This window comes from Jeotgalibacillus terrae (genome assembly GCF_016908195.1).
In the GTDB taxonomy this organism is placed as follows: Bacteria; Bacillota; Bacilli; order Bacillales; family Jeotgalibacillaceae; genus Jeotgalibacillus; species Jeotgalibacillus terrae.
In genome coordinates, this window is record NZ_JAFBDK010000014.1 from 1 (window position 1) to 92,264 (window position 92,264).

The window sequence follows — 92,264 nt, forward strand, 5'->3', positions numbered from 1 at the left end:
CTCAAGAGAATAACGTTTATAAGACATAGAAAAGCTCCCCCCTAGGCAAACAGATTTTTGTTTTTAATCTGTCTACTTAGAGGGGAGCATATCAATGCGCACCCGGCTTCTTTTTAATTCGCGTTAGATACTTCAGGGTTTTCTTTACCTGAAGAAAATCTCAGCTTCAGTCCCACTGCTAAAATCGCAAGGGATAACAGCAGACTGATTCCGCCTACACCCCAGTGGAAAATGAGCAGCACCCACTTAAAGAATCCCATGATATCGGCATTCATCGTTACAAAAGCCAGCACAACAAAAAGAACACCAGTTCCAAGAAAAGCTGCACCAACCGTACTGAATCCAAACCACATGATCCGGTTAATAAACGTCTCCATCATCCTCACCCGCCTTATGTATTTATTGTATTATACCTTGAAATGTGGGGAGGGAAACATATTAGTTAGTTGTGTGTATTTTTGGGGACGGAGGTTAAGTTGTATGAAACGTACACGACAGGGACAGAGATGAATCCACGCGGTTAATACATTAACCTCTGTCCCTTCATTGCACATAATATGACACTTTAACCTCCGTCCCTGCTGTGTAAATAACAAAACAGCCTGACGCGCATGTCTGGGGGGACGCGCATCAGGCTGCTTTTTTATTTGTGTGAATCCTGGTCACCTTTATAGACGAATGAGTTACGCGTTTGTTTCACGATTTTTTGAATAAGATTTGACAGTTACTGCTCCGGTTTTTGCATCTGCTGTGATATAGAGCTTTGATGCGCCTTCACGGTCTTTTCTGAAATTCAGTCTGCGCTGCATCATTTCCTCGCGCTCTTCAACATGGTCCATCTGGTCAAAATCGACTCTCAGCTTACCAAAGTTGGTTCTGAGTGTTCCATCAAGAGATACTGTCTCCGGCACGTTGATTTCAATCGGGCCGGCAAGAGATTTCGCTTCGATTCTTCTGGCAGATGAGCTTGATGTACTGCAGACAATCTTTCCATTGACAGATTGCGCGTCAATTTCATCAAGGGCACCTTCAACATTGACCTTACCGTTGACTGATTCTGCTTCAATCAGATCAGCACGTGTATTTTCAACGTTGATTCCGCCGTTTGCTGTTTCAAGTTCTGCTTTTTCAATCAGCATATTTGAAAGTTCGATCTTTCCGTTCGCTGTACGGACTTTGACTTTATTGACGTTTCCGCCTTCAGCCTGGAACTTCCCGTTAAACAGGCGGATATCCCATCTCTCAAAATTCGCTTTTGGTACATAAAGGACTGTATCCAGGCTCATCATTTTAAGATCAGACACAAATCTAAGCTTTTTAAAGTTAGTGTTAAAGATAACCGAATCCTTCAACTGCTGCTTCGCTTTAAATTCATCATCACTGCGGAATACTTTCACATTACATTCTGCACGGACGAAATCTTCATCCCACGGACGAATGGTAAGCTTCCCGTTTGAAATACTTGCTTCAAGATCGATCAGTTCAGCTTTTTCAGATTCAAAAACATGTTTGAACTCAAGGGATGGTCCCATATTGAATTCAAGGTCAAGCCCTTTTACTTTTTCAAATGCTGTCTGAACGAAATCTGTGAGTTTATCCTTCTGCTGCTGACGGGTATTTTTTTTATTCTGTTCAGTTTTGAATTCCTTTGATTTCTTCTCAATCGTCCCAAACAGATCATTGATCATTTCATCAAGATTGAATGGAAATTCTTTTTTCTGTGAACTGCCTGAATCAGTATATTCACGTGACTGGTCAGATGAACGGCTTTGCTGCTCATACGTTTTTTCCTGGTGTGTTGAAGTGGAGCTTGAAGTCGTACTTTCTGATGAAGTTCTGCTATCTGCCGACGCTTTAGCTGAACCATCTTTTTCAAGCGCTTCTAAAAGTGTTAGAGCTTCTGAAGCTGTGATTGTTCCTTTTTCCACCATACTTAAAATTCTTTGACGTTCGTTTTCCATGTATTTGACACTCTCCTCTGATTTTGAAATTGTCTCTACAATCCTGAACTACCTTTTATACGAATGACAGAAATAAAAGTTTCATTTGATTATAAGCATGACAGAAAAACAGGAACTCACCACCCGTCTCAGGGCTGAGATTGTTCTAAAGCCCCGGGACGATTTTTACGCATTCACTTTCTCACCGGTACGCGCAGCCATCTTCTCTTCCATTCGGCTGCGGTCACGTTCAAGAACCGGTTTCAGGTAGCTTCCAGTATAGGATTCTTTGACCTCAGCAATATCCTCAGGTGAACCGCAGGCAAGAATGGTACCGCCTCTGTCTCCGCCTTCAGGTCCGAGATCAATAATATAATCTGATGCTTTAATGATATCCAGATTGTGTTCAATGATGAGCACTGTATCTCCGTTATCAACGAGACGTTGAAGTACATTAAGCAGTCTTGAGATATCATCAACATGCAGTCCGGTTGTCGGCTCATCAAGAATATACATTGATTTACCTGTTGAACGTCTATGCAGTTCTGAAGCCAGCTTCACACGCTGCGCTTCACCACCTGAAAGAGTTGTAGCAGGCTGACCAAGCGTGATATAGCCGAGTCCAACATCTACAATTGTTTGCAGCTTACGGCTGATCTTTGGAATGTTTTCGAAAAATGACAGACCGTCTTCTACAGTCATTGCCAGTACATCTGCAATGTTTTTACCTTTGTATTTCACTTCAAGCGTTTCGCGGTTATAACGTTTGCCGTGACACACTTCACACGGAACATATACATCCGGCAGGAAGTGCATTTCAATCTTAATAATCCCGTCGCCGCGGCAGGCTTCACAGCGTCCGCCTTTTACATTAAAGCTGAATCGTCCCTTTTTATACCCGCGGACTTTTGCTTCATTCGTTGTAGCGAAAACGTCTCGGATATCATCAAATACGCCTGTATACGTCGCCGGGTTTGAACGTGGTGTTCTTCCGATTGGTGATTGATCAATATCAATCACTTTTTCAAGCTGATCGATCCCTTTGATTTCCTTGTGTTCACCAGGTTTTACTTTAGAACGGTGAAGTTTCTGGGCAAGTGATTTATGCAGGATGCTGTTGATCAGCGTACTTTTACCTGAACCGGATACACCTGTAACAGAGGTTAGGACGCCAAGTGGAATATTCACATCCACTTCTTTCAGGTTGTTTTCCTTTGCCCCTTTAATCTGCAGCTGACGTTTTTTATCAGGCTTTCTGCGCTCAGCAGGCAGAGGAATAAACTTTTTACCTGACAGATACTGACCTGTCAGTGACTTCCCGTTTTTCATCACCTGTTTCGGTGTGCCGGCAGCGACGATTTCACCGCCGTGGACACCTGCACCAGGGCCAACGTCGATCAGGTAGTCAGCTGCGAGCATTGTATCTTCATCGTGCTCTACAACAATCAGTGTATTACCGATATCCCGCATATTTTTTAAGGTTTCAATCAGGCGGTCGTTATCGCGCTGATGCAGTCCGATTGAAGGCTCATCTAGGATATAAAGTACACCTGACAGCTGAGACCCGATTTGTGTGGCCAGTCTGATCCGCTGCGCTTCACCACCGGATAGCGTACCGGCTGCGCGGCTGAGCGTCAGGTAATCAAGTCCGACATTTACAAGGAAGCTGAGACGTTCATTAATTTCACGCAGAATGAGACGTGCGATCTGCATTTCTTTTTCAGTCAGCTCCACTTCATTAAAGAATTGTTTTGCTTCTTCAATTGAATATGAAGTAATGTGTCCAATATGCAGATCCTGTACTTTTACCGCAAGACTTTCACGCTTCAGACGGTGTCCCTCACAAGTCGGGCAGTGATGTTGCGCCATATATTTCTGCATCTGCTCACGGATATAATCTGAGCTTGTTTCACGGTAGCGGCGCTCAACATTTTTGAGAACACCTTCAAAATTGATGTTATTTTCGCGAACCTGACCAAAGTCATTTTCATAACGGAAATAAATTTTTTCACGGCCTGATCCCTTCAGAATTTTGTCCATCTTTTTCTTCGGAATCTCTTTCACCGGAATATCCATATCAATATCATAGTGCTCGCACACTGCTTTTAGCATGGATGGATAGTATTGTGAGCTTGTCGGTTCCCACGGGGCAATCGCATGGTCATTAAGTGAACGGGTCCAGTCAGGAATGACAAGATCCATATCCACTTCAAGCTTTGTTCCGAGACCATCACAGTCAGGACATGCGCCAAACGGTGAGTTAAATGAAAACATTCTCGGCTCAAGCTCTTCAATTGAGAATCCGCAGATCGGGCAGGCATGATGCTCATTGAATTTGATTTCTTCTTCACCGATCACGTCAACAATGACGTTGCCATCTCCGAGTTGAAGAGCTGCTTCAAGAGAGTCTGCCAGTCTTGCCTCTGCACCTTCTTTTACAACAATACGGTCAATAATGACTTCAATTGAATGCTTCTTATTTTTATCAAGGTCGATTTCATCACCGATATCCATCATTTCACCATTTACACGAACCCGAACGTAACCCTGCTTTTTCACATCTTCAAGGATTTTGGCATGGGTGCCTTTACGTCCTGATACAAGCGGAGCAAGAACCTGAAGCTTCGTCCGCTCAGGGTATTCATAGATGCGGTCTACCATCTGTTCAACAGTCTGTGATGTAATCTCAATACCGTGGTCCGGACAGACCGGTCTTCCGATTCGTGCAAAGAGCAGGCGTAAATAATCATAGATCTCTGTTACTGTTCCAACAGTAGAACGCGGATTGCGGCTTGTTGTCTTCTGGTCAATTGAGATTGCAGGTGACAGTCCTTCAATTGCATCAACATCCGGCTTATCCATTTGTCCGAGGAATTGTCTTGCATAAGCAGACAGTGATTCAACGTATCGCCTCTGTCCTTCTGCATAGATCGTGTCAAATGCGAGTGATGATTTTCCGGAGCCCGAAAGCCCCGTCATCACTACGAGTTTGTCACGCGGAATTTTAATATCTACATTTTTTAAGTTATGCGCACGGGCGCCCTGTATAATAATCTGATCTTTACCCATTGTCAGGTCATCCTTCCGCTTTCAATTCTAAAACAAGGTCACGCAGCTCAGCCGCTTTTTCAAAATCAAGCGCACGTGCTGCTTCCTTCATTTCAATTTCCATCGACTCAATCACTTTCGCACGTTCCTGCTTAGACAGTTTCTTCATTTGTTCAGCAGGTGATACGTATTCTTCCGCTTCTTCAACAGCATGAGTCGCTCTGATGACATCACGGATTTCTTTATTAATTGTGATCGGCGTAATGCCGTGTTTTTCATTGTGTGCAATCTGCTTTTCACGGCGTCTTGCTGTTTCATCCATTGCGCGCTGCATGGAGTCAGTGACTTTATCAGCATATAAAATAACGTGACCGTTTGAATTACGGGCTGCACGTCCGATGGTCTGAATCAGTGCACGGTCAGAACGCAGGAACCCTTCTTTATCTGCATCAAGAATCGTAATAAGTGATACTTCCGGAATATCGAGTCCTTCTCTGAGCAGGTTGATTCCGATTAACACATCATATTTACCGACTCTGAGGTCCCTGATAATCTCTATTCGCTCAAGTGTTTTTACTTCTGAGTGAAGGTACTGAACTTTAATGCCTATCTCCTTCAGATAATCTGTCAGATCTTCAGACATTTTTTTCGTGAGTGTTGTAATCAGTGTCCGTTCATTCTTCGCAATCCGGTCCTGAATCTCACCAAGCAGGTCATCAATCTGTCCTTCACTCGGTCTGATCTCAACTGTCGGGTCAAGAAGACCGGTCGGACGGATAATCTGTTCGACCATTTCATCTGTATGTTCGATTTCATATGGACCCGGTGTTGCGGATACATAGATCGCATTATGCACATGCGTTTCGAATTCTTCAAACTTCAATGGGCGGTTATCCATCGCTGAAGGCAGACGGAACCCGTGATCCACGAGCACTTTTTTACGCGCCTGGTCACCGTTATACATACCGCGGATCTGCGGCAGCGTCACGTGTGACTCATCAATGACCAGCAGGAAGTCATCAGGGAAATAGTCAATCAGCGTATATGGTGTGGCACCTGCTTCCCTAAGTGTTAAGTGTCTGGAATAGTTCTCAATGCCTGAACAGAATCCCATCTCTCTCATCATCTCAAGGTCATAGCGCGTGCGCTGTTCGAGGCGCTGTGCTTCAAGCAGTTTATCTTCTTCTTTTAAAATTTTCAGCTGCTCTTCAAGTTCAATCTCTATATTTTCAATGGCTTTGCGCATTTTCTCATCGCGTGTAACGAAGTGTGATGCCGGGAATACAGCTACGTGGTCACGATCACCAAGAATCTCCCCAGTCAGTGCATCAACCATTCTGATCCGGTCAATTTCATCACCAAAAAACTCAACGCGAATGCAGTGCTCATCATTTTTAGCTGGAAATATCTCAACAACATCACCACGCACGCGGAACGTACCACGTGTGAAGGCAATGTCATTGCGCTCATACTGAATATCAACCAGCCTTCTTAGCAGCTGATTACGTTCAATTTCCATGCCGACTCTGAGTGAGACCACAAGCTCTTTATATTCTTCCGGGGAACCTAATCCATAGATGCAGGAAACGGATGAAATAATAATGACGTCATCCCGCTCAAACAGTGAAGAAGTAGCAGAGTGACGTAATTTATCGATTTCATCGTTGATGCTTGCATCTTTTTCAATAAATGTATCAGTCTGAGGGACGTACGCTTCCGGCTGATAGTAATCATAATAACTGACGAAGTATTCAACTGCGTTATTCGGGAAGAACTCCTTGAATTCACTATACAGCTGTCCAGCAAGCGTCTTGTTATGGGCAATAACCAGCGTTGGTTTTTTTACCTCCTGTACAACATTTGAAACCGTAAAGGTCTTCCCTGTACCCGTTGCACCCAGTAATGTCTGATGCTGCTTTTTCTGCTCAACACCCTCTACCAGTTTCTTAATTGCAGCAGGCTGATCCCCCGCCGGCTGATATTTTGACTGCAAATCAAATTCCTGCACCATGTATCAAACGCCTCCTAAAAATCATTCCGTGAAAAACCTTCTTCTATATTCATACCCTTTATGATGAAATGAAACAGGGTTTTAGGCAAATTAATTGTCTCAATAAGTTTACCACCTTGAGATAAAAAAGGACAGCAAAAAGCGAACATACATTCTAATTAGTTATTTAGGGCAGATGAACAGGTCATCAGAATGTTGAAAATGCTACTTCCTCAGCCGTCCCATCTCCAACATCAAAAAACAGCCCGGAACCTAAGCGATTCCGCGCTGTTTATCTGTATATTTTTTCATATATCTGTTGGCATACCAGAGACCGAGTGTCAGTGACGCAGCGTCTACGATGATGACGTACCAGCTGCCTGTATATCCTTTGTAAGAAGACCCTGCAATCAGCGCAATTGTCAGCAGCATCGCGATCGTGCGGCTGTAGGTGATGCGGGTGAAAAGGACGACTAACAGTGCCGGCAGAAACATGGCCATCAGAATTTTTGTGCCCATATGATCACCTCACGTTTTCATCATACTGGACTCACTTTGATGCTGCAATAAGATTTTCCGTAATTTTACTCAGCTCTGAGTGTGGAATGAACTTTTCAGCAAGCATATCCGGCAACACATTTTCAAGAAAGAACGCAACGCTCGTCATTTCACGGAACCTTAAGATCGTAGACAATGCTTCCTGATAGATCTCAAGAAAAATTGGTTCCGGATTGCCTTTTTGAATTTCGCCAAAAGATTCATACAGCAAATCAATTTTATCTGCAACGGATAAAATATTCCCTTCTAGTGTACGGTCTTTTCCTTCTTTAAAGCGCGACAGATAGATGGACTGATATTCATCCGGAAATTCAGCCAGTACAAATTTGTGCGCCATTTCCTCTTCCACTTCACTGAAGAGGCGGTTCAATTCTGAGGATGCGTATTTCACGGGTGTTTTAATATCACCTGTGAAGATTTCAGGGTAATCATGGTTTAATGCTTTTTCGTAAAGGTTTTTCCAGTTGACTGTTTTACCGTGATGTTCTTCGACTGTTCCGAGGAACTGGGCGATTTTTGTGACTTTAAAAGAATGGGCTGCTACTGTATGTTCGTTGTATTTGAACTTACCCGGACAGCGGTACAGCTTTTCCATGTCTGACAGACTTTTAAAGTAATGATGGATCCCCATAAGCTCACCCCATTATATAATTTAGCTAATAGTAGCATTGACAGGTGAGGTTGCACAATACAGAGTTTGTAAAATAATTTGTTAAAAGACATTGAGGAACTGGGAGTGGGGTTTTTCTATCACCTTTTAGGATGATTCAATCAGCTTATTCATTTATTTCAGCCTGATGCGCCTGACATCATGATAATTGTTACACCGCTTACCATTTATCCTACACCTTCCTCATTTATACTATCACCTGTGCTGATTATTCATCTCCCTCACATCCCCGGCCCCACAAACAAAAAACAGCCTGATCGCTCAGGCTGTTTCACGTTTGCGGTCTTCTATTAAGATTAATCCGAGCTGATGGTGCTGGCCTTCGTACAGGGCAGCCTGGGTGTAGCGGACTTCACCTGCATGGTTCAGGACTTCGAGCTTGCAGTGTGCACGGCTTTTTTGCACAGCCTGGTAGAATTCGCGTTCGTTGCTGACGATCTGACCGTTTACTTTATGAATCATTTCACCGCGCAGCAGACCCATTTTAGCAGCGGGCGTGCCAGGCAGTACATCGATGATCATGACGCTTTTATCTCCATTAATAAAATGGTAGCCGGACCTTCTGCAGACTTTACGCGTTTTCAGCATAATGAAAACTTTACCTGCAAATGCGATGGCGAACGAAGCAATAATCAGATACGGTGCCCAGATTGATCCTGCTGCAAGAACTGAAGTCAGAGCACCGAGCCAGATGACCTGTGCTGCATTTACTTTCAGAATGCTCTGCGGCAGATCGTGAACGACAGTCAGCTGATAACCGAGCACTGCCGGAAGAATCATCAGTGAATATGAATCACCGACACTAAGCAGCGGCCACCAGCCTGCCCCGCTGATCAGTCCTTCAGGAATCGGAACCAGTAATGGAACAAGCCAGATTCTTTTCGTAAAAAATGCACCGGCTTTCATCCCGCGCGGCGTTTTCACTAAGCGTGGTGATGTCTGTTTGACTGCGTTAATCTGAATCAGCAGCCCTTCAGCAATCAGCAGCAGACCCATCAGCACACCCGCTGCAACAAAGGTTTGCGGCAGCGATGGCGCCCATTCAGGCAGGGTGACATTAAAATAACTCATTGTATTCATACTGATAAAAGCGATTGGAAATATAAAACCTGCAGATAGCAGCCTGAACTGGCCTGTCACTGTGAATAGAATCATAAGCAAACTGACTCCATAAATCCACGTTGCTTCAAGCACAAGCCCCCCACCGCTGATCACTCCTGAGAGCACAACGCCAATGATCAGTGAAATGCCTATTAAGCTGAGACTTTCTATGTACCATGGCTTTACTGCTGTTCTTAAGTCACGCCGTTCTCTTTTGACTCTGACTACACCTGCAATGACAGCTGCAAGTAAAGCGATGATGAAAACCGGATTGAGTACGCCTGACAAGAGTGCGCCAGGCAATTCATTCAGCCAGTTACTTAACATACGATCCCCCCGGTTGAAAACAAATTCTTCTATTTATTGTATCAGACCGGGAGCAATCGCTGTATAGGAATTTCGCCGCTTAATGACGCGCGATAAATTCAATGGCTGACTGAAGCTGATGATCGTGGTTCGGATTTTTCTTATAATCTTCAAGCGTTGCAGAGAGTTTTTTCAGTGTAGATGTATTGACTTCACCGGTTTCTTTTAGATTTGATTTCTTTTGAAAAGCAAGGATCGCTTTTTCCGTACTGTTACTATAATATCCATCAGTGCGGTCAACTTCATAACCAAGTCCAATGAGCAGCTTTTGAAGGGCTGATACCCGCTCATCGTTCATTCCTCTTTTCAGAATGATTGAGGACTGCACCGGTGAAAGTTCGAATAGATCAGGCTGTACAACTTCAAGTGTCGGCTGGATACCTTTTTTATGAATCCAGCGTTTATCAGGTGTCAGCCATTTTGATACTGTCAGCTTCATCTGGCTGCCATCCCCAAGTTCAAGTGACTGCTGGACTGTTCCTTTGCCAAATGTTGTTGTGCCGATCAGCGTATAACCTTCCACTTCATACATCGCTGCAGCCAAAATTTCCGATGCTGACGCGCTGCCTTCATCAATCAGTACGGTGACCGGATACTCCTTTTTGCTTTTTGTCGCTGAAGTCAGTGCCTCCCGTTTGCCTGAGCGCTGCTCCACATACATAAATGGTTTTTTATCTGTAATGAAATGAGAGAGCACTTCCTCCACACTTGAAAGCAGGCCTCCCGGATTTCCGCGGACATCAACGATCAGCCCGGCGAGCTCTGATTTCTCAAGGTCTTCCAAAGCCGCTTTCACGTCCTTACCGGTTCCTTCACCAAACGTTTTAATTTCTATGTAACCGGTTTTATTTCCGTCCCGCTCATACATTTTATGCGTAACGGTTTCTACAGGAATATCGTCTCTGACAACATTGATTGTCAGTGATTTTTCCGACTCACCCCGCTCAATGCCAAGCTGTACGCGGCTGCCCTTAGGCCCTCTGATTTTAGCTGTCAGTTCATAGATCGTCAGCCCGATGATTTCTTCGTTATCGACATGAGTAATTACGTCATTCGGCTTCAGCCCTGCTTCTTCTGCCGGAGAATCTTTCAGTGGCGCGACAATTAAAAACTTTCCTTCTTCCTGCGTAATCTCTGCACCGATTCCACTGAATGTGGAATCCAGAGACTGGTGAAACTGCTTTGACGCCTGTTCATCCATATAGACTGAATAAGGGTCACCCAGTGCTGCCACCATGCCTTTTAGCGCACCGTCAAGCAACACCTGCTCATCCACCTTTTCAACATAACTGTCCTGAATTATTTGCTGTGCTTTTTCAATTTTTGATTTCTCAACTGATACTTCTTCCGGAACGCGCTTAATCAAAAAACGGTCAGCACTGTAATAGACGCCAGCCCCAAGGACCATACATAAAATAATCATCAGTACTCTTTTCACCAGCTTCCCCCTCCCTTTTATACGCTATGAGGCATTATTTTCACTTAGAAGTTGATTCATGGCTCCCTCAAGTTTAGTGGCTGTCACCGGTCCGAAAAACGTCTCGCCCACATAACCGTCAGGCGCAATGATCACCGTAACCGGTATCGTAAAAATCCGGAATGCTTCCTGCATGGCGCCTTCTTCGTCAAAAGCAACCGGAAAGTTAAAGTCATGATCTTCTATAAACTGCTCAGCAGACTCTTTCTTAAATTCTTCCTTTGTCAGATTGACGCCGATTAATGTGATATCCGGATGTGCTTTTACAAACGACTTCAGCTCCGGAATTTCTTCAATACAAGGCGGGCACCAGCTTGTCCAGAAATTAAGGATCAGCGGTTCACCTGACAAATCCTCTTTTGACAGTGTGCTGCCATCCTGCATCTGAAGTGTGAAATCCGGCGCCAGAATTCGCTGTTCTTTCATCACCGGTTCACTGGTCTCAGGGTCTATACTGATTAATAAAAACAGTCCGGCACAACACATGACAGCAAATGTCCACCCTGCAGCCTTCAATCGTTGAACAGACATATACAGTCCCTCCTCGCTGGGAGTATATGCTAAAGGGAAAACAGGTATGAATTGATAAGAATCATTCACGAGGAGAATGGTAGAAATCCTTTATCTAAATATATGTAAAGAATCCATTGTTGTCTTAATCCATCTGGTGATTGAAGCGTAAGGGGGGAGACTCCAGAGCGAGAAGCCGGACAGGTGAGACCTCGGCGTTGAGGAGGCTCACCACCGGCCGCGCTTCCCCCTCGGAAATCACCAGCCAGTTTTAACAGGCTGACATCAAAAAAGCTCCCAAACCGAAGTTTGAGAGCTTACCAGATTAGAATGAGATATATTTACGAGGGTTTACAGCGTTTGATTTAGATCCGTTCCATCCACCTTCGTGAACTTCGAAGTGAAGATGCGAGCCGAATGAGTAACCTGTGTTACCCATACCGCCGATATACTGACCTTTTTCAACGTAGCTTCCCTGAGAAACACCAATGCTGCTTAAGTGAGCATATAGCGTTGTAATCGTTTGACCATTGATATTATGTGTAATTAATACCATATTGCCATAACCACCGTCATTAAATCCGGCTTCTACTACATAGCCTGAAGCTGCTGCAGAAACGGCCGTTCCAGGTGAATTCGCAATATCAATACCATAATGATATCTCGTTTTTCCATTTAAAATGTCATAACCAAATTCAGTTGTCATTCTTCCGTAAGAAGGACTTGTCCAGTCTCCCGCTGAAACCGGTGCTGATACTGCCGGAGCAGATGGTGCAGGAGCAGGCGCTGATGATGAAGATCCGCTAGTCTGTGATGCAGATGCTGCTGCAGCTGCAGCGGCTTCAGCAGCATCGGCTTCGGCTGCCTTACGTTCTTCTTCTGCCTGACGCTGGCGCTCAAGTTCTTTCTGACGCTCAATTTCACGCTGTCTTGCAAGTTCTGCAAGGCGTTCCTGCTCAGCCATAATTTTGTTTTCAACATCCGCTGCCATTTCGTGCAGATGCTCATCCTGGGCTTCAAGTTCTGCTTTTTCATCTTCAAGCTCTGCCTGTTTAGCTTCAAGTTCATCCATTAACGTACCCTTGTCAGCTTTCTGGCCATCAAGCTCTGCTTTTAATCCGTCAAGCTCAGCTTTCTGAGCTTCAAGTTCAGCAAGCTGCTGCTGTACTTCTTCTTCTTTCTGTTCTAAAGATTCTTTATCCTGACGCTGTTCTTCCATAATTTTCCGGTCAGCGGATACAAGTGTATTCACTGCTGAGAAACGGTCGATAAAATCACCGAAGTTTTCAGCGCCAAGCAGTACATCAACATAGCTGACTGAACCGCCTGTCAACTGGATCGCGCGTGCACGTTCTTCAAGAAGTGCTGTACGCTCTTCAATCTTTTTCTTCAGCTCTTCGATTTCTCCACGGAGCTTTTCAATCTGAGCGTTTGTATCATCAATTTCACCTGAAACTGAATTGATCTTACCTTCTGTATCTTCAATCTTGCTATCAAGTTTTTTGATTTGAGCAGTTACTTTCTCCTGCTCTTTTATAATCTCTTCAATGCGGTTGTTTGTTGTGCTGATTTCACCGCTGATTTCTTCACGCTGGTTCTCAATTGATGAACGTTCTTCTTTTAAGTTATTTAAAGTTTCAGCAGAAGCTGTATTGATTGCCGGAATGCTTCCTGCAACGAGTGCTGCTGCCAATGACAGGCTGACGAATGACTTTTTCACTAAACTGTTCTCCCTTCGAATCTAGCATTACTGTTTTCTATTTGTCTTTGTTAAAGTTGGCTGTTGATTTCCGCTCCAGGGGAACGCTTTCCGCAGGGCCGGCGGTGAGCCTCCTCAGCGCGGGGCGCTTGCGGGGTCTCACCTGTCCGACTTCTCCTGCTGGAGTCGTCCCCTTCCGCTTCAATCAACAGCTGTGCAAAAACGACATGTAACTTTTACATAGCTTTATAATTTATACACGCAGGAATTTTCTGACGGACATAAAGCTTCCCCATACGCCGATTACGACGCCCATCAGAAGAATTAATGCGTTAATCTGGTATATAAACGGTGAGAATTCAAGGATCTGTATAAATGAATTTTCTAACCGTGGCTGCATATATTCATAAACGTTGTAATAGATCATGGATACGGCTGCAATCGGCAGAATAGAGCCAATAATACCGAGCCAGATTCCTTCAAGTATGAATGGAATTCTGACAAACCAGTTAGAGGCACCAACCAGCTTCATAATCTCAATTTCTGTTCTTCTTGCAACAATTGTGATCTTAATTGTGTTTGAAATCAGGAACATTGCGGTAAACAGTAAACCAAAGATTAAAACTGCACCGACATTTCTGCTGACTTCAAGAATGCTGAACAGCTTGTCGATTTTACCTTCACCATATTCGACGGAATGTGTATTTTCAAATGTGCCGATTTGGGAAGCAAGACGTTCAGTCTGTCTTGGATCAACCGCCTTAACGACAAATTTATCACGGAGCGGGTTGTTCTGTTCAAACAGCGCCATCTCCTCACCAAAGCTGTCAATTAAACCGGATAGTTCTTCTTCTTTTGTGGAGTATTCAATTGATTCCACTCCGGAGAGCTGTTCAATCTCCTGTTCAAGTGTTGTTACTGCCTGCTGATCTGCTTCAAGCTCAACGTAGACATTCATCTCAACATCGTTTTCGATATCGTCTGCGGCTTTATTCATATTCAGCATTAGCGCTGTGAACACACCGACAAGAAGTAAAGTAACAGTAACTGCACTGACGGATGCAAATGTCATCCATCCATTTCTCGCCAGACTCTTAAAACTTTCCCTGAAGTGTCTGAGCATTGTTCTAGCTTTCATAGCCGTAATCCCCCCGTTGTTCGTCACGGACAATGACACCATTTTCAATGGCAATGACACGGTGGCGGATCGTGTTCACTATTTCACGGTTATGCGTAGCCATAATAATTGTTGTGCCGCGTGAGTTTATTTCTTCAAACAAGTTCATAATTTCCCATGAAGTCTCCGGATCAAGGTTTCCTGTCGGCTCATCTGCAATCACTACTTTAGGTGAATTCACAATTGAGCGTGCGATAGAAACTCGCTGTTGTTCCCCTCCGGAAAGCTCATCGGGCATCATGCGGGCTTTGTGTTTCAATCCTACAAGATCCAACACTTCCATAACTTTCTGTTTGATCACCTTTGGCTCTTCCTCTATTACCTCTAAAGCAAATGCAACATTTTCAAAAACGGTCAGCTTGTTCAGGAGTTTAAAATCCTGGAAAACAACGCCGATATTTCTGCGGAGATAAGGCACACGATTCGCCTTGAGCTTCGCAATGTCAATTCCGTTTACATTAATTGTCCCTTTTGTCGGTTTTTCTTCACGGTACATCATTTTGATAAATGTAGATTTACCAGCGCCACTCGGTCCGACTACATAGACGAACTCTCCTGCCTGGATCTTCACATCAAAACCGTTTGCAGCCATGATACCGTTCGGGTACTTTTTGTATACTTCTTTCATCTGTATCATATAAAAAATACTCACCTTATCTGTAAATTTCACGATGACTGGTTCTGGCTGTCTTCGGCCTCGAAATCGCCAATATAATAGGAATAAATAGCTAATTATATCGGTTTATCGATTTTTGGCACAAGAACATTATATCATTCTAGCGAATTTTGTTAACGACAATTATATTACAGTTTCATTTCGACAGTGAAATATAAAAAAAGCACCTTTTCCCATTTTGGAAAAAGATGCTTTTAAATGAATGTTTATTCCATTCCTGAAAGCCATTCAGCTACAACTTCAGCTTCTTCACCTTCAATTAAATTTCCAGGCATTCTTCCTTTACCCTCTTGGATCACTTGAAGAATCTCATCCTGACTCAGCCTTGACCCTACTTCTTCAAGGTTTGGACCACTGGCACCTTCAAGATTATCACCGTGACATCCTGAACAATTCCCGATAAAAATTGTTTCCGGGTCCATTTCACCAGCTGAAGAACCCGTGTCTGATGCCTCTTCGTCACCACCACCACAGGCTGCAAGCATCATTGAAGATACAAGTGCTGCACCTAACCACCATTTTTTCATCAAAATCCACCTCATCTTCAACATTTTGTTAATAATTTTCTTAAAATAACATTTACTCCCGCTTAAAACCTTCTCCTAACACTTCTGATGCATCATTTACAATGACAAAAGCTTTTGGATCGATCTTTTTTACTACATTTTTCAGTTTTGTGAATTCAGTCTGATCAATCACACACATTAAAATCGGTCGCTCATGATCTGTGTAACCACCATATGCTGACAGCTTTGTCACACCTCTGTCCACTTCATCAAATATTGCACGGCTGATCTCTTCCTGGCGATTCGTAATGATATGCACCATTTTCGAACGCTGCCACCCGACCTGTACAAGATCGATTGTTTTACTAGTCACATACAGTGCGATCAGTGCATATAACCCTTGCTCAATACTGAATACAATGGCTGAGCTGAGAACGATGAGTCCGTCAATAATCGCAATACTTGTCCCAAGACCCAGACCGCTGTATTTATGTATAATCTGCGCAGCCAGATCCGTACCACCTGTAGATGCTTTACCTCTAAATACAATTCCTAAACCAATCCCGACGCCAATTCCGCCGAACAACGCGCCAAGTAAAGGGTCCTCTGTCCATGGTGCCCAGTTCTCCGTTAAAAAAACCCATCCCGGAAGTGCAAGCGTTCCTACAAATGATTTCAGGCCGAAATTTTTACCAAGTAAAATAACTCCCGCTATAAACAGCGGAATGTTAAAAGCATACTGAACGATAGCCGGCCGCCATTCAAACAGCCCATTTAAAATCGTACTGATCCCGCTTGTGCCACCTGAAGCAACAGCATTCGGAAGTAAAAACACATTAAAAGAAATCGCGACAAATAATGCCCCGATAATCACATACACATAGTCAATCGCACCATGCCAGGCTTTCGGCTCACTTTGCCCCCGGCGATTACGCTTACCCATTGACGTTCATCCTTTCTCTATTCAAGTTTACACCGCTAGAGAGTATAGCATGTAGAGACATTTCTGTGAATATTGTCATGCTAGAGCGTTAGTGCGGTGAAGTGCGGGTGGTCGGCGTAGTGGTTTTTGAGGCGGTAACACTAGTGAGACACGATTTTGCTACAACGAAATATCCTCTTCATGCACTTAAGAAACTAAAGGCTTGTTTCCTAAGTGCAAAAAGGGCGGCTTCGCTGCGTTGGGGCGGGCTGCGAGGTCGTATTCTTGCCGGCGGTGGTCGTATTGCGCTGCACGAAGGTCGGATACACCCGGATTGGAGGCTGTATCATCGTCCGCGAAGGTCGTATCAGCCGAATCGAAGGTCTTGATGCCACTTGCCAAGTGCCTCGCCGGCCAACAATAAAAAACCCGCCACCCTCATCAGGCAGCGGATCAGCATTAATTTTCAATTCTTGATCGCAGATAAGCATTAATGAATGGATCGATATCTCCGTCCATTACGCCCTGCACGTTTCCTGATTCTGTACTTGTACGATGGTCTTTCACCATTGAGTACGGGTGGAACACGTAAGAGCGGATCTGGCTTCCCCAGCCGATTTCTTTTTGCTCCCCGCGGATATCAGCGAGTTTTTGTTCCTGCTCTTCAATTTTTAATTGATAGAGCTTTGACTTCAGCATTTTCATCGCTGACTCACGGTTTTTGATCTGTGAGCGTTCAGACTGACACGATACAACTGAGTTCGTTGGAAGGTGGGTAATCCGCACGGCAGAGTCAGTTGTATTGATGTGCTGACCGCCGGCGCCGCTTGCACGGTACGTATCCACTTTCAGGTCTTCAGTACGGATCTCAATTTCAATTTCATCATTGAATTCAGGCATAATATCACAAGACACGAATGACGTGTGACGGCGGCCGGATGAATCAAATGGTGAAATCCGGACAAGACGGTGTACGCCTTTTTCTGCCTTCAGATAACCGTAAGCATTGTGTCCTTTGAATAAAAGGGTAACTGACTTGATCCCCGCTTCATCACCCGGAAGATAATCGAGCGTTTCGACTTTGAATCCGCGCTTTTCACCCCATCGCTGATACATACGGAGAAGCATTGAACCCCAGTCCTGCGACTCGGTTCCGCCAGCACCCGGATGCAATTCAAGAATTGCATTGTTTTTATCATAAGGCTCGCTTAGTAACATCTGAAGCTCGAATTCATCCAGTGTTTTACGGAATGTTTCAAGTTCAGTGACCATTTCAGCGTGCATTTCTTCATCAGGCTCTTCTTTTAAAAGTTCAAGCGTGACTTCCAGGTTTTCCTGGGTGTCGACCAGGTTCTGATAGCCGTTCACGACGTCTTTCAGTGCGTTTTGGTCGTTGATGATGCTTTGTGCTTTTTGCTGATCGTCCCAGAAAGTTGGTTCGACCATGATTTCATCGATTTCAGCGAGTTTTGCCTCTTTGTTTTCTAAGTCAAAGAGACCCCCTGAAGTCCGCCAAGACTCTGGCTGTTTTTTCGAGCTCGTTTCTTACGTCTGATAATTCCATTTGAGTTCCACCTTAATGTAAAGTTGATTTTCGTTATAAAAACCGCTTGTGATTTCCGTGGAAGACTGCGTTTTCCTGCCCCCGGGCGGTGAGCCTCCTCATGCTTCGCATTGCGGGGTCTCACCTGTCCCTTCCTGGGGCGGGAGTCTCCGTCCTCCACTCCAATCACAAGCTGAGATTACTTAATACTGAAGGTTTTAAAAATAAATGATCTGTTAATTACAAGGTTTATACCTCCACAGCTGATGATTGGAGCTCCAATCATCAGCCAGCTAAACAGAGACCTATTTAATTAAACCCCGTGACAGTTCTTATATTTCTTCCCGCTGCCGCATGGGCATGGGTCGTTGCGGCCGACTGTGTTTTCGCGGCGGACCGGCTGTGGCTTTTTCTTTGTTTCGCCTTCTTCTTTCGGATTGACGGCCTGTCCCTGGGCAACTTCCTGGCGCTCGATGTTGCTGCGGATTTCAGCTTTCATCACGTATTTTGTGACTTCTTCATTGACAGAATGCTGCATTGTTTCGAACATCGCGAATCCTTCGTTCTGATATTCACGCAGCGGGTCGATCTGACCGTATGCACGCAGGTGAATACCCTGACGGAGCTGGTCCATCGCATCGATATGGTCGATCCATTTTGTATCAAGTGAACGGAGAAGGACAACTTTTTCGAATTCACGCATTCTCTCGCCAAGTTCTTGTTCACGCTCATCGTAACGCTTATTCACTTCATCCATAATGAGTGATTTCATTTCCTCATTAGACTTACCTTCAAGCGTTTCAGCTGTGATCACATTTTCAGGCAGCAGGTTGGCAAAGATGAAGTGCTCAAGACCTTTCAGATCCCACTTGGCTCTCTCTTCAGTCATTGGTGCATAGGCTTCGACTGCGTTGTGGACAGTTGTTTCAACCATTCTGTCAACGATATGGCGAAGGCTATCTGATTCAAGAATTTCATCTCTGTCTGTGTAAATGACTTCACGCTGCTGACGAAGCACATCGTCATATTGCAGAAGCTGTTTACGCGCATCAAAGTTGTTACCCTCAACGCGTTTTTGTGCTGATTCAACTGCACGTGTCACCATTTTACTCTGAATTGGCTGGGAATCATCCATGCCAAGACGTGACATCATTGACTTCATATTGTCAGAACCGAAGCGGCGCATAAGATCATCTTCCATTGAAAGATAGAACTGCGTTACACCAGGGTCTCCCTGACGGCCGGCACGACCACGCAGCTGGTTATCAATACGGCGTGATTCGTGACGCTCAGTACCGATTACTGCTAATCCGCCAAGCTCTTTTACACCGTCGCCAAGCTTAATGTCTGTACCACGCCCGGCCATGTTGGTTGCGATTGTTACGGCCCCACGTTTACCGGCGTCCGTAATAATCTGAGCTTCACTGCCATGGTTTTTCGCATTCAGCACGTTATGCGGAATGCCTTTTTTCTTTAATTCACTCGCAATCAGTTCAGACGTTTCGATTGCAACTGTACCGACAAGTACCGGTTGGCCTTTTGTATGACGCTCTGCGATATCTTCAATTGCTGCCATATGCTTTCCTTTGACAGATGCATAAATCAGGTCAGCTTTATCATCACGTACGATTTCACGATTCGTCGGGATCACAACAACTCTCATATTGTAAATGTTGCGGAATTCCTCTTCCTCCGTTTTTGCTGTACCCGTCATACCGGACAGCTTCTCGTAGCGGCGGAAGTAGTTCTGGAAGGTAATTGAAGCCATTGTCATAGACTCATTCTGGATCTCGAGCCCTTCTTTTGCTTCAATCGCCTGGTGCAGTCCGTCGCTGTAACGGCGGCCTTTCATCAGACGTCCTGTAAATTGGTCAACAATGACAACTTTGCCTTCTTCGACAACATAATCAAAGTCACGCTTCATTGAAGCATGAGCTTTTAACGACTGTGTAATGTGGTGATTCAGCGTCACATGCGCATAATCATACAGGTTATCAATACGGAATGCTCTCTCTGCTTTAGTGATTCCGTCTTCAGTCAGTTGCACGCCTTTTGTTTTTTCATCATACGTGTAGTCCTCATCGATTCTGAGGTTGCGGACAAATGCATTTGTCTGAATATAAAGCTGCGTATTTTTCTGAGCCTGACCCGAGATAATCAGCGGTGTTCTCGCTTCATCAATTAAAATCGAGTCAACTTCATCAATTACAGCAAAGTGCAGCGGACGCTGAACTTTTTGCTCTTTGTAAAGGACCATGTTATCACGCAGATAATCAAATCCAAGCTCATTATTCGTGCTGTATGTGATATCAGCCAGATACGCTTCACGCTTCTGGTCTTTATCCATGCTGTTCAGATTTAATCCGACTGTGAGCCCAAGGAAATTATAAAGCTGACCCATTTCCTCAGCATCACGGCTGGCAAGGTATTCGTTGACTGTCACAACGTGTACGCCTTTTCCAGTCAGTGCGTTCAGATACACCGGCATCGTAGACGTCAGCGTTTTACCTTCACCGGTTTTCATCTCGGCAATATTACCTTCATGAAGTGCTGCAGCACCCATCATCTGTACGCGGTACGGGTCGAGTCCAAGCACGCGCTTTGCGCCTTCTTTAACAACTGCAAAAGCTTCCGGCATCAGATCTTCAAGTGATTCACCCTGCTCGTAACGGGCTTTTAACTCATCTGTTTTCGCACGCAGCTGCTCATCTGAAAGCTGCTCAATGTCACCTGTTTTCGCAATTACCTGATCTGCCACTTTATCAAAACGTTTCACATCTCGCTTGTTTCCATCGAAAATTTTATTCAAAATTCCAGCCATGTTAACGCTCCTTTATATAACGGGCGGTAAAACCGTCCTAGCTATTCATATCAAAACAAGGTTTATACCCCTGTTACGTTTCCATTAAACCTACGTATACACCTAATTATCTTATCACTTACAGATGGGAGATACAAGAATTGGAGGGGAAGGCGGCTGAGGGTAACTGCAGCCAAATCCGCTGATACGACCATTGATCGCGCTGATGTGACCTTCACGGAGACGGACGCGGCCTTCGCCGGGCCAGATACGACCACCAACCCGGGTGTATCCGGTCATCGCGCGGCGCCATGCAACCATCACCAACGAATAGTCAACAATTGCTCCACGCTCAGACAAACAGCCCCTGCATGCACTTGGGTAACAAGCCTTTAGTTTCCCAAATTCATTACGAGGGCAGGTCGCTGCAACGAGTGCACCGCTCACTACAGCTGCGGGCCGTCTCACTACACCTGTGCGCCGTTTAACCGCAGTAAACCCGGGTGTATCCAACAGCTGCAGAGCGAAACACGACAGCCACCAGCCAAAACACTGCAACACTTGCCTGCGCGCAGCTCCCCAAAACCCCAAAACAAAAACCGGGCATCAGCCCGGTTTCATCATGTCCGCTCCATATACTCCACAACTTCCATATCCACATACCCTTCTGCCTGCTCACGCATTTCGAAGTTTTCTGTATGCAGATAGTTTCTGAGTGCCTTTTCGATTGAGATCCCGTCTTTCAGATAGCCGTGACGCACAAGCTGGAGCTCAAGCTTTTTCTCGACTTCTCCTTCGATTGGCATAAGAAATTCTTTTTTAGATGGCGCGAAGTAGAGCTGGTGAAGTCGGTAGATTCTCACCAGTTCATCGACTGGCGTTGTGTGATCGTCTACTCTCAGATCTATGAAGCGGTCATTGTATCCGCCATAACCACCCTGATCCTTCACGACTAACAGTGCAGCGGATTGCTGGCCGCGTGAGTCGCCGCCTGCAGCCTGGCCGGCAGATAGAGCTGCGAGCAGTCTGTCTGCAAGCGGCTGCCCTTCTGCATTTTCAAAAGCGCGGGCCATTGACTCCACCGTGCCTTCAACCAGAATGTTTCCCTGCACTGCAAAGTTTTTACCAGTCATGCCACCTGCCCAGTCATAGCACTGTTCACCTGTATATGTAGCCGCGTTGCCCTGATTATCAACGATACCAACCTGTCTGTAGTCGCGGTCCTCATCTTCTTTAATCAGCAGTTCGATCGTTTCCTCAGCCGTTTTACCGGACATAATGTAGGTCATTGCCTCAGGTCCATACGCAGTATTTGCATACGACTGTGTCGCCACTGCCCCGACACCTGCCACTGCATGCGGAACGACTGCGCCGACTGCCAGAAATTTTGACTGCGTCGCAACGCCCCACTCTTTTTCTACCGGATCGTAACCCACGATTGAATACGTCATATTCAGCACTCCTCTAAATCAAGATGCTTTTATTTACCCTAAAAAAACCGCTCCGTAAACCAGCGCGCCTGCAATCACAAATGCAGGATGCACCTTAAACCGCTCCAGTAAAACAAAGCTGATGGCTGCGAGAACAACTGTCTGCACAGTACCTGTCGCCTCAATTGCATCCGCGAAAAAGCCCCATGTCATCACGCCTAAAAGAACAGCAATCGTCGGGCGCACGAGTGTGGACATTTTTTTCACACGCGGTGAATCCTTATATTTCATAATCAGCCCAAGAAGGACAATCATCAAAATAAGTGAAGGTGCGATCGTTGCAAAAAGTGCAACACCTGCACCTAAAATCCCGCCTTCAGCATAACCGATATAACCGGCCATTTTTGTCGCAATCGGGCCCGGCAGTGAATTACCGAGTGCGAGCACTTCTGAAAATTCCTGCGTCGTCATCCAGCCGTAACGGTCAACCACTTCATTTTCAACGAGTGGGATTGAAGCAGGTCCGCCACCGTAGCCGAGAATACCGGGTATGAAAAACGCTAAAAAGATTTCCCAGTAAATCATTTCTTCGCACCCCGCTTCCCGCCAAAGATCAGCGCATACAGCAGAATGCCTAAGATGAGAATCGCCGGGTGCAGGCCTGCTATTTCAAGCAGCACAAAGCTTCCGATAATCAAAGCAATAGCAACGCCCCAGCCAAATGCAGTTTTAGACTTCTTCACAAAATCCCATGTTAAAACTGCAAGCAGTACGCCGACAACCGGTACCACCGCCTGCGACATCCCGTTTACCCAGGCAACGTCGCGATACGCATTCAGCGCCATCAGCATGACAATCATCGCAATAACTGATGGAAACGTCGTGGCAAATACAGCATTGATCATGCCTAATACCCCGCCGACGCGGTAGCCGATATAGCCTGCCATCTTTGTTGCGATCGGTCCCGGCATGGCATTACCGAGCGCCAGTACATCTGAAAATTCTTCGTCACTCATCCATTTATAATGTTCCACTACTTCCTTATGAACAAGTGGAATCGATGACGGTCCGCCCCCAAAGCCGAAAATGCCGACTCTGAAAAATCCCATGAACAGACCGCCCTGTTTATTGTTAGCCAATCCTCATCACCACGCTGCAATTTGTCCGTCTGTACGGGATTCTGTCCCGCCTTTTAACACGCCGGTCTCAGGATCACGCCAGATAATCTGTCCACGTCCGAAAGATCCGCCGTCTGTTGTTACCTGAATCGTATGCCCTTTTCTTACAAGCGCCTGCGCTAAATGGTTCGGGAAGTGCGGCTCCACGTAAACCGTTTTCCCATGCATCCACTGCCACCTCGGCGCATCAAGCGCTGCCTGCGGATTCAGATGGAAATCAATTGTATTCACCGTCACCTGGAAATGCCCCTGCGGCTGCATATAACCACCCATCACGCCAAACGGTCCGACTGCCTCACCGTCTTTTGTAAGGAACCCGGGAATAATCGTGTGATACGTACGTTTGCCAGGCTTCAGTGCATTCGGGTGCTCAGCATCAAGACTGAAGTCATGCCCTCTGTTCTGCAGTGAAATCCCCGTTTCAGGCACCACTACACCTGAACCGAATCCCATATAATTACTCTGGATATACGAGATCATATTGCCTTCATCGTCTGCTGCTGCGAGATATACCGTGCCGCCCTTTGGAAGCTCCATCGGCTCAGGGTTCATGGCCTTTTCACCGATTACTTCACGGCGTTCATCCGCATACCCTTTTGATAAAAGCTCTTCCGTTGAAATCGGCATATCCTCAGGCTCAGTAATAAACGCTTTTCCATCTGTAAATGCAAGCTTCATTGCTTCAATCTGCTTGTGATATGTATCTGCACTCTGGAATTCGTCAAACTCAAACCCCTGCGCAATATTCAGTGCCATCAGTGCAATCATCCCCTGCCCGTTCGGCGGGATTTCCCACACATCATAACCGCGATAATTGACTGATATGGGATCCACCCACTCAGGTTTGAACGTAGCCAGGTCTTCTTTAGATAAATAGCCGCCGTGCTCTTTCATATAAGCATCAATTTTATCAGCTAGCTCACCTTTATAAAAGCTCTCAGCCTTCGATTCTGCAATGCTTTTTAACGTTTCGGCATGCCCTTTTGACGACCACATTTCACCGATCTCAGGTGCGCGCCCTTCAGGTGTGAACGTGTCAAACCATGATTGATAGACATCGTCCTTAAAAATCTCCTTGAATTTCTCAGCAGCACCCTTCCAGTACTTTCCGAGAATCGGTGAGACTGGATACCCTTCTTCCGCTAAACGGATCGCCGGTGCCATCAGCTTTTCAAACGGAAGCTTCCCATGCTGTTCAGACAGCTCAGCCCACGCAGCCGGTACGCCCGGTACAGTAATCGGCTCCACTCCAAACACAGGCATCTTCTCATAACCGCGCTTTGTCATTTCTTCTATTGAAATAGACTGCGGTGCCGGACCACTTGCATTCAGTCCGTGCAGTTTATTTTTCGTCCACACAAGCGCAAACGCATCGCCGCCAATCCCATTAGAAGTCGGCTCCACAACAGTCAGTGCTGCAGCTGTCGCAATCGCAGCATCAATCGCGTTGCCTCCCTGCTGCAAAATTTCAAGCCCTGCCTGTGCAGCAAGCGGCTGACTCGTCGCCACCATCCCCCGCTTCGCAAATACAGTATTTCGATGAGATGAAAATGGATGATATAAGTAATCAGTCGTCATATATGTACGCTCCCTTTATTTCGGATTTCGAATCAATAGCTTTCATTATAGTCTAAATAGAGGGAAAATTCTAGTTTTGGTTTTAGAAAAAGGGGGCAGAGGCGGTGCAGCGGGGTGGCGGCTCACGACAGCTGGGGGCTGGTTCACAACACTAACAGCGCGGCTCACTACCACCAACCCGGGTGTATCCTACAGCTGAGCAGCATAATACTGCAACTAAGCATGCCACATAGCGAAGCCGCCCTGCATGCACTTGGGAAACAATCATTAAATTTCTCAACTGCATCACGAGGACGGATCACTGCGCTGAAATGTGCGGATACGACCTTCGCTTGTGCATACGCGACCTTCACCAGTGTATATACGACCGTCAGCCCGGGTGTATCCGACCATTACAAGCGGGCATACAACCTTCACCGCCCAAAACGTGACCAACCCCTCTGCAGAAAGCGCAAAAAAACCGCCAGATCTCATATCTGACGGCTCTTTCTATTTTGTTGAATAGTATCCACCTTAACTAAGAATATCAATAGAGTTGCTTTAAAGATTTGTTGATTTTCACATAGACTTCCTTTGCTCCCTCGATTGTGAGATGTGTGCCGCTGCTATCAATTAATCTCGAGTCAACAAGTTTTGTATCAAGATCCTCTTTTTCTCCAGCAATAGTAATAAAATGCTGCCATATATCTATTAATTGAACTCGCTCTGAAACTGCGATCTCTCTCACAATGTCATTGTATTGATTCACCCACTCACGCGGAGAGATTTTTTTGAAAAATGATGAATGATGTCTCGAAAGGTAATAGCCATCCTCTCCACTTCCCTCTATTAAAGGTATGACTGTCATTAAGACAGGTTTTAAGTTAATTTCATGTAGTTTTTTAACAAAGAAAATGATATTTTCTCTGAATCTTGTCAAACTGACTTTTGGTTCTTCCAGTTCTGTTATAACAGAATCATTTGTTCCAAACATGAATAGTACAATATCTCCATTCAAATAAATATCTTTACTCTCTAACCTGAGTTTTGCGTCTTCAGTCGTGTGACCATTTACTCCTTCGTTGACAACCTCTGTACCTGTTATCTCTGCTAAAAGTGTGGTCCAGTTTTGATCTCCTAACATCTCACCTTTTGTATTACTATCTCCTAATGCAATGATTCTCATCAGGATGCACCTCTTTTCTTAATAGCGAAAGAGAGCTCTGATAAAAGAACTCTCTTAAGCACTACCGTCTGTTAATTTCCTCTGCCTGGATGGATTTTTCCGTTCTTATGTGTCACATACACTTCAATTTCACTCGTGTATCCTCCGGAATTTTTTATTCCTTCCGGCAATTGCAGCTCTCCAGAAATGGTGTATGTGCCTTTTCTCTTGTCGTTATAATCAGATTGATTCTTATTCCAAATAACCGGCACTTCAAGTGTATAGTCATGATCATTAAGTGTTATGCTAACGACCGACGGCAACTCCACCTCATCAAGGGGAGTTTTATGCTTAACGTAAACTGCTTCAGGCTTTTCAACCGACTTCACTTCTGTTTCTTCCATTGAATACACGTAAACATCGTCGTAGTAAACATTGGAGACATAAGCTTCATTACTGGCAAGATGAATCACCATGTATGCCGCACCTTCAGGAGGTGTTACGGTAAATTCATCGTTTCTCCACTCACCAAGTTTGCCATCAAAGATGATGCCAAGACCGCGTGTCAGATTAATAAACTCTTTATTTTCATCATAGTAGCGAACCTGGAACAGTGATCGACTGGAAGAAAAAGCTGTACCTGTTTCAGGATTTATAAGAGGCTGATCCAGATAAAAGCTTGCGCCTGCAGTATATTCTTTCCCAGGTACAACAGGAATCATTGATGACTCAAGTGCAGCAAAGCCGACTGTTGTGGCATCCTTTAAGTTTAAGCTGTACTCACCTGATCTTGAAATTGAATCTGTTAGCTCAAGGGATGTATCATCTTTCCCGGCAAATACTCTCCAGCCAGGGATTTCACCATTCACGTATCCTTTTTCAAAACCTGCATTTTCAATCAAATAATATTTTTTGAATAGCCCGAACTGCTTTTCAAGTACAGTGATTTCTACTGAAGCCTTTAGCGCTTCCTGGTTCATAACGCCATCCGGCAATACCAGTTCACCGTAGATGACATATTTACCTGGCGTGGTTCCATCGTATTCTGAATTGCTCGTTTTCCATTCAATATTCACATCTATTTCATTCCCGTTACTTAAAACTCCCCTTACGGATGATGGGAGTTCAAGCTGCTCTGCCGTTGTGCCATATGCTACTGTAAGCGGATCAATATCTCCAATACTAACAACGTCCGGGGATGCTTCAGTTGATACATAAACGTCATCATAATAGACATTTGATACCCAGTTTGTACTTCCTCCAAGATGAACAGTCATATATGCTGCTTCTTCAATCGGAGTTACACTGAATTCTTTGACCTGCCACTGATGCAAAGGACCAAGAAGTTCTGTACCCAGACCACTCGTATACTGAATAAGCTCTTTGTTTTCATCGTAATACCTCACCTGTAAAAGGCTGCGGTTTGATGAAAAGTTTCCTCCAGCAGGATTTTCAGGAGGGTCAGATAAATAGTAGCTGACACCAATTGTGTATTTTTGACCCGGAGTCACTGAAAACAGTTCGGATTCGAGTGTCGCAATCTTAGATGTGGACTGATCAAGCATTCTTAAACTCTTGCTGCCTGACAATGCGTAATCTTCTGAAATTTCGAGCGACGTATTTTCCTGCTGTATAAAGGTTTTCCAGCCAGGAATTACACCATTTGTAACTCCCATTTCAAAATCAGCATTTTTGATATCAATTTCAGTCCGGACGGGTGCATTAATATCATCTACTACCCGAATCCGCTTGAGCATTGAGGCTTCGCTGTAATAGATGTGTCCATCATCTCCAATTACCATCAGGTTTGTACGGGTACCTGGAAATGATTGATGTTCCATTGTCTCTGTATCAATTACAACAATTTGACTGCCAAGGGTCGTATAAAGAATAGATCCTTCCCAGCGCAGCTTTACAGGACTCCACAAATGAGAAAAGTTCCAGTTAGTTGAGATAATTTCTTTTTGTTTTACGACTTCATAAGTATCAGGATCTAATGCGAATATTGTTCCATAGGCAGCACCCCATATATTCCCATCAGGACCTGTTGACAGACTTCCAATCGCTTTTGGCTTTTGACCATCAGCCAATTGAATATCCGGGACAAATTCTGTAATTTTTTCACCTTTTTCAACATCCCAGACAAACATTTTTGCTTCTGATGCTTTTGGTTCTATTCCAAGCCCGTTCCATATCGTGGTTGAACCAAATAACTTACCATCCTGATACGCCAGACCCATTACACTTTGATCCTCTACAACATTTCTATGAGTTTCCCAATTCACTCCATCGAAAATCGAGATAGCTCCACCATAAGTACCGCCTTTTGAAATTGTACCTGCAAATAAATATTCATCACCTGTAGTCATCGCAAAAGGTCTGTCCTGATCATCTTCAATGTCATGGATTTTATAAGGGTTATTTTCACTGATTGGCAATGCCGGATCCAGTTCATAGATTTGAGCACCTGCATACACGCCAAACATCATTTTGTTATCATACGGGGTCATACCCTCAGTCTGGCCCATGCTGAACCTTTCAATCTCACCAGTCTCAATGTTATACCTTGTACCCGATGAGCCATGATAACCTCCCATATACAGAAGACCGTCCGGACCAAACTCCATTGCCTGAACGGAGATTGGTGTTCCACTCACGACTGGCGCACGATCTTTTATCACGCCAGTTTCAAAGTTGATGAGCTTTACACTTCCGCTTGCAATTGTGGCAAGTGTCTTTCCCGGAAGCTCCGGATCTCCCTCAACTTCAATCCATGTACCATGCCTGAAATAAAGCCCATATGCAATATCAGTTGGTGTAGAAACTTTTGTGGACAGATCAAATTCTACAAATCTGTTTTCTGCAATATAATAGGTTTTACCATCAATCTCAGGTGTAACATACATACTGCGATAATTTTCAATCACTTCAACCCATTCATCATTTTTCATATCATAAATCAGCCCGAGATTTGGCGTAGATGACATATGAATAAAGAGAAATTCGTTTACAGCCTGCATCCTGAAAAGTCCCGGGGCATCATTTTCTGTATATCCCGTTTCTTCCGGAAAAGGAATGTATGATCTTTCACCGCTTTCAGGATCCATCTTATATAGACCCCCTACTGTAGCAGTGCCAGCAAACAGACTGCCATCATAGTAAGCTACATCCTGTACGTACTGTCGGTTTGTTCCGAAAGCTTCATAAAGTTCAATTTCACCTTCTGCCGGGTCATATTTAAATACCTGACCAGTCGGGTATGTCCCGCCATATACGACATTATTTTCATCTACTGCAAGCCCGTAGATTGTGGACGAACCAGGAGGGTTCCCTAAGTTCTCTACCTGTTTGGCAGCGGGATCATAGACAAAAAGGTTTCTGCCGCTTGTAATATAAACGAGTCCATTTCCATCAACGACATGCCCCCAGGTCTGTCCGCCTCCTGTTAAAGGTATTTCTCTTATTAACTCGTTAGTCTGGAGGTCAATCACACTGAATAATGCAGGATCCCCCGTTACAGTCGTATATAAAACCTCTCTTCCATCTTCAATTCCGTATGCGCTATCCAGCGTACCAGCATTAGTTACAAATTCACCAAGGTCTTCAGGTTCTGAGAAATATCCGGGAATACTCTCTGCATTTGCTGTAATGATTCCAAAGGACAATGTGAGCAGAAAAGCCAATAGAATAGCAGTGATCTGTTTACTGGAAACCTGTAAAGATATATTCACTATTGTTTTCTCTCCTTTTATGGTGCTAGATTCATAAGCTGGGACACTTGACATCACAGTTGTGATTACTTTCTAACTGTTTCGTTCTTTTTTGCAGACTCATATGCCATGAGGGCGGCTTCTACCGCACGCATACCGTCTTCCCCGGTAATAGATGGGCTGCGAAGATTTTGAACAGACTCAATAAAGTCTGAGATCAGCCCGTAATCCATATCCTGTCCCACAAAGTCATAAGTGAGATTTTGTGATTTATTTTTATGAAATATTGATAAATGCTCACCAAACGCATCTGCACGGATCGTTTTTTTCGTCCCAATTACTTCAATCATTACGTCTCCCCATGTCGGATAATCCGGGTAACGAGACCAGCTGGCATCGTGTGAAGCAATGACCCCATTTTCAAATTCAATCATCAGCAGGCCGGTATCATCAATTTCACCTTCATGATATATCGTATCAACAAAAGCCTGAACTTCTTTCACCTCACTGCCGGTAAACCATCGCATGATGTCTACCATATGTACGGTGTGATCCAGAACAGCTCCGCCGCCCGCTTTACTTGCATCAATAAACCATCCACCCGGGTTCTGACCGCGATTAGTCGTTCGAAATGCAATGATATCTCCTACATCTCCATGATCAATCTGCTCTTTCAAATTACATATCACTGAATTGAAGCGAACCGGAAAAGCAGTTTGTAACAGAACATGATGTTCTTTGCAGACATTGATCATTGTTCTGCAGTCATCTAGTGACAGGGCGAGCGGCTTCTCGCACAAAATGTGTTTTTTATTCCTGGCAGCATACTGAACCATTTCAAGGTGCCGGCTATTTTCAGAACATACAATCACAGCATCTATTTCATTGGAAAAAAATGTTTCATACGTCCTGTCTACCTGTATGCCAAAATCTTTTTCCAGTTGCGCAGCACGGCTACTGTCATCGTCAAAAATTGCACTGATTTCAATGCCCTGCTTTTTCAACGCATCTGCATAACTATATGCATGCATATGTGCAAAACTCATCATTCCGATCTTCATGACATCAACTCCACCATCTGATTTACTTCATGAACAGTAAAACCCGAATGTTGATCAGATTTTACAGATTTACACGCTTCAAAAAGTATATTTTCATTGCTAAAAGCACGGTTTACATCACTATTAAATGTAATGATTCTCTCCTGACCACTCCATTCCAATTCAAAATGAAACGGACGGCCAAAAGTATAGTCAGCTTGCATGATCGTACCTTCTTCAAATAACACAGAAATAATCAGATGTTCGTCATGTCTTTTCATAAAGCATTTTTTTACTTCCCCAAATAATTTTTTAATTACCAGCAGATCAACTGCGGCTACTGTTATCGGATCTTTCGCTTCAGACAGAACATGTCTGATCCTGAATACGCCTTTTTTGCTTTTTTCCTCTGCAATCGCTGACTTTGCCTTAATAAAGACTGGATAAGTTGATAGTGGACTTATGAGCTTTTTGGATTCATGAACCTCAGACCACTTTGCCTGCTCAGAGGAAATCACGCCTGTCATCACAATCACACCCTTCCAATTAACTCACGCAGACGGTTGACTGCTTCTTTATTTGCTTCTTTTGCATCGTCAAATCCTTCATACTCGATCGATAGAAATTCTTTATATCCAGTATCTTTGAGCCGCTGTACAATCTTTTGGAGATTGACCTGGCCGTCTCCGGGTACTACGCCAATCAGCTCTACTCCTTTTACTGATTTAAAACCATTCATCTGTTCTCCCTCTTCTTTTTCACGGAAATCTTTAAAATGCACATGGCTGATTGAAGACTTTAACCGTTCAAACGCCGCCTCCGGTTCCTCATGGACAAGAAGAAAATTACCAGTATCAAAAGTCGAAGTGACATAGGGGCTGTTTACTTCTTTAATCATTTTTTCAACCTGTTCACTTTTACCGGCAAGCAACCCATGATTCTCAACAGCAAGATAAACTTTTTCCTTTTCAGCTACTTTGGCAGCTTCTCTTAGACCTTCAATAATCCACTGTTCACCGTCTTTGAATGTTTCACCTTGCTTTACATCGCCACAGAATGTACGGACAATATTCGTTCCGAGTTCTTTTGCTGTATAAATGGCGTCTATGACCTTTTGGATTTCAGCTTTGCGTTCTTCAGCGTTAGCCTTCACAAAATCATTTGATACATCATAGGCTGAGACAGTAAGACCATGCTGTTCAAGGTACTGATTTACTTCAGGAATCTCTCTCTTTTTATCAGTCCAATAAAAATCGAGCAGTTCAACGCCATCAAGTCCAATTTCTCTTGCATAGTCAAGAAAATCTATTATTCCCCATTGTTCTTTCTGAATCGTACTTGCCAGGCTGTACATACTTACACTGACTTTCATACTTCCTGCCTCCGTTTCTCATAAAAGCTTTCAGGCCATTCCAATTGCACACCGGAACTCTTCAGCGTCTGTTGAAAAGATCCCAGAAGTGCTTTATCATTCCTTACCTCTTTTGGTGTATGACCTCTGCTAATACAAAAAGCAGCCAGTTCCCCGGCAGATTCGCCTATATTCCACTCAACCGGATGCAATCTGTAACATCCATTTGTAATATGAGTCGTCCCAATGTTTTTACTGCCGGCAATCACGTTGTCCATATCTGCCGGAATCAGCGCGCCAAGGGGAATATGAAATGGAAGAGCGGGAATATCTAGGTAATTCCTGCCTCCAATACTCGGATGAAGATCAATGCTATATGAACCAACACCTACTGAATCTTCATACTGTTTCCCACATTGGTTTGTCTGAATCCTGGGAGAAACATCGTCTTCAGTAACTGTGTATTCTGCTTTTATTCTTCTTGATTCTCTGATATAAGGTGCTTTAGCAAGTCCGTCCCTTGTCTCAAAAATATCCTTTCTGAGCATTAGACCTGGATAACCCTTCTTTCCGCCAGCTCTTTCAAGTTCCGTTTGCATCCAGTAAAGTAGAGACAGGCTAAGTTGCTTGGCCTGATAATCATGCTTCTTCCGCTCTTCTTCTGTAACTTCATACACATTTCCAAGAAAGTAATCATTCATAGGCCAGTTCATTAAAGTGACTTCACCTGCATGCCCCATTTGCGCAAATGAGCCGGTATGCAGAATCCTTCTGTAATCCCATAACGGAAATCCGTTTTCTTCTTTAAAGAGCGTATAAGTCCGTTTTTCTTTTGTTTGTGGATGAGGAGCGTAAAAACTTAAATACTGATCAGGCCAGAAATCGGGTTTGAAAGACTTCCAGAAATCATACATTTCCGGTTTTTCAATTGTGTGATCTTCACCGTCACGATACTCGATTCCCAGTACATATGTAAAAGCCTGAATATCTTTCGGACCTGCCACATCTCCTGCATGTTCTTCCCCTGTATCCGACTTTGCTTCAGCGCCTGTTACATAATTCATACCTGCAAGTGGCAGAAGGTCTCCCTCCTCACTAGCATCAATCACATATTTGCCCGATACCTTCGTATACTTGTCTGTATCGCCATGAAGAAACACGACTGAATGCAACATCCTGCCCGTACGTTCTGTCTCAGCCGGTGCTGTCCGGTAGTCCACGGTCAGAAGACCTGTAAGCTGATAAGGTAATATCATTTCATTCAGTACCTGAAGTGACACTCTCGGGTCGTGACAAATATTGCTTACAAGTCCATTGCCAGGATTTAAGTACTCTTCTTCAGCCGTTACCTGCATGATTTTTTTATAAATGGAACGAACTGATTCTCTGTATTCACGATAGCGGAGGGTGCTCCCAAACTCTTCAATCCACTGATGTTCATCTGGTGGTACTCCCTGAGAAGTCACCTGTCCGCCAATCCAGTCAGTCGGTTCTGACATATAGACGCGCAGACCTTTTGAACATGCAGCAATTGCAGCTGCAGTCCCTCCAAAACCGCCTCCAATAATGATTAAATCCACTGTTAGTTGATTCATATTAAAGCAGGACCTCTCTTCCTTCTTTCGCAGACTGATAAATCGCATTCAACATTTTCATCACTTCCACACCATCTTCAACCGGGGCGATTTGCTCTGCACCATTTTCAATCACATCTACAAAATGCGAAATCTCACTTTGAAACGCTTCAAACATATCAAGACCAGGATGATCTATTTGCGGATCCATATTAAAAATCATATCGTTCACTTCTGTCATTACTTTCAATGCCGGTTCGAGCTCTGCCCCGCCTTTATCACCATAAAGCTGGCAGCTTAATTCATCTTTTTTGGCGTGTAATGTAAAGCTGACATCAACCAGCAGACTTGCACCATTTTCAAAGCGGATCATGGCATTAGTCAGGTCTTCAACTGAGTTAACAGAGGGATCATAGTCAGCTGCTTTATAAAAATCCAGATGCTTAATGTTGCTGCGGTTACCAAGCTTGTCATAAGCATTTCCTGATACAGAGACCGGCTTTGGTCTGCCCATGAGATACCAGCAAATATCGATCATATGTACACCGAGATCAATCAGAGGGCCACCGCCGGAACGTGTTTTATCACTGAACCAGCCTCCCGGATTTCCAAGGCGGCGCAAACAACTCGCTTTTGCATAATAGATCTCTCCAAGTCCATCAGATTCAATAAAGTCTTTTAGCCATTTCGCGTTATTCGCGTGCCTGCGGACAAAACCCACTTGAACAATCTTATCCGTTTGTTTCTGGGCTTCCTGAACAGCCAGCGCTTCCTCTGTTGTAATGGACAGCGGCTTTTCAACCAGTACATGCTTTCCTGCATGAAGCGCCTTAACTGCCAGGTCTGCATGGGTATTATTCCATGTACAAATGCTGACAGCTTCAACATTCGTATCTGCAAGAAGCTCATCAATATCCGTATACAGTGCTGATACATGATACTGTGATCCTTTTTCTTTGAGCCGCTGCTCATTCATATCAGCAAGAGCAACAATCTCTGCACGTCCGTCATCATGATAAGATTTAAGATGAAAATCTGAAATCGATCCAAGTCCGATTACGCCTACTTTTACCATTAGAATCGCCTTCCTCTCTCTTTTAGGCTCTATAATCAATAATATAGGTGAGTGCACCTTCCGGATTAAAGATGTCCTCAAATGTTTCTGATGCATCCGCCAGCTTTCGTTTATTCTGATGAAATGCAGTCACATCAATCTTTCCAACAGATATTAGCCGCAAAAATTCCCTTATATTACGTCCTTCAGTCCACCGTACATATCCATATGGGTAGTCAACTGCATCTTTTTCATAAACCGGATCATATCTCCCCGGTCCGCCTGCACGGGAAATCAGAATTTGGGCTTCTTTTTGGAACATTACTGAACGGGGGAAATCAGGCTCAACGTCCCCTACGATGACCACTTTCCCCTTATCTCTGACCCACTGTATACTTTCACCAGTCAGGGGTGTTTTTTTCCCTCCGGTACATAGCAGCACTGCATCAGCACCATTACCGCCAGTTTCAGACAGAATGCTAGATTCAACTTCTTCCAATCGGGTCTCAGCTATAATCCCAAGCTCTCTGATAGATTCTGCGCGTTTTCTGCTCAAATCGCAGCCTATAACATGATATGAAGCGGCATCAGCTATTTGAGCAATTAATCTTCCTAATGGACCAAGCCCGACAACTGCAACAGTTTCGCCAAATTGCAATGATGCCGTTCTTAATGCATGAATGGCAATTGCCCCTATTCCACACAGTGACGCTGCTTCAGAAGAGACATTATCAGGCACTTTTGCACAAAGTGTAGCTGGTACGCTGAGCCACTCTCTATGTCCGACATAAGGAGCACCGTAACAGGCCACTCGGTCTCCAGGTTCAAGCCCCGGAGCCTTAGATTCTGTTACAATCCCCATCGCACTATAGCCCAGATCAATCGGATTCTCCTTACTGATCTGAATAATTGTTTTCTCAGTGCCGGCAGATATAGCGGAAAATTGTGTTTTGATCAGAACATATCCTTCTTTTAATAAAGGCATTTCAGCTGTCACCAGCTCAGCCCGGCCATTTCTTGCAGTCACTTTCTTCATCGTAAATTTCACTCCTGCCGCCACCTGTTTACATTCGCTCTGACAAACTCATTGTCACTCAAATGAGGATATTGTGAAAAGATCCGGTCAATTTCTTCTGACTGTCCCGGACTGAGTGTCTCATGATCCATCAGGCACCAGTTTCCTTTGAGAAGCCCCTGTCTCCTCAGCACTTCATTGATCCCTGCAATACTGCCTTTGAATTGATTTGCAGAATCAAAGAAGGCTGCATTTGCATCTGTTACCTCCTGACCTGCAATAAGCAATTCAGATGAGATATGTCCTTGTTCTCTATCCTGTTGTACCTGTTCAAATAAATCGACTGCTTTTTTGGTCCACACAGACCAGTGACCAAGTAACCCGCCAACGATCTGCTTTTCAACTACACCCTGATCAGTTTGTACTTTATAATTTGTTAATAAATCAGCTACGATATTATCGTCATTGCCTGTGTAGAGTGCAATCTGATCATTCCGCGTCGAAGCTGCAACAGCCCGGACCACATCAAGCGTACAGTATCGGTCAAATGGTGCGATTTTAATTGCATGAACATTTGGAATTTCAGCAAATGCTTTCCAAAAGTCATAGCTGAGTCTTCTGCCACCAACAGCTGGCTGCAGGTAAAAGCCGAATAATGGAATGATATCCGCTACTTTTCTTGCGCGATCGAGCAATTCCTCTTCACTCCAGTCGTTCAGCCCCCCCATACTTAATAGCCCGAGATCATACCCTTTACCAGCTGCAAACTCCGCCTCTTTTACAGCCTGCTCTGTTCTTCCTGCAAGACCGGCAACTTTGATAAAATCATGCTTAACATCCGCTGTTTCGATCTCTTCCATCGCAAGCCCCAGCACTCTTTCATACAGGTTAATTTCGGGATCCCTGATTTCAAACTGCGTTGTATGAACACCTACTGCAACACCGCCGGCTCCTGCTTCAATATAATAGCGGGTGAGTGCGCGCTGACCGTTTTCATCCAGTGTTTTGTCTTCATTTAATGCAAGCGGATGGGCGGGAATCACTGTCCCATCCATTAGCTTTTGTTTGATTTTTTGGGGGATCATTTAAAACGCTCCTTCTCTTTCCTGAAAGTGTGTCGGCTTATTTAATGTATAGCCTCCATCACTAACCCAGTCAGCGATTAAATCAATCATTTCTTTTACAGAGACACGCGGATATCCAAAAAGCTTGTGTGATTCAGAAGCATTGTTCAAAAGTGCTCTGTTTGACTCCTCTGAAATAAAGCTCACTGTTTTTCCGAACCTTGCAGCAAACTGTTCTGCAATCCATCTGGTTGATAATGTTTCAGGCCCTGTGACATTCAGGATTTTTGCAGGACTTTCAGTATGAAGCAGAGACCTGAGGGCATATTCATTAGCATCTCCCTGCCAGATGACATTGACGTTCCCCATTGTCAGATCAACAGGCTGATCATGGAAAACCTGATTAGCAATTTCGAGCAGGACACCGTAACGAAGGTCAATTGCATAATTAAGTCTGAATATCAGCATCTCTGTATTGTTCTTATGAGAAAAATGAGTCAGAACACGCTCTCTTCCCAGACATGATTGAGCATACTCACCAACAGGGTTTACCGGATGCAATTCATCACAGCCATTTTTAGAGACATCTGTTAGTGGGTATACATTCCCTGTTGAAAAAGCAACAATTCTTGAATTTTTATATTTCTCTGCGACCCTTCCCGGAATATAAGCATTCATTGCCCATGTGAAATGCTCATTTCCAGTAGTCCCAAATTTGTTACCGGCCATGTACATGACATTTTTGACATCAGGAAGGTTTTGAAGGGCTTCATCATCTAATAAATCACAGGAAATGGTTTCAATTCCATACTGTTCAAGCTCCTCTTTCAGTACATGATTAGAAAACCTTGATACTCCGATCACCCGCTGGCTGCTGCCAATTTCATCAAACGCTCTTTTTGCCATTTTTGAGAGTGTGGGTCCCATTTTTCCTCCTGCCCCTATAACAAGCAAATCACCATCGAGCTTCTTGAAATCCTCGATCAGTGCGTATGAGGGTTCTGTCATAAACATTTCCAGCTGTTCAATTGATTTCATTTCTTATTCCTCCTTTAAGGAAATATGTAAATTGACACAAATTATTTGAAGATTTAATCTATTAAAGACATGTCTTTTAATAAAGTCTAAAAAGGTGGGTAAATGATGACTGTTTATCAAGCTCCTGGTGAGTCCCGGATCCCAATTGGTATCATCGGTCCTCAACATCATTTTCAAGAATTAAAACCTGTGCTTAAAACTTTTCCAAGCTTTATACCTGAGTTTAAAGAAGCAAATCATTTTGATGAAATTCTAAAATATACAGAAGAACTGTTGAATAGCTCAGACGTTATATTATTTTTAGAGTGGCAGCATTACCTTGAAGCAAAACAGCATTTGAAATTTAATATTCCTGTTCATGTTGTTTCACCTTCCGGCACTGGATTATACCGGGCTATACTGCTTGCATCTCACATATTTTCACCACACGCATTGACGATTGATACAGTTGAAAAAGAATATGTTGAGCAAGTGCTTGAAGATCTTAGCCTCTCAGTTGATACCCAAAGATATATTTCTTCTGATCATTTACAGCAGACCGATGAAGTAATCAATAAACATCAATTGTTTATTGATAAAAATGGCGGCGTTGTTATTACCGGCATCACTGAAGTTGCATCTACTATGCAGCGTGGAGGATATAACGTTCAATTGATCAGACCAACCAGACAGGATTTCATTGTCTCTTTAGAACGCGCACTACTTTCCACTGATACTAGAAAGAACAAAGAGACACAAATAGTTTTTATGCTGATTAACATTGATTCCTTTAGACAGGTGATTAACTCTTACCGATCTGAACATGACATACAGCTTTTAAAACTTAAAACCCAGGAATTACTTTTAGACTACGCTAAGCAGCTGGATAGTCACTTTTTAACGGTTGGAGACGAATATTTGTTTATTACTACACGCGGGATATTTGAAAGTGAGACGCGTGGTTACAAATATATCCCACTGCTTCATTCTATTAAAAAGCAGACTGGATTCAGTGCAAGTATCGGCATCGGTTTTGGGCAGTCAGCAGCAGACGCTGGAAATCATGCCCGACTTGCATTAAAACAGTCTAAGGACGTTGGTGGAAACGCCTGTTACATTGTCCGTGAAAACCGAAGCGTTGTTGGACCGGTAGAAGTTTCACACTTAAATGATTACGAGCAGTATGAACTTTCTATTACAGATCATGACTTTCTAGAACGCGCAGAACAGGCAGGTATGTCAGCTGCTTATATGAAAAAACTGATGGCACGTGTTACCAGACATAAAAAAACTGATTATACAGCACAGGAACTCGCTCAAACGCTTAATATCACTGTCAGAAGCGCACATCGTATCCTGCTGAAATGGATGGATGCCGATCTTGTAAGGATTATCGGTGAAGAAAAGCTCACTTATAAAGGAAGACCCAGAAGAATTTACAGTCTAACCTTTACCGAAGATAGCTGAGCGTGATTTAATGCTTCTGTGATTCGGATGGTATCAAGCATCTGATCATGAGATAAAGGCGCCTTTCCTGATCTGGTGAACTCAGTAAGCATTTTTATTAAGCCATCAAACAGATTACTGCCAATTTCCTTATGATCCTTTTCATCAGGATATGAAATAGTTGCTTCATATTTATAACTTCCATTCTGATGAAAGGTCATAAAATGATTTCTACCTTCTGTATCCTTTAAATGAAACTCATTTTTTTTATTAGAGTTTTTAATAGAAACTTCTTTTACTTTTGCACCTGTCATACCATGCAGCATGTCGACTAAATGAATGCCATACCAGAAATACCCGTTTTGTGTTTTCTGCCACTCAATCGGTCCAAAGCATGCTGCAGAGACCAAATTATTTTGATCAACCTTTATTTCTTTCGCAAATCTTAATGCTGAACTACTCATAACTGGAACACCCTTTTGTTCAGCTAGTTCAAGTAGCTGATCTGCCTCTTTTAGTGACAGGGCTAAAGGTTTGTTAATATAAACCGGTTTTCCTGCATCTGCTATTTTCTTGAACTGACTGAAACGATTCCTTGCATCTGCTGTTTCCATCCAAATTACATCACTATGAATCATCAACTGATCTAATGAATGAGCCTGCTCAGCGCCATAGTCATTCTTAAGATGCGATAGATTGATACTAACTTTGTCTGCGGCAAACCTAAAATCTTCTGATGTGCATGGAAATACGGACGATATTATGATGTCACGTTCATTACTTATTGCTTTTGCAAAAGGTGTAACATGTGAAGTGTCAAGACCAATAATGCCAACTTTTAACATATTTACTTTAACCCCGATAACTGGATGCCCTCTGTGAAATAACGTTGGAAGAACAGGAAAATCAAAAACGTCGGAATAAAGGAAATCGCAGATCCTGCCATTTCAATTCCAAAATGACCTTCTTTGCCTAAAAGAGAAGCAAGACCAACAGTTACCGGAAACATATTTTCCTGAGTCATATAAATCAGCGGTTGAAACAAATCATTCCAGTTTGCAATAAATGAAAATGTCCCAACTGTTGCCACCACCGGAATAGACAGCGGGAAAATGATTTTCATAAAAATCTTAAAATCACCAGCACCATCAATTTTAGCTGCTTCTTCGAAATCATTCGGTATATTCTGGAGATATTGACGGATTAAAAATACGCCCATAATTCCCCAAATCTCAGGTACTATTAATGCTTCATAGCTATTAATCCAGCCGAAGTTTGAAAACATAATGTATTTTGGAATAATCAGAAGCTGTTGTGGTATCATAACTACGGCCATAAACACCCAGAATATAATCTCACGTCCTGGAAAAACTTTTTTTGCGAAGATATATCCTAAAACTGTGCAGAAAAACATTTGACTAAATACTGGGATGACTGTAATTACAACTGAGTTGAAAATCCATCTAAGGAAAATCCCGTCACTTAATACATAACGGTAATTTTCAAGCGTAAGCTGATCTGAAAACCAATACGACGGACTTAACAACGCGTACTGCATGTCTCTTAAAGATCCGAAAATCATAATGATAAATGGTAAGAGAAAGCATGCTGCAAAAAACGTGACACTTGCATAAGCAATGATTCTTTTCATGGTAACCGCTCATCTCCTTTCCTCAATGATCAATAAATTGAGCTGTCTTTTCCGATATATTTACGCTGAATGAGCGAAATGATCAAAATAATGAAAAACAAAATATATGATAATACAGCCGCATAACTAAGATTTAATGAAGCAAAACCTTGTTGATACAAGTAATAAACGATTGTGGTTGTTGAATAATTCGGTCCCCCTCCTGTGAGCAGGAAAGTGGAATCAAAGATCTGAAACGATCCGATCGTGGTGATAATTGCTACGTAAAAATGAATCGGTTTCAGCAGTGGAAAAGTGATGCTCCAAAATATACGTACGGGACCTGCCCCATCAATTTTAGCCGCTTCATAAAGCTGTGATGGAATAGATTGGAGACCTGCAAAATAATAAATCATTGTACTGCCACTAACCTTCAAGATACTTAAGCCTGCGAGTACCATTAATGCCTGACCTGAACTGGACAGGAATAACTGCGAGTCAATACCAAATACACCTAAAATCGAGTTAACAAGTCCTGTTTCAGTTCCCTGAAAAATCCATCCCCATATCCCTGCGATGATAACAAATGAGGTAACAACTGGCAGAAAGAAAATTCCTTTAAAAATCCCTGCAAATCTAATACCTGAATTGATCGTCAGAGCTAAGATGAGTCCTAATGCCATCGTGGGGATAATATAGTACAGCGAAAATAAAACCGTATTCCAAATCGCTTTATGAGCAAGTGTGTCACTAAAAAAGTTAATCCAGTGTTTTAAACCGACAAACTCAGATTCCCCGATAAATCGCCAGTCCATAAAAGTCAGTACAAGACTGAAGGCAAAAGGAAAGACCTGAAAAATCAGAAAATGTATAAGAATCGGCACTAAGAATATGTAGACCATCCCATACTTTCCCCAATGTTTTTTCAATCTTAATCCGATTGGCTGTGCATCTGACTTTCCTGAAACTGTAGCTCTTGCTGTCTCTTCCATGAATTTCACCCCTCAAATCTGTTGAAGGAAAGAACATAGGGCGTCATGAACTATATACGCCCCAGGCTCTTTTCTCATTATTTAACTCTTACTGAGCCAGTACATTTTCGATTGCTGCGGCTGCTGCATCAGCTGCTTCCTGAGGTGACTTTTCACCTGCCATCATTGACTGAAGCTCTGCCTGGATAGAAGGCATAATATCTCTGCCTTTCGGATGGATCACACCAGGTAACGCATATTGGGTATAAGATGCAATTTGTTCAAGGTGTGGCTGTCCATCAAAGATGTCTTTAGCTGCTTCACGTGTTGGAATATACTTTGTAACAGAATTAAATCTCCGCTGATTTTCTTCATTTGTCACGTGTTTTATAAATTCAGCTGCTGCTTCCGGATTATCAGTATTACTTGGTGCCACAAACATTCCAGTCGTACCGTAAGTAACCTGCTCCTGATTTGTTAGTGGTGCTGCCATGGCAAAATTTTCATAGCCTTCACTTTCAAACAGGCTTAGTGTATTACCCGATCCGGTAATGGCCATAATTTCTCCATTAAACCACTGCTCATTATGCGCCATCGCTGTGATTGAATCTTCCGGAATCCACCCATCCTGATACATTGTATTAATCAATTCAAAAGCCTCTACTGCTTCAGGTTCATTAATTTTCACTTCGTCATCCGATGTTAATACTTCCCCGCCAGCCTGCCACAAGAAAGGATAAAGCGTTCCATTCATCGAGCCTCCACCCTGGAAACTGTGCGCATAATAACCTGCCTCAACAGCTTTTTCAGACCAGGCTGTGAATTCCTCCCATGTTTCAGGAAGGTTTTCAGGATCCTCACCAATTTCTTCTACAATATCCGTGTTGTAAAATAATGTATACGCCTCCTGAAGGATAGGAAGCCCGTAAGTTTTGTCCTGCCACTGTACTGAAACAAGAGAACTTTCTACGAAGTTTTCAAGATCGTAATCTCCAAGATAAGAATCAAGTTCGAGCAGCATACCCACATCTGCATATTGTGGCATCTGATCAGGGATCGCGTAGAATACATCAGGTCCATTATTGGCTGCCAGTGCAGTAAGAACTTTCTGATCTCTATTTGCCCAAGGGATTGTTTCAAGGTTCACAGTCACACCATGTTCTGACTCGTAATCTGATACAATTTCATCCCACATAGCATCTTCTTTTTCCGAATCCCCTGTGTATGGATGAACCCATACTGTAATTTCACCCGACATCTCACCATCGCTGTTTGAACTTGCATTATCTGATCCATCTTCCTGACTGCAAGCTGCTAAAGCCAAACTTATTACAGGCAGCCAAACCCACGTCTTTTTCATTCTTTTAACCCCTCACTTTTCATCTGATTTTTGGAAGGAATCATTATGCCGTTTTTTATAATGTAAGCGTTAACAAAACTTTTAACATGTCTAAATTTTCTGATAAGCACAAAAGATATCCTCCAATTAATCATTACATTACGGTTTTTTTCTCCAAAAGACAAGTCTTTAATTGGTCTTTAAATACCATACCTGTTATTTTCTTATTGGCAATGGCATTTAAGTCTTTTATAGTAAAGACTAGAAGGAGGCGGAGAAATGAGTGGGTGGGGGACTTTTAATAAAGCTTCTTACTGGATGATCAGAGCAGCATATCTGAATATCCTCTGGATACTCTTCACAGTGATTGGTCTTGGTATTTTCGGCTTGTTTCCGGCGACAGTGGCCATGTTTACGATCGCGAAGCAGTGGATGATTGAAAAAGACCTTTCTTTAAAAATATTTAAACAGTTCACACATGTTTACTTTCAACAATTTGTAAAAGCAAATCTATATGGAGTCATTTTTGGTGTCATTGCATATATTATTTATATTGATTTTATGTTCATCTATTCTAATGAACAGCTGGGGATTTACCTTCTCCCTGTCATCGGACTGATGGCTGTTATCTTCACTGCTATGCTTGCTTTTTTCTTTCCTGTATATGTTCATTTCGAGCTTTCATTTTGGAAGTACTTAAAGCAGACATTCCTAATCACGATCGCCTCTCCTTTTCAGTACGTGATTATTTTATTAAGCGCAATTGCACTCGGTTTTTTAATTACGCTATTACCGGGGATAATTCCTCTTTTCACTGGCAGTGTCATGGCATTGATTATTACCTATCTGACCGGTCAATCATTACATCAAATACAAAACAAACGAAAAAAGCAGCTATCCGCTTAAAAATGGATAACTGCTTTTTTATTATGACTGTTTATCTGACACAGCACGTGCTGTCCGTTCCCTTACTTCCAGTGCTGTATCTTTTGTTTGTTCAAGGACCCCATTATATAGCACATCAATAACTGAGAGCTGTGACATAATTGAAGTGATTGAGCTTCCATGCAACGGATTTTCTTTACCTGCCACCAGAAGCGTAATATCCGCTATTTTTGTAATTGCAGATCTCGCACTGCTTGTCATGGCTACAATCCGTGCACCCCGTGTTTTAGCGATTTTCAGATGATCGATCGTATCTTTCGTTTCTCCTGACACTGATATCCCGAAAGCAGTATCTTTTTCCGAGAGCATACTGGCAGCCATCGCCTGAAAATGACAGTCCTGGACCGCTTCAGAAGGTTTTCCAATTCGTAAAAAAGTGTGTGCAGCCTGTGCTGATACAAGACCTGATGTCCCAACTCCAAAAAAGCTGATTTTATCAGATTCCACAATATATTGGACTACCTTCTCAATTGACTCAGCATCTGCATATTGACTAGTGTCTTTTATTACTTCAATGTGCGTATTAATGACATGACTAACCCTTTTTTCTTTATCACCGGAAAATTCCTGACCATCTTCACCCGATTGATCTGATCCGGCGCTTGATGTTCTTGCAAGTGAGATTTTAAAGTCCTGAAAGCCTCTAAAATTTAATTTGCGGCAGAAACGCAGCACAGTGGTTTCACCAACATCGGCTTTTTCAGCCATGTCAGTGACTGAAAGGTAAACCGCTTCCTGAATATTATTCATAATATAATCTGCGATCTTCTTTTCAGTTTTAGTAAATGAATTTGCATAACTTCGAATTAATAATTTTATATCCGGCTTATCCGCCATCTATTTCACCTCATTTGTGAGAGATCAGCAGGTTCAGTTAAATAAGCCGCTCCGATCACTCCTATATTTTCTCCATCTGCAGCGATTGACCAGTTCACTTCCTGCTGGTGACCTAAAGAAAGCAGAATTCGTTTAAGGTCGGCTTTCATCAGATAAAATGCTGATGATAACCCCCCTCCAATTATTATCTCTTCAGGATCAAAATATGCCTGAATATTGACCATGACTGTCCCAAGATCTCTTAAAAACTGTCTGATGAGCCGCACTGCTTTGGCGTCCCCACTTTGATAAAGCTCTAGCAGTTCATAGGAATGACAGTCTGAACTGATTTCTTTTGCGAGCTGGTTCAAGGCAGTTCCTGAAACATATTTTTCAGCACAGCCCATTTTACCACAGCCACAGGCTAGCCCATCCGGATACAGTATGGAATGGCCAATTTCCCCGGCACCCCCGTTATTCCCTGAAACAATACGACCGTTATGAATGATAGCACCTCCCAGGCCTGTCCCGATTGATAAATATACGAACTGATGAACCGGGTGTCCATTCAATTTTCTATTAATAAATTCACCTAATCCCGCAACATTTACATCATTATCAATTGTTACAGGGATCGGAAGTTTTTCTTTTAAATATTTTCCGACCTCTGTCCCAAGCCACCCTGGCATTGTATCACCAGCCCCGGTAATAACACCGGTAATAGGATCGATGACGCCAGAGAGTCCGATACCTGCTGCTGAGATTTCGTACTTTTCATGTTTTAGATAATGATCAATTAAATTTACCAGCACGGGCAAAACATCCGGTGCAAAGGCCGGAGTTGGTTCTTTAATTAAATCCAGCACCTGACCGTTCTCATCAACGACTGCTGCCCTGACATTCGTTCCTCCTACATCAACTCCAACTGCATGCATGGCGATCCCTCATCTTATAAAATTTTTGCCTGACGTTCCTGAATTTTCTCAGTAAACTTTTTTGTAATTTGTTGCGGACGTGTAATGGCTCCGCCTACAACGACAAAATATGCACCCGCATTCAAAGCAGATACTGCTTCGTCAGGTGTGCTAATTCTTCCTTCTGCTACAAGCGGTACGTCAAGCACGTTTGCAAGCTTTGTGACGAGATCCAGATCCGGACCGTCCAGGGCTTTACTATATGGTGTGTATCCTGATAATGTGGTGGAAACAAAATCCACACCAAAAGAAGCAGCCTTTATTCCTTCTTCAAAAGTCGAAATATCAGCCATTACTAGAATTCCTTTAGATTTTAATATGCCAATTGTTTCTGAAAGTGACCTGCCATCCGGTCTCACCCTGTCGGTAGCGTCCAATGCAACGATATCAGCACCTGCCTGACTGACCAGAAGTGCATCTTCAAGTGTCGGGGTAATATAAATGTCATTCCCGGGATAATCTTTTTTCAACAACCCGATTACAGGAAGGTCAACGGCTTTTGAAATTGCCTTAATATCCTCAATACCGTTCGCCCTGATCCCTGCAGCACCGCCCTGCATTGCTGCAAACGCCATTTTAACCATTGTGTCTGATCCGTGAAGCGGTTCATCCTCAAGTGCCTGACATGAGACTACCAGGCTTCTATCAGGAATAATACATGTCATGTTCAGTCCTCTTTTCCGGAAGCCTTCTGAAGATCCGCCTCCCTGATTTCTTCATGCACATCATCAAACAAACTCATATTCATTTGACCTAAAAGCAGACCGGTTCCGATTACCCCATTTGTCCAACCGCTTTCCATACAATATGGCCCCCAGCCTGTATCACCGTTATTTCCAAAATACTCTTCATAATTGAGGTCATATGCCCTCATCCACCCGCCATGATACAAACAGGAATCACTTTCAATCTGTACATTGACCAAAAAGTCACGAAGTTTCCTGTAACACTCAAAGTAATACTCGTTTCCGGTTTGTTTCCATGCTTCCCAGACATTCATCAGCATAAAATTATTTGTATACAGCAGATCTGCTATTCCTTCCCCGTTATAAATATACACGCCAGTATCTTCATAACCATAGCGTTCAGGATCGGGGTTATCAGCTTCTTCCACACCTCCGGAAGAATGTTGATGACTGATCAGGTAATCCATCACACGGGACAGACCATCCCTCAATTTTTCATCATCTTGAAATTTTAATAATCCACTTATTGCGAGAGAAAATCTGGCATAGGCTGACGTTTTACTATACATCCACTTTATTTCATTCAGATGATTCAATAAATATACAGTTCCCATATAAGCCGTTTTCAAAAACTTCTCATCACCTGAAACCTGATAAGCGAGTATAAAAGCAGTATGAGCAATACTTTCAAAATGAGGATTCATTGAAACTGCAAGAGAATTAATATACCGGTCACCCTGAGATCTAAGAAGCGACCCTTTATAGTTTTCGGGGCGCAGACCATTTGCGTGTTGTGTTCTGAATAAAGCTTCCGCTGTTAACATTCCTCTTTCCCTGAATATATCAATGCCGGTTTCTTTATATAAAAACAAAAGTGCAATTGTAACCCAGGAATTATCATCAGTGAACATATCTTCAGGTAATGTCCCAGGATACTGAAACCATTTCCAGAACCCATAGCTTGCTGAAGAGGGATCGTTGTCCTGATAACCTTCACGGATTAAATAATTTATCAGTTGAAATGCTCTTTCTTTCGAAGCATCATCATTTTTATACTTGCCATACAAATAAAACATAATGGCTGACTGGGCATGACAGTCCGGTCTTTTATCCATTGACACCTGTTGATAAAATGAGTGAATATTTTCATACACACCTTCTGTTCCATCAATTTTCGGCATAATACCTGACTTTAAAAACCAGTCATGTACCCTTTCAATGGACTCAGCAGGTTTCAAATCACTTCTTTTTATAGGGTTACGAATTGAAGGAAATTCAATTCCCGCCTTTTCACTAACTTTTTTAAGTAAGCGGTTCCACAAATAATTCGGACGATACGCCATAAATGAAGTTTGACCGAAAAGAGGAAACGCTGCATATACAACTCTCCCTTTACCCAAAGAGTGATAAGTCAGCGCCGGTAGTTTTTCGCCCCCGGATAGATTTCTGTGAGTGTCCTTAAAAACTCCCACTGATAGCAAAGGAACACCTGTTGTACAATAACCTTTCTGATATGTCCCCTTCCATTCGAGGAGATAGCCATTTAACTCATTACATAGTTCTGGTTCAACGATCAGCTTTTCATTTGTTCTGGCAAGCTGGGAAAAGTCCTGCTTGAAACCTAAAAGCCTTGAAGTAGGAAAGTCAAAAACAGCAAGGTTTTCTGCATATAAGATCCCGCCGCCTTCAGTAAATTCCCACAGCGAAGAAATAACTTCATTCTCAATTTTTTCTTCACCAAGGCCAATAATGGCTACAGCGTCCACATCTTTGAATTTAAAACCTTTCAACTTGCTTAATGGCCATGACCCGTCGTGATCAGGAAAACTTTTAACGTTCTTATGATCTGAAAAAATATGTAATGACAATTTTGCACCTCTTTCTAAAATAGTTTTGACAGAAAATATCCTTTTTAAAATTATATATTGGAGAATATATTTAGTCAATGAATTAAAATTAGTTTTTTTCTCCTACACAGATTTATTTCATCTGACAAAAATAATATCTTTCAATACAACTTCCAGAATAAAAGTAAGACCAATCAACAGAGCAATATCTACTCGTATGATTGGTCTTTTTTATATCTAGCTGATGTAATAAGTAATTTACAGGGCTTATTCAGCCTGTATTCAATGACTGAATGTCACTATTTTAGTGCATTATTTTAATAATGAACTTTGTCTTTGATTACTTGATTCGAATAAAGCATCCTGATCCACAATTACTGTTACATCGCGATGTAGACGTAGTATAGAAGCAGGAAACTCTTCGCTAATATGAGAAGACATTAGCTTTTGAAAAGCTTCCTTTTTTCTATTACCGGATATTAGCAGGACAATTTTTTGGCTCCTCATAATAGTGTCAATCCCCATCGTAATTGCAATTCGAGGCACTTCTTCAATAGATGAAAAATATTTCGCATTGGCCCTTCTAGTGCTCTCTGCCAATTTTACAGTGTGAACTGATTGATTAAATGGTGTAAATGGTTCGTTAAATCCAATATGACCATTTTCCCCTATTCCAAGAATTTGAAGATCAATTCCACCATTCTTTAAAATCTTTTCCTCATAATCATTCACTTCTGACTCTATTAAATCCATATCTCCTAAGGGAATAAAACGCTGATTTTCCGGTAGGTTTACATGTTTAAATAAATGCTGGTACATATATTGATGATAACTTTGGGGATGATAACGATCGAGTCCTACGTATTCATCAAGATTAAATGTTCTAACTTTCTCAAAATTAACCTGATTCGAACGATAAAGTTTTATTAATTCTTTGTACATACCTACGGGTGTTCCACCTGTGGAAAGTCCAAGCACACTGTCCGGTTTTTCTGCAATCTGTTGTACAATCATCATTGCAGCATTTTTACTAAGACTCTCATAAGTATCACATTCAATAACCTTTAGTTTGTATTTAATCCCGTTCATACTCACACACTCCCCGGCAAAAAGTCATTACAATCTCTTTATTTTCATCTAAAATGATTAAATCAGCATCCTTGCCTGTTTTAATAGAACCTTTTCGAGATTCCAGCCCGAGCCGAACTGCAGGATTAAAAGAACAAAAAGAAATGGCTTCTTCAAAAGAACATCCTGTAAATTCTATGATATTTTTAAACGCCTCACTCATCGTTAAAGTACTTCCTGCAAGTGTTCCACTTTCAAGAGTTGCCTGCCCATTTTTCACAATTATCTTTTGACCGCCTAATTCACTATCACCATCACATAATCCTTTAGCTCTCATTGAATCTGTTACCAACACAATTTTATCGCGCGGTTTCAGAGCATAAATAAATTGCACAGCTTCTTTTGATATATGTATTCCATCAGCAATGACCTCAGTATAACAACGCCTGTCTAACAGAAGAGCCCCAGCTAATCCGACGTCTCTGTGATGTATTGGACTCATTTGATTAAACAAATGCGTGCCCTGAGAACCTCCTTCATCTATCATTTCACTTGCAATACTGTATGACGCATTACTGTGACCAAAGGAAGAAATAATCCCCTGTGATACAAGATGTCTGGTAAAGGCTGAGGCACCTGGTAATTCCGGCGCAAAAGTTACGATTCGGATATTGTTTCCTGAATGATGGTTCCAGTAATCAAAAAGGTCAGCATCAATCGGACTTATATGTTCAACAGGTTGAGCTCCCGCTTTATCTTTTGAAATAAAAGGCCCTTCAAGGTGTATACCCAGTATTTCTGCTCCAGTTCTATCTTCTGACATCACCTTTTTGACAGCTTTCATTGCCTGGGTAATACATTCCTTATGCTGAGTCATTGTAGTAGCTAAAAAACTTGTAGTACCTTCTTTTGGTAGATGTTTCTGCATTTTGCTAATCGACTTAATGTTTCCATCCATTACATCCACATTTTCTAAACCGTGAATATGCAGATCAATAAAACCGGGAATGATTGTCCACTCTTTTTTCAAGTTAATTATTTCTGTATCATCAGTTAAGTCTTTAGAGTGATCTGTCACACTTTCTGACATGCCCACGATTTTACTCCCCTCCAGAAATAGACTCCCGTGGCGTATATTCGACCCTTCTGCATATATGCTGGCTCCTCGCAAAATCTTCTTGGTCATACCAAGACCTTCTTTCTTAAATCTCATACTCTAATCAATAGAGTTTGCCAGAGGCATTTTCTGAGATTTTCATTTTTACTATTTTGGACTGTTCCATATTCTTCATCGCTAATCCGGTACAAATGAGGTCTATTGTGTATAACTGAGAGATTTTAGCAATAAGAGATCCACTATCAAGCGGATGTTCCTTATACGCTGACAAAAGAACATAATCTGCATATTTTGTTAAGGGTGACTTTTCATGATTAGTCAACGTTATAACCGTTGCACCATTTTCAGATGCAATTTTGACTGAATCTACTATATCCCTGGTACTCCCAGTCAAGCTAATCGCTACCACAACGGTTTCACTCGACGATGTAGTAGCTCTCATAATTTGAAAATGAGAATCCGTTACTACCTGAACTTGTTTTCCAACTCTCATTAATCTGTTTTGCATATCCATAGCTGCGATGCCTGATGCGCCAATGCCAAAAATCACAATATCATGAGCTTCATCCAATCTATCAACAATATTTTCTAAGACAGCCTCATCCGCTACCTGTGCAGAATCTTCTATTGCCTGTATCATATGGTGTTTTATTCTTTCAATCGAATTTTGTTCTCCTTCTATTTCTGTACTATTGGAAATTTCCTGTGCAAGCATGAATTTAAAATCCTGAAATCCTTTATACTCCAATTTTTTAAAGAAACGCAGGATTGTAGCTTCAGCCACATCACATGCATCCGACATTTCAGTTAATGAATAGTATATAATTGACTCTTTATGGTTAATGATGTAATTGTAAATCTTTAGATCTGATTTGGTGAATTCAGATCTTTTTTGCATCATCACTAAAGTCGGTTTTAAGATTTTTTTTCCAACTTTATTCATTTTTTCACCGCTTTCAATTAATCATTCTATATCTAATAATTTTCACTCCTGAAATTATTCATAGTATATGAAAATGAAAGTTTATTGTCAATATAAAAATAAAAATGATCAATTGTAATCATTTTTATTATCGAAATATTTAGATAGCTTTTTGAATCCTCATTTTTACCAGGACGGTCTACATTTTCACACAAAAAAACGGCACATCGTACATATATGTGCCGTTTTTAAACATTATAAAATAACTTAAAGAAATTATCTCGACTGCTTCTTCAATTCCTCAAGCTCTCCAACAAACCACTCTTCCACCTTGCGTGCAGTTGAAGACACGCTTGAAGCTGTTACATCGAATGCTTCACCAGCTTCTTTCTGCGTCATCGGCTGCTCAGTTGCGTGCTGCGCCATCAGGTATGAAAACGTTGCAAGGTAAGTTGACGGCTTTCTCACTTTTGCACCATGCTCAGCAAAGTACGCTGATGCAATGTGGCATGCGAAGAGAGACAGATCTTCATCGCGCTGATCCCAGAATGATTTCAGCTCATGAAGTGACTCTTTCTGCAAATCAGATTGAAGCGGTTCAGTCATCTGATCAATCCAGCTGTCACTTTCAGCTTCACTGCGGGCGATGATCGCTGTAATAACCTCAACAACACCTTCTGTTGTGATCCATTCATTACGGTCATGAGCCAGTTTTTCAACGCGTGACTTTAGTGCGATCGCCTCTTTTTTCGTGTACACGGACGGGAACATAAAGCCAAACGGCACCCACTTATCTTCAAATGGAAGCAGCAGTGTGAAAAGATAATCAATCGGCGCCCACGAATGGAATTCAGGGATCGTCACACGGTACGATTCACCGCTGATCAGGTCCTTCATCTCCACTTCACGCGTCAACTCTTCCATCTCCGTTACTTCTGCAATCACCGGCTTCGGGTGCTGCCAGCTTTCAAGCAGCTCTTTCAGGCGTGGGCGTTCCACTGAAGGCGTACGCTCATCCAGGAACTGCTCCCAGCTTGAAGGGTTGCCGTGAAGGCCAAAAATATATGTTAGAAATACAGTCAGAAACTGCGGCTCATTGAAGACGTCCTGCACTTCCTGAAGCACATGTTCATAATCTTTTTTAAATGATGATTGCTTTGGCGCCATCGCTTCATTTAAAAAGCCAAGCTGAAGGTCCATCTGTTCCTTCACTAAAATCGTCTCGATATTCACAACTTTATTTGCACAGCATTTCTTATATTTCTTACCGCTGCCGCATGGGCACGGCTCATTACGTCCAATTTCCTGCATCTCGGGCACTTCCTTTATAAAATAATCACCCACTATTGTAACACGGTGGCGCGAGAACGCAAAAGAAGTGGCAGTGCAGCCCCGATTCTAAGCACCAGCACTTTTAAACACCAAATGTTTTACCACCATTTACGTTAATATTTTGTCCTGTCACAAAATCACCTTCATCACTCGCTAAAAAACGGACCATACCAGCGATATCCTCAGGTTTCCCAAGACGCTGTAAAGGTACTCCTGCCACATAATCAGATGCACTTTCCTCTGTCACCTCACCGTGGCGCTCAACCGGAATAAAGCCCGGGTGCACTGCGTTTACAGTGATATTGTGCTTGCCAAGCTCATTCGCCCACGAGCGGGTCATGCCAATTACCGCAGACTTCGCAGTAACATAATTTGAAAACTCCGGATTTCCTAACTCCACAACTTCACTGCCAATATTAATAATCCGTCCCCACTGATTTTCTTTCATTGCCGTCATTACAGCTTTTGTGAGCAATAATGGGGCTTTCACGGTAAAATGCAGCTGATCCAGATAATCTTCCCACGTTACATCTTCAAGGGACAGCTCAGGCTGTGGACCAGTTGCGTTATTTACGAGAATCTCAATCGGCTGCTGAAAAGTCTGATTTGAAATTGTCACCAGCTTATCGACACCTTCATGACTGGTCACATCTGCCTGAATCGCAACCGCTTCCCCGCCAAAAGCATGGATCTCGCGGACAATCTCTTCTGCTTTATCCTGATTGTTATAATAATTCACGATCACTTTTGCTCCGGCTTCAGCCAGTTTGACCGCTATGCTTTTTCCAAGACCTCTTGAAGCACCTGTAACAAGAGCTACTTTATTTTTCATGTGAATCCTCCTTTTAAATTGGTGAGTGTAGGAACGAGTCTGATCCACTTCCACGTTCAGCCTGTTGCAGTATTTCTGCTCGCAGCTGCAGTGTTTCACACCTCAGCTGTCGGATACACCCGGATTTGTTGCAGTGAGACAGCCTCCAGATGTAGTGACCGCACACAACAGCTGCAGCACCTCTTCCTCTTCATGCTCTTATGAAACCAAAGGCTTGTTACCTAAGTGCATGCAAGGCGGCTTCGCTGTGCGCGGGCGTTCAATTGTTGCATATTCGCTGATAGTGGTCACATCACACTCTGTTATGGTCGGATACACCCGAATTTATGGTCGTATCCCGGGCTGCAGTGGTCGTATGAGCCGTCTTAATGGTCGCGACTGCAGATTCGGCTGCATCACCCCAGCCATCGCAGAGCACCAAAAACCCAAAAAAGAACGCCCCCTAAAGGACGTCCTCTCTCAATCAAGCTTCAGTTTCAATCAGGCCGTACTTTCCGTCTTTACGCTTGTACACGATATTTGTACCGTTTGAATCAGCGTCAGTGAAGACGTAGAAGTTGTGGCCAAGCATATTCATTTGCAGAACAGCTTCTTCGCTGTCCATTGGCTTCAGGTTGAATGTCTTTGTGCGGACAATGTCGAACTCGCTTTCGTCTCCATCGTCAGCGCCGACAGTAACCGGCTCAAGTTCTTCGATGCCATTTTCCGCGTCAACCGTTGTTGCGAAAAATTCAGGCTCATTTGTTTTTTCACGGAATTTACGATTTACTTTAGTTTTGTGCTTACGAATCTGACGCTCAAGCTTGTCGAGGATTAAGTCAACCGCTGCGTACAGATCTTCATGACGCTCTTCTGCGCGAAGAGTCAGTCTCGGCATAGGGATTGTAACCTCTGCCTTTGTCTGCTTATCGTTATACACCTTCAGGTTAACGTGAACGTTTGCATCAGGTGTATCGTTGAAATAGCGCTCTAGCTTATCGATTTTTTTCTCCACGTATTCGCGGATCGCTGGAGTTACCTCAATATTCTCGCCTCTGATATTATAATTCAACATGTGAACTCCTCCTTTGAATCTTAAAAGCTATACTACCTATTTCTCCTCTACCCTTGCTTTATCCTTCTTAACCGTAAAAGTTTTTTTAATTTTTTGTCGAAATGGTTGCGGTAAAAACTGGATTGTGTCACAATCAGACGTTTTCGTCAGTATGCACCGCGGATATGAGGGTGCACCTCTTTTACATAGAAATCATGCAGCCGGTTCAGTTCACTTTTAGAAAAAGAAGGTGTATTCAATGCCTGAAGATTCTCCTGGATCTGAGACTGATTTTTAAAACCTGGAATCGCACATGTCACTTCATCCTGATCAAGAATATAACGCAGTGCAGCACGCGCCATATTCACTCTTCCCTCAGCAATCCACTCAAGCTCTTTGGTCAGCTCCACACCCTTTTTAAAACCAAGTCCTGCAAATGTTTCACCCACATTGAACTGCTCACCATTTTCATTAAAGCGGCGGTGGTCATCCTCTTCAAACTCATGATCGAGTGAGAATTTGTTTGTCAGCAGACCGCTCGCAAGCGGCAGACGCGTAATAATGCCAACGCCCTTTTTCTTCGCCTCAACAAACAGCTCTTCTAGCGGCTTCTGACGGAAAATATTAAAGATGACCTGAAGACTTTTTACATTTGGGTTCTGCAGACAGATCAGTCCTTCTTCAACGGTCTCCACACTGACACCGTAATGACGGATTTTCCCCTTTTGCTGCAGCTCATCAAGCACGCCAAACACGCTGCCATCCTCTAAAATCTTTTGTGGCGGACAGTGAATCTGATACAGATCCATCCGCTCCCGCTCAAGACGCTTCAGACTCGCATCCAGATAAGCTTCCACCTGAGACATCTCATATGTTTTCGGATCATGAATGTCACCTGCACGGCAAAATTTCGACGCAACATGAATACTTGACTCCTGCCCCTTCGTCGCTTTTGCGAGCAGCTCCTCACTGTGGCCGTCACCATAGACATCCGCTGTATCAAAGAAATTCACCCCGCGGTCAATCGCATAATGCAGCGACTTGAGTGCCTCCTGATCATCAGACTGACCCCAGGCGCCTCCGATTGCCCATGTTCCAAAGCTGAGTTCACTTAAACTGAGTTCTGTATTACCTAACTGACGATATTTCATTTCACAACACGCTCCTTACTGTCATTCAGCATTCGACTTAATTCTTTAGTTTGATTGTACACCTGTTGATAGATGTAAAACAAATTTTTATAAGATTCTTTATTTTCCATATTCGGCACATATACCTTTTCTTCATTTAAAAAGCGTTTCGCACATTCATTTAAATGAGTGAACCAGCCGGACCCAACCGCTGCAATCATCGCAGCGCCCATTCCGGGTCCCTGTTCGGAATTCAATTTAACGATTTCCGCATTAAAAATATCAGCCTGCAGCTGCAGCCAGAAATCACTTTTCGCACCGCCTCCAATCGATACAATGCGGTCAATCTTCTTGCCGCCTTCTCTGAAAATGTGAATGGATTCATAAAGCGAAAACGTAATTCCTTCAAGTACAGCTCTCGTAAAATGGCCCCTTGAATGTCGCTGGTCCATTCCGATAAAGCTGCCGCGGATCACAGCATCAGAATGCGGCGTGCGCTCACCTGAAATATAAGGCGTAAACAGCAGCCCTTCAGCACCAGCCGGCGTCTTGGCAGCTTCTTCAATGAGCGTCTCAAACGATAATTCCGGGGCGAAATTTCGTTTATACCACGAGAGGCTGTCTCCTGCCGCAAGCGTCACGCCCATTGTATAGTAAGCGCCCGGTACGCCATGGTTAAAGTAATGGACTTTACCGTTGAAATCCAGATCGCCTCTGTCCTCATACGACAGCACAACGCCTGAAGTCCCAATGCTGCACATACTCATGCCTTCATTCAGCACACTTGATCCAATCGCACCGCACGCATTATCTGCCCCTCCGGCATACACTTTTGTATCAGCCTGCAACCCGGTTAAAGCCACAACTTCAGGAAGCAGCAAACCTGCTTCATCAGTGGAAAAAAGCAGCGGCGGACAATGTGTTTCTTCTATTTGAAAGGTACGCAACACTTCTTTACTCCATTTACCTTTTTCCACATTTAATAAAAGCGTCCCTGCAGCATCCGACAGATCCATCGCAACTTCACCTGTCATGCGGTAACGCACATAATCCTTCGGCAGCATAAACTGACTCAGCCTTCCCCAATTCTCAGGCTCATGCTTTTTCACCCACAGCATTTTCGGGAGTGTGAAGCCTTCAAGTGCAGGGTTTTTGGTCAGCGCGAGCAGCTGATCCTGTCCAAGCACCTCAACGATCTCCCGGCACTCAAGCGTCGTTCTTGTATCATTCCATAAAATAGCCGGACGGATCACTGCGCCGTCATGGTCAATCATGACAAGCCCGTGCATCTGTCCGGAAAAACTGATGCCATCGATTTTTTCATCCCCAGTCAATGAAGATGTCAGTTCCTGCAGCGCCTCATAAGTGCCCGTTACCCAGTCTTCAGGATTTTGCTCACTGTAACCTGTTTTCTCGTGCATAACAGGATATGGTCTTGACGCTTCTTTTACTACCTGACCATTACGGTTCACTAACAGCGCTTTGACTGCGCTTGTACCAAGGTCGATTCCGATAACGTAGTTCATGTTCATTCCTCCATATGTAAATCCCCCGGGACACGGGTGCTCCGGGGGACATAAATTTTAAACTCTCACCTGCGACAATGTCTCCAGCAAATACTGATTCAGAATCCCTTTCAGGCGTTCCTGTCTGCCCGACTCGTTACGGATTTCATCCAGTGACAATGCATATTGCTCAAGCGATTTCAGGTCTGCTTTACCGCTCACGATATCAAGACCTACACCTTCAGTAAATGATTTATAGCGGTTTTCAATTACCTCATCAAATACGCGGTCTTCAATGAGTTTTGCAGCGACTTTAGCGCCGATCGCAAAGCTGTCCATTCCTGCAATATGCGCTTCAAGAAGGTCTTCCTGAGCAAATGACGCACGTCTCACCTTCGCATCAAAGTTCAGGCCGCCTGACCCGAGTCCGCCGTTTTGGAAGATCTCGACCATCGCAAGCGTTGCAGCATACAAATCAGTCGGGAATTCATCCGTGTCCCAGCCAAGCAGCGTATCGCCCTGGTTTGCATCCACTGATCCAAGCATGCCGTTGATTCTTGCAAGGCGCAGCTCATGTTCAAATGTGTGGCCTGCAAGCGTTGCGTGATTGGCTTCAATATTGAATTTAAAATGATCAGCCAAATCGTATTTTTGCAGGAATGACAGGCTCGTTGCCACATCAAAATCATACTGGTGCTTCGTCGGCTCTTTTGGCTTTGGTTCGATCAGGAACTGACCTGAATACCCGATTTCTTTTGCGTAATCAAGCGCCATATGGAAAAAGCGTGCCATATTATCCATTTCAAGCTTCATATCTGTATTTAACAGCGTTTCATACCCTTCACGGCCGCCCCAGAATACGTAGTTTTCAGCGCCGAGACGCTTTGCTGTATCAAGCCCTTTTTTCACCTGGGCGGCAGCGTAGGCAAATACATCCGCGTTATTTGTCGTCGCACCGCCGTGCACGTAGCGCGGGTGCGTAAACAGATTCGCTGTGTTCCAAAGAAGCTTCGTATCCGACGTCTTCATGTATGATTCAATCAGATCCGTGATTTCATCAAAGTTTTTAAAGGATTCCTTCAGCGTGCTGCCTTCAGGTGCCACATCCACGTCATGAAAACAGAAGTACGGTACCCCGAGCTTTTCAAAAAACTCAAATGCTGCTTCAACACGTGCTTTTGCAAGATCCATCCCGCTGAAACGGTCCCACGAGCGTACCATTGTCGGCGCGCCGAACGGGTCTGTACCGTCCGCTGTGAATGTATGCCAGTAGGCAACTGAGAATCGCATCCACTCAGCCATTGTCTTCCCGTTGATCTTTTCATCAGCCTGATAATATTTAAACGCCATCGGATTTTTAGATCCTGCTCCTTCAAACTGGATATTTCCTTCATTAAAATGCGTCATTTGTCTTCCTCCTCAAATAATCTGATCTCAGCAGAAACCTCAAACGTTTCGCCGGGCTTAACCGCTTTAAATCCTGCAGCAGGATCTTGTTGTAAATGGGGTGCATTTGTGATCCATGTATAAGGTTCAGGACAGATAAATCCCTCTCCTTCATGGAAAATCACCCAAATGATAAAGGCTTCTGAAGCTTTATAATTTATCGTGATCTCCGGTCTTTTGATTGTCACAGTTCTCTGACCATTATCCGTATAGGCATCATCGAGCATGACCTGATCAAGCGATTCCGGCAGTGTCGCGTCACTTCTTTTTCCGGTCGGCAGGTTACGTTCGTTCAGCTCCCACTGTTCTTTTACAGAAGCTGTGAATTGATCTGTCCCCGCATCAAATAAAAAGCTTGTATGCCATCCGAAACCTGCAGGCATATCGCGCTCACTTAAATTCTTGATCCGGCAGCGCTTGATCAGCGTGTCACCTGACAGTTCAAAATCGAGTTCCACTGTAAAGTGATGCGGGAACCCTTCATAAATTTCAGGATGATCTCCACTGTCAAACCTTGCTGTCAGCAACGTATCTGAGTGGCTGATGACGCTGAACGGACGGTCGCTAACAAAGCCATGGATATGGTTGTTCAGATCAGTTTCATTTAACGGCAGACTATAGTCCGTTCCGTTAAAATGGAATGTGCCGTCTTCAATCCGGTTTGGCGGAAACAGGGCTGGCGTGCCAAACAATATTTTTTTCTTTTCGTATGCTTCCTTACTTGAGGGAGCGCGGAGCACTTCTGTTGAACCCTTTTTCAGGGACATCATATTTGCGCCTTCAGACGGCACGATTGTTGCGGTTAAATGTTCATTTTGAAGTGTGACTGTATGAAACCATTCCATTTTGAAGCGCCTCCTTTTTCCTGCTGATCTGGAGGAATCGATTGTAGGCCGGGACCATCAGTGCAACGGCAAATGTGACGAGTCCGAAAAACGGAAACAGGGCAGGCATTGCCACAAATAATAGAACCAGTGCCGCTGCGCTGAATACCATGAGAAGCGTGTGCAGCGGACTGACGAGTGCAATGAGCGCAGCCTGTTTAACCATTTGCACAAAGCTGAGCTCATAATGAACCCATACCGGAAACAGATAAAGCGCCACGCCGCCTGCCAGTGCGATAAAAAGCACAACCGCTGTAAACTGCACAGGGTGGACGGCTTCCTGCACCAGCAGGTACACCGCCTGCGCGCTAAGCAAAAGGAGTACGGCCGTAAACAGTACCATCGGCTTCCACGATTTCCTGCAGGATGTGATGAATGTAGTATGGAAAGTGTACCACGTTTTCAGATCCACCTCGCCTCTCAGCCATTTTCTTACAACGGTAAATGCGGCGATCGCAGCGGGCACAGCAGTGATGCCGAGCCCTGCGATCAGATAAGCGAGCCAGATCAGATTCAGCCAGGCGCCTTTGGTGATCCATTCACATAGTGTGTACAGCCCGTTCATGGTCTTTTCCATGAACCTCATCTCCTTTAGATTCATCAAGCCATAAAATACTTGTCACGCCGCGCGGATAATATTTACTTCCTGCGATCTCACCGTTAATAATCTGGTCACTCCAGCTCCAGAAAGAAAGCTCAGGATGCGTCAGCCACTTCACGTGTGCTGCATCTGCAGAGGAATCAACATCTTTCCCCATAATTTCCCGGGCAATAAACTGACACAGGTAGATCTTACTCAGCCACGAGTTACCGCTTGTCGACGAAAGCTTCCACCCGCCATCATCAAACAGGCAGATCCCTTTTTTCAACACTGCTTCATAATGCGTATCAAGTGCGCTTAAATATTCTTTAAACGGTCCATCTTTTTCAAGCGCTTTTTCAAGTCCAAGCACATAAGGGAAAATCAGTCCTTCAATGGCTGGTATAATTTTCGAATCATTATTCTCACCCATAACAGCCGGAATATAACCGTCAGACGTTGCAAATGAAACCATCGTAGCGGCCGCTTTTTCAGCCTGGCTGTACGCTTCATCCGCAGCGTCACGGTCTCCTGTATCGTTTAACATCTGTTCAAGCGCAAGGTAGGCAGCCCACGTTTTGCCGGCAAGGTACAGGTTGTTTCTTGACTGACCAAGTGATACGTCAAGGCTGTCGTATGTTGTAATCTCAGCGCCGCCCATTGTTCTCGAAGAATCAAGTGCCATAATGCCGTTGCGCTTATCAGGGTCCGGATGATCACGATTCATCAGACTTTCAAGACAGTCTTTAACGATCTGTTCATTTTGCTTCAGCCAGGTCTGATCGCCCGACTGCTTTACATACACTGCAGCCGTCAACACCCAGTTCACCAACTGCTCATGCGTCATATGCGAGAAGCAGCCATCAATGCCGTACAGCTCATAAGACGAGTAACCCGGTCTAGAAAAGGTATTCGCGACGCCCATGTCGTGCGTGAAGCTGATTCCGCCCGGATACGTCTTCTCTTCACCGGGGAACCTCACTTCATCGCGGTAGCTGTAGCGGTCAATAAATAAATCAAGTTCATTTTTCACCGTCCATGGATTCATCTTCATTTCAAAAAACAGCTGATCTACTGTCAGGTCAAACGTATTCATCATGCGGTACTCGCCCTCGTTTACAACCCAGAGCGGTTTATCATCCTGCATTAAAAACTGTGTGCAGCCAAAATAACTTCTGATCGCATGATTCATCATAAACCGCTGATCCTCGGTTAAATGGTCAGCTTCAGTCAGCTGATTCGCTGCAACTGCACGCTCTTTTAACGTGTCGAAATGGTCATGTGAATATGCTGCGACTTCTTCAATCGAATCAAACAGCTTCGTATAATAATAGCTGCTCTTCATGCCTGCAGTAATATTCCCATCACGGTAAAAGCTGATGACTACGTCAAGCGTCTTTTTCTCACCCGCAGGCACATCCACAAGCAGTGTCCCTACAGTTCCGAGGCCAAACGCCCAGTTTTCTTCATGCGGATCTGTCAGGATATTTTCAAGGCTGAAGTGCATGGCAGAATGCGCATCAGGATCCGTTGTGGTGACAGCTGTGAATGTGCCCTGACCAAATCCTTTTGCATCCATCGTGTCATCAAGCTTTCTGACAGATGTATAAGGATCAGTGCCCTGGTAGCCAAAAAACGCGCGTCGCGTGCGGCTGCCTTTTGTATTATCAATCGTCAGTGTTGCGAGCACACTTGGTACAATGACCATTTTCAATTCATCCGCATCCGCTTTCTCAGGATCCGGAACACTTTCTGCTTTTGAATAAATCGTCAGTTCCATATCGCCTGCTTTAAATTTATCTGTGCCAAGCTTGAATTCTCTTGTGATATCCTCTTTTGCAAACTGATGAAGGATTTTCGGCTTATCAGGATCCGGATCCATGTTTTCTATGTCATACCGCTTACTTTCCTCTTCAGTCAGCTGATGGAAAAACGGAAAAGCATCATAATGTCCTTCCCTTTCAGCCGACTCAAGCCCAATATATACATTCTGCGCCGGAGAACGTCCAAGCTCCACATCGAGCCCGCCCCCTGCACCCGGGAACCCAAGCGTAAAACTTGAAAACGCCCCGATCGGTGAATGATGCGCGTTGAAAAATTGATTCATGTAGATCATCCTTTCTTCGTTATGTAGTGAAGACCCGGGACAGTCCCTGGTCTTCGGTGGTGCGTAGACCCGGGTCAGACCCGCTTCTACGCTACCCCTTCACTGACCCGGCTGAAATCCCTTCAACAATCCGGTCGCTCAGGAAGATGAATGCGATCAGAATTGGCAGGATGCTGATGACGAGCGTTGCCCCGATTGCACCCCAGTCAGTTGAGTATTGTCCGATAAAGTTCTGGATACCGACTGTCAGCGTTTTGAACTGATCAGCACTGATGAATGTGTTGATAAAAACGAACTCATTCCAGTTATAGATCATGTTGATAATTGCAGCCGTTGCAATCACAGGCGCTGTCATTGGCAGTGTGATACCGAAGAAAATCCTGTGGACAGATGCCCCGTCCATCACAGCCGCTTCTTCCACTTCACGCGGCAGCACCTGATAAAACCCGTACAGTATCATGATCGTAATCGGCAGGTTAAATGCCGTGTACGTCAGGATGATCGACAGTGGATGATTGATCAGATCCAGATTTGAAAAAGTATTAAAGAGTGGAATTAACGTCGAGTGGACCGGGATCATTAACCCGACCATAAACAGCCCCAGAAACAGACTGCTCTTTTTCCACTTCATTCTTGTCAAAGCGAATGTGGCCATACTCGCGAAAAGGATCGTCAGCACAACAGCTGAGCCTGTATAGAGCACGCTGTTAAAGAAATACTGGCCGATGTTTCCTTCCGTCCATACTCTGATATAGTTTTCCCATCTTGGAGTGGCCGGCAGGGCGAATGGTGACAGTTCGAATACTTCCTGATTGTTTTTCAGTGAAAATAGCACGAGCCATACGAGCGGGAAAATCTGAAAGACGCCGACGATCGCGAGCACGATATATAAAAGCGTCATGCTGATCGTGTGTCTGATTTTCCCTTTTTGTTGTTCAGCAGCTTTTTGGCGTGCCAATGCGGTCTGTTTTTCAGTTAATGCTTCATTTCGCATAAAGCAGCCTCCTTAATATTGAATATCTTCATCGGATACTGTGACTTTTCGGATCAGCCATGTAATCAGCAGACAGATCACCAGCAGGAAGAACCCAATGGCACTTGCATAGCCGAAGTCAAAACGGCTGAATGCCTGACCGTACATGTATGACGCCATCACTTCACTTGCGCCGTTTGGACCACCGTTTGTCATGACATAAATCAGATCAAAATATTTCAGTGACCCGACTACTGCAAGTACGATCGTCACTTTGATTACGTTCATAATCAGTGGCACTTTGATCTTCCATGCAATATCCCAGGCACTTGCGCCGTCAATTTTTGCAGATTCAACAAGTGACTCAGGGATATTTTTCAAAGCAGCGTAGTAAATGAGGATATAAAACCCTGCATACTGCCAGATGATCGGGATGAAAATTGCAAACAGCGCAAGCGACGGTTCTGCCAGCCAAGCCGGCGGATTTTCAATGCCAATCGAAATCAATAGTGTGTTTAAGATTCCGTTTGTCGGATGATAAATTTTCATCCAGAGCTGCGCAATCGCGACAGATGCGAGCAGCATTGGAACGAGATAGATTTTTCTGAGAAAGTTCGCACCCTTGATCTTGCCTGCAAGCACAAGTGAAATCAGCAGATAGCCGATCAGGCTGAGTGCTGAAAATACTGCGAGCAGCAAAGAGTGCCACGCACTATCCCAAAACGCTGCGTCCTGGATCAACAGCGTATAGTTTTCAAGGCCGATAAACGACATCTCCCCAATCCCGTTCCATTCCATCAGACCAAAATAACCTGTCTGGAAAATCGGAATATACACAAGCGCGAGCAGCAAAAGCAGCCCAGGCGCAAGGTAAAGAGCAATCATCTTCTTACTGGATAAAGCCTGATCCATACGATCATTCCTTTCGTAGTGTTGAGCGTTGTGCATTTGAAGTGGGCTGGTGATTTCCGCTGCAGGGGGAACGCTTTCCGCAGGGCGTGCGGTGAGCCTCCTCGCGCTTCGCGCTGTGGGGTCTCACCTGTCACGCTTCTCCTGCTGGAGTCGTCCCCCTTCCGCTCCAATCACCAGCTGTGCTAAAACAAAATTGGATTTTAATATGTCTGATTTCAAATCCAGCATCCCCTTACATTCCACAGTGTAAGATCGGCGGGGACTCCGGGACGATTAGCGGGATAGCCGAGACCCCGCAGCCGGAGGCGAGGAGGCTTGGCGACCGCCGTCCGGAAAGCCTTCGCCTGGAACGCCGATCTTGCGCCCGCTTCTCAGGAAACCCGATTTTCGCGTAAAAGAAAAGACATACCCAAAACTGGTGATATGTCTTCTCTTATCGTCAGCAAAGTCAGCGCCTACTCAGCGGCTAGGGCTTCTTCGTGCTGTTTGACAAAGTCTGCCGGTGTGACTTCATTTCCGTACAGTGACTGGATCAGGTTCAAGTGCGTTTCAGCAACGCCAGCACTCATCTGCACATCTGCAAACAGCGTCAGGTTACTTGAATTCCCAAGCTCATCAAGCACATCAATATACATCTCAGGCAGGTCAACGGATTCAGTGTTCACAACCGTTGCCGGAATGACCCCAGCATCCGTTACAGAGCGCTCGCCCCACTTTTCAACAAAGAACTTAACAAATTCTTTTGCTTCGTCCTTTACTTCAGAGTTTTCAGAGACGAATAACCCTACACCAGGTCCGCCAACCCAGCTGTCGATATCGCCTGCTCCGCCTTCAACTTCAGGAAACTTGAAGAATCCGATATTGTCGCGGAACTCCTGCGGTACGTCTTCATTCGTTGTATAGTTCGGCAACTCCCATGTACCCATCAGATACATTGCAGCGTTACCATTCATGAATTCAGATTTACCTTCATCATTTGATAATCCGTTGAATCCTTTGTTAAATGCATTTGCATCCACAAGCCACTGAATTTCCTCTGCAGCCTGTTCAAGTGCCGGATCTTCAAATGATCCTTCGCGGTTGATCGCTTGCGTCAGCACTTCAGGTCCACCAAAACGGTCAGCCAGATACATGTACCAGAGTGAGCCTGTCCAGCGGTCTTTATTCCCGAGTGCGATCGGTGCAACGCCCGCTGATTCAAGGTCTTCTACCACCTGCTTAAATTCTTCATACGTTTCAGGAACTTCAATGCCATGCTCTTCAAAAATCGCTTTATTGTAGTAAATTGGCGCAATATTTAACTCAAGCGGCAGTCCGTAAGTCTGGTCATCAATTGCATAAGCTTCAGTTGTACCCGCTACGAACTGATCCTGCAGACCGTCATCAAGTACATCATCAAGCGGTGCGAATAATTCACCTTCGACAAACGGCTGAAGGTAACCTGCTGCCCACGTTACGCCGACATCCGGCAGGTCATTGGATGATGAAAGAACTTTGATTTTATTTTTATACTGTTCATTTTCAAGTACTTCTGTTTCGATTGTGACACCCGGGTTTGCTTCTTCATACTCAGCAATAATGTCTGATGCGATCATATTGTGCTGCTTCGAACTTCCCGATGGCCAGAGGTGCATGAACTTTACAACTTTTTCACTTTCTGATGCAGTACCGCTTGCTTCTTCCCCCGATGAACATCCGGCCATAATCAGTGCAGCTGTCATGGCAGCCGCCGAAAATGTTAACGCTTTCTTTTTCATGTAATGTGTTCCCCCTTTGTTTGTTTGGAGCTGACTTAAGTGTAGCACCGGTATCTTTTGGCCGGTAGGTCACACTCATTGGGGAAAATTCCACTTTGATTAGATCGAATTTTCAGTCAGTTATGATGCTTTCTGAACCTGCCAGGCGTTATCCCTTCGTACTCTTTAAAAATCTTATTAAAATATTTCGCCGTCTGATAACCGGCCGATTCTGCAATATCCGCAACCGGCATAGACGTTGTTAAAAGGAGATGCTTCGCCTTTTGCAATCTTTTACGCGTGACATATTCACTAAATGTCAGACCCGTCTGCTCTTTGAAAATGACGCTGAAGTAACTCGGATTCAAGTGTACGTGCTCTGCTACTTCCCTGATTGTCATCTGCCGGTCCATATGGTTGTCAATATAATCTCTGCCCGCCTGCACAGGTGAGGTCATCTGTTTTTGGTCCTGTTCAAGACCGGTCAGCGAATGATCCGCTGCTTTTTGCATAATGCCTGCACGCTCCTCGGAAAATTCTTTTTCAAGTGCCTCTTCAACCGACTGAATCAGTTTTTTCTTTTGCACAGGCTTCACCAGATAATTCAGCACGCCAAGTCTGATCGCCGTCTGCGCAAACTCAAATTCAGAATGCCCGGACAGAATAAGTGATACCGGTTTTTGACCGAGCCGCTGAATTTCTTCAATCAGCTCGAGCCCTGTCATTTCAGGCATACAGATATCCGTCACGATCACATGTACCTTTTCCTGCTGCGCTGTCTGAATTGCTTCTTCTGCTGAACCAGCCGAGCGTATCATATATCTACCGTCAGCCCAGACTTCAAGCGACTTCGTCAGTCCGCGCAGCGTTGTTTCCTCGTCATCCACCAGTAAAATCGTTCTCTCTTTATCCAAGACGCTCACCCTTTGATTCGTAATATGGCAATTCAAAGTACACCATGGTTCCCTTTCCTTCGACACTATCAATCTGAAGGCCGCTCGTGCCATGCCCTTCAAAATGCAGCAGCAGTCTGTGATGCACATTCGCAAGCGCGACGCCGTTCCCCCGTTTAGATGAAATGCCTTCAGCCTTCATCGCTTCAGTCACCTGAGTCAGCAGCTGATCTGACATACCCGGACCGTCATCACTGACCATCACAAGCACACGATCCGCTCCCACTTCAGCTACTTCAATCTTAATTTCACCCGGCTTCACTTTTCCTTCAATCCCATGCATAATTGCATTTTCAACGAGCGGCTGAATCATGAGCTTTGGGATCTGAATCGACTTCACCTGATCCGGCAGCACGATTTTCCATGTGAGCCTGTCCCCAAAACGCATCTTCATCACAGACATATAGCGCTCTGCGTGATCAAGCTCCTCCTGAAGCGTTACCCACTCATTCTTTTTCTGACCATTTGAAATCGTATAGCGGAACAGTTCGGACATTGTCACCACATGCTCAGCCAGCTCACTCTCCTCTTTTTCCTCTAAAAGCCAGTACAGCGCATTCAGTGTGTTGAAAAGAAAATGCGGATTAATCTGCGCCTGAAGCGCTTTCAATTCTGCCCGGTTTTGAATAATTTCTTTCTCATACACAACCTGTATCAGATGGTTCGTTTGCTCAACCATCTGGTTATACGTCTGATTCAGTTCATTAATCTCAATTGACGATGACCTGATCTTATTTTTCTGAAGATGACCTTCACGCGCTTTTTTCATCGTTTCAGTCAGTTTGAAGATCGGCTTTGTAATAACTGTTGAAAAGCCGTATGACGCCGCACCGAATATCAACATGCCTAAAAGCGCTGACAGTAAAATAATCAGCCCGAGCACACTCGCACCTGAAGCGAGCGCGGTCATCGGCGTGGCAATATAAGTTGTCCACCCAGTCACAGGCGAGGTCTCCTGCACGAGAATATGTTCTTCTCCATCCAGACTTACCCGTTGCTCACCTTCCTGATCAAGCAGTGCCTCCGCAAAATTTGTATTCGTCGTAATCACATTATCGTTCGAATCGGCAAGCACCTTCGCATCCCTATCCTCAGTACGCTCTCCGTCAGAGAACTTGAAATAATTCGGATCAATTCTGATCACCAGATACCCGCCGCTTGCAAAACTCCGCTCAATCAGACTGATCCGCCTGATCGCAAGCAGCGAACCCGGGTACTCCGGATCCTGCCCGACCCAGATCTGGCGCCCCTTCTCATAATCCGCACGCACCACCCAGTACGGCGCGATCCTGTCATACAAATATGTATCATCTAACGGAAACAGCCGCTGATTCTCAGCACTATACATCTCAAACGACTGAATCCCGTCCGAATACGCCTGAAACGTATTTCCGATCGTTAAAAGCGACTGCCGCTGCTGAAACGTCGCCTCCTCCCCGTCATATAAACGGGTGAGGAGCTGCTGCACAGACTGATTCGTCGCTACCTGATTCGTTAACAAATCAATCTGACCATAAAGCGTATCCGTCTTCCCCGATGCCTGAACCGCAGTCTGCTTCAACTGGCGCTCCGCATTATCGCGCAGAATCTGTCCGCCAAAATAATAAGTCGACACCGCCACAAAGCCCAGCACAATCACCATCACAATCAAAAAAACAATCAAAATCTGATTCCGAAGCGTATTATACTTCCCCAGCCTCTGCACCCAAAGTCCCCCTTTCACACATTTTTCATCTACTGTAACAGACTATTTCGAAATGCGGAATAGGAGGGAATTGGAAAAAGAGTGAAGATGGGGGACAGTCCCGGGTCTTCAGAGGGGTGACAGTGCAACCATTTCCGGCGTCACGACCATTGATTGAGCTGATACGACCATTGCGGCCGCCGACGCCACTAAAAATCCGGGTGTATCCGACCACTGTGCGGTGCCACACGACCATAACTGAGCAGAATACAACCACAAGTCATTAGCCTGGGACCGCGAAGCCGCCCTTCATGCACTTGAGAAACAAGCCTTTAGTTTCTTAAGGGCATTACGAGGGTGTGGCGGGGGACTGGGATGTGCGGATGTGACACCCGATTGTGCATACACGACCTTCGCCGGCGTATATACGACCTCCAATCCGGGTGTATCCGAGCTTCACACGGTGCAATACGACCTTCGCAAGCACATATATGACATTCAGGCCCTCCACAAAGACTGGCCGTCCATTTCGCCACAACGCAAAAAAGCGAAGACCTAAGTCTCCGCTTCTCACCCGCCTGGTACGTAGAGGCGGGTCAGACCCTCACTACTACCCCCGAAAATACTCCAACGCCTCTTCCTTAAAATACGGATAGATCGGGTTATAAGGATGTTCTTTCAGATGCACCTGCAAGTCGTGCAGGGCTGAAATGAGTTTGTCCCGATCATTTTCTTTGATGAGGAATTCCACACCATAGCTGTAGAGATGATTTTTGAGTTCATCTTTTCTTCTGCACTGACCCGTCATTTCAAACAGTTTCCCATTTATTTCGAAGCTGAATTTCATCATGACGTCCTGCCTGATTGGGAGCTCCATTTTCCCCGTAAAGGAGAGTCCGCCACCGCCGATATCGTCAATCAGAATCGGTGTATTACCAATAGACAGCGGCCGCCCGGCAAGCTGTGTGATCGTCATGGCACCGGTCATTTTGTATGGTAGCTTGATCCTGAAATACTGACGTCTATTTTCCACAACCAGCTGACCGCCTGCGTAGACGGGTTTCAGCACACGTTTCGCGAAAATCTTCCGGATATTTTCAGCGGAAACAGGTTTACTGTAGATGTAGCCCTGAATATAATCGCAGCCGCGCTCCTGAAGCCAGCGCAGTGCAACAGGTTCTTCGACGCCTTCAGCTGTGACTTTCAGGTCAAGGTCCTGCGCCATTTGAATAATAGCGTTTGTGATTGCCATATTTTCAGGCCCGTCAAGCAGACTGCCGATAAATTCACGATCGATTTTCAGTGTCTGCACCTGAAATTCTTTCAGGTGAAACAGTGACGAAAATCCTGTTCCAAAATCATCTAGCGCAATACGGAAACCTTTTTCCCCCAGCTGAGCAATCACTTCTGCAACGCGGTCCGAGTTTTCAACAAATGATGATTCCGTCAGCTCAAAATTAATAAGTGACGGATCGACATTGTAGGTTCTGAGCGGTGTAATCATCCGCTCAAGCGTGTCGAACTGCAGAAAACTTTTAGCAGAACGGTTCACTGAAATTGGCACGAGCGGCACCTTCTGACGGCGCCACAAATCAAGATTTCTGCACACTTCTTCAAGCACCCAGTTATCGATGTCCGCGATCAGGCCATTCATTTCAGCTAAATTCAAAAATTCATCCGGTGACAGCAGCCCCCATTCAGGGTGGTTCCAACGAATCAGCGCCTCTGCCCCTACAACCATGTTCCGGTCCGCTTCCACAATCGGCTGGAACTTCAATTCGAACTGGCCTTCTTTTACAGCTTTAAATAAATCACGGTCAAGCGAGATTCGTTTATATGTATCAAGACTAAGATCCTTAGAGTGAACCATATAGGAATTTACACCGGATTCAATCGCATAGTAAAGTGCTTTATGTACATTCTGAATCAGCGCACCAGGCGTATTACCGTCCTCCGGAAACGCAGCTGCACCAACAAACCCTGTAAAATACAGTTCAAGCTTATCCACAATAATCGGATACTGAATCCCATCAATCAGTTCCCGGCACAATTTGACTGCTTCGTCATCATCAAGCTGCCGATCATATACATAAATAAATTCATTCTTCCTCACATGATAGATTTTCGCACGCTCCTGATTCAGCACCTCAAGCAGCTGCGCCATTTTTCTGACCGCTTCCTCACCGGTTTGACGACCGATTACATCAGCCACAAGCGTCATCCGGTCAAGCTTTAACGAGAACACGGTAAACGGTTTCCCCTGCGCCATCTTCTCTTTCAAATCTTTATTCAAACGCTTCTGATTCGGCAGACCCGTCAGCGTTTCATGCTCCGCCTCATAAGCATCCCTCAGTTCGCGCTCCTTCTCCTCAGTGATATCAAGCACCAGTCCATAAATGCCGACCAGCTCACCAGCCTCGTCCAATTCCGGGATCACCCGGTCATTTACCCAGCGGAGATTATCCGACCTGTCTTTGATCTGATACTGACTTTGAACAGGCTTTCCCAATTTTAATTGCTTCTGGTTTTCAAGGTATAAATGATGGTACTCTTTTGGCACCAGATGCTCCCACTTCAGTTCATCCCTTAAAAACATCTCTGCCGGATAACCGCAAATCTTTTCAATACTTGGGGTACAGCTTGTCACAAGTCCTGTCTGAATATCAATCGCCCAAAGCGCAGCCTTCGCAAAAACACCTAACTCATTTAAATGCTTCTCCTCCACAGTAAACGACAGATCAGCAGCCGTAGCCGCCGTCTCATCTCTCTTCAAGCGATCAAAGAACCCCATTGCCATACCCCCCAGACCATTGTTAAGACTATTATAAAGCATATGTAAGAAAATAGGGAGGTTTGTCGGATAATATTTTTGAAAATTGTGATAAAAGGAGTGGTTAGTGAAGACCCGGGACTGTCCCAGGTCTTCAGAGGTGGCGCTGCGACCGATTTCGGCGTCACGACCATTGACTGAACTGATACGACCACTGCGGCCGTTGACACGACTATAAACCCGGGTATATCCGACCATTGAGCAGCGCGATACGACCACAACTGAGCATCACACGACCACAAGCCAGCAGTCGAGAACAGCGAAGCCGCCCTGAATGCCCTGCGGAAACAAGCCTCTAGTTTCTTAAGGGCATCACGAGGGTATATCGCTGCACTCAGTAGCTTGGCTCACTGCAACGTAACCACATTTCACTACACCTACGAGCTGTTTCACTGCAACAAACCCGGGTGTATCTTACAGCTGCTCGGGCCAGACACGACACCTACCAGCCAAAATACAACAACCACCCCCTGATTCTGACCCAGCTCCTCCCTCAAAACAAAAACCCGGAAGCTATCATAGCCCCCGGGTCCGACATCATTAATGATTCAACTTAAATTTTCTAACCTCAACAGCCAACTCCTCAGCCAGTCCCGCCAGCTCATCTGCACTTGCAGAAATCGTCTCCATCGTGCTGAGCGACTGCTCGCTCGATGCTGCAGCTTCCTCAACACCAGCTGCTGATTCTTCAGAAATAGACGCGATTTCCTGCACGCTTGCATTCATCGTCTGACTGCTGCCGGAGATGTCATCAAGGTTTTCTGAAATGCGGTCAACCATATGAATCATTTCTTTAATTGAACCATTGATCTCATTGAACTTCTCACCTGTCACCGCAATCTGCTGTGTACCGGCATTGACTTCTTCATAGCCCTGCTCAAGTGATCCGACCACGTTACGTGACTCTGACTGAATCCCGCTAACAAAGCCGGTAATATCATTGACTGAATTCGATACCTGCTCAGCCAGTTTACGTACTTCATCCGCAACGACCGCAAACCCTTTACCCTGCTCACCTGCACGTGCTGCTTCGATCGCTGCATTTAACGCTAAAAGGTTGGTCTGTTCAGCAATATCACGAATCACACCGACAAGCTTCGTGATTTCATTCGTCTGTTCATCCAGCCCGCGCACTTTGCCAACTGCCTCAGTCATTACCTGATCGATAATCATCATCTGTTGAATGGATGACTCCATCATCTGAGAGCCTTCCTCAGCGCTCGACATCACATTGCGTGAACGCGTTGAAATCGCCTGGCTCTGGGCATTTGTTTCCTGAATCTTGGCTGTAAATCCATCCATCGTTTCTGAAAGCGTCCCTGCATTTACCGCCTGCGCTTCTGTTCCCGATGAAATTTCCTGCATCGTCACAGCAATCTGCCTGCTCCCGCCCTGCACTTCATTGGCCGACTGCTTGAGGTCCGTGCTATGGGAAGACACAAGATCAGTAGCTGTAGCAATTTTTTGAATAACCGCCAGCAGTTCTTCCTGCATCTGATTCGTCGCAGTCACAAGAGAACCAATCTCATCTTTTTGCTTAAATGTCAGCGGCTCGTGGTTTAAGTCCCCGCCTGCAACGGCTGTCATTCTGTCAGATACTTTTCTCAGCGGATTCGCAATCGCTCTGCCGACAAGAATCCCAAGTACAATCGCTGCCAGCAGTACAACTCCTCCGATGATAAAAATGATCATTCTGTTAAGCTGGTACGTCTGCTTATTCTCATTATTCAGCCGCTCTGCCAGCTGCAGATTATGTTCTTTTAATTCGCGCAGACTTCCCTGAGACTTGGCAAACAGAAGACTTCCTTCACCCAGTAAAGCATCTGTCGCATCAGGATTCGCATCTTCAATCAGTGTAATATTATTTTCCACAAGCTCTGTAAACGCACTCCAGTCCTGTTCAAACGCATCAATCAGTTCTGTATTTTTTTGATCTGTTGACGCTTCTCTCATTGTGCCGATCAGCTGATCAACCTCCTGCAGATTCCCCTGTGCGGCACTGATCATATCTGCCTTCTCAGTCAGAATCGCCCCGTAGATCTGCACCCTCGTGTTTTCAGTCAGCTGACCAAGCTCGATCAGTTTCGTCACCGGCACCATCCGGCTGTCATACAATTCTTCCCCGTTTTTGCTGACCTCTTGTAAAGACATCAGACTCACCCCGGCAAGCACAAGTACAAGTCCCGCAATCAGTAAATAAGACACGATCAATTTCCCTTTAATCTTCACAATCCTGACCCCTTTTTCAGCTTAATTTCTTTGTTTTATGTAAAAATCAGTTTTGTACAACCATCATTCAGATATAAACCCGGAGCATTCGCCGCCCCGGGTTCTTTCATCATGCATTCAATTTGAATTTTCTTACCTCACCAGCTAATTCCTCAGCCAGTCCGGCAAGCTCATCTGCACTTGCAGTGATCGTCTCCATCGTACTCAGCGACTGCTCGCTTGATGCTGCAGCTTCCTCAACACCCGCTGCTGACTCTTCTGAAATGGATGCAATTTCCTGCACACTTGCATTCATCGTCTGACTGCTGCCGGAAATGCCTTCAAGATTCTCTGAAATGCGGTCTACCATCTGAATCATTTCTTTAATGGAACCATTGATTTCATTGAACTTTTCACCTGTCAGAGCAATCTGCTGTGTACCGGCATTGACTTCTTCGTAGCCTTTTTCAAGTGAGCCAACCACAACTTGAGAGCCGCTTTGAATACCGGTCACAATGCCTGTGATGTCATTCACTGAATTTGCCACCTGCTCAGCAAGCTTCCTCACTTCATCCGCGACAACTGCGAATCCTTTGCCCTGTTCGCCTGCCCGCGCCGCTTCGATCGCAGCATTCAACGCTAAAAGGTTGGTCTGTTCAGCAATATCACGAATCACGCCCACAAGCTTCGTGATTTCATTCGTTTGCTCATCCAATCCGCGCACCTTACTGACTGCATCAGTCATCACCTGATCAATGATCATCATCTGCTGAATCGAGGACTCCATCATCTGAGAGCCTTCCTCAGCGCTCGACATTACATCACGTGAACGCGTTGAAATGGCCTGGCTCTGCTCGTTCGTCTCCTGAATCTTCACAGTAAATCCTTCCATCGTTTCTGAAAGGGTGCCGGCATTTGTTGCCTGCGCCTCAGTTCCGGAAGCGATCTCCTGCATCGTCACAGCGATCTGCTCACTGCCTTCACGCACCTCATTAGCAGACTGCGTCAATTCTTCACTTTGAGCAGAAACATTGTCAGTAGCTTCTGCAATTTTACCGACAACTGATTTCAGATCTTCCTGCATCTTATTCGTTGCCGCAACAAGCGTACCGATCTCATCTTTTCTTTTAGAAGTGAGCGGTTCACGCGTTAAGTCACCTTCAGACACACGCTCCATCCGGGAAGCCACACGCTTCAGCGGTCCTCCAATCGACTGACCCATTGACACTCCGATTGCAATCGCGGCAATCAACGCCACTACGCTGATCACTAAAATAATCAGTTGGTTCGTGCTGAAAATTTCAGCATTTTCATTATTCAGCTCATCCGCCACTTCAACGCTGCGGTTTTTCAAATCAATCAGGTCAGACTCTGCCATGTCAAAAACAGACCCCGACACGCCGATTCCCTGTGCCGCCTCATCAAAGTCGCCAGCCTGGATCACCGGAATATTCCGTTCAACCGACTCACGGTACACTGACCAGTTTTCTTCAAAACTCGTCAAATATTCAGACATCTGCGGGCCGGGATTCGTCGCCCACAACATATCAACAAGGATATCCACCTGCTCCAAATTACTCTGCGCATCAAACGTCATACGCGGACTCTCGAGCAGCACCGCACTCGACATCTTGACACGTGTATCCTCAGAAACCCTTGTCAAATCTGTCACAACCGAAAGCGGCACAAGCCGATCCTCATACATACTTTTGCCGTTCTCATTCACCACATTCAAAGAATTCAAGCCCACAAAACCAAGCACCAGCAAAAGCGCAGCAATGATCAAATACGAAATAATTAATTTCCCTTTAATCCTCAACACCCTAACCCCCACCAAACGTTGTGTATGTATAATTCTATTATCGGGTATTTAGGCTTATTTGTGAAGTGGTTTTTTGGGATTAAAGTTGTGAACACGAACGGAGATTAGGGTCAGAGCGTAGACACGGGTCAGACCCTTTACTACGCCAGCTGTAGTGGTCCAGCTTAAATGACCCCCACCCCACAGCTGCAGCAACACCTTTTCATCAAAAAACAGCACCAGCTCAAACACCGGTACTGTTCTTCCTGCTCTTACCCTCTCAACAACTCCAATACCCCTTCCTGCCTCTGCCCCGCTTGCAGCATCATCGTCTGCTGAGCCTGCGCCAGGATGGACAATTTGGTTTTGTTCATCATCTCTTTAGCCATATCTAGGTCTTCAATTCTGCTCAAAGCAGACGCAGTCTGTTAAGTCTGGTTCGCCAGGTTGGAAGCAATGTGCTCAAGGCTGTTCTGCACTGCCCCCATATTTCCAAGTTCATTTGTGATAAAAGCAAGTGATTGATCCACAACATTCAACCCTTGGCTTGCATGGTCATGTTCTCTAACACAAAGCATGCTGACTGTTTCCAGGAGGTTGTCGAATGAGGCGATTGATACTTCTTTTTGCATACCCGCATTTGCACCTGTTTGGAAAATGAATTCGTTGTCGCCGTATGCGGTGCCCTGACGTACGTCATATGAAAACTGCAAACATTGACTGAGGACTTCCAGGTCAATTTCTTCAGGTATCAGAGTCACTCTGCCATTTTCAAAAGTAAATTGTTCATCATTTAATAGACTTCCATTTAACCTGACTTCTAAAGAATCAGGCAAAATTTCAGACTGAAATATAGATCCGTCCTGTGTATGGTCACAATACGCTTCAGCAGCACCGACACCTGCAACACCAGCTTGATTTAATGCTACACTCATTTTAGGCACATAATAAGCTTGCAGTAGATGTGCGTAGTTTCCGTATATCGCATCAGGCCGGGCATCCCCCAGCAGTTCAACCTTTGTGCCATTTTGTACCCAGCCATTTTGATCAGCTGCTGCCGCTTTGTTAACATCAGCGTATTCATGTCTGACTGTCGAACACATATGAACCTGCCGGGACATCAATAGCGAGTGCAGAAGGATTTACAGCATAGACTTTGTAATCTGGAAATGGTTCTCCAGAGAGCGGACTTGCATCACCATGCAGCGATACTGTTTGAGTGACTTCGTAGTATGTAAAACCATGATCCTCATCAAAACTAATAGCTGTCCCGTTCTTATACACAGCTACAGACGAGGGACCTTACTCCCCAGGTTATAGTCAAGCGTCGCTGTACTGAGCTTAATGTCATATGAATTATTTTATAAAAGAAAATTCCAATCGGAATTTAGATATAAAATCAATTTCCAATATAATTATTCAACCCTGTAAAACTATAAGTTGGTAAACCCTTTGAGCTATCTACTACCATTGATATCTTATCTGTTAGTTTCTTAGTACCGGTAGTAATACCCTTCTTTTCATTTGAAGCCTTCAGTGAGGTTACGCTGTAATAAAACAATTCCAGGAAATCTGCAGCTAGGCCATGAGTATTTGAAAAGAACCTGATTTGGTCAACCTCATTATCAGTGATAACTTTAATAGACCATTGATCTAAAGAATCCGCCAGATTACACTTTTCCTCCCAACTAACAAGGTTGTCGTTATCACCTTGATAAGATATAATCTGAGCCATATTCTGAAAGTCCTTATAGAGATTAGTTAAATTTAAAAAACTAGGGTCTGTCACTAACCGCTTACTCAAATATTCAAACTGAAAGTTAACGATCGATTGATCAAGTTTTATATTTATGTATCTATCTCTAGTTAAATAAACTGGTTCTATCCATGCGGAATTATCAATTATGTTCGAAAAAAAATTGTTCTCAAGAAGATTTGCTAAATGCAACAAAAATGCTCCATGCGAATGACCATATCCAATCACTTTTGATTCATCATAGTCAAAAGAATTATCTGCTAATATTAATTTCACAACTTCAATCGCAGTAATAAGGTCTATAGCCTGCATTAATCCCATATCGTTAAAATTACTTATATTCTCATTCAATTTACATTTTATCAAAAAATTCTCTTTTGAAGATTTCATGATGTTAACTAGGTTCTCTGGAGTATCTTTTATTCTTCGAACTGTCAAATCAGACAAATTATTAGTCAGCACAAACTCTTGTTTATAATTCTTTTCGCTCTGCATGTATGCGCTGCCGAAATAATCACATTGGATTGTTACTAAATTATACTCATCCGCCAAATTTTTTCTTAACTTCTTATATATATTAGAATCAATATTACCACCGAAACCTGGAACTATAAGTAACAAGCCCGTTTTGTTATTAACACCTGATTCAGGTACTGAAAAATCAATCCTTAGTTGTCGTTCATTTGTGTCGCCATATATATTCGGATGTCCTGGAACTTTTACACTGTGATGATTAGACATAGATATTTTCCTTTCACGACTTTTTAAAAGCAATCAAAAATGTCTCTAAAGTTATTATTAATAACTTTAGAGACACTCTAAATTCTACTTACTCACATCAACATTCCCGCCCAAATGCGGCTGGGCTGCCTGCTGAACTGCTTTTGCATTTGTAGAACTCATCATTTCAATTAACGAATTCGCTCCCTGCTGTGAATGGTCCATTGTCTTTTTCATAAGAGCAATCGATGCACCCTGCTGCACTTTGGAACTGCTGAGTGCGATTGATAATGCTGCGATATCCATTTCACTTGCTCCCTTCAGTTCCGCTTATCGTAATAAATGCCATCGTTTGCTTCTGCGTTTGCGTATGGATTATTATACTTTCCAGCGGTTTTTTTCTTTTCACCGGTCTGTTTAATCTTTTTCTGAATATCCAGCTTGATGATCGCCAGTTCCGACTGAATTACTTTATTCCATTTAATAATATCCTGAGCCAACTCTTGTTCTTCATCAGATTCCGGCGTTTGAACTTGCGCCAGAACCACTTCTCTTTCATTTAAAAGTGAAGTGATTTTTTCAATGGTTTCATCGCGATCGGCATCTTTTTCTGCAGTTACTACTTCATATAACTGCTTAGTAATTCGATGACAAATTTCCAGTGACATCAAACTCTACCGCCTGCTCCTACTTGCTGAAGCTTTCTGTTTTCCTGAATAACCTGTTTCCATGTATCTCTGAACTCAGTCACAAAACCAGTTACTTCTCCAAGAATTTCTTTATTGTTTTGTATATTTGCTTCTATCAGACGACTAATTAGAAAGTCATAGAGGGCTAGCATATTTTTACCCAACTGCTGATCAGTTTTAAGTGTCACTGAAAGTTCACGTAATATAGCCTGTGCCTTTTGTATATTTATATTCTTCTGTTCAACGTTTTTTTGTTCAATCGCTATTTCAGCCTGCTTGATAAACTTCAAACAACCATTATACAGCATTAATGTTAATTCGCCTGGTGAAGCTGTGTTGACTGAGTTATTTGCATACGCCTGTTGTGGGTTTTTCACCATTTAAAACACTCCTTGTTCGATTACTGACCACCCATACCCAATTGACTCATTAAATAAGCTCCCTGGGAGTTTGCCTGGTTGACCGCTTTTTCCATTGCAGTGAATTGAGCCCAATATCGGTCTTCAACCTGAATGAGACGATCTTCAAAACGCTGAATTCGCTCATCAACACTTACAATACTTTTACCAAGCGAATAATTTTGCAACGTCGAGAATTCATTCCCTGCTTTCGTACGAAGACGCTCCATTGTTTCAGTCGCTGTATCATGCAATCGATGAATAATCCCTTTTTCGCTGTCATTCGTGCTATTACTTCCTCCGATAAACATTGCTTCTACTGCTTCAGGATTATCGTTAATCGCTGCTTTTAATTTTGCTTCATTGATTTCTAATTTACCACCCTCACGATAATTCGAGGTAGTTGTGATACCAATTGAAGCTAGCTGTCTCATCATTGGATCAGTCTCTGCATTATTAACAGGCGAGTAAAAATCATTTCTCATTGCAGTAAGTGCACCGGTCAGGATCGGATCTCTTCTGATTAAACCACTTTTTGCTTTTTCGTCCCACTGTTCCTGTTGTTTCTCAGACATTTCACCACGCTGTTCGTCTGTTAAAGGCTGGAATGAACGATACCGTTCCTCAGAAGTTTTAAGACTAATACCACCAATTAGTGTATTATAATTCTCTACAAATTCTTTAATATTATCGAATACCTGGTTGCCATCGTTATTTACAGTGAGGCCTGCAGGAGTTTCAGTTTCAGCAAATGTCTGCTTCAAGGTAAAAGTCACACCACTCATTGTAAATGTGTTAGACTTTCTAGTTGTTGCAAGTCCATTAATCATGAACTCTGCATCAGCTCCTTGTGTAACAGTTGCAGAATCAAGATTGAGTAAACCGGCCAGGTTACCTTCAAGCTGAATATCATTTCCACCTGCATTGTAATCTCCGGTTTCTTTTTTCATTACTGAAAGCTGACCCGTAGTCTCATCTAAAAGCATTGAGATGCCTGCTTTACTTGTATTCACTCTTGAGAACACCTGATTCAATGACTGTGATGATTCAATTAAAAAATTCTCCGTTACTGGTGAAGCCCCTGACGAAGAGTTGTAAGCACCTGCTGTTAAACTTGTGTACTCCTGCTTATAATCAACACGGATTGACATATCAGCAGAAACAACACCATCATCAAATGTAATAACACCGGTATCAAGGTTGATTTCACCAATTCCATCAAGTGTACCAATGTTATCGGTCACATTAGAGATCGAGACAGCTGCTCCGCCATTGAGGCTTACTGCAAATCCGTCCTCTACCAGATTTTTTTTGCTCAAACTAAATGTGCCCGCGCCTTCTTTAAGTGTACCTTCATGTACCTTCTGGTTAGTAACGTAATCGACTCTAACAGCAGCACCGGAAGCGATTTGCACGTCACTGCTGAAAGATAATTCACCATTCGCACTTATTGTTACCTGATTCGCAGCACCTTCAAGGTTTGCAGCATCAACAACCTTATAAGATGTGCCATTTACTTTTACACTCATCTTACTCAGTTCACCATTAACAATCGCTTCATCTGCATGAAGGTTTAGCTTAATGGGATCTGTTCCATTAGAAGTAATTGTCTGAGAACCTACTGCTCCTGTATTCCAAGTCAATGTTTTCCCAAATAAACCTTCCTGTGATTTAATCGATTTTGAGCTATCAACCGGATTACTATTATTACTATTAATACTAGAATTCGTAACCCATGTTTCTGCAGAAGCAAGTTTATCTACTTTAGTGATAGAATAAGAACCCTGTGCCGCTGCACTGGATGCTGTTGCTGTAACACGTGTATCATCAGAAGTGGACACAGTTCGTGCACGGTAATTTGTTGTAAATCTCATATCCGATAACTTGTTTCTAAAATCAAGCATTAACGCATTCATTGCACGGTAATCATCGCGCTGCCATTCCAATGTCTGCTTATCCTGCCTCATGCGATCCAAAGGCATTCTCTCAGCTCTCATCAAATCTTTAACAATCGAATCTATATCCATTCCACTTGCTAATCCGCCAATACGCATAAACTCACTCCTATGCTTTTTGATCCATCAGGATTCCAAGAAAATCAGCCATCGCAGCGTAGGAATCCAACAGTTTTTTTGAAGGAATTTCTTTAATCACTTCTTTTGAAACATCATCAACAATCGTTACGTAATATTCACCCAAGTCTTCGTGATACTCAAACTTCAAATGAGAATCATAAGGCTTTAGTAAATCATTCATACCCTGAACAGCCTTCTCCAGTTGCTCTGCCTTAGGCTTTTCACTTTGTCGGCTTAATTCATTTGCAATTTCTTTCGTATGTTTTACAATCGCTTCACTTTGAGTAGCTGATGATGTCTGACCAACCTGTTGAAAATTACTACTGCTACCAATCTCTCCAATCCTGTTCATAGTTCCATCTCCTTGAGGGTTATAGTGTTTATATCGGTATAAACTGATGAATTTTTAGTTTTAATTAAAGTGAGAATAGTTTAGAAGGAATGAATAGATAACAAAAAGGAGCTGACTATTTTATTAGATAATCAGCTCCTAAACTTCTTTTTACCCTATTTGATTATATTATGTATATTGAACTTATTATTGACATTTACTTTTAAATGAGTTTCCACCCCAATTATTGTTATATAAAAAACACTTATTTTTCTCTAAAGTATAATAACGAGCAAAAAAATTTAGAATTACTTAACGAATAAAGCGTACTTTTCAGATTTTCGTCTGGATTAATGTGAATCAACTGATATAAAATAGTATGCTCTTTCACATGTATTTTTCATACTTTTAACTATACTCATTATTAATAATATCTTTAAATTAATTCTAAGCTTCCTTTACCAATGTTTTTTCTCTTTGTATACAAGTAAATAGTAAACTGTACATTGAGCTTAATACATTACTATATCTTCATTTTTAACTTTGATTTCCTTTATTAATATCATATTCAATTTCATAGAGTATATCGCCACATTTCAAAACTGAAAAATAATATTTCCTATTTTTTCCATCTATACCGCTAACGAAACCAAACAGGAATTTACTAAGATTTTATTTTTCAATGTAATAATTATAATTACAGATTTTAATTGATCTATATACAATATTTTCATTGTTAATAAATCAAGATAAAGAATGTTAAATAATTTTTTCCCTTTTAATACGCTTCACAAGAAAATCATTTTTATAAAATAGAAAATGTTAAGTAAACGAATTAATCTTTTTATAAATCCTAATACTCATTAAAGCTTTTCAAATACTTCAGTTAAAGGGTTTCACTTGATGTGTTTCCATTCCAAAGGAGTCCCTCTTTTAATATCATGGCTCGCTACTGCACTATAAATTTCCTTGCTATACTTAGGCGAAAGCCCATACCCAGGTCTAATTGATCGTACATTTTTTTCAGTCAACTCTTCTCCAGATGCTATATCTTCAACTACAAATAAAGACCTTGAAAAATCTCTATTTTTTTTCTTTTTTTCTGTCAATTCATAATCAACTTTACCTATTGCTTTTTCAGCATCTCTGACTGAATCTACAAGCTGCTTGAACTCATTCTGGTCAAGAGAGAAGCTGGCATCCGGTCCACCAACGCTCTTATCTAAAATAAAATGTTTCTCAATTACTTTTGCACCCATAGCTACAGATACAATAGGAACTGTTAAGCCTAATGTATGATCTGACAAACCTACTTCTACATCGAATGTTTCTTTTAAATTTTGTATTGTTTTTAAATTTGCATCTTCAATCCTTGCTGGGTATGCAGATGTACACTTTAACAAAATGATCTGATCATTACCCGCTTTTCGACAAGCGAGTACTGCGTCATCGATGTCTCTGAGCGTAGCAATTCCAGTTGAAATAATAACTGGCTTACTTTTTGAAGCGATATATTCTATTAAAGGAATATCTGTGATTTCAAAGGAAGCTACTTTATAGGCTGGGACATCGAGGTCTTCAAGTAAATCCACAGCTGTTTTATCAAATGGACTTGAAAAACAAATTATATCTATCTCATTAGCATATTTGATTAATTCTTCATGCCACTCCCAAGGAGTATGAGCCTCTTTATATAAATCATATAAAAACCTACCGTCCCATACTGAACCATTATCTAACTTAAAATACTCGTTATAACATTCCATTGTTATTGTATCAGCAGTATACGTTTGTAACTTAATAGCATCTGCACCAGCTTCTTTTGCAGCTTTTATAGTTTCTTTAGCAATATTAATATCATTTCCATGATTCGCAGATAGTTCCGCTATTATGAAAGTTTTATTCCTACCTATTTCAAAATTAGATATCTTCATTCTTTTCTCCTTCTTGATTATGCATATATTTATTTCTATAATCTAGATAGAATAGATCTCTTTGATAGCCACTTCTAATTATTGTTAATGCGTTAACAAAACCTTCATTAAAAAGCAAGTCATATATTCCTATATGTGATATGAAATCTTTTCCTAATTGATTATAAATAGGATGATTATAAATATGATAATATAAACCAATTTTTCTTTTTGTGAACTCCCCACCAGGATTATTTTGCTCTATATATTGTGCAGATCCGGGAGCTGATAAATAATAATTCGCATTCAGAGATTGACAAATACTTGCTAATAAACCATCTTTGTTTTCTTGTTCTTTTATTACACTAGATGAAGTTATTAACTCAGTATCTATTCCTATCTTATTACAAACACTTTTAATAACCTCTATATTAAAGTCCGCCAAACTTATATGCTTTTTTAAATATAATCTTTCAATAAAGGAATAAACTTCATCAAAGTATTTAGATTTTGAGTAGCTATATTTGATAGATTTTAAGTGCGCTGCTTTCCACTCTAAATTATCGTTATAAGATGTATTATTAATAAATCGGTCAATTCTTTCTTTGTCTTTTACTACCGGAATAGATAGTATTAATTCATTATCGTTGCTTTTTATTTTATTTCGAACTTGCCAACTTCTCTTAACTAATTGGACATCATCTAAAAAAACAAAAATATCAACTTTATCGATCATAGAAAAATACCCTATCCAAGGCATATATGTTGGTTGCATAATAGCACATTTCATTTCAAAAAATCTCCCACTCTTTTTCTAAAAGAGAATATCTTAACTGGTCTTTATACTTACCTTCAAAATAATGTGACAGGCGTTCAATACCTTCTTTTTTAAAACCTAACTTTTCGTATAAAGATATTGCACTTACATTATCTGGAAAAACCTGAAGCCAGATGCGATTTATACTTAATTGTTTAAAAGCGAAGTTAATAACACATACTAAAGAATAATACCCTAACTTTTTACCATATGACTGACTATCCCCGATATATAACTGGAAAAATGCTGAATGATGTTGATAATTCACAAAAAGAAGTATATTACCACAATGATTTTTAGTATCAGGATCATATATCGCCCAAATGAATGTATTCTTTAATGAGTTTATCCACCTTTTATGAGAATCGATTGTTACATACTTGGTTAATCCAAAATTTGATTTTATCTTTTCATCATTTAGCCATTTGACCGTATTTTTGTCATGATCATCATTATATGGAATTAGTCTTATGTTTTTATAAACTAAACAACAATCCAAATATATCAACCCCTCAATGACAGCATAGTATCCACTATATTAGCAGAACCTAATCCACTGATGCACTGCTTACCTTTTAAAAACATCTTTCGTAAATCTTTTTTATTTCTGATAAATAAACTAATAGCTGTTATAAATTCTTGATCACTTATAAATTCAGCGTCCCCCAGTAATACACAAAGTTCATTTTGATGCAATTTTTCTAAAATTTTCTTTTGATTCTTAGAAATAATTAAATACCCAGAAGGTAGACCAACACATGCACGTTCCCAAGTAGCAGTACCGGCAGCACCTATAGCAATATCACACTTAGACATATGTTCTGCCATATTAAATATATTTTGTTCCCAACTAAATCTCTCTTTATATTTACGTGAAAGCTGCGTAAGTGAATCAGTACAATTATAATTTTTCCCAACTACTGCACATATATTAATATTTGAAAATTCGTCGAGAAGTAGCTTACTGAATTTCTCTGTAAAATTTTTACGATCAATCCCACCAAAAAAAAGGTGAACTTCAATATTATTTTCATCAAGTACAAAGTTGCTTTTTCGATGTTCCCTAAATTGAGGTCTTAAAATAGCATAGTTTACGCCAAATAATCCTATAGTATAATCTGGGATTAATTTTTTATACCTTTTTCCATCTTCCCCAAATGTTTGATCTACTAGTACATCACAATAATGACTTCTATCAGCTAGATCGTCTATTACTAAAATCTTATTAACGTATTGCTTAAGATTCTTCTCCCAGTTGATATCTAAGCCGTAATGGTCCACTATCAACCAGTCAACACTTTTTTTCTGACTGTTTAAAACTTGAATGGTTTCAAATGCATCTTGTTCCCAATTATTCTTAATCCATTCGAGTGATCCTTCACTATCTTGTTCCAAAACCTGTAACACAATCACTTCATATCCTTTTTCTTTTAGAAATCTTATCAGGTTCCCCTCAAAAGCCCTGCATATAAAAAAGGAATTTATATTTTTTTTTTCATTTCATCAGCTAATGTTAAACATCTCATAACATGGCCAGTTCCTATATCTATTGAAGCATCAATTCTAAAACAAGCTTGCATTCTTCTCACCTCAACAAATGATAATATCAACTTATTCTTTTAATTAATTTCCTTTTGTTCAACATGAGCATTAATATCAATAAGTTCTGGTTTCTGTTCAAATAATTCGATTATTTCTTTTAGGAAAAAATCATGTTTTCCTTTATACAATTCATCATAAATTTCACTAATCAACTCAAAATCTCCCGCTGTGTCCAGAGTCCATCGATATTTTGAATAATCAATATTATTTTTAAAAAGATATACTTTATCAGCATTCTCATAAATATATGGTGTTACGTGTTCTCTATGATAATTTTCTTTTCCAAGATGATAAGCCTCTTCTAAAACTTTAAAAGAAAACACTTCCGTGTCTAAGCCTCTCGGAAATGTTCTGTTAGTTGGATCTGTTCCTGCATTTGTCACGATGCTATTGTTTCCATTTTTATAATAATTTACGACTTCATCAATTACATGTGGATCAATAAGCGGACAGTCAGAAGTTATTCTAACAATTGTAGTAACTTCACTTTCCTTTGCAGCATAATAGTAACGACTGAGCACATCTTTCTCGCTGCCCCTATATACTTTAACTCCACATTTTTTTGCTTCATTACTAATAACATCGTCATTGTTTTTGTTAGGAGTGGCAATGATGATCTCATCTATTGTATTGGCTTGGCTTACTCTTGCAATAACGTGTGATAGTATAGTTTTACCCATTAATTCTTTCATTACTTTCCCTGGAAGTCTTGTAGATCCCATTCTCGCCTGAATAATAGCTGCGACTTTCACGTTATCGCCCTACTTTCGATATTTGTTAATCACATTATTTACAGAAGTAATTACGTCCTCTATATCTTTTTCTGTCATAGCTGAAAATAGAGGTAATGTAATAATTTCCTCATACAATTTTTCAGACTGAGGACATATCCCCTTATGATAGCCCAATTTTGAATAGTAGGGGAGGAGGTGTACTGGAATGTAATGAACATTTACACCAATATTATTATTAACTAATTCTTCAAAAATTTCTTTTCTGCTTACTGATAATTTTTCAGAAATCAATCGTATTATGTATAAATGCCAACTGGATGCACCATTCTCATTTTGAAATGGAATTTCAATTTCTTCCAGATTACTAAATGAATGATTGTACATAGCTACGTATTTTTTTCTACGATCTATAAATGTGTCAATTTTCTTTAATTGACTTTCTCCTAGCGCGGCTTGGATATCTGTCATCCTGTAGTTGAACCCTAGAAATTGCATCTCGTAATACCATGGACCGTGATTGTCTATTAATTTTTCAGGATCTCTTGTTATACCGTGAGATCTAAACTGAAGCATTTTTTCATAATATTCTTTATCATTTGTTGTGATTATACCGCCCTCACCGGAAGTAATATGTTTTACGGGATGAAAGCTAAACATAGTCATGTCACTTAAAGAACCAATTTTTTCACCTTTATAAGTAGCTCCCAAGGCGTGAGCAGCATCTTCTATTACAATTAAATTGTGCTTTTCTGCAATTTTATGTAGTTTATCCATATCAGCAGGCTGTCCAGTAAAATGGACGGGAATAATTGCTTTAGTCTTTTCAGTAATTGCCTTCTCAACCTGTGAAGGATCAATATTGTAAGTGACTTTATCTATATCAGCAAAAACCGGTTTACCACCAACATATAAAACACAATTAGCACTGGCAGCAAAAGTCATAGGTGAGGTAATAACTTCATCCCCCTCACCAATCCCCGCAGCAAAACAAGCACCATGTAATGAAGCCGTTCCGCTTGAGAATGCAACTGCATACTTCGCACCCACGTATTCACTCACAGCTTTTTCAAACCTGGCAACAGCAGGACCTGTAGTTAAATAATCACTTTTTAATACTTTAATTACTTCTTCAATGTCAGCATCATCTATCCACTGTCGTCCATAAGGTAGATACTCTTCCCTCACATCGGTATTAAACTCGTTATGTTTCATTTAATCAATCCCTTTAACTCCTCGACTGTTAACCACTCTCTATTCAAGTTACTAACATAACTAAAGCCATCAGTCAGCTTATTCCCATGTGAAGAGACTTCTCTATTCCACCAAGGGAATTCAGGAGCAATAATATAATAATCATCGAATTCAATCGTTCTTCTTGCGTCATCTTCAGTAATCATTGCTTCATGCAATTTCTCTCCAGGTCTTATACCAATAATTTTAATTTTAATCCCAGGGGCAATCGCTTCCGCCAAATCTGTCATTTTCATACTCGGAATTTTGGGAACAAAAATCTCTCCACCACTCATTCTCGATAAACTATCAATTACAAACTGAACACCCTGATCTAAAGTAATCCAGAATCGAGTCATTCTTTCGTCCGTAATAGGTAATTCACTCGCACCATCAGCAACAAGTTTTTTAAAGAAAGGTACAACACTCCCTCTACTGCCTACTACGTTTCCGTACCTCACAACAGAAAATCTGGTTTTTTTGTCACCCACATATGAATTACCAGCTACAAAAAGTTTATCTGAGGCAAGCTTAGTAGCTCCATACAGGTTAATCGGACTGGCCGCTTTATCAGTGCTCAACGCTATAACTTTTTCTACTCCCATATCAATTGCAGCCTCAATAATATTTTGTGCTCCGTGAATATTTGTTTTGACAGCTTCAAAAGGGTTATATTCACATGCTCCTACATGCTTTAATGCAGCTGCATGAATTACAATATCTACGCCTTCAAAAGCCCTGTATAACCTCTCTTTGTCTCTGACGTCCCCTATAAAAAACCTAATCCGAGGATCAGTGAATTCCTGTGCCATTTCATATTGCTTTAACTCATCTCGGCTAAATACAATAACTTTTTTTACATTGCTTTTTAATACTTTTTGAATAAACATCCTACCAAAAGAGCCAGTTCCACCAGTAACCAGTATCGTTTTATCATTTAATAACATATTAAAAATCCTTTTCTTTCAGCTGATTGATCATCTCGGAAAAAACCGGTTGAAAAAGCTGATCTTTATTTTTTAATGTCATAATGTAATTTTCAAAAGCATCTACAAGTACTTTCTTTCTCTCATAAATACTTTTCGTGTTTTTTGACTTTCTAATTTTATCATTAATTATAGTAAGTTCATGCTTGATAGAAGTATTAATTATCGCATGGAAATATAAGTTATTCTTGATCTCTTCGTTGATTTGATCAATTCTTTGAAGTTTGTTTTCTATTTTTGATGGTTGCATTGTGTTTTGCAGATAGTTTAACTCTTTTGAGAGATTATTAATTAATCTACTGATTCCATTAGAATCATCTTCTAATTTTCTGATCTTATTTTTCAATAAAGGTGGAGTTATCAGATCTTTTTTAATTAAATCATTATCAGTAACTTTTTCTTCCCATTTCTTTATAAGGTCTTTAAGTTCAATAAACTTAGTACCGTTTATTTTCGCTCCATTAACTGTAGTATTGATCGTCTCAACTTCTACATTTCTTTGTATGTAATGCTCCAACTCTGAACGCATTCTGCTATAGCCTTCATCGCTAAACACTGTTCCTGACAATACACTTTCTACTTCAGTTAGTTTTTTTTCATCTTCATCTGAAATTACTGAAGCTCCTGATTCGTATTCAATACCTATAGCATAACGCTGCTTTCCGTCAAAGCTAAGGTTTTGTCCGACAAGCACTATTTCTTTAAATCCAGCTTTAGATAACAATTGATATGTCATAATCGCTATTGAAGGAGCGTCATTTATCGTCTTCTCATTTAAATTTTCACAGTCTATTAATTGGCTGGAAAGCTTATCCTGACTTGTAATGAAGTGAGCTTTGGGGCCGGTGTGTCTCTCTACTGTTTCATACCCAACAGATGTCCCAAACAACATTGTAACGTCATTTATATCTTGCTCAATTAGAACTTCAGATACTTTGTAATTATGTGCTTGAGGATCATAAGTACAGAAAAAGTCAGGCCTTATATCGTTACGTATTAATGCACTTATTGCTGATCCTACCGCAAATATATAAGCAAGCTTCTTTTGCTTTATTATTTTCAGGTGTTCAAATTCATAGTTCAGCGATGGTCCGGCAGCTACTAAAATTGCTGGTTTCGATAAATCATATTGCGTTTTTAATAGTTCAATTGCGTTAAAAGTTTTTAATACAAAAGGAAAATTTTTAATAGAATTTAAAGCCCAACGTTCTTGAAAAGCCATGTTAGTTACTAAACTGCTTTTTTTGTTTTTTAAATGATTTAATAACAGTCCACCTAAAATTTTTTCTTCAGTAGAATATACTTTTGAAAAGCCGGGTGTAACTAGATAATTAATATCTCCTCCTAATTTATAAGACTTATTTAAAATCTTCATCATTTTATCTTCATCAACTTTATCACATATATATTTGATGTTTTTTAAAACTTTTTTTGACAAGTCGGTTTTAATAAATATTTTTAAAAGTTCATGATTAGGTTCAACTATAAAGAGGTTTATATTAGGTTTAATGTCGATTATTGAGGATAGTATATAACCTAGACCCGCACCTAATATAATTAGATTATCAGTTTCTTCAATTTTTTCTTTTGAGAGCGCTGCGAATTTCTCTGCTTCGTTTATAGGGTCAAATTTACTCGTGAGGTAGAAAATACTATTATTCGACAAATATTTAATTGTTTTTCCGTTTCTTCTTGCTTTTTCAATAATAATATTTTCTTCGGTATTACCCTGACTTAAAAGTTGCTCCCTTAGAGATGGATCTATTACATCTAAGATTTCGTTATACTTAACCATTTAATTACCTCGCTCTTTACCTATACTTCTTCAAAAAACTTTTGAATCTCCTGAAATATTTCAACTACTTCATATTCTATAATGTCCGCCACTAAAACCGCATCATTATTTTCCAGTCCTTCATTCAGCTCAATCAGTGCACTTTGTAATTTAGCAGTTAATTCATTTTCTCTACTATTCGTAGTTATTTCATTAATTACGGCCAGAGAAGAAACAAGCCATTGAATACCTTCTGAAAGAGAAATGAATTTGTTTTTAACAGAACCTATCCCATCTTTATAAATACTTTTAGACATCTCCTCAAGCACAGGAAGAGCATTTGATATATATTGGCTTCCTTCAATTGCAATACCTTCAACATGTTCTTTACCAGTCAATGCTATTATTTCAATCTGCTCTATATCTGACAATGCTTCTTGATTATTTTTAAAAAATTCAATTGGGTCATCATATACAACAGTCCCATCAACCTTCATATAATTATATATGTATTGATCTCCAATCAATTCAGACATCGAATGAATTAATTTATCAGGTTCGCTGAGTTTTATTTGATGTTCTTTGAAAATAAGTTGCATGAGATTTCCTCCAAATAAGTTCATTATTATATATATCGGATTATGTACTATAAAATTAACAAAACACGACCCTCAAAAGGTCGTGTTTTGTTAGAAATATTATCGAAGCAACTGAAGAACAGCCTGTGGCTGCTGGTTAGCTTGTGCAAGCATTGCCTGTGAAGCCTGATTAAGAATATTTGCACGTGTAAATTCCATCATTTCTGATGCCATATCAACGTCACGGATACGTGATTCTGCAGCCTGAAGGTTTTCAGACGCATTATCAAGATTCTTAATTGTATGATCTAATCTGTTTTGATTAGCTCCAAGATATGAACGTGCTGCTGAAACGCTCTCAATCGCAGCATCAATAGCAGTGATATTATCATCTGCATTTGCAGCAGTTCCACTCCATGAAAGGTCGCCACTAGCAACACCCAGTCCAGAAGCATCAAAACCAGTGCCAGACGCACCAGCATTAATTGCTAGAGTTAGCTGTTGGCCACTATTTGCTCCAATTTGCAAATCGTTATTAAAGTTACCATCTAACAGTTTTTTACCGTTAAATTCAGTCCGGTCTGCAATTCCAGTCAATTCAGACTGAAGCTCGTTGATCTCGTCTTCAATCGCTGTCATATCTTCAGCTTCAAGCGTGCCTTCGTTTCCAGCTTGAACCGCTAATTCACGCATTCTCTGTAAGATAGCATGAGTTTCATTTAATGCACCTTCAGCTGTTTGAATAAGAGAAATTCCGTCTTGAGCATTTCTTGATGCCTGGTCAAGACCACGGATCTGTCCACGCATTTTTTCAGA

At 42.6% G+C, this 92,264-nt stretch carries 78 protein-coding genes; 2 read left to right on the top strand and 76 right to left on the bottom strand.

The genetic code is table 11. The features are described from left to right. Positions 1-113 precede the first annotated feature (113 nt). The 30 genes from JOD21_RS13590 to JOD21_RS13735 form a co-directional block, all read right to left on the bottom strand. A complete protein-coding gene (locus JOD21_RS13590) occupies positions 114-377 on the bottom strand; it encodes a hypothetical protein (RefSeq protein WP_204730137.1) in 264 nt (87 codons plus the stop codon). Positions 378-683: 306 nt separating this feature from the next. Then, positions 684-1,961: a DUF4097 family beta strand repeat-containing protein gene (locus JOD21_RS13595; protein WP_204730138.1), complete on the bottom strand. Its 1,278-nt coding sequence runs from the start codon at positions 1,959-1,961 to the stop codon at positions 684-686. Between the two features lie 165 nt (positions 1,962-2,126). Then, positions 2,127-5,009 (bottom strand): excinuclease ABC subunit UvrA, encoded by a 2,883-nt coding sequence (gene uvrA, locus JOD21_RS13600; protein ID WP_204730139.1) that lies wholly within the window; start codon positions 5,007-5,009, stop codon positions 2,127-2,129. A gap of 7 nt (positions 5,010-5,016) precedes the next feature. Then, positions 5,017-6,999 carry an excinuclease ABC subunit UvrB gene (gene uvrB / locus JOD21_RS13605; RefSeq protein WP_204730140.1) on the bottom strand — a complete coding sequence of 661 codons (1,983 nt, stop codon included), beginning with the start codon at positions 6,997-6,999 and terminating at the stop codon, positions 5,017-5,019. Between the two features lie 252 nt (positions 7,000-7,251). Continuing rightward, positions 7,252-7,497, bottom strand: coding sequence for a CsbA family protein (locus JOD21_RS13610; RefSeq protein ID WP_041123198.1), 246 nt, complete (start codon positions 7,495-7,497; stop codon positions 7,252-7,254). Positions 7,498-7,528: 31 nt separating this feature from the next. After that, entirely contained in the window at positions 7,529-8,167 is a 639-nt protein-coding gene (locus tag JOD21_RS13615) for an HD domain-containing protein (RefSeq protein WP_204730141.1), read from the bottom strand. Between the two features lie 300 nt (positions 8,168-8,467). Further along, positions 8,468-9,634: a PDZ domain-containing protein gene (locus tag JOD21_RS13620; RefSeq protein ID WP_204730142.1), complete on the bottom strand. Its 1,167-nt coding sequence runs from the start codon at positions 9,632-9,634 to the stop codon at positions 8,468-8,470. A gap of 79 nt (positions 9,635-9,713) precedes the next feature. Beyond that, entirely contained in the window at positions 9,714-11,111 is a 1,398-nt protein-coding gene (locus JOD21_RS13625) for a S41 family peptidase (RefSeq protein WP_338032906.1), read from the bottom strand. A gap of 24 nt (positions 11,112-11,135) precedes the next feature. Continuing rightward, positions 11,136-11,681, bottom strand: coding sequence for a TlpA family protein disulfide reductase (locus tag JOD21_RS13630; RefSeq protein ID WP_204730143.1), 546 nt, complete (start codon positions 11,679-11,681; stop codon positions 11,136-11,138). A gap of 304 nt (positions 11,682-11,985) precedes the next feature. Next, a complete protein-coding gene (locus JOD21_RS13635) occupies positions 11,986-13,380 on the bottom strand; it encodes a murein hydrolase activator EnvC family protein (protein ID WP_338032907.1) in 1,395 nt (464 codons plus the stop codon). Positions 13,381-13,612: 232 nt separating this feature from the next. Then, positions 13,613-14,497 carry a permease-like cell division protein FtsX gene (gene ftsX / locus JOD21_RS13640; protein WP_204730144.1) on the bottom strand — a complete coding sequence of 295 codons (885 nt, stop codon included), beginning with the start codon at positions 14,495-14,497 and terminating at the stop codon, positions 13,613-13,615. Further along, positions 14,487-15,173, bottom strand: coding sequence for a cell division ATP-binding protein FtsE (ftsE, locus tag JOD21_RS13645; RefSeq protein ID WP_204730145.1), 687 nt, complete (start codon positions 15,171-15,173; stop codon positions 14,487-14,489). The genes ftsX and ftsE overlap by 11 nt, the downstream gene beginning before the upstream one ends. Positions 15,174-15,418: 245 nt before the next feature. Beyond that, entirely contained in the window at positions 15,419-15,739 is a 321-nt protein-coding gene (gene cccB / locus JOD21_RS13650; RefSeq protein ID WP_204730146.1) for a cytochrome c551, read from the bottom strand. Positions 15,740-15,791: 52 nt separating this feature from the next. Further along, entirely contained in the window at positions 15,792-16,661 is an 870-nt protein-coding gene (locus tag JOD21_RS13655; RefSeq protein WP_204730147.1) for a YitT family protein, read from the bottom strand. A gap of 438 nt (positions 16,662-17,099) precedes the next feature. Further along, a protein-coding gene (gene prfB / locus JOD21_RS13660) for a peptide chain release factor 2 (RefSeq protein ID WP_204730148.1) occupies positions 17,100-18,204 on the bottom strand; the annotation gives its coding sequence in 2 pieces (ribosomal slippage) (positions 17,100-18,131 and positions 18,133-18,204; 1,104 coding nt in all). Between the two features lie 292 nt (positions 18,205-18,496). Next, entirely contained in the window at positions 18,497-21,004 is a 2,508-nt protein-coding gene (secA, locus tag JOD21_RS13665) for a preprotein translocase subunit SecA (RefSeq protein ID WP_204730149.1), read from the bottom strand. Between the two features lie 599 nt (positions 21,005-21,603). Continuing rightward, on the bottom strand, positions 21,604-22,434 hold the full coding sequence (locus JOD21_RS13670; protein ID WP_204730150.1) for a DUF1028 domain-containing protein: 831 nt from the start codon (positions 22,432-22,434) through the stop codon (positions 21,604-21,606). A 33-nt stretch (positions 22,435-22,467) separates the two neighbouring features. Continuing rightward, the gene (locus tag JOD21_RS13675; protein ID WP_039811079.1) at positions 22,468-22,998 is read right to left on the bottom strand and encodes a chromate transporter; all 531 of its coding nucleotides are present in this window, start codon (positions 22,996-22,998) and stop codon (positions 22,468-22,470) included. Continuing rightward, positions 22,995-23,522, bottom strand: a complete 528-nt coding sequence (locus tag JOD21_RS13680; protein WP_204730207.1) for a chromate transporter — start codon at positions 23,520-23,522, stop codon at positions 22,995-22,997. The genes JOD21_RS13675 and JOD21_RS13680 overlap by 4 nt, the downstream gene beginning before the upstream one ends. 36 nt (positions 23,523-23,558) lie before the next feature. Further along, the gene (locus JOD21_RS13685; RefSeq protein ID WP_204730151.1) at positions 23,559-25,169 is read right to left on the bottom strand and encodes a gamma-glutamyltransferase family protein; all 1,611 of its coding nucleotides are present in this window, start codon (positions 25,167-25,169) and stop codon (positions 23,559-23,561) included. A gap of 526 nt (positions 25,170-25,695) precedes the next feature. After that, positions 25,696-26,334, bottom strand: a complete 639-nt coding sequence (locus JOD21_RS13690) for an SGNH/GDSL hydrolase family protein (protein WP_204730152.1) — start codon at positions 26,332-26,334, stop codon at positions 25,696-25,698. Between the two features lie 71 nt (positions 26,335-26,405). Then, the gene (locus tag JOD21_RS19580) at positions 26,406-30,044 is read right to left on the bottom strand and encodes an Ig-like domain-containing protein (RefSeq protein WP_204730153.1); all 3,639 of its coding nucleotides are present in this window, start codon (positions 30,042-30,044) and stop codon (positions 26,406-26,408) included. A gap of 65 nt (positions 30,045-30,109) precedes the next feature. Next, positions 30,110-31,084, bottom strand: coding sequence for a Gfo/Idh/MocA family protein (locus JOD21_RS13700; RefSeq protein ID WP_204730154.1), 975 nt, complete (start codon positions 31,082-31,084; stop codon positions 30,110-30,112). After that, the gene (locus JOD21_RS13705; RefSeq protein ID WP_204730155.1) at positions 31,081-31,590 is read right to left on the bottom strand and encodes a hypothetical protein; all 510 of its coding nucleotides are present in this window, start codon (positions 31,588-31,590) and stop codon (positions 31,081-31,083) included. The genes JOD21_RS13700 and JOD21_RS13705 overlap by 4 nt, the downstream gene beginning before the upstream one ends. A gap of 5 nt (positions 31,591-31,595) precedes the next feature. Next, positions 31,596-32,435 carry a sugar phosphate isomerase/epimerase family protein gene (locus JOD21_RS13710; RefSeq protein WP_204730156.1) on the bottom strand — a complete coding sequence of 280 codons (840 nt, stop codon included), beginning with the start codon at positions 32,433-32,435 and terminating at the stop codon, positions 31,596-31,598. After that, a complete protein-coding gene (locus JOD21_RS13715) occupies positions 32,432-34,009 on the bottom strand; it encodes an FAD-dependent oxidoreductase (protein WP_204730157.1) in 1,578 nt (525 codons plus the stop codon). The genes JOD21_RS13710 and JOD21_RS13715 overlap by 4 nt, the downstream gene beginning before the upstream one ends. Position 34,010: 1 nt before the next feature. Next, positions 34,011-35,069 (bottom strand): Gfo/Idh/MocA family oxidoreductase, encoded by a 1,059-nt coding sequence (locus JOD21_RS13720; protein ID WP_204730208.1) that lies wholly within the window; start codon positions 35,067-35,069, stop codon positions 34,011-34,013. 16 nt (positions 35,070-35,085) lie between these two features. After that, positions 35,086-36,078 carry a zinc-dependent alcohol dehydrogenase gene (locus JOD21_RS13725; RefSeq protein WP_204730158.1) on the bottom strand — a complete coding sequence of 331 codons (993 nt, stop codon included), beginning with the start codon at positions 36,076-36,078 and terminating at the stop codon, positions 35,086-35,088. 8 nt (positions 36,079-36,086) lie between these two features. Then, positions 36,087-37,142 carry a dihydrodipicolinate synthase family protein gene (locus JOD21_RS13730; protein WP_204730159.1) on the bottom strand — a complete coding sequence of 352 codons (1,056 nt, stop codon included), beginning with the start codon at positions 37,140-37,142 and terminating at the stop codon, positions 36,087-36,089. After that, the gene (locus tag JOD21_RS13735) at positions 37,143-38,159 is read right to left on the bottom strand and encodes an NAD-dependent epimerase/dehydratase family protein (RefSeq protein ID WP_204730160.1); all 1,017 of its coding nucleotides are present in this window, start codon (positions 38,157-38,159) and stop codon (positions 37,143-37,145) included. 105 nt (positions 38,160-38,264) lie between these two features. Here JOD21_RS13735 and JOD21_RS13740 point away from each other — a divergent pair, with 105 nt between their 5' ends. Further along, the gene (locus tag JOD21_RS13740; RefSeq protein ID WP_239581597.1) at positions 38,265-39,605 is read left to right on the top strand and encodes a helix-turn-helix domain-containing protein; all 1,341 of its coding nucleotides are present in this window, start codon (positions 38,265-38,267) and stop codon (positions 39,603-39,605) included. On the opposite strand, the gene JOD21_RS13745 is transcribed toward JOD21_RS13740, so the two are convergent. From JOD21_RS13745 to JOD21_RS13760, 4 genes are all read right to left on the bottom strand, one after another. Then, positions 39,575-40,429, bottom strand: coding sequence for a Gfo/Idh/MocA family protein (locus JOD21_RS13745; protein WP_204730162.1), 855 nt, complete (start codon positions 40,427-40,429; stop codon positions 39,575-39,577). The two genes, JOD21_RS13740 and JOD21_RS13745, sit on opposite strands and share 31 nt — an antisense overlap. 2 nt (positions 40,430-40,431) lie before the next feature. Then, positions 40,432-41,235 carry a carbohydrate ABC transporter permease gene (locus JOD21_RS13750; protein ID WP_204730163.1) on the bottom strand — a complete coding sequence of 268 codons (804 nt, stop codon included), beginning with the start codon at positions 41,233-41,235 and terminating at the stop codon, positions 40,432-40,434. A gap of 29 nt (positions 41,236-41,264) precedes the next feature. After that, positions 41,265-42,116, bottom strand: a complete 852-nt coding sequence (locus JOD21_RS13755) for a carbohydrate ABC transporter permease (RefSeq protein ID WP_380268791.1) — start codon at positions 42,114-42,116, stop codon at positions 41,265-41,267. A 178-nt stretch (positions 42,117-42,294) separates the two neighbouring features. Beyond that, positions 42,295-43,545 carry a sugar ABC transporter substrate-binding protein gene (locus JOD21_RS13760; protein WP_204730165.1) on the bottom strand — a complete coding sequence of 417 codons (1,251 nt, stop codon included), beginning with the start codon at positions 43,543-43,545 and terminating at the stop codon, positions 42,295-42,297. A 258-nt stretch (positions 43,546-43,803) separates the two neighbouring features. Here JOD21_RS13760 and JOD21_RS13765 point away from each other — a divergent pair, with 258 nt between their 5' ends. Beyond that, complete coding sequence (locus JOD21_RS13765) at positions 43,804-44,430, top strand: YesL family protein (RefSeq protein WP_204730166.1); 627 nt, start codon at positions 43,804-43,806, stop codon at positions 44,428-44,430. A 21-nt stretch (positions 44,431-44,451) separates the two neighbouring features. Here JOD21_RS13765 and JOD21_RS13770 read toward each other — a convergent pair whose 3' ends face one another. The 42 genes from JOD21_RS13770 to JOD21_RS13975 all read right to left on the bottom strand — a co-directional run. Continuing rightward, on the bottom strand, positions 44,452-45,306 hold the full coding sequence (locus JOD21_RS13770; protein ID WP_204730167.1) for a MurR/RpiR family transcriptional regulator: 855 nt from the start codon (positions 45,304-45,306) through the stop codon (positions 44,452-44,454). A gap of 5 nt (positions 45,307-45,311) precedes the next feature. Beyond that, the gene (locus JOD21_RS13775) at positions 45,312-46,220 is read right to left on the bottom strand and encodes an ROK family protein (RefSeq protein ID WP_204730168.1); all 909 of its coding nucleotides are present in this window, start codon (positions 46,218-46,220) and stop codon (positions 45,312-45,314) included. A 14-nt stretch (positions 46,221-46,234) separates the two neighbouring features. Continuing rightward, positions 46,235-46,924 carry an N-acetylmannosamine-6-phosphate 2-epimerase gene (locus tag JOD21_RS13780; protein WP_204730169.1) on the bottom strand — a complete coding sequence of 230 codons (690 nt, stop codon included), beginning with the start codon at positions 46,922-46,924 and terminating at the stop codon, positions 46,235-46,237. A gap of 2 nt (positions 46,925-46,926) precedes the next feature. Next, complete coding sequence (locus JOD21_RS13785; protein WP_204730170.1) at positions 46,927-48,813, bottom strand: hypothetical protein; 1,887 nt, start codon at positions 48,811-48,813, stop codon at positions 46,927-46,929. Between the two features lie 291 nt (positions 48,814-49,104). Beyond that, on the bottom strand, positions 49,105-49,881 hold the full coding sequence (gene nagB, locus JOD21_RS13790) for a glucosamine-6-phosphate deaminase (RefSeq protein ID WP_204730171.1): 777 nt from the start codon (positions 49,879-49,881) through the stop codon (positions 49,105-49,107). Beyond that, positions 49,868-51,046, bottom strand: coding sequence for an N-acetylglucosamine-6-phosphate deacetylase (gene nagA / locus JOD21_RS13795; protein ID WP_204730172.1), 1,179 nt, complete (start codon positions 51,044-51,046; stop codon positions 49,868-49,870). Before nagA ends, nagB begins: the two co-directional genes overlap by 14 nt. 34 nt (positions 51,047-51,080) lie before the next feature. Next, positions 51,081-51,920, bottom strand: a complete 840-nt coding sequence (locus tag JOD21_RS13800; RefSeq protein ID WP_204730173.1) for a MurR/RpiR family transcriptional regulator — start codon at positions 51,918-51,920, stop codon at positions 51,081-51,083. 255 nt (positions 51,921-52,175) lie between these two features. After that, entirely contained in the window at positions 52,176-53,210 is a 1,035-nt protein-coding gene (locus JOD21_RS13805) for a YecA family protein (protein WP_204730174.1), read from the bottom strand. 103 nt (positions 53,211-53,313) lie between these two features. Then, the gene (locus JOD21_RS13810) at positions 53,314-54,063 is read right to left on the bottom strand and encodes an SDR family NAD(P)-dependent oxidoreductase (RefSeq protein WP_204730175.1); all 750 of its coding nucleotides are present in this window, start codon (positions 54,061-54,063) and stop codon (positions 53,314-53,316) included. A 463-nt stretch (positions 54,064-54,526) separates the two neighbouring features. Next, on the bottom strand, positions 54,527-55,117 hold the full coding sequence (gene hpf, locus JOD21_RS13815; protein ID WP_239581598.1) for a ribosome hibernation-promoting factor, HPF/YfiA family: 591 nt from the start codon (positions 55,115-55,117) through the stop codon (positions 54,527-54,529). A gap of 146 nt (positions 55,118-55,263) precedes the next feature. After that, positions 55,264-56,247, bottom strand: a complete 984-nt coding sequence (locus JOD21_RS13820) for an aldo/keto reductase (protein WP_204730176.1) — start codon at positions 56,245-56,247, stop codon at positions 55,264-55,266. Continuing rightward, the gene (gene xylB / locus JOD21_RS13825; protein WP_204730177.1) at positions 56,244-57,752 is read right to left on the bottom strand and encodes a xylulokinase; all 1,509 of its coding nucleotides are present in this window, start codon (positions 57,750-57,752) and stop codon (positions 56,244-56,246) included. The genes JOD21_RS13820 and xylB overlap by 4 nt, the downstream gene beginning before the upstream one ends. Positions 57,753-57,809: 57 nt before the next feature. Then, complete coding sequence (gene xylA / locus JOD21_RS13830; protein ID WP_204730178.1) at positions 57,810-59,138, bottom strand: xylose isomerase; 1,329 nt, start codon at positions 59,136-59,138, stop codon at positions 57,810-57,812. Continuing rightward, positions 59,135-60,022, bottom strand: a complete 888-nt coding sequence (locus JOD21_RS13835) for an aldose 1-epimerase (protein ID WP_204730179.1) — start codon at positions 60,020-60,022, stop codon at positions 59,135-59,137. Before JOD21_RS13835 ends, xylA begins: the two co-directional genes overlap by 4 nt. Then, positions 59,988-60,638, bottom strand: coding sequence for a YesL family protein (locus tag JOD21_RS13840; protein ID WP_204730180.1), 651 nt, complete (start codon positions 60,636-60,638; stop codon positions 59,988-59,990). Before JOD21_RS13840 ends, JOD21_RS13835 begins: the two co-directional genes overlap by 35 nt. After that, complete coding sequence (locus JOD21_RS13845; protein WP_204730210.1) at positions 60,601-62,754, bottom strand: glycoside hydrolase family 52 protein; 2,154 nt, start codon at positions 62,752-62,754, stop codon at positions 60,601-60,603. The genes JOD21_RS13840 and JOD21_RS13845 overlap by 38 nt, the downstream gene beginning before the upstream one ends. 85 nt (positions 62,755-62,839) lie before the next feature. Beyond that, positions 62,840-63,649, bottom strand: a complete 810-nt coding sequence (locus tag JOD21_RS13850; RefSeq protein ID WP_239581604.1) for a carbohydrate ABC transporter permease — start codon at positions 63,647-63,649, stop codon at positions 62,840-62,842. A gap of 105 nt (positions 63,650-63,754) precedes the next feature. After that, positions 63,755-64,633, bottom strand: coding sequence for a carbohydrate ABC transporter permease (locus JOD21_RS13855; RefSeq protein ID WP_204730182.1), 879 nt, complete (start codon positions 64,631-64,633; stop codon positions 63,755-63,757). A gap of 455 nt (positions 64,634-65,088) precedes the next feature. Next, positions 65,089-66,390 (bottom strand): extracellular solute-binding protein, encoded by a 1,302-nt coding sequence (locus JOD21_RS13860; protein WP_204730183.1) that lies wholly within the window; start codon positions 66,388-66,390, stop codon positions 65,089-65,091. A gap of 116 nt (positions 66,391-66,506) precedes the next feature. After that, entirely contained in the window at positions 66,507-67,283 is a 777-nt protein-coding gene (locus tag JOD21_RS13865; protein ID WP_239581600.1) for a response regulator transcription factor, read from the bottom strand. After that, entirely contained in the window at positions 67,276-69,027 is a 1,752-nt protein-coding gene (locus JOD21_RS13870; RefSeq protein WP_204730185.1) for a histidine kinase, read from the bottom strand. Before JOD21_RS13870 ends, JOD21_RS13865 begins: the two co-directional genes overlap by 8 nt. Before the next feature lie 589 nt (positions 69,028-69,616). Beyond that, a complete protein-coding gene (locus JOD21_RS13875; RefSeq protein ID WP_204730186.1) occupies positions 69,617-71,797 on the bottom strand; it encodes an EAL domain-containing protein in 2,181 nt (726 codons plus the stop codon). A gap of 579 nt (positions 71,798-72,376) precedes the next feature. Beyond that, positions 72,377-74,065 carry a methyl-accepting chemotaxis protein gene (locus JOD21_RS13880; protein WP_204730187.1) on the bottom strand — a complete coding sequence of 563 codons (1,689 nt, stop codon included), beginning with the start codon at positions 74,063-74,065 and terminating at the stop codon, positions 72,377-72,379. Between the two features lie 109 nt (positions 74,066-74,174). Beyond that, entirely contained in the window at positions 74,175-75,863 is a 1,689-nt protein-coding gene (locus JOD21_RS13885; protein WP_239581601.1) for a methyl-accepting chemotaxis protein, read from the bottom strand. A 254-nt stretch (positions 75,864-76,117) separates the two neighbouring features. Next, positions 76,118-76,258, bottom strand: a complete 141-nt coding sequence (locus JOD21_RS13890) for a flagellin (RefSeq protein WP_275579601.1) — start codon at positions 76,256-76,258, stop codon at positions 76,118-76,120. 15 nt (positions 76,259-76,273) lie between these two features. After that, a complete protein-coding gene (locus tag JOD21_RS13895; protein ID WP_204730189.1) occupies positions 76,274-76,948 on the bottom strand; it encodes a flagellin family protein in 675 nt (224 codons plus the stop codon). A gap of 296 nt (positions 76,949-77,244) precedes the next feature. Then, entirely contained in the window at positions 77,245-78,342 is a 1,098-nt protein-coding gene (locus JOD21_RS13900) for a DUF2920 family protein (protein ID WP_204730190.1), read from the bottom strand. A gap of 84 nt (positions 78,343-78,426) precedes the next feature. After that, entirely contained in the window at positions 78,427-78,627 is a 201-nt protein-coding gene (locus JOD21_RS13905; RefSeq protein ID WP_204730191.1) for a YjfB family protein, read from the bottom strand. A 14-nt stretch (positions 78,628-78,641) separates the two neighbouring features. Then, positions 78,642-78,989, bottom strand: coding sequence for a flagellar protein FliT (gene fliT, locus JOD21_RS13910; RefSeq protein ID WP_204730192.1), 348 nt, complete (start codon positions 78,987-78,989; stop codon positions 78,642-78,644). Beyond that, positions 78,989-79,390: a flagellar export chaperone FliS gene (gene fliS, locus JOD21_RS13915; protein WP_204730193.1), complete on the bottom strand. Its 402-nt coding sequence runs from the start codon at positions 79,388-79,390 to the stop codon at positions 78,989-78,991. The genes fliT and fliS overlap by 1 nt, the downstream gene beginning before the upstream one ends. A 20-nt stretch (positions 79,391-79,410) precedes the next feature. Then, positions 79,411-81,462 (bottom strand): flagellar filament capping protein FliD, encoded by a 2,052-nt coding sequence (fliD, locus tag JOD21_RS13920; protein WP_204730194.1) that lies wholly within the window; start codon positions 81,460-81,462, stop codon positions 79,411-79,413. 10 nt (positions 81,463-81,472) lie between these two features. Next, positions 81,473-81,835 carry a flagellar protein FlaG gene (gene flaG / locus JOD21_RS13925; RefSeq protein ID WP_204730195.1) on the bottom strand — a complete coding sequence of 121 codons (363 nt, stop codon included), beginning with the start codon at positions 81,833-81,835 and terminating at the stop codon, positions 81,473-81,475. A gap of 875 nt (positions 81,836-82,710) precedes the next feature. After that, positions 82,711-83,748, bottom strand: a complete 1,038-nt coding sequence (gene pseI / locus JOD21_RS13930) for a pseudaminic acid synthase (protein WP_204730196.1) — start codon at positions 83,746-83,748, stop codon at positions 82,711-82,713. Then, positions 83,735-84,517 (bottom strand): WbqC family protein, encoded by a 783-nt coding sequence (locus tag JOD21_RS13935; RefSeq protein WP_204730197.1) that lies wholly within the window; start codon positions 84,515-84,517, stop codon positions 83,735-83,737. Before JOD21_RS13935 ends, pseI begins: the two co-directional genes overlap by 14 nt. A 1-nt stretch (position 84,518) precedes the next feature. Beyond that, on the bottom strand, positions 84,519-85,043 hold the full coding sequence (locus JOD21_RS13940; RefSeq protein ID WP_204730198.1) for a GNAT family N-acetyltransferase: 525 nt from the start codon (positions 85,041-85,043) through the stop codon (positions 84,519-84,521). A 5-nt stretch (positions 85,044-85,048) separates the two neighbouring features. After that, complete coding sequence (gene pseG / locus JOD21_RS13945; RefSeq protein WP_204730212.1) at positions 85,049-86,029, bottom strand: UDP-2,4-diacetamido-2,4,6-trideoxy-beta-L-altropyranose hydrolase; 981 nt, start codon at positions 86,027-86,029, stop codon at positions 85,049-85,051. 134 nt (positions 86,030-86,163) lie between these two features. Further along, a complete protein-coding gene (locus JOD21_RS13950) occupies positions 86,164-86,898 on the bottom strand; it encodes a cytidylyltransferase domain-containing protein (RefSeq protein ID WP_204730199.1) in 735 nt (244 codons plus the stop codon). A 9-nt stretch (positions 86,899-86,907) separates the two neighbouring features. Beyond that, positions 86,908-88,092, bottom strand: coding sequence for a UDP-4-amino-4,6-dideoxy-N-acetyl-beta-L-altrosamine transaminase (gene pseC / locus JOD21_RS13955; protein ID WP_204730200.1), 1,185 nt, complete (start codon positions 88,090-88,092; stop codon positions 86,908-86,910). Further along, complete coding sequence (gene pseB, locus JOD21_RS13960; RefSeq protein WP_204730201.1) at positions 88,089-89,057, bottom strand: UDP-N-acetylglucosamine 4,6-dehydratase (inverting); 969 nt, start codon at positions 89,055-89,057, stop codon at positions 88,089-88,091. The genes pseC and pseB overlap by 4 nt, the downstream gene beginning before the upstream one ends. Position 89,058: 1 nt before the next feature. Then, the gene (locus JOD21_RS13965) at positions 89,059-90,891 is read right to left on the bottom strand and encodes a motility associated factor glycosyltransferase family protein (protein ID WP_204730202.1); all 1,833 of its coding nucleotides are present in this window, start codon (positions 90,889-90,891) and stop codon (positions 89,059-89,061) included. Between the two features lie 20 nt (positions 90,892-90,911). Then, the gene (locus JOD21_RS13970; protein ID WP_204730203.1) at positions 90,912-91,469 is read right to left on the bottom strand and encodes a DUF8042 domain-containing protein; all 558 of its coding nucleotides are present in this window, start codon (positions 91,467-91,469) and stop codon (positions 90,912-90,914) included. A gap of 99 nt (positions 91,470-91,568) precedes the next feature. Continuing rightward, positions 91,569-92,264 (bottom strand): flagellin (locus tag JOD21_RS13975; protein ID WP_204730204.1); only part of this gene is annotated, 696 nt, incomplete at its 5' end.

Coding starts and splice junctions, on each gene's coding strand:
- JOD21_RS13590 (WP_204730137.1), bottom strand. CDS start 377: ATGGAGACGTTTATTAACCGGATCATGTGGTTTGGATTCAGTACGGTT.
- JOD21_RS13595 (WP_204730138.1), bottom strand. CDS start 1,961: ATGGAAAACGAACGTCAAAGAATTTTAAGTATGGTGGAAAAAGGAACA.
- uvrA (WP_204730139.1), bottom strand. CDS start 5,009: ATGGGTAAAGATCAGATTATTATACAGGGCGCCCGTGCGCATAACTTA.
- uvrB (WP_204730140.1), bottom strand. CDS start 6,999: ATGGTGCAGGAATTTGATTTGCAGTCAAAATATCAGCCGGCGGGGGAT.
- JOD21_RS13610 (WP_041123198.1), bottom strand. CDS start 7,497: ATGGGCACAAAAATTCTGATGGCCATGTTTCTGCCGGCACTGTTAGTC.
- JOD21_RS13615 (WP_204730141.1), bottom strand. CDS start 8,167: ATGGGGATCCATCATTACTTTAAAAGTCTGTCAGACATGGAAAAGCTG.
- JOD21_RS13620 (WP_204730142.1), bottom strand. CDS start 9,634: ATGTTAAGTAACTGGCTGAATGAATTGCCTGGCGCACTCTTGTCAGGC.
- JOD21_RS13630 (WP_204730143.1), bottom strand. CDS start 11,681: ATGTCTGTTCAACGATTGAAGGCTGCAGGGTGGACATTTGCTGTCATG.
- ftsX (WP_204730144.1), bottom strand. CDS start 14,497: ATGAAAGCTAGAACAATGCTCAGACACTTCAGGGAAAGTTTTAAGAGT.
- ftsE (WP_204730145.1), bottom strand. CDS start 15,173: ATGATACAGATGAAAGAAGTATACAAAAAGTACCCGAACGGTATCATG.
- cccB (WP_204730146.1), bottom strand. CDS start 15,739: ATGAAAAAATGGTGGTTAGGTGCAGCACTTGTATCTTCAATGATGCTT.
- JOD21_RS13655 (WP_204730147.1), bottom strand. CDS start 16,661: ATGGGTAAGCGTAATCGCCGGGGGCAAAGTGAGCCGAAAGCCTGGCAT.
- secA (WP_204730149.1), bottom strand. CDS start 21,004: ATGGCTGGAATTTTGAATAAAATTTTCGATGGAAACAAGCGAGATGTG.
- JOD21_RS13670 (WP_204730150.1), bottom strand. CDS start 22,434: ATGACGTATTCAATCGTGGGTTACGATCCGGTAGAAAAAGAGTGGGGC.
- JOD21_RS13675 (WP_039811079.1), bottom strand. CDS start 22,998: ATGATTTACTGGGAAATCTTTTTAGCGTTTTTCATACCCGGTATTCTC.
- JOD21_RS13680 (WP_204730207.1), bottom strand. CDS start 23,522: ATGGGATTTTTCAGAGTCGGCATTTTCGGCTTTGGGGGCGGACCGTCA.
- JOD21_RS13685 (WP_204730151.1), bottom strand. CDS start 25,169: ATGACGACTGATTACTTATATCATCCATTTTCATCTCATCGAAATACT.
- JOD21_RS13690 (WP_204730152.1), bottom strand. CDS start 26,334: ATGAGAATCATTGCATTAGGAGATAGTAATACAAAAGGTGAGATGTTA.
- JOD21_RS13700 (WP_204730154.1), bottom strand. CDS start 31,084: ATGAAGATCGGAATGATGAGTTTTGCACATATGCATGCATATAGTTAT.
- JOD21_RS13705 (WP_204730155.1), bottom strand. CDS start 31,590: ATGACAGGCGTGATTTCCTCTGAGCAGGCAAAGTGGTCTGAGGTTCAT.
- JOD21_RS13710 (WP_204730156.1), bottom strand. CDS start 32,435: ATGAAAGTCAGTGTAAGTATGTACAGCCTGGCAAGTACGATTCAGAAA.
- JOD21_RS13715 (WP_204730157.1), bottom strand. CDS start 34,009: ATGAATCAACTAACAGTGGATTTAATCATTATTGGAGGCGGTTTTGGA.
- JOD21_RS13725 (WP_204730158.1), bottom strand. CDS start 36,078: ATGAAGAAAGTGACTGCAAGAAATGGCCGGGCTGAGCTGGTGACAGCT.
- JOD21_RS13730 (WP_204730159.1), bottom strand. CDS start 37,142: ATGATCCCCCAAAAAATCAAACAAAAGCTAATGGATGGGACAGTGATT.
- JOD21_RS13735 (WP_204730160.1), bottom strand. CDS start 38,159: ATGAAATCAATTGAACAGCTGGAAATGTTTATGACAGAACCCTCATAC.
- JOD21_RS13740 (WP_239581597.1), top strand. CDS start 38,265: ATGACTGTTTATCAAGCTCCTGGTGAGTCCCGGATCCCAATTGGTATC.
- JOD21_RS13745 (WP_204730162.1), bottom strand. CDS start 40,429: ATGTTAAAAGTTGGCATTATTGGTCTTGACACTTCACATGTTACACCT.
- JOD21_RS13750 (WP_204730163.1), bottom strand. CDS start 41,235: ATGAAAAGAATCATTGCTTATGCAAGTGTCACGTTTTTTGCAGCATGC.
- JOD21_RS13755 (WP_380268791.1), bottom strand. CDS start 42,116: ATGGTCTACATATTCTTAGTGCCGATTCTTATACATTTTCTGATTTTT.
- JOD21_RS13760 (WP_204730165.1), bottom strand. CDS start 43,545: ATGAAAAAGACGTGGGTTTGGCTGCCTGTAATAAGTTTGGCTTTAGCA.
- JOD21_RS13765 (WP_204730166.1), top strand. CDS start 43,804: ATGAGTGGGTGGGGGACTTTTAATAAAGCTTCTTACTGGATGATCAGA.
- JOD21_RS13770 (WP_204730167.1), bottom strand. CDS start 45,306: ATGGCGGATAAGCCGGATATAAAATTATTAATTCGAAGTTATGCAAAT.
- JOD21_RS13775 (WP_204730168.1), bottom strand. CDS start 46,220: ATGCATGCAGTTGGAGTTGATGTAGGAGGAACGAATGTCAGGGCAGCA.
- JOD21_RS13780 (WP_204730169.1), bottom strand. CDS start 46,924: ATGACATGTATTATTCCTGATAGAAGCCTGGTAGTCTCATGTCAGGCA.
- nagB (WP_204730171.1), bottom strand. CDS start 49,881: ATGAACGGGATTAAATACAAACTAAAGGTTATTGAATGTGATACTTAT.
- nagA (WP_204730172.1), bottom strand. CDS start 51,046: ATGACCAAGAAGATTTTGCGAGGAGCCAGCATATATGCAGAAGGGTCG.
- JOD21_RS13800 (WP_204730173.1), bottom strand. CDS start 51,920: ATGAATAAAGTTGGAAAAAAAATCTTAAAACCGACTTTAGTGATGATG.
- JOD21_RS13805 (WP_204730174.1), bottom strand. CDS start 53,210: ATGCAGGAAATTGGACGTAATGAGCCGTGCCCATGCGGCAGCGGTAAG.
- JOD21_RS13810 (WP_204730175.1), bottom strand. CDS start 54,063: ATGAAAAATAAAGTAGCTCTTGTTACAGGTGCTTCAAGAGGTCTTGGA.
- hpf (WP_239581598.1), bottom strand. CDS start 55,117: ATGTTGAATTATAATATCAGAGGCGAGAATATTGAGGTAACTCCAGCG.
- JOD21_RS13820 (WP_204730176.1), bottom strand. CDS start 56,247: ATGAAATATCGTCAGTTAGGTAATACAGAACTCAGTTTAAGTGAACTC.
- xylB (WP_204730177.1), bottom strand. CDS start 57,752: ATGAACTACGTTATCGGAATCGACCTTGGTACAAGCGCAGTCAAAGCG.
- xylA (WP_204730178.1), bottom strand. CDS start 59,138: ATGACGCATTTTAATGAAGGAAATATCCAGTTTGAAGGAGCAGGATCT.
- JOD21_RS13835 (WP_204730179.1), bottom strand. CDS start 60,022: ATGGAATGGTTTCATACAGTCACACTTCAAAATGAACATTTAACCGCA.
- JOD21_RS13840 (WP_204730180.1), bottom strand. CDS start 60,638: ATGGAAAAGACCATGAACGGGCTGTACACACTATGTGAATGGATCACC.
- JOD21_RS13850 (WP_239581604.1), bottom strand. CDS start 63,649: ATGACGCTTTTATATATCGTGCTCGCGATCGTCGGCGTCTTTCAGATT.
- JOD21_RS13855 (WP_204730182.1), bottom strand. CDS start 64,633: ATGGATCAGGCTTTATCCAGTAAGAAGATGATTGCTCTTTACCTTGCG.
- JOD21_RS13860 (WP_204730183.1), bottom strand. CDS start 66,390: ATGAAAAAGAAAGCGTTAACATTTTCGGCGGCTGCCATGACAGCTGCA.
- JOD21_RS13875 (WP_204730186.1), bottom strand. CDS start 71,797: ATGGGGTTCTTTGATCGCTTGAAGAGAGATGAGACGGCGGCTACGGCT.
- JOD21_RS13895 (WP_204730189.1), bottom strand. CDS start 76,948: ATGTGTTCGACAGTCAGACATGAATACGCTGATGTTAACAAAGCGGCA.
- JOD21_RS13900 (WP_204730190.1), bottom strand. CDS start 78,342: ATGTCTAATCATCACAGTGTAAAAGTTCCAGGACATCCGAATATATAT.
- JOD21_RS13905 (WP_204730191.1), bottom strand. CDS start 78,627: ATGGATATCGCAGCATTATCAATCGCACTCAGCAGTTCCAAAGTGCAG.
- fliT (WP_204730192.1), bottom strand. CDS start 78,989: ATGTCACTGGAAATTTGTCATCGAATTACTAAGCAGTTATATGAAGTA.
- fliS (WP_204730193.1), bottom strand. CDS start 79,390: ATGGTGAAAAACCCACAACAGGCGTATGCAAATAACTCAGTCAACACA.
- fliD (WP_204730194.1), bottom strand. CDS start 81,462: ATGCGTATTGGCGGATTAGCAAGTGGAATGGATATAGATTCGATTGTT.
- flaG (WP_204730195.1), bottom strand. CDS start 81,835: ATGAACAGGATTGGAGAGATTGGTAGCAGTAGTAATTTTCAACAGGTT.
- pseI (WP_204730196.1), bottom strand. CDS start 83,748: ATGAAGATATCTAATTTTGAAATAGGTAGGAATAAAACTTTCATAATA.
- JOD21_RS13935 (WP_204730197.1), bottom strand. CDS start 84,517: ATGAAATGTGCTATTATGCAACCAACATATATGCCTTGGATAGGGTAT.
- pseC (WP_204730200.1), bottom strand. CDS start 88,092: ATGAAACATAACGAGTTTAATACCGATGTGAGGGAAGAGTATCTACCT.
- pseB (WP_204730201.1), bottom strand. CDS start 89,057: ATGTTATTAAATGATAAAACGATACTGGTTACTGGTGGAACTGGCTCT.
- JOD21_RS13965 (WP_204730202.1), bottom strand. CDS start 90,891: ATGGTTAAGTATAACGAAATCTTAGATGTAATAGATCCATCTCTAAGG.
- JOD21_RS13970 (WP_204730203.1), bottom strand. CDS start 91,469: ATGCAACTTATTTTCAAAGAACATCAAATAAAACTCAGCGAACCTGAT.